Origin of the sequence: Luteococcus peritonei (genome assembly GCF_039526385.1) — a bacterium.
In the GTDB taxonomy this organism is placed as follows: domain Bacteria; phylum Actinomycetota; class Actinomycetes; order Propionibacteriales; family Propionibacteriaceae; genus Luteococcus; species Luteococcus peritonei.
This window is the reverse complement of sequence record NZ_BAAAIX010000026.1, coordinates 1-110,480: the sequence shown is the minus strand read 5'-3', so window position 1 is coordinate 110,480 and position 110,480 is coordinate 1. Positions and strand designations below refer to the sequence as shown.

The 110,480-nt window shown below is 70.6% G+C and carries 111 protein-coding genes, 4 tRNA genes and 1 riboswitch (1 of these 116 running past the window's edge); of the genes, 71 read left to right on the top strand and 44 right to left on the bottom strand.

Going from position 1 to position 110,480, the window contains the following annotated elements:
- A protein-coding gene (gene purL / locus ABD073_RS10385; RefSeq protein WP_343874341.1) for a phosphoribosylformylglycinamidine synthase subunit PurL crosses the window boundary here: on the top strand, window positions 1–818 show its end. 1,471 nt of this gene lie to the left of the window's left edge; 818 of the gene's 2,289 nt are visible here — the last part of the coding sequence; its start codon lies beyond the left edge, outside the window; the stop codon is at window positions 816–818.
- Between the two features lie 58 nt (window positions 819–876).
- Here the strand turns inward: purL and ABD073_RS10380 are convergent, their stop codons facing one another.
- Entirely contained in the window at window positions 877–2,088 is a 1,212-nt protein-coding gene (locus ABD073_RS10380; protein WP_343874339.1) for an amino acid aminotransferase, read from the bottom strand.
- Window positions 2,089–2,470: 382 nt separating this feature from the next.
- Between ABD073_RS10380 and ABD073_RS10375 the strand changes: the two genes are divergently transcribed.
- The 3 genes from ABD073_RS10375 (at window position 2,471) to ABD073_RS10365 (ending at window position 6,526) form a co-directional block, all read left to right on the top strand.
- The gene (locus ABD073_RS10375; protein WP_343874337.1) at window positions 2,471–3,871 is read left to right on the top strand and encodes an amidase; all 1,401 of its coding nucleotides are present in this window, start codon (window positions 2,471–2,473) and stop codon (window positions 3,869–3,871) included.
- Between the two features lie 252 nt (window positions 3,872–4,123).
- A complete protein-coding gene (locus tag ABD073_RS10370; RefSeq protein WP_343874336.1) occupies window positions 4,124–5,119 on the top strand; it encodes a peptidoglycan-binding protein in 996 nt (331 codons plus the stop codon).
- A gap of 66 nt (window positions 5,120–5,185) precedes the next feature.
- Window positions 5,186–6,526 (top strand): dipeptidase, encoded by a 1,341-nt coding sequence (locus ABD073_RS10365; RefSeq protein ID WP_343874335.1) that lies wholly within the window; start codon window positions 5,186–5,188, stop codon window positions 6,524–6,526.
- Window positions 6,527–6,602: 76 nt separating this feature from the next.
- Here ABD073_RS10365 and ABD073_RS10360 read toward each other — a convergent pair whose 3' ends face one another.
- Complete coding sequence (locus ABD073_RS10360) at window positions 6,603–7,841, bottom strand: PQQ-dependent sugar dehydrogenase (protein WP_343874332.1); 1,239 nt, start codon at window positions 7,839–7,841, stop codon at window positions 6,603–6,605.
- A gap of 492 nt (window positions 7,842–8,333) precedes the next feature.
- On the opposite strand from ABD073_RS10360, the gene ABD073_RS10355 reads away from it, so the two are divergent.
- Window positions 8,334–8,891 carry a sugar O-acetyltransferase gene (locus ABD073_RS10355; RefSeq protein ID WP_343874329.1) on the top strand — a complete coding sequence of 186 codons (558 nt, stop codon included), beginning with the start codon at window positions 8,334–8,336 and terminating at the stop codon, window positions 8,889–8,891.
- Window positions 8,888–9,286: a DnaJ family domain-containing protein gene (locus tag ABD073_RS10350; RefSeq protein WP_343874327.1), complete on the top strand. Its 399-nt coding sequence runs from the start codon at window positions 8,888–8,890 to the stop codon at window positions 9,284–9,286. The genes ABD073_RS10355 and ABD073_RS10350 overlap by 4 nt, the downstream gene beginning before the upstream one ends.
- Here the strand turns inward: ABD073_RS10350 and ABD073_RS10345 are convergent.
- Window positions 9,222–9,590 (bottom strand): DMT family transporter, encoded by a 369-nt coding sequence (locus ABD073_RS10345; RefSeq protein ID WP_343874325.1) that lies wholly within the window; start codon window positions 9,588–9,590, stop codon window positions 9,222–9,224. The genes ABD073_RS10350 and ABD073_RS10345 overlap by 65 nt on opposite strands.
- Window positions 9,587–9,898 (bottom strand): DMT family transporter, encoded by a 312-nt coding sequence (locus ABD073_RS10340; protein WP_343874323.1) that lies wholly within the window; start codon window positions 9,896–9,898, stop codon window positions 9,587–9,589. The genes ABD073_RS10345 and ABD073_RS10340 overlap by 4 nt, the downstream gene beginning before the upstream one ends.
- Window positions 9,899–10,070: 172 nt before the next feature.
- Between ABD073_RS10340 and ABD073_RS10335 the strand changes: the two genes are divergently transcribed.
- The 5 genes from ABD073_RS10335 (at window position 10,071) to ABD073_RS10315 (ending at window position 14,692) form a co-directional block, all read left to right on the top strand.
- Entirely contained in the window at window positions 10,071–10,670 is a 600-nt protein-coding gene (locus tag ABD073_RS10335) for a TetR/AcrR family transcriptional regulator (protein WP_343874322.1), read from the top strand.
- Between the two features lie 30 nt (window positions 10,671–10,700).
- The gene (purF, locus tag ABD073_RS10330; protein ID WP_343874320.1) at window positions 10,701–12,185 is read left to right on the top strand and encodes an amidophosphoribosyltransferase; all 1,485 of its coding nucleotides are present in this window, start codon (window positions 10,701–10,703) and stop codon (window positions 12,183–12,185) included.
- 4 nt (window positions 12,186–12,189) lie between these two features.
- Window positions 12,190–13,278 (top strand): phosphoribosylformylglycinamidine cyclo-ligase, encoded by a 1,089-nt coding sequence (purM, locus tag ABD073_RS10325; protein WP_343874319.1) that lies wholly within the window; start codon window positions 12,190–12,192, stop codon window positions 13,276–13,278.
- A 120-nt stretch (window positions 13,279–13,398) separates the two neighbouring features.
- A complete protein-coding gene (locus ABD073_RS10320; protein WP_343874318.1) occupies window positions 13,399–13,623 on the top strand; it encodes a DUF3073 domain-containing protein in 225 nt (74 codons plus the stop codon).
- A 106-nt stretch (window positions 13,624–13,729) separates the two neighbouring features.
- A complete protein-coding gene (locus ABD073_RS10315; protein ID WP_343874317.1) occupies window positions 13,730–14,692 on the top strand; it encodes an alpha/beta hydrolase in 963 nt (320 codons plus the stop codon).
- A gap of 72 nt (window positions 14,693–14,764) precedes the next feature.
- Here ABD073_RS10315 and ABD073_RS10310 read toward each other — a convergent pair.
- The 6 genes from ABD073_RS10310 to ABD073_RS10285 all read right to left on the bottom strand — a co-directional run bounded on the left by ABD073_RS10310 (window position 14,765) and on the right by ABD073_RS10285 (window position 18,593).
- A tRNA-Phe gene (locus tag ABD073_RS10310) sits at window positions 14,765–14,841 on the bottom strand.
- A gap of 96 nt (window positions 14,842–14,937) precedes the next feature.
- Window positions 14,938–15,011: transfer RNA gene (locus ABD073_RS10305), tRNA-Asp, on the bottom strand.
- A gap of 190 nt (window positions 15,012–15,201) precedes the next feature.
- Complete coding sequence (locus tag ABD073_RS10300) at window positions 15,202–15,996, bottom strand: Na/Pi cotransporter family protein (protein ID WP_343874316.1); 795 nt, start codon at window positions 15,994–15,996, stop codon at window positions 15,202–15,204.
- A complete protein-coding gene (locus tag ABD073_RS10295) occupies window positions 15,912–16,856 on the bottom strand; it encodes a Na/Pi cotransporter family protein (RefSeq protein WP_343874315.1) in 945 nt (314 codons plus the stop codon). Before ABD073_RS10295 ends, ABD073_RS10300 begins: the two co-directional genes overlap by 85 nt.
- Window positions 16,857–16,882: 26 nt before the next feature.
- Window positions 16,883–17,965 (bottom strand): phosphate ABC transporter substrate-binding protein PstS, encoded by a 1,083-nt coding sequence (gene pstS, locus ABD073_RS10290; protein WP_343874313.1) that lies wholly within the window; start codon window positions 17,963–17,965, stop codon window positions 16,883–16,885.
- Window positions 17,966–18,284: 319 nt separating this feature from the next.
- Entirely contained in the window at window positions 18,285–18,593 is a 309-nt protein-coding gene (locus ABD073_RS10285; RefSeq protein WP_343874312.1) for a DUF2853 family protein, read from the bottom strand.
- A 158-nt stretch (window positions 18,594–18,751) separates the two neighbouring features.
- On the opposite strand from ABD073_RS10285, the gene ABD073_RS10280 reads away from it, so the two are divergent.
- From ABD073_RS10280 to ABD073_RS10270, 3 genes are all read left to right on the top strand, one after another.
- Entirely contained in the window at window positions 18,752–19,939 is a 1,188-nt protein-coding gene (locus tag ABD073_RS10280; protein ID WP_343874309.1) for a zinc-dependent alcohol dehydrogenase, read from the top strand.
- Between the two features lie 147 nt (window positions 19,940–20,086).
- A complete protein-coding gene (locus ABD073_RS10275) occupies window positions 20,087–21,439 on the top strand; it encodes an MFS transporter (RefSeq protein ID WP_343874307.1) in 1,353 nt (450 codons plus the stop codon).
- A 115-nt stretch (window positions 21,440–21,554) separates the two neighbouring features.
- Window positions 21,555–22,826 carry an NAD(P)/FAD-dependent oxidoreductase gene (locus ABD073_RS10270; RefSeq protein ID WP_343874306.1) on the top strand — a complete coding sequence of 424 codons (1,272 nt, stop codon included), beginning with the start codon at window positions 21,555–21,557 and terminating at the stop codon, window positions 22,824–22,826.
- A 10-nt stretch (window positions 22,827–22,836) separates the two neighbouring features.
- On the opposite strand, the gene ABD073_RS10265 is transcribed toward ABD073_RS10270, so the two are convergent.
- On the bottom strand, window positions 22,837–23,493 hold the full coding sequence (locus tag ABD073_RS10265; protein ID WP_343874304.1) for a hypothetical protein: 657 nt from the start codon (window positions 23,491–23,493) through the stop codon (window positions 22,837–22,839).
- Between the two features lie 295 nt (window positions 23,494–23,788).
- On the opposite strand from ABD073_RS10265, the gene ABD073_RS10260 reads away from it, so the two are divergent.
- Window positions 23,789–24,307, top strand: a complete 519-nt coding sequence (locus tag ABD073_RS10260; RefSeq protein WP_343874303.1) for a hypothetical protein — start codon at window positions 23,789–23,791, stop codon at window positions 24,305–24,307.
- Window positions 24,308–24,368: 61 nt separating this feature from the next.
- Here the strand turns inward: ABD073_RS10260 and ABD073_RS10255 are convergent.
- From ABD073_RS10255 to ABD073_RS10235, 5 genes are all read right to left on the bottom strand, one after another.
- Window positions 24,369–24,441, bottom strand: a tRNA-Glu gene (locus ABD073_RS10255).
- Between the two features lie 45 nt (window positions 24,442–24,486).
- Window positions 24,487–25,851 (bottom strand): SH3 domain-containing protein, encoded by a 1,365-nt coding sequence (locus ABD073_RS10250; protein WP_343874302.1) that lies wholly within the window; start codon window positions 25,849–25,851, stop codon window positions 24,487–24,489.
- 411 nt (window positions 25,852–26,262) lie between these two features.
- Window positions 26,263–26,841, bottom strand: coding sequence for a hypothetical protein (locus tag ABD073_RS10245; RefSeq protein ID WP_343874301.1), 579 nt, complete (start codon window positions 26,839–26,841; stop codon window positions 26,263–26,265).
- A gap of 84 nt (window positions 26,842–26,925) precedes the next feature.
- Window positions 26,926–26,998 (bottom strand) — tRNA-Lys (locus tag ABD073_RS10240).
- Window positions 26,999–27,034: 36 nt separating this feature from the next.
- Window positions 27,035–29,170: a LamG-like jellyroll fold domain-containing protein gene (locus ABD073_RS10235; RefSeq protein ID WP_343874300.1), complete on the bottom strand. Its 2,136-nt coding sequence runs from the start codon at window positions 29,168–29,170 to the stop codon at window positions 27,035–27,037.
- 196 nt (window positions 29,171–29,366) lie between these two features.
- Between ABD073_RS10235 and ABD073_RS10230 the strand changes: the two genes are divergently transcribed.
- A complete protein-coding gene (locus ABD073_RS10230) occupies window positions 29,367–30,146 on the top strand; it encodes an HAD-IIA family hydrolase (RefSeq protein WP_343874299.1) in 780 nt (259 codons plus the stop codon).
- Between the two features lie 25 nt (window positions 30,147–30,171).
- Here the strand turns inward: ABD073_RS10230 and ABD073_RS10225 are convergent, their stop codons facing one another.
- A complete protein-coding gene (locus tag ABD073_RS10225) occupies window positions 30,172–31,707 on the bottom strand; it encodes a patatin-like phospholipase family protein (protein WP_343874298.1) in 1,536 nt (511 codons plus the stop codon).
- Between the two features lie 108 nt (window positions 31,708–31,815).
- Between ABD073_RS10225 and ABD073_RS10220 the strand changes: the two genes are divergently transcribed.
- Together ABD073_RS10220 and ABD073_RS10215 are read left to right on the top strand one after the other, a co-directional pair.
- On the top strand, window positions 31,816–32,766 hold the full coding sequence (locus ABD073_RS10220) for a cation diffusion facilitator family transporter (protein WP_386751670.1): 951 nt from the start codon (window positions 31,816–31,818) through the stop codon (window positions 32,764–32,766).
- Between the two features lie 145 nt (window positions 32,767–32,911).
- Window positions 32,912–33,355, top strand: coding sequence for a deoxycytidylate deaminase (locus tag ABD073_RS10215; RefSeq protein ID WP_343874297.1), 444 nt, complete (start codon window positions 32,912–32,914; stop codon window positions 33,353–33,355).
- A gap of 1 nt (window position 33,356) precedes the next feature.
- On the opposite strand, the gene ABD073_RS10210 is transcribed toward ABD073_RS10215, so the two are convergent.
- Window positions 33,357–35,702: a glycoside hydrolase family 31 protein gene (locus ABD073_RS10210; protein WP_343874295.1), complete on the bottom strand. Its 2,346-nt coding sequence runs from the start codon at window positions 35,700–35,702 to the stop codon at window positions 33,357–33,359.
- 272 nt (window positions 35,703–35,974) lie between these two features.
- On the opposite strand from ABD073_RS10210, the gene phoH2 reads away from it, so the two are divergent.
- Together phoH2 and ABD073_RS10200 are read left to right on the top strand one after the other, a co-directional pair.
- Window positions 35,975–37,309: an RNA 5'-3' helicase PhoH2 gene (gene phoH2 / locus ABD073_RS10205; protein ID WP_343874292.1), complete on the top strand. Its 1,335-nt coding sequence runs from the start codon at window positions 35,975–35,977 to the stop codon at window positions 37,307–37,309.
- Between the two features lie 73 nt (window positions 37,310–37,382).
- Window positions 37,383–37,898 carry a DUF4245 domain-containing protein gene (locus tag ABD073_RS10200; protein WP_343874290.1) on the top strand — a complete coding sequence of 172 codons (516 nt, stop codon included), beginning with the start codon at window positions 37,383–37,385 and terminating at the stop codon, window positions 37,896–37,898.
- A 58-nt stretch (window positions 37,899–37,956) separates the two neighbouring features.
- Here the strand turns inward: ABD073_RS10200 and ABD073_RS10195 are convergent, their stop codons facing one another.
- Both ABD073_RS10195 and xseA read right to left on the bottom strand, forming a co-directional pair.
- The gene (locus tag ABD073_RS10195; RefSeq protein ID WP_343874289.1) at window positions 37,957–38,181 is read right to left on the bottom strand and encodes an exodeoxyribonuclease VII small subunit; all 225 of its coding nucleotides are present in this window, start codon (window positions 38,179–38,181) and stop codon (window positions 37,957–37,959) included.
- Window positions 38,181–39,446, bottom strand: coding sequence for an exodeoxyribonuclease VII large subunit (gene xseA, locus ABD073_RS10190; protein ID WP_343874288.1), 1,266 nt, complete (start codon window positions 39,444–39,446; stop codon window positions 38,181–38,183). Before xseA ends, ABD073_RS10195 begins: the two co-directional genes overlap by 1 nt.
- A gap of 130 nt (window positions 39,447–39,576) precedes the next feature.
- Between xseA and ABD073_RS10185 the strand changes: the two genes are divergently transcribed.
- From ABD073_RS10185 to ABD073_RS10175, 3 genes are all read left to right on the top strand, one after another.
- The gene (locus tag ABD073_RS10185) at window positions 39,577–40,545 is read left to right on the top strand and encodes a 4-hydroxy-3-methylbut-2-enyl diphosphate reductase (RefSeq protein WP_343874286.1); all 969 of its coding nucleotides are present in this window, start codon (window positions 39,577–39,579) and stop codon (window positions 40,543–40,545) included.
- Window positions 40,546–40,624: 79 nt separating this feature from the next.
- A complete protein-coding gene (locus ABD073_RS10180) occupies window positions 40,625–41,257 on the top strand; it encodes a GOLPH3/VPS74 family protein (protein ID WP_343874284.1) in 633 nt (210 codons plus the stop codon).
- A 178-nt stretch (window positions 41,258–41,435) separates the two neighbouring features.
- Window positions 41,436–42,155: a hypothetical protein gene (locus ABD073_RS10175; protein WP_343874283.1), complete on the top strand. Its 720-nt coding sequence runs from the start codon at window positions 41,436–41,438 to the stop codon at window positions 42,153–42,155.
- Between the two features lie 12 nt (window positions 42,156–42,167).
- Here ABD073_RS10175 and ilvA read toward each other — a convergent pair whose 3' ends face one another.
- The gene (gene ilvA, locus ABD073_RS10170) at window positions 42,168–43,433 is read right to left on the bottom strand and encodes a threonine ammonia-lyase IlvA (RefSeq protein WP_343874282.1); all 1,266 of its coding nucleotides are present in this window, start codon (window positions 43,431–43,433) and stop codon (window positions 42,168–42,170) included.
- A gap of 22 nt (window positions 43,434–43,455) precedes the next feature.
- The gene (locus ABD073_RS10165) at window positions 43,456–45,057 is read right to left on the bottom strand and encodes a DNA recombination protein RmuC (RefSeq protein WP_343874280.1); all 1,602 of its coding nucleotides are present in this window, start codon (window positions 45,055–45,057) and stop codon (window positions 43,456–43,458) included.
- Window positions 45,058–45,165: 108 nt separating this feature from the next.
- Between ABD073_RS10165 and ABD073_RS10160 the strand changes: the two genes are divergently transcribed.
- The 4 genes from ABD073_RS10160 to ABD073_RS10145 all read left to right on the top strand — a co-directional run bounded on the left by ABD073_RS10160 (window position 45,166) and on the right by ABD073_RS10145 (window position 49,209).
- Window positions 45,166–46,434, top strand: a complete 1,269-nt coding sequence (locus ABD073_RS10160) for a M18 family aminopeptidase (protein WP_343874278.1) — start codon at window positions 45,166–45,168, stop codon at window positions 46,432–46,434.
- A gap of 341 nt (window positions 46,435–46,775) precedes the next feature.
- Window positions 46,776–47,492: a polysaccharide biosynthesis protein gene (locus tag ABD073_RS10155; protein ID WP_343874277.1), complete on the top strand. Its 717-nt coding sequence runs from the start codon at window positions 46,776–46,778 to the stop codon at window positions 47,490–47,492.
- A 90-nt stretch (window positions 47,493–47,582) separates the two neighbouring features.
- On the top strand, window positions 47,583–48,656 hold the full coding sequence (ychF, locus tag ABD073_RS10150; protein ID WP_343874275.1) for a redox-regulated ATPase YchF: 1,074 nt from the start codon (window positions 47,583–47,585) through the stop codon (window positions 48,654–48,656).
- Between the two features lie 34 nt (window positions 48,657–48,690).
- Window positions 48,691–49,209 (top strand): hypothetical protein, encoded by a 519-nt coding sequence (locus ABD073_RS10145; RefSeq protein ID WP_343874272.1) that lies wholly within the window; start codon window positions 48,691–48,693, stop codon window positions 49,207–49,209.
- Window positions 49,210–49,293: 84 nt separating this feature from the next.
- Here the strand turns inward: ABD073_RS10145 and ABD073_RS10140 are convergent, their stop codons facing one another.
- Genes ABD073_RS10140 through ABD073_RS10130 form a run of 3 tightly spaced genes read right to left on the bottom strand, consistent with a single transcriptional unit; the run spans window position 49,294 to window position 51,921 of the window.
- The gene (locus ABD073_RS10140; protein WP_343874270.1) at window positions 49,294–50,193 is read right to left on the bottom strand and encodes an aminoglycoside phosphotransferase family protein; all 900 of its coding nucleotides are present in this window, start codon (window positions 50,191–50,193) and stop codon (window positions 49,294–49,296) included.
- A gap of 14 nt (window positions 50,194–50,207) precedes the next feature.
- Window positions 50,208–50,642 carry a MarR family winged helix-turn-helix transcriptional regulator gene (locus ABD073_RS10135; protein ID WP_343874268.1) on the bottom strand — a complete coding sequence of 145 codons (435 nt, stop codon included), beginning with the start codon at window positions 50,640–50,642 and terminating at the stop codon, window positions 50,208–50,210.
- A 25-nt stretch (window positions 50,643–50,667) separates the two neighbouring features.
- Entirely contained in the window at window positions 50,668–51,921 is a 1,254-nt protein-coding gene (locus ABD073_RS10130; protein WP_343874266.1) for a ferric reductase-like transmembrane domain-containing protein, read from the bottom strand.
- A gap of 153 nt (window positions 51,922–52,074) precedes the next feature.
- Here ABD073_RS10130 and ABD073_RS10125 point away from each other — a divergent pair, with 153 nt between their 5' ends.
- The 3 genes from ABD073_RS10125 to ABD073_RS10115 all read left to right on the top strand — a co-directional run bounded on the left by ABD073_RS10125 (window position 52,075) and on the right by ABD073_RS10115 (window position 53,032).
- A complete protein-coding gene (locus ABD073_RS10125; RefSeq protein WP_343874264.1) occupies window positions 52,075–52,449 on the top strand; it encodes a phosphoribosyltransferase in 375 nt (124 codons plus the stop codon).
- Window positions 52,450–52,460: 11 nt separating this feature from the next.
- The gene (locus ABD073_RS10120; protein WP_343874263.1) at window positions 52,461–52,592 is read left to right on the top strand and encodes a hypothetical protein; all 132 of its coding nucleotides are present in this window, start codon (window positions 52,461–52,463) and stop codon (window positions 52,590–52,592) included.
- Window positions 52,593–52,777: 185 nt separating this feature from the next.
- Window positions 52,778–53,032, top strand: a complete 255-nt coding sequence (locus tag ABD073_RS10115; protein WP_343874262.1) for a hypothetical protein — start codon at window positions 52,778–52,780, stop codon at window positions 53,030–53,032.
- A 41-nt stretch (window positions 53,033–53,073) separates the two neighbouring features.
- Here ABD073_RS10115 and ABD073_RS10110 read toward each other — a convergent pair whose 3' ends face one another.
- Window positions 53,074–53,715: a LysR substrate-binding domain-containing protein gene (locus ABD073_RS10110; protein ID WP_343874260.1), complete on the bottom strand. Its 642-nt coding sequence runs from the start codon at window positions 53,713–53,715 to the stop codon at window positions 53,074–53,076.
- 36 nt (window positions 53,716–53,751) lie between these two features.
- Between ABD073_RS10110 and ABD073_RS10105 the strand changes: the two genes are divergently transcribed.
- Entirely contained in the window at window positions 53,752–54,120 is a 369-nt protein-coding gene (locus ABD073_RS10105; RefSeq protein ID WP_343874257.1) for a DUF5997 family protein, read from the top strand.
- A 24-nt stretch (window positions 54,121–54,144) separates the two neighbouring features.
- Here ABD073_RS10105 and ABD073_RS10100 read toward each other — a convergent pair whose 3' ends face one another.
- Together ABD073_RS10100 and ABD073_RS10095 are read right to left on the bottom strand one after the other, a co-directional pair.
- On the bottom strand, window positions 54,145–55,341 hold the full coding sequence (locus ABD073_RS10100; RefSeq protein WP_343874254.1) for an MFS transporter: 1,197 nt from the start codon (window positions 55,339–55,341) through the stop codon (window positions 54,145–54,147).
- A gap of 136 nt (window positions 55,342–55,477) precedes the next feature.
- Window positions 55,478–56,209 (bottom strand): HEAT repeat domain-containing protein, encoded by a 732-nt coding sequence (locus tag ABD073_RS10095; protein ID WP_343874252.1) that lies wholly within the window; start codon window positions 56,207–56,209, stop codon window positions 55,478–55,480.
- 191 nt (window positions 56,210–56,400) lie between these two features.
- On the opposite strand from ABD073_RS10095, the gene ABD073_RS10090 reads away from it, so the two are divergent.
- The 7 genes from ABD073_RS10090 (at window position 56,401) to ABD073_RS10060 (ending at window position 63,215) form a co-directional block, all read left to right on the top strand.
- Window positions 56,401–59,283: a Na+/H+ antiporter subunit A gene (locus tag ABD073_RS10090; protein ID WP_343874249.1), complete on the top strand. Its 2,883-nt coding sequence runs from the start codon at window positions 56,401–56,403 to the stop codon at window positions 59,281–59,283.
- Entirely contained in the window at window positions 59,280–59,912 is a 633-nt protein-coding gene (locus ABD073_RS10085; protein ID WP_343874247.1) for a Na(+)/H(+) antiporter subunit C, read from the top strand. Before ABD073_RS10090 ends, ABD073_RS10085 begins: the two co-directional genes overlap by 4 nt.
- Entirely contained in the window at window positions 59,909–61,480 is a 1,572-nt protein-coding gene (locus ABD073_RS10080; protein ID WP_343874245.1) for a Na+/H+ antiporter subunit D, read from the top strand. The genes ABD073_RS10085 and ABD073_RS10080 overlap by 4 nt, the downstream gene beginning before the upstream one ends.
- Window positions 61,480–62,037, top strand: a complete 558-nt coding sequence (locus tag ABD073_RS10075) for a Na+/H+ antiporter subunit E (protein WP_343874242.1) — start codon at window positions 61,480–61,482, stop codon at window positions 62,035–62,037. Before ABD073_RS10080 ends, ABD073_RS10075 begins: the two co-directional genes overlap by 1 nt.
- Complete coding sequence (locus tag ABD073_RS10070) at window positions 62,034–62,354, top strand: MrpF/PhaF family protein (protein ID WP_343874240.1); 321 nt, start codon at window positions 62,034–62,036, stop codon at window positions 62,352–62,354. Before ABD073_RS10075 ends, ABD073_RS10070 begins: the two co-directional genes overlap by 4 nt.
- A complete protein-coding gene (gene mnhG / locus ABD073_RS10065) occupies window positions 62,351–62,689 on the top strand; it encodes a monovalent cation/H(+) antiporter subunit G (protein WP_343874238.1) in 339 nt (112 codons plus the stop codon). The genes ABD073_RS10070 and mnhG overlap by 4 nt, the downstream gene beginning before the upstream one ends.
- A gap of 79 nt (window positions 62,690–62,768) precedes the next feature.
- The gene (locus ABD073_RS10060; protein WP_343874235.1) at window positions 62,769–63,215 is read left to right on the top strand and encodes an SRPBCC family protein; all 447 of its coding nucleotides are present in this window, start codon (window positions 62,769–62,771) and stop codon (window positions 63,213–63,215) included.
- A 3-nt stretch (window positions 63,216–63,218) separates the two neighbouring features.
- Here ABD073_RS10060 and ABD073_RS10055 read toward each other — a convergent pair whose 3' ends face one another.
- The 5 genes from ABD073_RS10055 to thiD (ABD073_RS10035) all read right to left on the bottom strand — a co-directional run bounded on the left by ABD073_RS10055 (window position 63,219) and on the right by thiD (ABD073_RS10035) (window position 65,562).
- On the bottom strand, window positions 63,219–63,857 hold the full coding sequence (locus tag ABD073_RS10055; protein WP_343874233.1) for an SIMPL domain-containing protein: 639 nt from the start codon (window positions 63,855–63,857) through the stop codon (window positions 63,219–63,221).
- Window positions 63,858–63,897: 40 nt separating this feature from the next.
- Window positions 63,898–64,125 (bottom strand): hypothetical protein, encoded by a 228-nt coding sequence (locus ABD073_RS10050; RefSeq protein WP_343874231.1) that lies wholly within the window; start codon window positions 64,123–64,125, stop codon window positions 63,898–63,900.
- Between the two features lie 108 nt (window positions 64,126–64,233).
- The gene (locus ABD073_RS10045; RefSeq protein ID WP_343874229.1) at window positions 64,234–64,602 is read right to left on the bottom strand and encodes a hypothetical protein; all 369 of its coding nucleotides are present in this window, start codon (window positions 64,600–64,602) and stop codon (window positions 64,234–64,236) included.
- Window positions 64,603–64,718: 116 nt separating this feature from the next.
- Complete coding sequence (gene thiD, locus ABD073_RS10040) at window positions 64,719–65,297, bottom strand: bifunctional hydroxymethylpyrimidine kinase/phosphomethylpyrimidine kinase (protein WP_343874226.1); 579 nt, start codon at window positions 65,295–65,297, stop codon at window positions 64,719–64,721.
- Window positions 65,290–65,562, bottom strand: coding sequence for a bifunctional hydroxymethylpyrimidine kinase/phosphomethylpyrimidine kinase (gene thiD / locus ABD073_RS10035; protein WP_343874224.1), 273 nt, complete (start codon window positions 65,560–65,562; stop codon window positions 65,290–65,292). Before thiD (ABD073_RS10035) ends, thiD (ABD073_RS10040) begins: the two co-directional genes overlap by 8 nt.
- 43 nt (window positions 65,563–65,605) lie before the next feature.
- A riboswitch (TPP riboswitch) is annotated at window positions 65,606–65,713 on the top strand.
- On the opposite strand from thiD (ABD073_RS10035), the gene ABD073_RS10030 reads away from it, so the two are divergent.
- From ABD073_RS10030 to ilvD, 5 genes are all read left to right on the top strand, one after another.
- The gene (locus tag ABD073_RS10030) at window positions 65,707–67,014 is read left to right on the top strand and encodes an MFS transporter (protein WP_343874222.1); all 1,308 of its coding nucleotides are present in this window, start codon (window positions 65,707–65,709) and stop codon (window positions 67,012–67,014) included. Its footprint overlaps the riboswitch before it by 7 nt.
- A complete protein-coding gene (gene thiM / locus ABD073_RS10025) occupies window positions 67,011–67,880 on the top strand; it encodes a hydroxyethylthiazole kinase (RefSeq protein WP_343874220.1) in 870 nt (289 codons plus the stop codon). The genes ABD073_RS10030 and thiM overlap by 4 nt, the downstream gene beginning before the upstream one ends.
- The gene (locus ABD073_RS10020) at window positions 67,874–68,518 is read left to right on the top strand and encodes a thiamine phosphate synthase (protein ID WP_343874218.1); all 645 of its coding nucleotides are present in this window, start codon (window positions 67,874–67,876) and stop codon (window positions 68,516–68,518) included. The genes thiM and ABD073_RS10020 overlap by 7 nt, the downstream gene beginning before the upstream one ends.
- Before the next feature lie 33 nt (window positions 68,519–68,551).
- Complete coding sequence (locus ABD073_RS10015; RefSeq protein ID WP_343874216.1) at window positions 68,552–68,911, top strand: DUF488 domain-containing protein; 360 nt, start codon at window positions 68,552–68,554, stop codon at window positions 68,909–68,911.
- A gap of 56 nt (window positions 68,912–68,967) precedes the next feature.
- Window positions 68,968–70,857, top strand: a complete 1,890-nt coding sequence (gene ilvD / locus ABD073_RS10010) for a dihydroxy-acid dehydratase (protein WP_343874214.1) — start codon at window positions 68,968–68,970, stop codon at window positions 70,855–70,857.
- A gap of 364 nt (window positions 70,858–71,221) precedes the next feature.
- On the opposite strand, the gene ABD073_RS10005 is transcribed toward ilvD, so the two are convergent.
- Together ABD073_RS10005 and ABD073_RS10000 are read right to left on the bottom strand one after the other, a co-directional pair.
- On the bottom strand, window positions 71,222–72,268 hold the full coding sequence (locus ABD073_RS10005) for an FUSC family protein (RefSeq protein ID WP_343874212.1): 1,047 nt from the start codon (window positions 72,266–72,268) through the stop codon (window positions 71,222–71,224).
- Between the two features lie 78 nt (window positions 72,269–72,346).
- On the bottom strand, window positions 72,347–73,267 hold the full coding sequence (locus tag ABD073_RS10000) for a COX15/CtaA family protein (RefSeq protein ID WP_343874209.1): 921 nt from the start codon (window positions 73,265–73,267) through the stop codon (window positions 72,347–72,349).
- 122 nt (window positions 73,268–73,389) lie between these two features.
- Between ABD073_RS10000 and ABD073_RS09995 the strand changes: the two genes are divergently transcribed.
- A complete protein-coding gene (locus ABD073_RS09995; protein ID WP_343874207.1) occupies window positions 73,390–74,292 on the top strand; it encodes an oxidoreductase in 903 nt (300 codons plus the stop codon).
- 12 nt (window positions 74,293–74,304) lie between these two features.
- Here ABD073_RS09995 and ABD073_RS09990 read toward each other — a convergent pair whose 3' ends face one another.
- The 4 genes from ABD073_RS09990 to ABD073_RS09975 form a co-directional block, all read right to left on the bottom strand.
- The gene (locus ABD073_RS09990; protein WP_343874205.1) at window positions 74,305–74,871 is read right to left on the bottom strand and encodes a cysteine hydrolase family protein; all 567 of its coding nucleotides are present in this window, start codon (window positions 74,869–74,871) and stop codon (window positions 74,305–74,307) included.
- Window positions 74,868–76,397, bottom strand: a complete 1,530-nt coding sequence (locus ABD073_RS09985) for a purine-cytosine permease family protein (protein WP_343874203.1) — start codon at window positions 76,395–76,397, stop codon at window positions 74,868–74,870. Before ABD073_RS09985 ends, ABD073_RS09990 begins: the two co-directional genes overlap by 4 nt.
- Before the next feature lie 78 nt (window positions 76,398–76,475).
- Window positions 76,476–76,982, bottom strand: coding sequence for a phosphoribosyltransferase (locus ABD073_RS09980; RefSeq protein WP_343874201.1), 507 nt, complete (start codon window positions 76,980–76,982; stop codon window positions 76,476–76,478).
- Between the two features lie 43 nt (window positions 76,983–77,025).
- The gene (locus ABD073_RS09975; protein ID WP_343874199.1) at window positions 77,026–77,523 is read right to left on the bottom strand and encodes a GNAT family N-acetyltransferase; all 498 of its coding nucleotides are present in this window, start codon (window positions 77,521–77,523) and stop codon (window positions 77,026–77,028) included.
- A gap of 112 nt (window positions 77,524–77,635) precedes the next feature.
- On the opposite strand from ABD073_RS09975, the gene ABD073_RS09970 reads away from it, so the two are divergent.
- From ABD073_RS09970 to tkt, 9 genes are all read left to right on the top strand, one after another.
- Window positions 77,636–78,979, top strand: coding sequence for an MFS transporter (locus tag ABD073_RS09970; RefSeq protein ID WP_343874197.1), 1,344 nt, complete (start codon window positions 77,636–77,638; stop codon window positions 78,977–78,979).
- A gap of 96 nt (window positions 78,980–79,075) precedes the next feature.
- Window positions 79,076–79,912, top strand: coding sequence for a DeoR/GlpR family DNA-binding transcription regulator (locus ABD073_RS09965; RefSeq protein ID WP_343874195.1), 837 nt, complete (start codon window positions 79,076–79,078; stop codon window positions 79,910–79,912).
- Window positions 79,913–80,097: 185 nt separating this feature from the next.
- Window positions 80,098–80,589, top strand: coding sequence for a ribose-5-phosphate isomerase (locus tag ABD073_RS09960; protein ID WP_343874193.1), 492 nt, complete (start codon window positions 80,098–80,100; stop codon window positions 80,587–80,589).
- Window positions 80,590–80,674: 85 nt separating this feature from the next.
- Window positions 80,675–81,694, top strand: coding sequence for a DUF7973 family transport facilitator (locus ABD073_RS09955; protein WP_343874191.1), 1,020 nt, complete (start codon window positions 80,675–80,677; stop codon window positions 81,692–81,694).
- A gap of 28 nt (window positions 81,695–81,722) precedes the next feature.
- The gene (locus ABD073_RS09950) at window positions 81,723–82,592 is read left to right on the top strand and encodes an HAD-IIA family hydrolase (RefSeq protein WP_343874189.1); all 870 of its coding nucleotides are present in this window, start codon (window positions 81,723–81,725) and stop codon (window positions 82,590–82,592) included.
- A gap of 151 nt (window positions 82,593–82,743) precedes the next feature.
- Window positions 82,744–84,306 (top strand): FGGY-family carbohydrate kinase, encoded by a 1,563-nt coding sequence (locus tag ABD073_RS09945; RefSeq protein ID WP_343874188.1) that lies wholly within the window; start codon window positions 82,744–82,746, stop codon window positions 84,304–84,306.
- Window positions 84,307–84,341: 35 nt separating this feature from the next.
- Window positions 84,342–86,099, top strand: coding sequence for a ribulokinase (locus ABD073_RS09940; protein ID WP_343874187.1), 1,758 nt, complete (start codon window positions 84,342–84,344; stop codon window positions 86,097–86,099).
- 41 nt (window positions 86,100–86,140) lie between these two features.
- Window positions 86,141–86,869, top strand: a complete 729-nt coding sequence (locus ABD073_RS09935) for an L-ribulose-5-phosphate 4-epimerase (RefSeq protein WP_343874185.1) — start codon at window positions 86,141–86,143, stop codon at window positions 86,867–86,869.
- 13 nt (window positions 86,870–86,882) lie between these two features.
- Entirely contained in the window at window positions 86,883–88,952 is a 2,070-nt protein-coding gene (gene tkt, locus ABD073_RS09930; protein WP_343874184.1) for a transketolase, read from the top strand.
- 108 nt (window positions 88,953–89,060) lie between these two features.
- Here tkt and ABD073_RS09925 read toward each other — a convergent pair whose 3' ends face one another.
- Window positions 89,061–89,348 (bottom strand): HPr family phosphocarrier protein, encoded by a 288-nt coding sequence (locus ABD073_RS09925; RefSeq protein WP_343874182.1) that lies wholly within the window; start codon window positions 89,346–89,348, stop codon window positions 89,061–89,063.
- A 174-nt stretch (window positions 89,349–89,522) separates the two neighbouring features.
- On the opposite strand from ABD073_RS09925, the gene ABD073_RS09920 reads away from it, so the two are divergent.
- The 7 genes from ABD073_RS09920 (at window position 89,523) to ABD073_RS09890 (ending at window position 95,744) form a co-directional block, all read left to right on the top strand.
- Window positions 89,523–91,418: a BglG family transcription antiterminator gene (locus tag ABD073_RS09920; RefSeq protein WP_343874181.1), complete on the top strand. Its 1,896-nt coding sequence runs from the start codon at window positions 89,523–89,525 to the stop codon at window positions 91,416–91,418.
- Window positions 91,419–91,421: 3 nt separating this feature from the next.
- The gene (locus tag ABD073_RS09915) at window positions 91,422–91,868 is read left to right on the top strand and encodes a transcriptional regulator GutM (protein ID WP_343874178.1); all 447 of its coding nucleotides are present in this window, start codon (window positions 91,422–91,424) and stop codon (window positions 91,866–91,868) included.
- A gap of 28 nt (window positions 91,869–91,896) precedes the next feature.
- Window positions 91,897–92,448, top strand: a complete 552-nt coding sequence (gene srlA, locus ABD073_RS09910; RefSeq protein ID WP_343874176.1) for a PTS glucitol/sorbitol transporter subunit IIC — start codon at window positions 91,897–91,899, stop codon at window positions 92,446–92,448.
- Window positions 92,445–93,467: a PTS glucitol/sorbitol transporter subunit IIB gene (gene srlE, locus ABD073_RS09905; RefSeq protein ID WP_343874174.1), complete on the top strand. Its 1,023-nt coding sequence runs from the start codon at window positions 92,445–92,447 to the stop codon at window positions 93,465–93,467. Before srlA ends, srlE begins: the two co-directional genes overlap by 4 nt.
- 15 nt (window positions 93,468–93,482) lie before the next feature.
- A complete protein-coding gene (locus ABD073_RS09900) occupies window positions 93,483–93,848 on the top strand; it encodes a PTS glucitol/sorbitol transporter subunit IIA (RefSeq protein WP_343874171.1) in 366 nt (121 codons plus the stop codon).
- 86 nt (window positions 93,849–93,934) lie between these two features.
- Window positions 93,935–95,023 (top strand): SDR family NAD(P)-dependent oxidoreductase, encoded by a 1,089-nt coding sequence (locus ABD073_RS09895; RefSeq protein WP_343874168.1) that lies wholly within the window; start codon window positions 93,935–93,937, stop codon window positions 95,021–95,023.
- Between the two features lie 46 nt (window positions 95,024–95,069).
- The gene (locus ABD073_RS09890; RefSeq protein ID WP_343874166.1) at window positions 95,070–95,744 is read left to right on the top strand and encodes a transaldolase family protein; all 675 of its coding nucleotides are present in this window, start codon (window positions 95,070–95,072) and stop codon (window positions 95,742–95,744) included.
- Window positions 95,745–95,750: 6 nt separating this feature from the next.
- On the opposite strand, the gene ABD073_RS09885 is transcribed toward ABD073_RS09890, so the two are convergent.
- Window positions 95,751–96,434: an HAD family hydrolase gene (locus tag ABD073_RS09885; protein WP_343874164.1), complete on the bottom strand. Its 684-nt coding sequence runs from the start codon at window positions 96,432–96,434 to the stop codon at window positions 95,751–95,753.
- Window positions 96,435–96,494: 60 nt separating this feature from the next.
- On the opposite strand from ABD073_RS09885, the gene rarD reads away from it, so the two are divergent.
- A complete protein-coding gene (gene rarD, locus ABD073_RS09880) occupies window positions 96,495–97,385 on the top strand; it encodes an EamA family transporter RarD (protein WP_343874162.1) in 891 nt (296 codons plus the stop codon).
- A 112-nt stretch (window positions 97,386–97,497) separates the two neighbouring features.
- Here the strand turns inward: rarD and ABD073_RS09875 are convergent, their stop codons facing one another.
- The gene (locus ABD073_RS09875; RefSeq protein WP_343874160.1) at window positions 97,498–97,857 is read right to left on the bottom strand and encodes a DUF2200 domain-containing protein; all 360 of its coding nucleotides are present in this window, start codon (window positions 97,855–97,857) and stop codon (window positions 97,498–97,500) included.
- Between the two features lie 78 nt (window positions 97,858–97,935).
- Here ABD073_RS09875 and ABD073_RS09870 point away from each other — a divergent pair, with 78 nt between their 5' ends.
- Together ABD073_RS09870 and ABD073_RS09865 are read left to right on the top strand one after the other, a co-directional pair.
- Window positions 97,936–98,361, top strand: coding sequence for a MarR family winged helix-turn-helix transcriptional regulator (locus ABD073_RS09870; protein WP_343874158.1), 426 nt, complete (start codon window positions 97,936–97,938; stop codon window positions 98,359–98,361).
- Window positions 98,354–99,670, top strand: coding sequence for an MFS transporter (locus ABD073_RS09865; protein WP_343874156.1), 1,317 nt, complete (start codon window positions 98,354–98,356; stop codon window positions 99,668–99,670). Before ABD073_RS09870 ends, ABD073_RS09865 begins: the two co-directional genes overlap by 8 nt.
- Window positions 99,671–99,685: 15 nt before the next feature.
- Here the strand turns inward: ABD073_RS09865 and ABD073_RS09860 are convergent, their stop codons facing one another.
- A complete protein-coding gene (locus ABD073_RS09860; protein WP_343874154.1) occupies window positions 99,686–101,341 on the bottom strand; it encodes an ABC-F family ATP-binding cassette domain-containing protein in 1,656 nt (551 codons plus the stop codon).
- Window positions 101,342–101,424: 83 nt separating this feature from the next.
- On the bottom strand, window positions 101,425–102,288 hold the full coding sequence (locus ABD073_RS09855; protein ID WP_343874583.1) for a pseudouridine synthase: 864 nt from the start codon (window positions 102,286–102,288) through the stop codon (window positions 101,425–101,427).
- 137 nt (window positions 102,289–102,425) lie between these two features.
- Between ABD073_RS09855 and ABD073_RS09850 the strand changes: the two genes are divergently transcribed.
- The 8 genes from ABD073_RS09850 to pntB all read left to right on the top strand — a co-directional run bounded on the left by ABD073_RS09850 (window position 102,426) and on the right by pntB (window position 110,225).
- On the top strand, window positions 102,426–102,749 hold the full coding sequence (locus ABD073_RS09850; RefSeq protein ID WP_343874152.1) for a S26 family signal peptidase: 324 nt from the start codon (window positions 102,426–102,428) through the stop codon (window positions 102,747–102,749).
- On the top strand, window positions 102,746–102,961 hold the full coding sequence (gene lepB, locus ABD073_RS09845; RefSeq protein ID WP_343874151.1) for a signal peptidase I: 216 nt from the start codon (window positions 102,746–102,748) through the stop codon (window positions 102,959–102,961). Before ABD073_RS09850 ends, lepB begins: the two co-directional genes overlap by 4 nt.
- A gap of 21 nt (window positions 102,962–102,982) precedes the next feature.
- Entirely contained in the window at window positions 102,983–103,177 is a 195-nt protein-coding gene (locus ABD073_RS09840) for a hypothetical protein (RefSeq protein ID WP_343874149.1), read from the top strand.
- 74 nt (window positions 103,178–103,251) lie between these two features.
- Entirely contained in the window at window positions 103,252–104,991 is a 1,740-nt protein-coding gene (gene sppA, locus ABD073_RS09835) for a signal peptide peptidase SppA (protein WP_343874147.1), read from the top strand.
- A 163-nt stretch (window positions 104,992–105,154) separates the two neighbouring features.
- Window positions 105,155–105,976, top strand: coding sequence for a hypothetical protein (locus tag ABD073_RS09830; RefSeq protein WP_343874145.1), 822 nt, complete (start codon window positions 105,155–105,157; stop codon window positions 105,974–105,976).
- 49 nt (window positions 105,977–106,025) lie between these two features.
- Complete coding sequence (locus ABD073_RS09825) at window positions 106,026–107,183, top strand: aminotransferase class I/II-fold pyridoxal phosphate-dependent enzyme (protein ID WP_343874143.1); 1,158 nt, start codon at window positions 106,026–106,028, stop codon at window positions 107,181–107,183.
- 77 nt (window positions 107,184–107,260) lie between these two features.
- Window positions 107,261–108,808: a Re/Si-specific NAD(P)(+) transhydrogenase subunit alpha gene (locus ABD073_RS09820; protein ID WP_343874141.1), complete on the top strand. Its 1,548-nt coding sequence runs from the start codon at window positions 107,261–107,263 to the stop codon at window positions 108,806–108,808.
- Between the two features lies 1 nt (window position 108,809).
- On the top strand, window positions 108,810–110,225 hold the full coding sequence (pntB, locus tag ABD073_RS09815) for a Re/Si-specific NAD(P)(+) transhydrogenase subunit beta (protein WP_343874139.1): 1,416 nt from the start codon (window positions 108,810–108,812) through the stop codon (window positions 110,223–110,225).
- Window positions 110,226–110,480: the final 255 nt, after the last annotated feature.

Below are 110,480 nucleotides of genomic sequence, written 5' to 3'. Positions count from 1 at the left end.
CGCTGGCCGAGAGCTACCGCAACGTGGCCGTCACCGGTGCCGAGCCGGTGGCCATCACCGACTGCCTGAATTTCGGCTCCCCGGAGGATCCCGAGGTGATGTGGCAGTTCCAGGAGGCCATCATGGGCCTGGTGGACGGCTGCCAGGAGCTCGGCACCCCGGTGACCGGGGGCAATGTCTCCTTCTACAACCAGACCGGCGGCACCAACATCCTCCCCACCCCGGTGGTGGGCATGCTCGGCGTGATCGACGACGTCAACACCCGCACCCCGATTGGCTTCGCCTATGCGGGCGACGCGGTGCTGCTGCTCGGCACCACCCGCGAGGAGATGAGCGGCTCGGTCTGGGCGCAGGTGATGCACGACGACCACCTGGGCGGCATGCCGCCGGTGGTGGACTTCGGCGCGGAGAAGGCGCTGGCCTCGGTGATGGTGGCGGCGGCCAGGGAGCAGCTGCTCAGTTCCGCCCATGACCTGGCCGACGGCGGCCTGGCCCAGGCGCTGGTGGAGTGCTCGCTGCGCCACGGCAAGGGCGTGGCGCTGACCCTGCCCGAGGAGCACGACGCCTGCGTGCAGCTGTTCAGCGAGTCCGCCGGCCGCGCCATCGTCTCGCTGAGCGGCGCGAAGCTGGCCCGTTTCACCGAGCTCTGCACGGAGCACGGTGTGCCGCTGGCCCGTCTGGGCGAGGTCACCGGCTCCGCCGAGCTGGAGATCACCGGGCTGTTCAGCCTGCCGCTCGACGAGCTGCGCGAGGCCTGGACCGCTCCGATCCCCGAGGCGATGGCCGCCAACCCGGCCGAGGTCGCCGAGACCGTCTGAGCCACCCCGGACGCACGAACGCCCGGCCCCTCGCAGGAGGGGCCGGGCGTTCGTCGTCTCACATCACGTCGGCGATGGCGGCGCAGACGTGGTCGATGTTCTTGTCGTTCAGCGCGGCGACGCAGATCCGGCCCTTGTCGGTGCCGTAGACGCCGTGCTTCTCGCGCAGCGCCACCATCTGCTCCTTGCTCAGGCCGGAGAAGGAGAACATGCCGTTCTGCTCGGCGATGAAGCTCATGTCCTTCTTGCCGTTCTCCGGGGTGACGCCGTGGGCGGCCAGGCCCTCGACCAGCTTGCGGCGCATGGTCTTGATCCGCTCGCGCATGCCGGCCAGTTCCTTGGTCCACTGGGCGCGCAGGGTCTCGTCGGAGAGCACCTGGGCCACGACCGTGGCGCCGTGGGTGGGGGACGAGGAGACCATGGTGCGGATCAGCACCTTGAGCTGGCTCAGCACTCGCTTGGCCTCCTCGGCGTCGGTGCAGGTGACCTGCAGGGCGCCCACCCGCTCGCCGTAGAGGCTCATGTTCTTGGCGAAGGAGACGGTGTTGAGCACCGGGCGTCCGGTGGCGACGAACTTCTTGATCGCCTTTACGTCCTGCTCGGGACCCTCCGCGAAGCCCTGGTAGGCCATGTCCACCAGCGGCACCAGTTCGGCCTCGGTGACCACCTGCACCACCTGGTCCCACTGCTCCTCGCTCAGGTCGTAGCCGGTGGGGTTGTGGCAGCAGGCGTGCAGCACCACGACGGTGCCCTTCTCCGCGGCGCGCAGGTCTTCCAGCATGCCCTCGAAGTCGATGCCGTCGCGGTCGGCGGCCTTGTAGCGGTAGCTGCCCACCTCGAAGCCGGAGCGGGTGAAGACGGCCTGGTGGTTCTCCCAGGAGGGATCGCTGAGCAGCAGCTTGGCCCCGGGGTTCACCTGGTGCAGGAAGTCACCGGCCACGCGCAGGGCGCCGGTGCCCGACAGGGTCTGCACGGTGACCAGGCGGCCGTCGGCGATCTCGGCGGCGTCGGCGCCGTGCACCAGCTTGGCCACCTCGGTGGTGTAGGCGGCCAAGCCGTCGATCGGCAGGTAGCCGCGCGGCTTGGGCTCGCTGCCCATCTGCTGCTCCACGGTGCGCACGCAGGCCAGCACCGGCAGCTTGCCGTTCTCGTCCTGGTAGACGCCGACGCCCAGGTTGACCTTGTTGGGATTGGTGTCGGCCAGGAAGGCCTCGGTGAGCCCGAGGATCGGATCGCGCGGGGCCATCTCGACGGAGGAGAAGACGGACATGACAAGCCTTTCGAAAGGTCTGGGATTCCTGCCGCCCATCCTTCCACCAAACCGCCCCGTGCAGCAGGGGCGCCCGCAGAGCGGCACCACACCCGGCCCCGCACTCTGGGTCACGTCGCGCCCCGTCCCATCACGTCGCGCTCGCGGTGCAACGTTGCGCGCGTCATGCAGGGCGCAACGTTGCACGCGGGGCGCAAGGTGATGTCAGGGGGCGCGAGGTGGGGATGAGACGGCCTCATGCCCATGCCGCGACGGCGCCAGGTCCGCGCCGGGCAACGGCAGAGTCCGCGCCCGGCCTGCCATGCCCCGTTCCGGCAACCATCCCTGTCTCACGGGCCGTGGAAGGCTTGGCGGCACCGATGCGACGTGGAATCCTCGGGCCATGCCGACGCCGTTGTCAGCCTTGGAGACCGCCCGCGCCATCGCCCGTCGCGAGACCACCGCGCTGGAGGTGACGGTCGCCGCCCTGGAGCGGGCCGAGCTCGTCGGCCCCGAGGTCGGGGCCTTCGTGCACCTGGCCCACGAACGCGCACTCACCCAGGCCGCGCGGCTCGACGCGCTGCCGGAGCTGGCAGCCGGTTCGCCGCTGCGCGGGGTTCCGTGCCCGATCAAGGACCTCACCATGGTGCGCGGGCTGCCCTTCCAGGCCGGCTCGGCCGCCATCGACGCTGAACCCGCGCCGGTGGACGACGGCGTCGTGACCCTGTTGGCGCAGGCCGGCACCGTGATGCTGGGCAAGACCACCACGCCGGAGTTCGGCCTGCCCTGCTACACCGAGCCCGACGTGGCACCCGCCGCCCGTACCCCGTGGGACCTGGGCCGCTCCGCCGGAGGCTCCAGCGGTGGCGCCGCGGCCGCGGTGGCCGCCGGCATCGTCCCGATCGCCCACGGCAGCGACGGCGGCGGCTCCATCCGGATCCCCGCCTCGGTCTGCGGGCTGGTGGGGCTGAAGCCCTCGCGCGGCCGGGTCTCCCCGGGCCCGCACGGGGTGGACGGGGTGGCGCTGGCCAGCCACGGCGTGCTCACCTGCACCGTCGCCGACACCGCTGCCGCGCTCGACGTGCTGGCGCAGTCCTGGCCCGGCGATGCCTACCGGCTGGCCCCCGAGTCCTTCCTCGGCACCCTCGAGCAGCCCCCCGGACCGCTGCGGATCGGACTGCTGCTGGAGCCCAGCAATGTGGACACCGAGGTGCACCCGGCCTGCCGTCGCGCCGCCGAGCAGGCGGGCCGCACGCTGGAGGACCTGGGCCACCACGTCGCGCCCGCGCCCCGGCCGTACCCCAGCGAGCGCTGGCGGGCCTTCATCGCGCTCTGGTCGGTGATGGCACTCTCCGCGCCGGTCCCTGCCGAGCGGGAGCACCAGCTGCGCCCACTGACCCGGTGGCTGCGCGAGACCGGGCGTCGGGTGGCCGGTCTGGAGCATGCCGAGGCGCTGGCCGAGACGCAGCGACTCACCCGCGACGTGGCCCTGGCCTGGCGGGACTTCGACGTCATCCTGACGCCCACCCTCGCCCAGCCGCCGGCGCTGGTGGGCCAGCTGCGCCACGATGAGGACCCGGAGCAGGACTTCTGGGACCAGACCCGCTTCACGCCCTGGACCAGCACCGCCAACCTCACCGGGCGTCCCTCGATCAGCCTGCCGCTGCACCGCGAACAGGTGGACGGCGTCGAGCTGCCGATCGGCGTGATGCTCACCGGCACCCTCGGCGACGACGCCCGGCTGCTGCGCCTTGCCCGCCAGCTGGAGCAGGCCGTGGGCTGGCCCGCGGTCCCGCAGCCCTGAGCCCAGCACTGGGTCAAGGGGCCAACCTTGAAAATCGCGACGTCGATCCGGAAAATGGCCAGAAACCGGCCGAAAAGGCGATCGAGGGTGCGGATCTCAGGGTTGATGACCAGTGCCCGGTGAACATCCGTTGGCGTGCCCGGCCCGCGTAAGGCCCGGTCAACGTCTGGCCCGGCCGCCGGGGAGCCAAGTCTCCGGTGCGGCTTGAGCCCGTCTGGCAGCCACCGGCGGCCGGCTGCTTGGCTGGGCGGCATGTCGCTCCGCCGTCTCCTGGTGCTGGCCGCCGCGCTCGCCATCCCGTTCACCGGCCTGTCCACCCCGCTGGCCCAGGCCGACTCCGCGACGGCCACCGTGCAGGCCAACCTCGCGGGCCTGGCCTACCTGCCGCCCCAGGCGGTCACCGGACGTTCCAGCGCAGCCACCACCCGCGCCATCCGTACCTTCCAGCAGCACCGATGCCTGGATGCCGTCGGCAACGCCGGCAGTCGTACCCGAGCCCAGCTCGACGCCCAGACCAGCGCGGTGCAGAAGGTGGTGGGTGCCCGCGTCGACGGGGCCAGTGATGCCGACACCCGTCGTCGCACCGCCGCCTGGCAGAAGCGTCACGGGCTGCGTGCCGACGGCCGGGCCGACGCCGCCACGCTCAAGGCCATGGGCCTGCACCGGGACCGGGCCTGCGGTCGGGGCGTGGTGGGCAACATCCGCGCTGCCTCGGACCGGGTGGCCTGCGCGCCCGGCACCCGCAACCTGGGCGTGCACACCGGCTACGCCGCTGGCCGTCCGGTCCGGATCCGGCTGTGCGCCATCCCGGGCCTGCGTTCCAGCAGCAGCGAGTCGGTGCCCGGCAGCCGCTACTACGTGCGCGGCGCGAACGGCGACGCCATCGTGAACTCGCGGGCCTCGTCGGCCTATCTCGGCCTGGTGCGGGTGGCCGGCAACTCCGGCCGGACGCTGCGGGCCAACTCCTCCTTCCGCACCATGGCCCACCAGCGCGACCTGTGCCGGGGCAATGCCGCCTGCCGCCGCGGCACCTACACCTGGGTGATGAGGCCAGGCTGGTCCAACCACCAGCTCGGGGCCGCCGTGGACTTCGCCGGCACCCACACCAAGGGCAGCTGCTCCCGGCCGGCCCGCCAACCCTCCAGCGCCACCTGGGGCTTCCTGCAGCGCAACGCGGGACGTTTCGGCATCCGGCAGTACCAGCCGGAGAGCTGGCACTGGGAAGCGGCGCCCTCGCCCTGCCGCTGAACAGACCGTGTTCCGGCGGCTCTCCCGGCTGCCGGCACAGCCCCACCACGGACTAGCATCACAGGCATGAGTCACGACGACGCCGCCCTTGTCAGCAAAGCCCAGTCCGTCTTCCCCGGGGTCCTGAAGGACCTGGAGATGCTGGTGGGCATCGAGTCGGTCAGCTCGCTGCCGGAGAAGTCCGGTGACGTGCTGCGCAGCGCCCAGGCCGTCGGCCAGCTGCTGGCCGAGATCGGTTGCCCCGACGTCCGCGTCATCACCGAGGGCGGCCAGCCCGCCGTCATCGCGCACTTCCCGGCGCCCGAGGGCCAGCCCACCGTCTGCCTCTACGCCCACCACGACGTCCAGCCCACCGGCGATGAATCGCTGTGGAGCAGCGATCCCTTCACCCCCACCCAGCGCGACGGCCGCCTCTACGGCCGCGGTTCCAGCGACGACAAGGCCGGCATTGCCGTGCACCTGGCCGCGCTGCGCGCCTTCGACGGCAAGCCCCCGGTGGGCGTGACCCTGTTCATCGAGGGCGAGGAGGAGATCGGCTCGCCCAGCCTGCGTACCATCATCGAGCGCCACCACGACGAGCTGGCCAGCGACGTCTTCGTGATCTGCGACTCCTACAACTGGGATGTCGACGCCCCGGCCTTCACCCGCACCCTGCGCGGCCTGGCCGACTGCACCGTCGAGGTGCGCACCCTGGACCACGCCCTGCACTCCGGCGCCATGGGCGGCATCGTGCCCGACGCGCTGACCAGCCTGTGCCGGCTGATCGCCACCCTGCACGACGAGAAGGGCAATGTGGCCATCAAGGGCCTGAAGTCCTCCGAGGCCCCGGACCTGGACTACCCCGAGGACCGGCTGCGCACCGAGAGCGGCATCCTGGACGGCGTCGAGTGGCTGGGGGAGGGGTCGGCGGTCTCGCGGATGTGGAACAAGCCGGCCGTCTCCGTGCTGGCGATCGACGCCACCAGTGTCGCCAATGCCTCCAACACCCTGGCGCCCGTGGCCAGCGCGAAGATCAGCCTGCGCGTCGCCCCCGGCGACGACGCCGAGTCCGCCGAGGATGCGCTGGTGCGCCACCTGGAGAGCCACGCCCCCTTCGGCGCCCAGGTCACCGTCACCCGTGGCGAGACCGGTCAGCCCGGCATCATCGGCTTCGAGGGCCCCACCTGCGATGCCGCCTTCGACGCCTTCCGCACCGCCTGGGGCAAGGACCCGGTCTTCATCGGCTGCGGCGGATCCATCCCGATGGTGGCCGACTTCCAGCAGGCCTTCCCCGAGGCCACCGTGCTGGTCACCGCCGTCGCGGACCCGGACTCCCGCCCGCACGGCATCGACGAGTCGCAGCACCTGGGCGACCTGGAGAAGGCCTGTCTGGCCGAGACCCTGATGCTGGCCCGCCTGGCGCGCTGATCGGCAGGGGCAGGGCCGGCCACGTGGCCGGTTCTGCCCCACGCCGGCTTGGTCCGGTGCGACCGGACCGGTCTGGTCAGGCGGGCGTGATCCGCAGCAGTGTGTCGTCCTCGCCGTTGGCGGTGGTGACCCACAGTGCCCCGGAGGGGTCGGTCTCGACGGTGCGCAGCCGGCCGTGGCTGCCGTCCAGCTCGGGAACCTCGAGCACCTGCTGCAGGGCGCCGGCCGGCGTGAGGCGCAGCATCAGCAGTTTCTGCGCCTTGAGGCAGGCCACCGCCAGGCAGCCGGCATAGCCGCCCCAGGCCTCACCGGTGACGAAGGCGGCGCCGCTGGTGGCCAGGGTCGGGTCACCCGAGCTCCACACCGCGCGCACCGCGCCCGGCAGGGTGGTGTCGGTCATCGGGACGGATTCGTCGTAGTCGCCGCTGCCCACCGGATTCCAGCCGTAGTTCGCGCCCTTGGCCAGCAGGTTCACCTCGTCGTCGACGGCACTTCCGTGCTCGACGGAGAACATCCGCCCCGTGCCGGGTTGCAGCGCCAGTCCCTGGACGTTGCGATGGCCGTAGCTGTAGACATAGCGCTGCGTGGTCTGCTGGGCATCGGGCCACGGGTTGTCCGGCGCCGGTGCGCCGGTGCGGCCGTCGAGCCGCAGCACCTTGCCGCCCAGGCTGGTACGGTCCTGCGGCAGGCTGCCGCGGGCGGTGTCGCCGGTGCCGACCCACAGCAGGCCGTCGCTGCCGAAGCGCAGCCGGCAGCCTGAGTGGCGCCCCGACGGATTGGCCGGCAGCCCGGTGAGCAGCGGCTTCCCGCGCGTGGCCCGCGACAGGTCGGCCGAGAGCGTGAAGGGGACGATGCGGACGTCGCCCTCGCGGGAGTTGAAGGCGACGACGATGCGCCGTGGGTCCTTGGGATCCACCACCAGCCCGGTCAGCCCGCCCTCGCCGGCGGCTGCCACGTCGTCCAGGTCGGCCGTGACCCGGCTGGGTCGTCCGTCGCGCAGCACCTGGATCCGCCCGGCACGCTCGGTGAGCACCGCCGTGCTGCCGCTGAATCCCAGCCCCCACGGGATCTCCAGGCCGCTGGCAGCCTCCTGCACCGTGAGCCGCGGGATGGCCGCCGACGGCTTGGTGCTCGGCGTCGGGCTGGGGGTCGGGCTCTCGGCGCCGCTGGCCGTGGAGGAGGGGCTGCCTGCGGAGCTCGGGCCGCTGGTGGCGGGGCCGGCCCCGGGGCCCGCGTCGGTGGAGCAACCGGCCAGCAGCACTGCCGCACCGCTCCCGGCGCCCAGGCCCAACAGGTCTCGTCGCGAGATGCTCATGCCGCCAGCCTAGGAAGGGCTCCAAGCCGATGGGCCTCGTCCCAGCGGCTGGCTGCCGGCCCTGTCGGCGGCGGGCCGGCTCCACACCTCCGCGTCCTCCGTCCTCGCGCCTCTGCCATCCACCTCGCGCCCCGCGGGTCCACGACGCGCACGAAAAGCAACCTTGCGCCCCAGTTCCCCGTGTCGGAGCCACCTCGCGCCTCTGCCATCCACCTCGCGCCCCGCGGGTCCACGTCGCGCCCCGCGGGTCCACGTCGCGCACGGAAAGCAACCTTGCGCCTGGCATTACGCGCGCAACGTTGCATTGCGGGCGCGACGTGGGATCAGGGAGCGCGACGTGGGATCAGGGGGCGCGACGTGGGATCAGGGGGCGCGACGTGGGATCAGGGGGCGCGACGTGGGATCAGGGGGCGCGACGTGGGATCAGCGGCGCGACCTGCCACAGCCGTTGCACCCTGCCACAACGGTGCCCACGGCTCCTAGGCTGGGGTCATGAACGATGTCCTGCAGCGCTGCCTGGACGGTGGCTTCGTCGACTTCCACGATCCCTCCTTCCGTGAGGTGGAGCGGATCGTGGCCGAGAACGCCCGGCTCTGCCAGGAGCTCAACGCCTCGCCGCACAGCCTCGAGGAGGTGCGCCAGGTGGTGGAGCAGATGACTGGCCGCCCGGTGGACGAGAGCACCAGCATCGCCCTGCCCTTCCGCACCGACTTCGGCCGCCACATCTTCCTGGGCAAGGACGTCTTCATCAACACCGACTGCCTGTTCGTGGACCTGGGCGGCATCCACATCGCCGACAAGGTGCTGATCGCCCCGCGGGTCAGCATCATCACCGTGAACCACGACATCGACCCGGAGCGCCGCCGCAGCGTGGTCACGGCCGGGGTGCGGATCGAGCGCAATGCCTGGATCGGTGCCGGCGCCACCCTGTGCCCGGGCGTCACGGTGGGGGAGAACTCGGTGGTGGGCGCCGGATCGGTGGTCACCAAGGATGTGCCGGCCAATGTGGTGGTGGCCGGCGTCCCCGCCAAGGTGGTCAAGCAGCTGTGAGCGAGCCGCTGCGCTTCGAGAGCTGGATCGACCGCCAGATCCGCGAGGCCACCGAGAGGGGCGAGTTCAGCAACCTGCCCGGCGCCGGCAAGCCGCTGGGCGACCTGGGACGCCCCGGCGAGGACCCGGACTGGTGGGCCCGTCGCAAGTTGGAGCAGGAGGACCTGCGCGGCGCCATGCCCGGGCCGCTGGCGGTGCGCCGCGAGAAGCAGGACATCCTCACCACCCTGGCCGACGTGTGCGACGAGGCCACGGCTCGGGCGATCGTCGAGGACCTGAACCAGCGCATCAAGCAGTCCAACCTGACGCGGGTGGCGGGCACCCCGATCATCACCGGTCTGCTGGACGTGGAGCAGGTGCTGGACCAGTGGCGCTCTCGTCGCCGCGGTCGCTGACCAGCTTCAACGCCACCAGCGCCGCGACCAGACCGGTGACCACCAGGATCCGCGCCGGGCTGCGGTCCTCTCCGAAGGCCGCGATCCCGATCACGAAGGCGCCCACCGAACCGATGCCCGTCCACACGGCATAGGCCAGGCCCACCGGCAGGGAGCGGATGCCGCGCGCCAAGCATTCGAAGCTCAGCACCGCGCAGACCAGGAAGCCGACGCCCCAGCGCGGGTCCGACTGCTGCAGTTTCAGGAAGGTGGTGAATCCCACCTCGAAGGCGCCGCCCAGCAGCACCCATCCCCAGCCCCTCATGACAGCACCTTCAACCCGGCGATGAGGGCGACGATGACACCCACCAGCGCCAGCTGCACCGGCCGCAGCCGGTCACCGAAGAAGACGGCGCCGACGGAGATGGTGCCCACAGCGCCCAGGCCGGTCCAGACCGCATAGGCCGTCCCCAGCGGGATGCTGCGGATGGCCAGTTCCAGCAAGCCGAAGCTCGCCACCGCACAGGCCAGGAAGCCCCAGGCCCAGTTCTTGTTGCGCTGTTCCAGCTTCAGGCAGGTGGTGAAGCCCACCTCGAAGACGCTGGCCAGCAGGAGTGCCGCCCACGGGTCCATCTCACCCTCCAAGTGATAACACGACTGTGCTAAATCGAAGCTAGTCCACGGGCCCGGACCTTGCAACACGAATGTGCTAAAAAGAATGGAAGGGTGGGATCGGATCGCAGGAGCAGGAAGCGCCCAGCAGGATCAGGTCGGCGGGGCGAGGACCGCCGGGACAGGAGGAGCGGTGCCCAAGATCGTCGACCACGAGCAGCGTCGCGCCGAGCTGGCCCAGGCTGCGGTGGAACTGGTGCGCAGCCAGGGCGTTGCCGCCCTCAGCGTCCGGAACCTGGCCCAGGCCAGCGGCTGGTCGGCCGGAGCGGTGCGCCACTACCTGCCCACCCATCGCGACATCGTCGCACTGGTCTCGGAGCACGTGCGCGCGGGTTTCGAGCGGCGACTGGCGGCCGTCGAGGCCCCCGGGGACCCGGCCGCCCAGCTGCTCTCGCTGCTGCGCGCCGTGCTGCCGCTGGATGACCAGTCCCGCGAGCTGTCCCAGGTGTGGCTCGCCTTCCTGGGCGCCGAGGTGCACCAGGAGCAAGGTGCCGGCGCCATGGTCTACGACGAGCTGGCCGGCCTGTTCACGGACTTCTTCACCGCCTGCCAGCGCGAGGGGCAACTGGTGGGGGAGTCACCGCGCCAGGCGGCGGCCACCCTCCAGGCCCAGCTGGACGGGCTCACCGTGCACCTGCTGCTGGGCCGGGTGGACCACGACCAGGCGCTGGCGGCGCTGGACGCGGTGGTGGGTTGCCTGGTCCGTCGTCCCGCATCCGCGGCGCAGGGCTGAGCGCGGCTGCTGCCGCGATAGTCTGAGCCCGTGCCCCTTCGCCCCGATGGACGTCTCACCCACGAGCTGGACCCCCAGGACCACGGACCCCAGGACGCCTGCGGAGTCTTCGGCATCTTCGGTCCCGGCGAGGAGGTCTCGCGTCTGACCTACTTCGGCCTGTTCGCGCTGCAGCACCGCGGTCAGGAGTCCGCCGGTATCGCGGTGAGCAACCGCAAGCGGATCATGGTCTTCAAGGACATGGGCCTGGTCAGCCAGGTCTTCGACGAGCCCGCGCTGAACACGCTGCAGGGTGACATCGCGGTGGGCCACACCCGCTACTCCACCACCGGTGCCTCGGTCTGGGGCAATGCCCAGCCCACCCTGGCCGCCACCCAGGAGGGCTCGCTGGCGCTGTGCCACAACGGCAACCTCACCAACACCGACGAGCTGGAGGCCCTGCTGGCCGAGCGGATCGGCGAGCGCAATGTGCCGCACAAGAAGCGGATGGACTCCAGCTCGGACACCATGATCCTGTCCGCCCTGCTGTCCAGCTACCACGACCGCAGCCTGGAGGAGGCCGCCGTCGAGGTGCTGCCCCGGCTGCGCGGCGCCTTCTGCCTCACCTTCATGGACGAGCAGACCCTCTACGCCGCCCGCGACCCGCAGGCGATCCGCCCGCTGGCCATCGGCCGGCTGGCCTCCGGCGCCTGGGTGGTGGCCTCCGAGACCGCGGCGCTGGACATCGTCGGCGCCAGCTTCGAGCGCGACGTGGAGCCCGGCGAGCTGGTCATCATCGACGAGCAGGGGCTGCGTTCGCGTCGCTTCGCCGAGCCCAACCCGAAGCACTGCCTGTTCGAGTACGTCTACCTGGCCCGCCCCGACACCCTGATCAACGGCCGCCGGATCCACAACGTGCGGGTCAAGATCGGCAAGCTGCTGGCCAAGGAGTTCCCCGTCGACGCGGACCTGGTGATCCCCACCCCGGAGTCCGGCACACCGGCCGCCATCGGTTTTGCCGCCGGCTCGGGCATCCCCTACGGCCAGGGCCTGGTGCGCAATGCCTACGTGGGCCGCACCTTCATCCAGCCGTCGAACGCGATGCGCCAGATGGGCATCCGGATGAAGCTGAACCCGCTGCCCGACGTGGTGCGCGACAAGCGCATCGTGGTGGTGGACGACACCATCGTGCGTGGCAACACCCAGCGCCAGGTGGTGGCCATGCTGCGCGCCGCCGGCGCCAAGGAGGTGCACGTGCGCATCTCTGCCCCGCCGGTGGAGTGGCCCTGCTTCTACGGCATCGACTTCGCCACCCGCGACGAGCTGATCGCCCCGGGCATGACCATCGAGCAGATCGCCGAGGCGATCGGCGCCGACTCGCTGGGCCACATCTCGCTCGACGGGCTGATCAAGGCCACCCACGTGGACAAGTCCAACCTGTGCCGCGCCTGCTTCGACGGCAAGTACCCCGTCGGCAAGCAGGACCTCGACCTCGACGCGCTGACGCAGACCGGCGCCACCACCAAGGAGTGCTGACCCCATGACCCAGCCCGCCACCGACGTGCAGTCGGCCTATGCCCGCGCCGGCGTCGACATCGAGGCCGGAGACCGCGCCGTCGAGCTGATGAAGGCCCACGTGGCCCGCACCCGTCGCCCCGAGGTGCTGGGAGGCCTGGGCGGATTCGCCGGCTTCTTCGACGCCTCCGCCTTCAAGACCTACCGCCAGCCCGTGCTGGCCACCTCCACCGACGGCGTCGGCACCAAGGTGGCCATCGCCCAGGCCATGGACGTCCACGACACCATCGGCTTCGACCTGCTGGGCATGCTGGTGGACGACCTGGTGGTCAGTGGCGCCGAGCCGCTCTTCGTCACCGACTACATCGCCTGCGGCAAGGTGGTGCCGGAGCGCATCGCCGCCATCGTGAAGGGCATCGCGGCGGCCTGCGAGGCCTCCGGCTGCGCCCTGCTGGGCGGCGAGACCGCCGAGCACCCCGGCCTGCTGTCTCCCGACGAGTACGACATCGCCGGCGCCACCACCGGCGTCGTGGAGCGCGACGAGATCCTGGGCGCCGACCGGATCGAGGCCGGCGACGTGGTGCTGGCCATGGCCTCTTCGGGCCTGCACTCCAACGGCTACTCGCTGGTGCGCCACGTCCTGCTGGAGCAGGCCGGCTGGAGCCTGGACCGCCACGTCGACGAGCTGGGCACCACGCTGGGGGAGAGCCTGCTCACCCCCACCAAGGTCTACGCCTTGGACGTGCTGGAGATGATCCGCGCCGCCCGCGACGAGGCGCAGGGCATCCACGCCATGAGCCACATCACCGGCGGCGGCTTCGCCAACAACCTGGCCCGCGTGGTGCCCGACCACCTCAGCGTGACCATCGACCGCACCACCTGGACGCCCCCGGCGGTCTTCCAGTTGGTGCAGCAGGTGGGCCAGGTCAGCCAGGCCGACATCGAGGCCACCCTCAACATGGGCGTGGGCATGGTGGCGATCCTGCCGCAGGCCTCCGTCGAGGTGGCCCGACGCGTGCTGGACGCCCGCGGCGTGGCCAACTGGCTGGTCGGCGAGGTGCAGCAGGGCAGCGCCGAGCAGCCCCGCGTGAGCATGGTGAACCAGCACGCCTGAGACGGCGGGCCCCTTTTGGCCCTCCTTGGTCTGGTCCGGTAGCCTGTCTCTCACGAAAGTTTGAACACACATGCCGCGGCCACAGCGCCGCGAAGGACAAAGCGAGGGGGTCGACCCGATATGGGGCGCGGCCGTGCAAAGGCGAAGCAGACCAAGGTTGCAAGGGATCTGAAGTATCGCCCGGTGAACATGGATGTGGCATCCCTGGAGCGTGAGCTCAAGGGGTCCTCGGCGTCGGACAGCTACTCCCAGGAGGAGCTGGACGAGCAGTACGCGGACCTTGCCGCTGCCTACAACGTCGATGACGAGGATGACGAGGACGAGGATCCTCGTCGCGCCGTCTGACACTCGCAGTCACCCGCCCGTCTGACGGGCAGCAGCACCGCAGCACTCGGTGGACGCCCCGGCGTCCCCGGGTGCTTCATGCTGTTCCCTGCGGCAGGATGGCCCCATGACCTGGCGCCCCGACACGATCCTGGACGGTTTCGAGCGTCTGGAGCTGCCGCTCCCGCTGGCCACGCCGGTGCCCGGCGAGCCGGAGGTCGAGGGCAGCCTGGTGGGCACCCTGGTGCGTCGTGCTGGGGGCCGTCGCCACCGTCGGGCCATGCTCTATGTCCACGGCTGGAGTGACTACTTCTTCCAGGCGCACCTGGCCGAGGTGGTCGAGGCGATGGGCTTCGACCTGTACGCGGTGGACCTGCGGCGCTACGGGCGCAGCCTGCGCGAGGGTCAGCTGGCCGGCTTCATCACCGATGTCGACGAGTACGCCGAGGAGCTGGACGCCGCCCTGGACGTGATCAGGGCCGAGCACTCCTCGGTCACCGTGATGGGGCATTCCACGGGCGGCCTGGTGACGGCGCTGTGGGCCGACCAGCGGCGCGGCGAGCTGGACGGGCTGGTGCTGAACTCGCCCTGGCTGGACCTGCAGGGCTCACCGCTGCTGCGCGCCGTGACCGCCCCGGTGCTGCAGCGGATGCGGGGAAGCTATCCCACCACCGTGATCCCGCTGCCCAACAACGGCCTCTACAACCGGGTGATCAACAAGGACCTGGGCGGGGAGTGGGTGATCGACGAGGGGCTCAAGGGTGGGCCCAACTTCGCGGTGCGGGTGGGCTGGCTGGCCGCCATCCTGGCGGGCCACGACCGGGTCGCGGAGGGCCTGCAGATCGACTGCCCGGTGCTCACCCTGATCAGTGCCCGCAGCGACTTCCGACGCACCTGGGACGAGTCGCTGAAGAGCGCGGACACCGTGCTGGACGTGGAGAAGTTGGCGGTGCGGGCGGTGAAGCTGGGGCCGCACGTGACGGTGGTGCGGATCGTCGACGGGCTGCACGACCTGGCCCTCTCGGCCGAGCCGGTGCGCACGCACTACTTCGACGAGATCGCGCGCTGGGTGCGCGCCTACATCGACTGAAGCCGGTGGGCGGTTCCCGCAGCCGAGCGGCTCGGGGCACCAAAAAACCCGCTCTGCGAGAGAGCGGGTCAGTGGTGGCCAGGACCGGGATCGAACCGGTGACCTTTCACTTTTCAGGCGAACGCTGCTACCAGCTGAGCTACCTGGCCAGTGCTGAGGAGTGGTGGAAGCACTTCCTCAATGTGCCGTTGGATCGGCGAAGATCCATCAACACAAAAGCGGTGATGTTTCCATCACCGCTTTCGCGACCCCGACGGGACTCGAACCCGCGACCTCCGCCGTGACAGGGCGGCGCGCTAACCAACTGCGCTACGGGGCCTTGCGGCCCTGCTGGATGGTTTCCCATCCGGCCGGCTGCCGTTTCAGGCAGCTCGAAAAGAATAGCGTGAACCTGCGGCAAATGTGAAATCGAGTGACCTTGAGCGCTCAAATCCCCTCTGACAAGGAGAAACGCTGGCCCGGCTGGGTCCTGCGCGGCAGCACGACCCAGCCCGGCCGGCACTTCCTGCTCAGGCCTTCTCGAAGGTGGCGATGCCACGGTCGACGCTGGCCCGCTCCTGCTTGATCCGGCCGATCAGGTCCTCGGAGCGCTCGATGGATCCCAGCAGGGCCACCAGGGCGCCCTTCTCGCCGGCGGGCAGCGAGGCGGTGTCGATCACCTTCCAGCGCAGCTCGTCGATGGTGGCGGTGCGGTCGTGCCCGGGCGGGAGGTTGCTGGGCTGGTTGGCCTGCGGCACGACGATGGTGTCCATGCTGCGGTCCAGCCGCTCCAGCGCCTCCTCCAGGAAGACCTGGCTGGCGGGGCTGAACTGCTCGCGGCGGGTGCGTCGGGCGATCTGGTGCAGCTGTTCGGTGAGCGCGCCGGTGAAGTCCACCTCCTCGATCAGGCTGGCCACCAGGTCCATCTGCTCGCGGTCCAGGTCGTCGTGGAAGAGGTGGGCCGAGTAGGCGCGGATCTCACGGGAGAGGGAGTCGGTGGCGTCGGCGTGCTCGGCCGGCTCCTTGGGCGCCTCGGGGCGGCCGCGGGCGATGTCCAGGAAGAGGGCGCCGGCGATCAGCTGGCGGTGGATCTCGGCCTGCACGGCGGGCACCGCGCGCGAGAAGTCGTCGCGCACCGCGTCGTCCAGGTAGCGCGGGTGCGAGAAGTCCTCGGCCTCCTCGGTCTTGGCGCCGATCCGGCTCAGGTATTTCTCGAAGGTTCCGATGAAGGGGAACAGGATCAGCACGTTGAAGATGTTGAAGAAGATGCTGAAGGCACCCACGGCCACCGGCACCATCGGGTAGGTCTTGTGGCCGTCGACCATGACCGGTGCGCCGGGGTCGATGTTGAACAGCCCCAGGAGAGCACCCGGATGGCGGGGAAGAAGAGGGCCAGCACCACGAGGACGCCGATGAAGTTGAAGGCGATGTGGGCATAGGCGGTGCGCTTGGCATTCTTCGACAGGTTCAGCGAGGCGATCCACGAGGTGATGGTGGTGCCCAGGTCGGCGCCGATGGCGAAGGCGATCCCGGTCTGCCAGGGCAGGATGCCCGACGCGCCCAGGCCCATCACGATGCCGATGGTGGCCGAGGAGGAGTGGATCATGGCCGTGATCAGCGCGGCGATCAGGGCGCACACCAGCACGCCGCCGATGTTGGAGGAGTCCAGCCCCTCCAGCACGTTCATCACCGCGGGCATGTTCTTGAGCGGCTTGAGGCCGCCGGTCATCAGGTTCAGGCCGTAGAAGACCAGCGAGAAGCCCATCAGCGCGAGTGCCAGGTTGCGGGTGCGGTCCTTGCGCGAGAAGCAGTAGACCAGCGCGAAGATGCCGCCGAAGAAGAGTCCGAGCGGGCCCAGCGGCAGCGCGATCAGCCCGTTGCCCAGCGTGGTGCCGATGTTGGCGCACATGATGACGCTGATCGCGGAGCGCAGGCTGAGCACCCCGGCGTTCACCAGGCCCACCGTCATCACCGTCATGGCGGTGGACGACTGGATGATGCCGGTGATCACGGTGCCGGCCATCACCCCCTTGGCGGGGGTGCCGGCGATCTTGGCCAGCCACTGGCGCATCTTGTTCACGCTCAGCGCCTGGATGCCGGTCTCCATGAACTCGAGGCCCAGCAGGAAGATGCCCAGGCCCCCGACGACGGGGACCAGGATGTCCTTGAAGATGTCTGCGTCCATTGCTCTGTCTCTCTGAGGGGATGGGATCAGTCGAGGGTCTGGAAGGTCGTGGCCCAGTAGGAGGCGACGGCGCGCGAACCGGCCTCGGGCAAGGGCAGGTAGCCCAGTCCGGTGGTGGAGGTGTCGTAGTCCTGCACCAGCCAGCGCAGCCAGCCCAGGGTGCGGCGGGCATCGGCCTGGTCCTTCGGGTCGGTCTTCATGACCACGTAGATCGGCAGGGTGAGCGGGTAGGCCTCCCGGGCGGTCTCGGTGGGGGAGAGCCCCGTGAAGTGGTCCCCGGCCTCCCAGTCCATGCCCTGCAGCGCCGCGGCCATCGCCTCGGCGTCGGGGGCAGTGAAGTTGCCGGCGCGGTTCTTGAGCTGCACCACCTGCAGGCCGGCGCTGCGGGCCTGGCCGGGCTCGACGTAGGCCAGGGCGCCCTCGGTGGCACCGGTGCCCTCCACCATGCCGCTGGAGCGCTCCGCGGCCCGCCCGATGTCCTCGGGGAAGTCGACCTGCGGACCGGAGCCGGGGCCGTCGGCCCACTCGGGGCTGTTCTCGCTGAGCCAGCTGGTGAGCCCGGCCGTCGAGCCTGAGCCGTCGGAGCGGTGCAGCGGTGTGATCGCCAGGTCAGGGAGCTGGAGACCGGGGTTGAGCGCACCAATGGCGGGATCGTTCCAGCGGGTGATGCTGCCCAGGTAGATCCGGGCGACGGTCGGGGCGTCGAGTCGCAGGGCGCGGCCGCCGAGGTCCAGGTCGTGCACCAGGGCCAGCGCGCCGGCGGCGACGGGGAACTGGCCGGCCTGCAGCTCGGCGAGGGCGGTGGTGCTGAGCGGGTAGTCGCTCACCGCGAAGTCCACCTCGGGATCGGACAGCCGCATCACGCCGCCCATCGAGCCGACCTTCTCGTAGTCGATGCCGCCGGAGCCGTCGAGCACCCAGTCGCCACCGGTCTGGCCGGGGCGGTCGGGATTGTCGGCCGCCACCGCATTGCGGTAGTCGGCCACCGAGCGCTCCACCAGCGGGGCCGCCAGCGTGGAGCCGGCTCCCACCAGCTGGGAGTCGTTGCCGCGGTTCCACAGCAGTCCCAGCGCCAGCAGTCCCACCAGGACTGCGATGAACAGTGGCATCACCAACCGTCGTCGGCGTGCCTCGTCGGTCCGCACGACCGGTACTCCGTTGTCGGGCGACCCGAGTATGGTGCTTCCCCCTGGGCGTCGGTTTCCTTCGGTGATTCAACGGGTTGAGCGTGACGTCCAGCTGCCATGGCGATGGCGGGTGGGTGAACAGGCCGTTGCCGGGCGGGGGCGCGCGCGATCCCAGGCCTGCAAGGACTCTGGGCCCGCTGGTGACCGGCGACCCTGCGGGCGGTTGCCTCCTCCAGCCGGCCCGACAAGGCGGAACGGCGCCCCATCGGTGGATGGGGCGCCGTTCGGAGGAGGCAGTGGCTCAGGCCAGCTTGTCGAGGCGGCCGTAGTGCTCGGCCAGCAGGTAGTAGACGGTCAGGCGGTTCTTGCGACCGGAGATCTTGGCGCCGATGGAGGCGATGACCTCGTCCACCTCGGCGTCGGAATCGGTGATGCCGAGCTTCTTCTGCACGAAGTTCTCGCGCACGCGCGCCAGCTCCTCGGGGTCGGAGAAGGAGACCTGGGCGGAGTCGGCCTTGGACAGGACCAGACGGTAGGTCTGCTCCATCTTGGTGACGAGTTCGGCGCTGGCGCCGGGGGCGTACTTCTGGATGTCTGCGAGGTGATCCATGACAAGCCTTTCTGGGGAGTTCTGCCAGCACCATGGTGCCCCCTGCCGGGGCCAAGGGTGCGGATTGGGCCGATTGTCCATGCCCGCGGCGTCCGCCGCTTCGGGTGCACCCCCAGGGGGATGGTCGAACCGAGGGATGGTTGGCAAGGCTGTATGGCATGAAGGCACTCACCTGGCAGGGCGTCGAGGACGTCCAGGTGCGCGAGGTCCCCGATCCGCGCATCATCGAACCCACCGACGCGATCGTGCGCGTCACCTCCACGGCCATCTGCGGCTCGGACCTGCACCTGTACAAGGTGCTGGGCCCCTACCTGCGTCCCGGCGACGTGCTGGGCCACGAGTTCATGGGCATCGTCGAGGAGGTGGGCAGCGGGGTGGCGAACCTCGCGGTCGGCGACCGCGTCGTGGTCCCGTTCACCATCTCCTGCGGGCACTGCTGGATGTGTAGCCGCGGGCTGTACGCGCAGTGCGAGACCACCCAGAACGTGGAGCAGGGCAAGGGTGCGAGCCTGTTCGGCTACACCTCGCTCTACGGCTCCGTGCCGGGCGGCCAGGCCGAGCTGGTGCGCGTCCCGCACGCCGACTTCGGCCCGGTGAAGCTCCCCAAGGACGGCCACCCCGACGAGCGCTACCTCTACCTGTCCGACATCCTGCCGACCGCCTGGCAGGGGCTGCAGTGGGCCGACGTGCCCGAGGGCGGCACCCTGGTGGTCGTCGGCCTCGGACCGGTGGGCCAGCTCGCGGTGCGGGCCGCCCGCCAGATGGGCGTGCAGCGCGTGATCGGGCTTGATTTGGTGCCCGAGCGGCTGCAGCGGGCCGAGGCGAGCGGTGCCCTGGTGCTCGACGTCAGCCGCACCAAGGACGTCACCAAGGCCGTGCTGGATCTCACCGACGGCCGCGGCGCCGACTCGGTGCTGGAGGCGGTGGGCATGGAGGCGCACGGCAATCCCGTCGCCGAGAAAGTGATCGGCCTGGCCACCAAGCTGCCTGGCCCTATCGCCCGCGCCTCGATGGAGAAGGCCGGCCTGGACCGGTTGGAGGCGCTGCACACCGCGATCGACGTGGTGCGTCGCGGCGGCACGGTCTCGATCAGCGGCGTCTACGGCGGCATGGCCGACCCGATGCCGATGATGAGCATGTTCGACAAGGGCATCACGGTCCGGATGGGCCAGTGCCACGTGAAGCGCTGGACCCCGGAGCTCTTCGACCTGGTGAACCAGGCCGACGACGTGCTCGACCTGGAGCACCTGGCCACCCACCGGCTCCCGCTGGACCAGGCTGCCGAGGCCTACAAGATGTTCCAGACCAAGTCCGACGGCTGCCAGAAGGTCGTGCTCAAGCCCTGAGCCGCCGACCCCCGGCCATCCTCCCCGGCCCCACCCGAACCCATCGGTTGGGGCCGGGGTGCGTCCGGCCTTGTCGCACACCTCTTCCGCGGCGGGGAGTCGTCACCTAGGGTGTGCCGGGTTGTCATCGTCGACGAAAGGCCGCCCATGTCGCAGCACCCCCAGGAGCCCACACGCGCGTCCAGCAGCCCTACCGCTGCCGCACCGCCGGACGTCGTGCGCTCCGTCACCAACCGACGGGTGCTGCTGGGCTCACTGAGCGGCTCGGCCATCGAGTGGTACGACTTCCTGCTCTACGGAACCGTGGCCCCGATCATCTTCGCCAAGCAGTTCTTCCCGCAGGGTGACCCCTTCGTGCAGCTGATGGCGGCCTACTTCGGTCAGGCCCTGACCTTCCTGATCCGCCCGCTGGGTGGCGTCTTCTTCGCCCACATCGGTGACCGGGTGGGCCGCAAGAAGACGCTGGTGATGACGCTGACCATCATGGGCCTGGGCACCGTGGCCATCGGCCTGCTGCCCACCTATGCCCAGATCGGGATGGCGGCGCCGGTGCTGCTCTACCTCTTCCGGATCATCCAGGGGCTGGCCATCGGCGGTGAGTGGGGCGGTGCGCTGCTGCTGGCCTACGAGTACGCGCCGCGCGAGCGACGCGGCTTCTTCGGCTCGATGCCGCAGCTCGGTGTCACGGCCGGCCTGCTGCTGGGCAATGCGGCGGTGCTGCTGGCCACGCTGCTGCCGGGCGATGCCTTCGACAGCTGGGGCTGGCGGGTGCCCTTCGTCTTCTCCATCGTCCTGGTGGCGCTGGGCCTGTGGATCCGCGGTGGCCTCGACGAGACGCCCGCCTTCCGCGCGCTGCAGGAGACCGGCCAGGTGGAGAAGACCCCGCTGGCCACCACGCTGCGCGAGCACTGGCGCGCCGTGCTGCTCGCGGTCGGGGCGAAGGCGGCCGAGACCGCACCCTTCTACATCCTGGTGACCTTCATCGTGGGCTATGCCACCAGCAAGCCGCTGTCCTACACCCGCAGCGACGTGCTCACCGCCGTGCTGGTGGGCGCCGCCGTCGCCACGGCCGCGATCCCGCTGATGGGAATCCTGTCCGACCGGCTGGGGCGTCGCCCGGTCTACATGGCCGGCGTGCTGCTCTTCGGCCTGTCCGCCTTCGCCTACTTCCCGATGGTGAACTCCGGCAAGCTGTGGCTCTTCGTGCTGGCCTCGGTGATGAGCCTGGGGCTGGCCTGGGCGCCGGTGACGGCGACGCTGGGCACCATGATGAGCGAGACCTTCACCGCCAACATCCGCTACACCGGCGTGACGCTCGGCTACCAGATCGGCGCCGCCCTGTTCTCCGGCACCGCACCGATGATCGCGCTGTGGCTGCAGCACCGGGCCGGCGGCTCCTGGCTGCCGGTGGCCCTGTACTGGGCCGGCCTGACAGTGCTCTCCTTCTGCTCGGCCTGGGCCGCCCGTCACGTGGCGGTGCGCGAGAACCAGCTGGCCTGAGCAGTCGGGGCCGCGGTTCGGCTGGCCGTCCGGGTGGATCCACGTCCCACCCCTTGCACCCCGGGGCCTGGTGGGCGATGGTGGCTGGACAGCGAGCCACGAAGGAGTGAGCGCCATGCAGACCACCCCGCTTCGCGCCGCGAGCAGCGGCAGCCAGCCCCACGTCGTCGTGGTGGGTGCCGGGATCGTCGGGCTGTCCACCGCCTGGTTCCTGCAGGAGCGGGGCGTGCGGGTGAGCGTGCTGGACCGCACCGGGGTGGCGGCCGGTGCCTCCTGGGGCAATGCCGGCTGGATCTCGCCGGGCATGTCCATCCCGCTCTCGGAACCCTCGGTGCTGCGCTACGGCCTCAAGGCACTGCGCGACCCGGACTCGCCGCTCTTCGTGCCGGTGAAGGTGGAGCGAGAGCTGATCGGCTTCCTGCTGGGCTTCGCGCGTCGCTGCACCATCGGCCAGTGGCAGAAGGCGATGCAGCACTACATCCCGATGAATGCCCTGGCCATCGAGTCCTACGAGCTGCTGCGCGCCGGCGGGGTGGACAGCCCGGTGCACGACGCCCCGCTGATGGCCGCCTTCCTGGAGGAGTCCGATCGCGAGGCGCTGGAGCGCGAGTTCGACCTGATCCGTGAGGCGGGGGTGGCGCTGCAGGCCGACCGGCTCACCGGCGACGAGCTGCGGGCCGAGGTGCCGGTGCTCTCCCAGCGGGTGGCTGCGGGCATCGCGATCCGCGGCCAGCGCTACATCCACCCCGGTCGCTTCGTCGAGGCCCTGGCGGACAGCGTGCGCAGCCGGGGCGGCGAGATCGTGCTGGGCGCCGACGTGAAGCGACTGCGCCAGGGGCCGGGCGGGATCACCTGCGAGCTGGTGGGGCGTGAGCCGGTGCGCGGTGACGCGGTGGTGCTGGCCACCGGCGCCTGGCTGCCGGAGCTGGCTCGCCAGACCGGGGTGAGGACGCTGCTGGTGGGCGGCCGTGGCTACTCCTTCTCCGTGGCGACGCACCAGCCGGTGACCGGGCCGGTCTACTTCCCGGTGCAGCGCGTGGCCTGCACACCGCTGGGGGAGCGGCTGCGGGTGGGCGGCACCATGGAGTTCCGCGGTCCCGACGAGCCGATGTACCCGGGCCGGGTGGAGGCCATCGTGCGCACCGCGGAACCGCTGCTGGACGGCGTGGACTGGCAGGACCGGCAGGAGACCTGGGTGGGCGCGCGCCCGGTGACGGTGGACAACCTGCCGCTGGTGGGACCCACCGAGCAACCGGGGGTCTGGGTGGCCGGTGGTCATGGCATGTGGGGCATCACCCTGGGGCCGGCGACGGGCCGGCTGCTGGCCGAGTACGTGACCGAGGGGCGCTGTCCGGAGCCGCTCAAGGCCCTGGACCCGTTGCGCTGAGCGCTCCCGGTCAGGGCCAGGCGGTCACGGCGGCGATGGCCCCGGCCACGGCGAACAGCAGGACCAGCACCACCACGACGAGCGTGCCCCGCAGCAGGTCCGCCAGGTAGTTGCCCCTGACCACGGTGACTCCGTGGTGCGCCAGAGCGTCTGGGGCGGGTAGGTCCTGCTCCGCCACCACCACCCAGACGCGCCCGTGACGCATCGACCAGTAGCGCTCGTTGCCGCTGCGTGGGTTCGGGACGATCCACCGTCGCGCCCGGGTCCCGGCCAGGGGAAGTTCCCTGGGCCCCAGCACGGTGTGGGCGCCGAGCGTCGACCCGGTCGCCAGGGCGCCGCCGCGCAGCGCCAGCGGCAGGACCACGTGCAGCATCCCGAAGGCCCAGATGGCGGCGAGCAGGAACAGTGGAAGAGCCTCGAGGTCACCGGCCTGTGCGCGGGGGTCGCGGCGGCCAAGGTTGACCAGGGCCACCACGGCCGGGAAGCCGGGGATGGCGAGTCGGCTGGCCCACAGCCTCGTCGACAGCCAGAGGCTCGCGCCGGCATCAAGGGCCTGGTCGGCCCGTTCCAGCACCTGGTCGGGACCCACCTCCAGCTCGCTGAGGCGCTGCAGGTGCCGGGGCCCACGACGCGACCCCTGCCGTTCACCCGGTGCTGGTTCCTCCATGATCATCATCATGGCGCCGGCCGTCGGGCTTCGCCGCGTGCCCCTCCGAGCCAGGTGGGTCGCACATTGTCAGTGGTTGTGGTTGCTCTACCAACCACAACCACTAACGTGGCGTGGCGGTTCAGAATTCAGGGAGTTGATCCCGGTTGGGAGAAGGTTGGCAAGGGCACAAGAGTCAACGGCTCGGTGTGTCTTGCGGGGGGGATCTGCGGCCTCGCGACTGCGGACGCTGCCACGGTGCAGGCTTCGGCAACCCCATCTCCCACGTAAAGCACAACGGGGAGGTCGTGGCAGCGTGATTGACATCGACAAGCATTGGGAGCATCTGGAGGAACTGGCGGAGGCTGAACAGCTTCGCAGCATCACGATCGTCCCGAAGGTTCCGCCAGGCGACTTGAGTCCTGACTTCATCGAGTACATGCAGGCGTCTCGCAGCGCAGAGTTCGCCCGCCGGTTCTCCTTTGTCCTGCTCGGCATGGTGCACTTCCACCCGCAGTGCATCATCTACGTCGACAGCGATGACGAGGAGTTCTACCAGCGCCACCCGGGGCTGGCCAGCGATCTGGATGTTCGTGACGTCGACCAGGACAAGCTGGAGAGCTACATCCACGCTGTGATGGGGGATCGGGAACCACGCATGGTCTTCCATTTCACCGAGCTCGACATCCTGGTCAGGCTCACAGGTGGTCTCGACAACGACATCTATGGGGAAGATCCCCAGTTCGACGCCATGCTGTCGCGTCTGGTCGCTTCCCAAGGCCTGTTCCTGGAGACCTACGAGAACATCTGGGCTGCGAAGCCGGACGAAGCCTGAGCTGCACCAACGGCGAAGCCCCTGACCAGCAAGAGTGCTGGTCAGGGGCTTGTTCTCGTTGCATCCCCAACGGGATTCGAACCCGCGCTGCCGCCTTGAAAGGGCGGTGTCCTGGGCCGCTAGACGATGGGGACCCGACCGCCCAATCCTAGGGGGTCCGTGCGTGCGCGCCAAACGGCTCAGTTCACCGTGACGTGCACGTGGTTCATGTGGTTGGCGTTGTCGCTGCCGCGGTCGGCCATCGGGCGCCAGCCCTCGGAGGAGCGGGCCACCGACCAGATGTGCTGGTCGAAGATGATGTACTTCACGCCCAGCCGCCCGGCATTGGCCTGCACGTGGCGGGCGATCTGCCAGCCCAGTGCCTTGTTGGCCTGGTAGTTCGGGAGCATGATGTCCACCGCGTGGCCACTGGGGTGGTCGGGCAGCGGGTCCGAGCGGACGCCGTACATGGTGGCGATCTGCGGGTAGTTGGCCCGCACGTCGCCCACGATCGCCTTGGCCGCGGGCACCAGCGAGTCCAGCCCCGACGAGCCACCCGTGTTCAGGCTGCCGCTCACGGAGCGAGCCAGGTTGGGTGAGGACAGCGACAGGTACATGGCGGTCACCCAGCGCTCCGCGCCGTTCACCACCACCTGCGCGCGACCATTGGTCACCACGCCGGTCACCGCCAGCCGCGTCCCGGCTGGAACCTCGCCCACCATGCCAGGGCCAGAGGAGGAGGTGCGCAGGTTCAGCGCCACCCGGGCATAGCGACTGCCGATGGTGGCGGGCGCCTTCGGCGCCACCGGAGCGCTCGTCGTGGACGAGACCGAGGCCAGGTAGTTGGCGTTCACCCAGCGCAGGGCTCCCTGCCAGACGATCTGGGCCACGCCCTGCTGCTTCTTGCCGGTCAGGTTCAGCACCGTCCCCTGGGGGATGTCGCCCAGGTTGGTGAACTTGCTCCCGGGGGCGGTGCGGATCATCAGGGCCGTGGTGGCCCGGGCCTTGCGAGTGGTGGTCGGCAGCGGTGCGCTGCTGGGCCGCGAGCGGGTGAGCCAGGCCGAGTTGATCCACAGGATCCGCCCACCCATCCGCACCTGGCTCCAGCCGCGTTCGGTGCGGCCGGTGAGCGTGACGCTTGCTCCCTTGGGCAGGACCGTGAAGACCCGGTTGGACAGCCCGGCACCGACGCGCACGTTCACCGACTCCAGCGCGTGCGCCGTACCGGCGCTGCGGCCCGAACTGTCGCTGACCTGGCTGGAGACCACTGCGGTCCGCGCTCGCAGGTAGGCGGCGGAGACGAATCCCTTGCGCCCCTGGAAGAGCACCGGGTACCAGCCGCCTCTGGCCGGCCCGGTGGCGGTCACCTCCTGGCCGGGCGACAGTGCCCCGATCACCGACGTGGCCGTGCTCGGCCCGGAGCGGACGTTCACCGAGGTGGTGGCCACCATCGTGGTGGTCCTGGCCTGGGCCAGGGTTCCCACCACGAGCTGGTTGCCGCCGATCAGCATGCCGGCGACGACCGTCGAGGCCGCCACCTGGCGCGCAGCGCGCAGTGCACTCATGAGTTCCCTTTCGCGGTTCTTCCCCAACCGCTGTGGACAAGCAAGGGGGGCACCGGCCTGGACGCTTCCCCACGTCCCCGGGCTGACCCGGTAGGGCCGGTGCAGCCCCCTCGCTGCGGGACTCTAGGCAGCCGAAATCGATGGCAACAAATGGAACAGAAATGAATGAAATGGCGCTGACCAGCGGACACGCCGAATGCGTGGCGAAAATCTCCAGCCGGTAATTACAACACTGTGTTTCGGAAACAATGTTGTTCATCATATTGAGATGACTAGGCCTGATACCCGTCGCCTCCAGCCGGGATCCTGGCTCCCACGCACCGCATGGGTAGTGGATGAGCAAACGCCCAAAATGAGCTGAGAGCATTGCTCAGCTGACCTGAACCCGAGGTTGAGATTGAGGTTCTGCTGCTATTTCTCGAGCCAGCTGCCATCGGCATCGACGACGGCGCGAGCCAGCCGCCCGTGACACCGCACCGCCCAACCGGACTGCAGGTCGGCACGGTCCACCAGGGTGGCGCCAGTGACTGCGGACACCACGGTCAGGGCCTCGTCGTCGGCCTCGGCCACCACCAGCCGATGCTCGGGGGAGGCGACGACCAGACCCAGCAGGGTCGGCTCCACCGGCGGACAGACGAGCAGCAGGGGCCGGGGGCGGCACCGCTCCAGGCTGGCCAGCAGCTCCCGCAGCGAACCGGGGGCCTGGCTGCAGACCAGCACATCGGCATCGGCCAGCTCGGCGGTCGGCGGATCGGCCCAGGTGGCCATCCCCGGATCCGCGAGCCGCGCGTCGACGATCTGGTGCTGCTGGCGGAAGCGATCCAGTGCGGCGCGCTGGCCCTCGTCGGGGGTGGCGGCCGGGGCGGCCTCCACGCGGCTCACCGGCGCCCCGAGGGCCCGTTCGGCGGCCAGTCGGGTCTGGCGGTCGCGCAGGGCGGCCAGGGCGAGCAGCACCAGGCCCACCGCCAGCACCACCAGGAAGCCCGTCATGCAGGCGAATCTACCCGGAGTCGGCGGCCCGCACGGGGCACACGATTCGAGCTGCGTGGCTCGCCGAAACCGGCACTGACCAGGTGCCCCCACTGGGGATCGAACCCAGGACCCATGGATTAAAAGTCCACTGCTCTGCCAGCTGAGCTATAGGGGCGAGGTGCCGGGCCCGCAGGCCCGGCGCCCAGCGAGTCTAGACCTTCCAGCGGTACAGGTGGTGCTCCCACTCGTTGGCGAAGGAGTCGGTGAACGTGCCGTCCGAGACCTTGATGGTGCGGTCCTCGTCCACCACCTCCACCTCGGTGACACCCTCGGGCATGACGTAGTCGTAGCTGCCATCGGTCTCGTGGATGTCCTGCATGGCCAGCAGGTAGGAGTTGCCGTCGGGCGTGCTGGGCCACCAGCGGGTGTACAGCTTGTCGTTGAAGCGACGGTTCTGGCTGCGCGAGTTGAAGACCTCGGCATGGGTCTGCAGGCGCGCCTTCACCTTCTCGACGCGATCGCTCACGCCGCGGGCGAAGTGGTCCTTGTCGCGCACGCCGAAGACGCCCGGGCGCCAGCTCAGCCAGGAGTCGTCGGTCACCGTGTTGGGGTCAACGCCCTGCTTGGGCTCGGTGCGGGCGTACCAGAAGCGGTGCTCCTCCTTCGCGTCGCGCACCGTGTCGCCGGCCTTGTAGGCGGTCTTGGCATTCCAGATCGGCGCCTTCTTGGAGTCCGGGAAGGTCTGCGGGAAGAGCAGGATGCCCGAGGCGCCGCCCAGGATGCAGCTCATCATGGCGCCCTCCACCTCGTCGGCGCTCGGCACCGAGGACCAGCCCGGCTCGCCGGGGGCGGTGACGCCGCCGTGGCCCAGGGCCACCAGGCCCCAGACCGGACGCGGGACGGTCAGGAAGGCGCGGCAGCGCTCCACCGTCTTGCCGTGGATCCAGGCGCGGCGGGCGATCTCCTTCGGGATGCCCCAGGCATCCTCCACCTGCTGGCAGACGGTGGGGCTGAAGCAGTAGGAGTACAGGTCCGCGGAGACCTGGTGCAGCTTGGGGCGGTCCACCAGCGGCCGCACCCGGTAGCGGTCGATCGAGGAGATGGTCACGCCGGTGCCGAAGTTGGAATAGGCCAGCGCCCCGTCGGGGATCTGCTTCATGGCCTTTTCCATCTTCTGCATCTTCTCGGTGGCCATGTCGGCCTCGTCCTCGGGGAGCCAGCCGATGGTCTCCGCGCCGGGCTTGCCGGTCATGTCCATGCCCACCGTGCGGATGGTCCAGATGCCGGCCTTGCGCAGCCCCTCCGGGGTCACCTGCGGGTCCACGACCACGGCGCCGTCGGCATACTTCTTCTCGGTGGGCAGGTCCTCGTCGAAGGCATTCATCCACCACTCGGCCACCGGGAAGCGCTTGGTGTCGGTGAGCACCTCGGCATTGCTGAACTGCTTGTAGTAGGCGGGCCCGCCGAACCACCAGTCGGCGCCGCGCACGGCCGGGTCGGCCTCGGCCACGCCGGCGGCATGGTGGGCCGCCACCCGCTCGGGGGCCAGCGCCTTGCCGAAGATCGCCAGGTGGGACCACTGGCCCGACAGCGAGGCGCCCTCGCCGGCCTTCTTCATGCCGATCAGCACCTTGGTGACCTTGCCGACGAAGGGGCCGATGCTGCCCTCGCCCACCTTCTTGCCGTCGACGTACTGCGCCACGGCACCGGCCTTGTCGGCGGTGAAGGCGACGTGGTGCCAGGCGCCCGGCAGCTTCGGGGTGGTGGACTCGACGGCCTTGTAGCCGGGCCCCTCGGCCACCAGACCGGTGCCCTCCTGCTGGAAGCCGAAGGACCAACCGGTGTCGTCGGTGGAGGAGTCCAGCTTCAGCAGGCACTGCGCGTAGTTGGGCTCCTCCTGGTTCATCCACATCTCGACGCTGAGCCCGGTGCTGGCCACCGTGCCCAGCCAGGTGGTGGCATCGGCCACCTCCACCCAGGCGGGCTCCACGCTGGAGCCGGAGTAGAAGGCGCGGCCCACCGCATCGGGCGCCGGGGTGAGCAGCGCATCATTGGCCCACCACTGCTTGCCGTGCAGGGTGGCCTTGTGACCGTGGCCGGAGCGGTCGGCCGGGGCCTTCGCATCGGCGTCGTCCTGGAAGTCCAGGTAGAGCAGTGGCTCGTCGGCCAGGATCTCCTTGGCCAGGCCCTGACCGGTGGTGGGAGCCCCGCTGGAGGCCTCGGCGCTGGGCGTGGGCGACGGGGACGTCTCGTCGTCGCCGGAGCATCCTGCCGTCGCGGCGACGGCCAGGCCGGCGGTTCCGGCTGCCCCGATCGCAAGGAAGGTTCGGCGGTTGGTGCTGGTCACGGATCAGACCCTTCGGTTCGCGGACAGATGTGGCGTTCAGGTCGGGGGTTCCGACCACACTAACAACGCCGGCCAAGACCATCCTGAGCGCCGTCTGGGTCACTCGCCCCGCCCGGCTGGGGGTGCACCGGGCCCCAGCTGAGGAAGCGCTGGCGGTGTTCACCCCGATGTCGCCTTGCACGCCTAGGGTTGGGGCGTGCGTACACCTCGAGACATCGAATGCTGGCTGACCGACAAGGACGGTGTCCTGGTCCACGAGGACGAGCCGATCGGCGGCGCCTCGGAGCTGATCCAGCGCTGGGTCGACACCTCCCACCGCTTCCTGGTGCTCACCAATGACTCCTCCATGACCCCGCGCGACCTCAGCGCTCGTCTGGAGATGTCCGGCCTGACCGTGCCGGAGGAGAACCTGTGGACCTCCGCCCTGGCCACCGCCGACTTCCTGCAGCGGCAGCGCCCCGGGGCCCGCGTCTACGCCATCGGGGAGGCGGGCCTGACCACAGCACTGCACCAGGCCGGCTTCATCCTCACCTCCACCGAGCCGGACTACGTGGTGCTGGGCGAGACCCGCACCTATTCCTTCGAGTCCATCACCCAGGCCATCCGCCACATCGTCGCGGGCGCCAAGTTCATCACCACCAATCCCGACACCACGGGCCCCAGCGCCCAGGGCCTGCTGCCCGCCACCGGTGCTGCCGCGGCCATGATCACCGCGGCCACCAACCGTCGCCCGTACGTGGTGGGCAAGCCCAACCCGATGATGTTCCGCTCCGCCATGAACAAGATCGACGCCCATGCCGAGACCACCGCCATGATCGGTGACCGGATGGACACCGACATCGTCGCGGGCATGGAGGCGGGGCTGTTCACCGTCCTGGTGCTCACCGGCATCACCGGCCGGATGGACCTGGAGCGCTTCCCCTACCGCCCGGACCTGATCGTGGAGAGCGTGGCCGAGCTCAAGGACATGATCTGATCCCTCGGGCCAGCCCGGTCCGGATTCAGACCAGCCAGGGCGGCTCGACCTCGGCGGGCGGCTGGTGCGCCTCCCAGCGCATCCACCAGCCGGCGCAGCCCTCGGGCGCCACCTCCGGGCGCAGGTGCGGCACCCGCTCGTGCAGCTCGAACTTCACCCGCGCCAGGCGCAGCAGGTCGCGCTCGTTGTGCGGCACCTGGGGGTCCAGCAGGTCCTTCTCCAGCTGCCAGGCCTCGCGCCGCAGCTCGACCACCTCGCGGGTGAGCGCCTGCTCGGCGGCACCCAGGCCCAAGTGTGCCTCCGCGGCGCGCATCCAGCCGTAGTCCATGTTGATCCGGATCAGGCCGGGGTCGATGGTGAGCGAGTCGTGCACGTCCATCTCCGGCTCGATCACCGTCGCGCCGGCGGAGCGGGCATAGGCCACCTCGTCGCGCTCGGTCTCGTCGCTCATGATCTCGGTGGCGCGCATCATCACCGAGATCATGTCCTTGCGGGCATAGCTCTCGTGGACGCCGGTGCCCGGGGCGTTCGAAGTGACCACCCAGGTGGGGCTGGAGCCCAGGTGGCCCACCGCCATCTCGGCGGGCAGGTTCTCGCGCACCCCGCCGTCCACATAGGTCTCGTCGTCCAGCGGGACCGGGACGAAGACCGCGGGGATGGAGCAGGAGGCGAGCACACCGCGGCTGAAGTCGTGGCGGTTGCCGCCGATCGGCACGTCGTCGCGGTCCACGATGGTGCCGTCCTCGCGCATGAAGCGCAGCTCGCCGCTCTCCAGCGCGGTCAGCGCGATGCGTACGGTGACGCCGGAGGCCGCCACCTTGGTGGAGTCGAAGATGCCGCTGCCCAGCAGCTCGCGCAGGATCGGGCCGGGGATGTACATGGAGCGGGTCTTCTCCGCGCCCGACAGGATCAGGCCCAGGTCCTGCCCGACGCCGCGCATCCGGCTCAGCCCGGCCAGCACGGCCATCACGGTGGTGGGGGAGAGCTCGGCCGGTTCCACCTCTGGATCCCGGGTGGCCAGCGCCAGCGTCTCCAGCTGCGGGCTGAGCGGTTCGCCCTCCTGCTCGTCGTGCGGCTCCTCGTGCTGGGAGCGCTGCTGCGGGGCATCCTCCGGGTCGATGGTGAAGCCCTTGGTGAAGGGGAGCTGGATCCGCGGCAGGTTGGCCTGGCTGCGCCAGCCCAGCCGGGAGGAGGAGTGGTCACGTTGCACCAGGGCCATCAGCTCCGGGCCGCGGGAGCGGAAGCGACGGAACCACTCACGCTCGGTGAACATGTCGCTCTGGCGCTCCATGCCCAGCCACAACCGCTCCAGCTCACGCACCGAGGCGGCCTGGGCGGCAGGGTCGGCGGACTGCGCGAGCAGGGCGGTGAGGATGCTCCCGGCGCTGGTGCCCACCATCACGGTGGGGGCGATGCCGGCCCGCTCGTAGAGGTAGCGCAGGGCACCGATCTGGAAGCTGGCCTTCGAGCCGCCGCCCGACAGCACCAGGCCCTCGCGCTGCTCTCGGTTCTGCAGCAGCGAGGTGACGCCGGGGATCCCCAGCCAACCGCGACGAGCCATGGATCCAGCCTAACGCCGCCCTGGCTTGCCGTGATGTGCCGCTGCTGAGCGGGGTTTCAGGCCCGCCGACGGCTGGGGAAGAATGGTGGGGTGAAGGAAGCTCCCTCGATCCCCGCCGATCCGGCCGCCCCCGTCGCCGGACCATCCGTGGCCCGTCAGGCCCCGGTGGACCTGACCCGGTTCGCCTGGTTGTCCATCGCCGCCGCCCTGGGCACCATCGCGTTGAAGACCTTTGCCTGGCGGATCACCGGATCGGTGGGCCTGCTCTCCGACGCCGCCGAGTCCGTGGTGAACCTGGTGGCGGCCGTCGTGGCGCTGATCGCGCTGCGGGTGGCCATCAAGCCGGCCGACAAGAACCACAACTTCGGCCACTCCAAGGCCGAGTACTTCTCCGCCGCGGTGGAGGGCGTGATGATCTTCGTGGCGGCCGCGGTGATCATGGTCACCGCCGTCGAGCGCTTCCTGCACCCCCAGCCGCTGGAGAACGTGGGCGTCGGCCTGCTGGTCTCGGTGCTGGCCTCCGTGCTGAACGGCACGGTGGCCTGGGTGCTGCTGCGCGCCGGCCGCAAGTACCGCTCCATGACGCTGACCGCCGACGGCAAGCACCTGCTCACCGACGTGTGGACCTCGGTGGGCGTCGTGGTGGGCGTGCTGCTGGTCTGGCTGACCAGGTGGCCCCGGCTGGATGCCGTGGTGGCCTTCGCAGTGGGCATCAACATCCTGTTCACCGGCTGGAAGCTGATCAGCGAGTCCACCGCCGGGCTGATGGACGTGAGCCTGCCCAAGGAGGACAACGCCGCCATCCGCGGCGTGCTGGAGGGCTTCAAGCAGGAGCACGTGATGTTCCACGCGGTGCGCACCCGCGAGTCGGGCAACCGTCGCTTCATGGACATGCACCTGCTGGTGCCGGGCGCCTGGACCGTGCAGGCCGGCCACGACCTGGTGGAGGACATCGAGCAGGAGCTGCTCAAGCTCTACCCGGACCTGCACATCATGATCCACATCGAGCCGATCGAGGACCCTCGCTCCTACGACGACTACGACTTCGGCTTCAACTGATCCTCGCTGCGTGCTCCGCCGGAGGGGCGGTCCCCACGGCGCTCCCGGGGCCTGCCAGCGCTCCCGGTGGGGCGGTGTGCCTCGGCTGATGTGTGGATGCACACGCCCATCCACACTTCAGCTCGACGGCCCCTAGGATTCCCCCATGACGCAGCAGTCGCACGCGGTCCCCAGCTGGGACGAGTACTTCCTGGGGATCGCCACGGCGGTCTCCGCCCGGGCGAAGTGCACCCGACGACGGGTGGGGGCGCTGCTGGTGCTGGACCGTCGCATCATCGCCACCGGCTACAACGGCGCCGCCCCGGGCCGCCCCGACTGCCTGGAGGGCGCCTGCCCGCGCGGCCAGCTCTCCTATGACCAGGTGCCCGGGCTGGGCGACTACGACCGGCCCGGCACACCCGGCTTCTGCATCGCCATCCACGCCGAGGTGAATGCACTGCTGTTCAGCACCCGCGACACCAAGGGCGCCGTGGCCTACATCACCGACGAGCCCTGCCCCGGCTGCCGCAAGGCGCTGGCCGCCGCGGGCATCGTGCGCGCCGTCTGGCCCCAGGGCGAGCTGGCCGCCGAGCAGCTCGTCGCCTTCTGACTCACTCCCGGGCCAGCACCACCTCGGCGAGCACGTCGAGCAGCACCGGGTCGAGCTCCAGCGCGCGCAGCACCGCCATCCGGCGGGCGGCGGTGGGGTTCTCGGTGATCGCGTCGTAGCACTGCTGCTTGGTGGTGAAGCCGATCTCGGCGCGGTCCAGCAGGGTGAACAGCCGCTCGGCCACCTGGTTGTCGAACTCGCGCGGACCATCGAACCGCGCGCTCGCGCCGGTGGCGGTGGGCACCTCGCCCAGCTCCACCACCTGCTCGGTCCCGGCGCCCACCAGCACCAGCCGGTAGCGGCGCTGGGCCGGCAGCAGGTCCAGCTCGCCCTCGGCGGGATGGATCACCAGCTCACCGCTGTCGTGGTGGTAGTCGAAACGGGTGCGCACGGTGCGCGGCTCCAGCCGGTCGTCGTCCTCGACCAGCGTGTAGCTGCCGTCGGCGCCGGCGAAGACGCGCAGCTCCAGCGACTCGGGGATCTCGATGCGCAGCAGGTCCTGCCCGTCGGCGTCCTGCCCGGTGAGCGGCACGATGGCGCCGGCCCGGGCCAGGACGGGGATCGAGTCCAGCCGGCGGTGCATGGTCACCCGGCGCCCGCCCCGGTAGGACAGGCCGGTGAAGAAGTCCACCCAGTCACCCTCCGGCAGCCAGAGCGTGGTCGAGGCGGTGCGCGTACCCGCGACGGTGGGGCTGGTCAGCGGGGCCACCAGCAGGTCGCGGCCAAACCAGTACTGGTTGTCGCACTGGTAGGCCGCCAGCTCCTCCGGCTCGGTCCAGTACATCGGGCGCAGCAGCGGGCGCAGCTCACGGCTGGAGGCCTCGTTCTCGGTGAACAGCCAGGGCACCATCCGGTGGCGCAGCCGCAGGAAGTCACCCATGATCCGCTCCGCCACCGGACCGTGGCGCCACGGCTCCTTGCCGAAGAAGGCGCCGTTCGACGAGTGCAGCCGGTTCACCGGGCTGAAGACGCCGAACTGCAGCCAGCGGGTGGCCAGCTCGTCGTCCTTGTGGCCGAACATGTGGCCACCGATGTCATGGCTCCACCAGCCGTAGCCGATGTTGGAGGCCGTCGCGGTGAACCAGGGCTGGAAGTGCAGCGACTGCCAGGTGACCACCGTGTCGCCGCTGAAGCCCACCGGGTAGCGGTGCGAGCCGGGCCCGGCATAGCGGCTGAAGGTGAGCCCGCGCTCCCCGTCGCGCTGCGAGTCCAGGAAGTGGCAGTGGTTCAGCATCCACAGCGGGTCCAGGCCCGGGATGCGGCTGGTGGCGCCCTGCTGCCAGTCCACCCACCAGAAGTCGACGCCCTCGGCCTCCATCGGGTGGTGCAGCTGCTCGAAGTAGGCACGGATGAAGGCCGGGTCGGCGAAGTCGAAACTGGCCGGCAGCTCCGTGGCCGGGTCGATCCCCAGCGCCTCGGCCATTCGCGGATAGGCCTCCTCGAAGGCCCGCACCCCCTCCGCGGGATGCACGTTCAGGCTGATCTTCAGCCCGTGCTCGTGGAGCCAGGCCATGAAGCCGACGTGGTCGGGGAAGAGGTCCGGATTCCAGGTGTAGCCGGTCCAGCCCGCGCCGAAGCGGGGATCGATGCTGGTCAGGTGCCAGTCCATGTCCACCACGGCGACACTGAAGGGCAGCCGTTCGGCCTCGAAGCGGGTGATCAGCGCCTGGTACTCCTGGTCGGTGTAGGGGTGGTAGCGGCTCCACCAGTTGCCCAGGGCGTGGCGCGGCAGCGCCGGCTGGCGCCCCGAAATCCGGTAGAAGTCCGCCACCGCCGCCGGGTAGTCGTGGCCGTAGGCGAAGACGTAGACGTCCACATTGCCGGGGATGCGCTGCGCCACCCAGTCGTCGACCAGGGCGAGCGAGGCGGAGTCGTCGAGGCTGGTGATGCCCAGCTCGTTGGCCAGGCCGGGTTCCAGGTCGGTGGGGCCGTCCACCGCGTCGAGGGTGCGGGCGGTGCCGCCCAGCTGGGTTCGCTTGCCGACGTACTGGCTGAAGGCGCTGTCGGCCTCCTGCCCGGGGCGCCAGATGGAGTGGTAGCCACCGGTGAGCTCCTTGACGCTGAGGTTCTCGGCGCTGAACTCGCCGCCGGCATGGTCCAGGTGCAGGTAGCGGGTGATGATCTGCACCCGCTCGCCGTCGCGGAAGACCTTGAAGTCAGGCGTGGGCAGGTCACGGTTGATCACCACCTGCGTGGCACGGTCCTCGAAGCTGCCGGTGGGGGAGTACTCCAGGCGCAGCAGCCGTTCGGTGAGCACGGTGAAGCGGACGTTCGTGCCCTGCACCACCGACTCGGGGCGGGCCAGCGGCGTGGTGGGCAGGTGGAACTGGGGCGGCAGCACGGGCATGTCCCCAGCCTAGGTGGGCCGGCGCCGCGACGGACCTCGCGGCAGTAGCTGACCCGGGCCGGGTGCACGGTGGTTGAACAGTTGGTGAAGCCGTCGGCGTGCTCTGCGGCGGCGGGCTCGTCGCGACGTAGCTTGGCGGCATGGACGGACCCCAGGTGGCCCCGGGAGCAGTTGGACTCCCACTTCCTGACCCGTCCTGTGCACCGCCCCGACCCTGACCCGAGGGGGTCGGCCGGCACCGGGTGGCCCCCTTCACCGACGAAGGAGCTCCCGTGCTCAAGCCCTCCCAGCAGCTCGGCACCGACCAGACCAGCGCCAGCCTCACCAGGACCTATGTGCTCGACACCTCGGTGCTGCTCAGCGATCCCCGGGCGCTGCTGCGCTTCGACGAGCACCACGTGGTGCTGCCGATCGTGGTGGTGGCCGAGCTGGAGGCCAAGCGCCACCATCCTGAGCTGGGCTACTTCGCCCGCAGCGCGCTGCGCCTGCTGGACGACCTGCGGGTGCGTGAGGGCCGTCTCGACGAGCCGATCACCGTCAACGAGGCCGGCGGCACCCTGCACCTGGAGCTGAACCACACTGACCCCGCCCGGCTGCCGGCCGGCTTCCGGCTGGGCGACAACGACTCGCGCATCCTGGCGGTGGCCATCAACCTGTCGGCCGAGGGCCACGACGTGGTGGTGGTGAGCAAGGATCTGCCGATGCGGGTCAAGGCCTCCGTCGTGGGGCTGGAGGCCGAGGAGTACCGCGCCGAGCTGGCGGTGGACACCGGCTGGACCGGCATCGTCGAGCTCGACGTGCCCGGCGACGTGGTCGACCGGCTCTACGAGCAGGGCGAGGCCGAGGTGCTGGAGGCGATCGAGGCGCCCACCAACACCGGGCTGGTGCTGAGCACCGGCTCGTCGAGCGCGCTGGGCCGCAAGCTGGCCAACGGGCGGGTGAAGCTGGTGCGCTCCGAGCGTGAGGTCTTCGGGTTGCACGGCCGCTCCGCGGAGCAGCGGATCGCGCTGGACGTGCTGATGGACCAGGAGGTGGGCATCGTCTCGCTGGGCGGGCGGGCCGGCACCGGCAAGTCCGCGCTGGCGCTGTGCGCCGGGCTGGAGGCTGTGCTGGAGCGTCGGCTCTACCGCAAGGTGGTGGTCTTCCGGCCGCTGTACGCGGTCGGTGGGCAGGACCTGGGCTACCTGCCCGGCACCGAGGGGGAGAAGATGGCCCCCTGGGGCCAGGCCGTCTTCGACACCCTGGGTGCGGTCACCAACAAGTACGTGATCGACGAGGTGATCGCCCAGGACATGCTCGAGGTGTTGCCGCTGACCCACATCCGCGGCCGCTCCCTGCACGACGCCTTCGTGATCGTCGACGAGGCGCAGAGCCTGGAGCGCAATGTGCTGCTCACCGTGCTGAGCCGGATCGGCCAGAACTCCCGCGTCGTGCTGACCCACGACGTGGCCCAGCGCGACAACCTGCGCGTCGGCCGGCACGACGGCATCGCCGCGGTGGTGGAGCGGCTCAAGGGCAACCCGCTGTTCGCCCATGTCACGCTGAACCGCTCCGAGCGTTCGCCGATCGCCGCGCTGGTCACCGAGATGCTGGAGGAGGGCATCTGAGGCGTCGCCAGCCGGTGGGAGGCCGGGGGAGACGACGGTCGGGTCCGGCGCACGACCCGGCTAGGATGCCCGGGTGGCGAAGACGAAGAAGAAGACCGCGCTGGACATGCTGATCTCCCTCGCGGTGATCCTGGTGCCGGCGGCGCTGATCTACGGCTTCTTCTCCCAGGTGCCCGACGAGCCGAGCGTGGCGATCGCCCCGTGGGAGCCGATCACGCAGGCCGCCCGCGACGAGGGCACCATGACCGTGCTGGCACCCACCGTGCTGCCGGCCGACTGGAAGCCGGTACGGGCGAAGTTCTCCGACGACCAGCTGGAGCTCGGTTTCCAGGTGGCCGGCCAGACCTACTACGAGCTCAAGCAGCGCCCCGGCACCAGCCAGCGCGTCTTCGTCGACGACGCCACTCGCAAGGGCGTCGAGGAGGGCACCAGCACCGTCAACGGCCGCAGCTGGACCCGCTATGTCAGCGAGGACGGCCGCACCCGTTGCCTGGTCAACGTGGCCGAGAAGCCGAAGCCCACCACCACGGTGGCCTGCGCCGACGGCTCCTACGAGCAGGCCGAGGCCTTCGCCGGGATGCTGCGCTGAGATCCGCCCCGGCGGCGTCCCGCCGGACTCGGTCCTGCTGGGCGTGGTCCGGCTGGGCTCAGTCCTGCTCGGCCGGGGTCTGCGCCTGACGGGCCGCGTCGATCTTCGCCTTGGCACCGTCGAGCCACTGCTGGCAGATGGCGGCCAGCTTCTCGCCGCGCTCCCACAGCGCCATCGAGTCGGCCAGCGGCACGCCGCCCGACTCCAGCTTGCGCACCACCTCCGCCAGCTCCTCGCGCGCCTGCTCGTAGCCCATCTCGGGCTGGGATGCGTTCTCGCCCATCAGTCCTCCTCGAAGTCGTAGTCGTCCATGCTGGCGCTGGCCTGGCCGGTGGGATCCTCGATCCCGCGCACGCCCAGGGTCAGCTTGCCGTCGGCCAGGTAGGCCATCACGTCGTCGTCCAGGTCCACGTCGTGGATGGAGCTGACGCTGTCGCCCTCGCCGTCGACGAGGATCGCGTAACCCCGCTCCAGGGTGGCCTTGGGGCTCATCGCCCGCACCCGGGACAGGTCGTGCTGCACCGCGGTCATCTCGCGGCTGAGCAGCCGCTCGGTGGCGTGCTCCAGGCGCATCCGCAGCGTCTCCAGCCGGTCGTAGTGGGAGCCGAAGCTGGCTGCCGGGTCCACCAGCACCGGGCGGGAGCGCAGCTGGTCCAGGTGGCGCTGCTCGTTGGCCACCCGCTGGGCCACCGCCCCGCGGATCCGCTCCAGGGCCTGGCTGACGCGCTGCGACTCCTCGCGGGCATCGGGCACCACGCGCTTGGCGGCATCGGTGGGCGTGGAGGCGCGCAGGTCCGCCGCCAGGTCGACGATCGGCATGTCCGGCTCGTGGCCGATGGCGCTGACCACCGGGGTGCGGCAGGCAGCGACGGCGCGCACCAGGCCCTCGTCGCTGAAGGGCAGCAGGTCCTCCAGGGAGCCGCCGCCGCGGGCCAGGATGATGACCTCCACCTCGGGCTGCTGGTCCAGCTCGGCCAGGCGCTGCATCACCTCGGCGGCCGCATTCGGGCCCTGCACCAGGGCGTGGCGCACCTCGACGCGGGCGGCCGGCCAGCGCAGCGCGATGTTGGTGAGCACGTCGCGCTCGGCGGCCGAGTCGGCGCCGGTGACCAGGCCGATGGTGCGGGGCAGGAAGGGCAGCCGCTTCTTGCGCGCCGGGTCGAAAAGGCCTTCGGCCTGCAGCAGCCGCTTGCGCTTCTCCAGCTCCGCCAGCAGGCGACCCTCGCCGGAGGCGCGGATCTCACGGCACTCGAAGCTGAGGCTGCCGTTCTTGCTCCAGACCGTGGGCTTCACCCAGGCGGTGACGGTGGCGCCCTCGGTGAGCGGGCCGGCGGCGTCCAGCACGGCGGTGGAGCAGGAGACGCTGGCCGAGGTCTGCGCCAGCGGGTCGCGCATCACCATGAAGACCGTCGAGCTGCCGGCGCGACGGTTGATCTGGATCACCTGCGCCTCCACCCAGACGGCTCCGCAGCGCTCCACCCAGCCCTTGACCGCCATCACCACGCGGCCCAGCGGCTGCGGCTGTTCGGGGGAGCTCTCCATCGCCATGCCCGCCAGCCTAGGGCTTCGACCCGCTCTGGCAGGGGCAGGCGCACCCGGGCGGTGCCGCCGTGGCCGCATGACGAGTGCCCGCTGTGACCCGGATGAGCGGGCGGCGTGCGGCACCTAGACTGGGGCCATGAGCGAATCCGCGAAGCATGTCGTCGTCGCCGCCCCGCGGGGCTACTGCGCCGGCGTCGACCGAGCCGTGATCACCGTCGAGAAGGCCCTGGACACCTACGGGGCACCGGTCTACGTGCGCAAGCAGATCGTGCACAACAAGCACGTGGTGGAGACGCTGGAGCAGCGCGGAGCCATCTTCGTCGAGGAGCTGGACGAGGTGCCCGAGGGCGCCACCGTCGTCTTCAGCGCCCACGGTGTCAGCCCCGCGGTCCACGAGCAGGCCGCCGAGCGCCAGCTCAAGACCATCGACGCCACCTGCCCGCTGGTCACCAAGGTGCACCACGAGGCCAAGCGTTTCGCCAAGCAGGAGCTCCCCATCGTGCTGATCGGCCACGCCGGGCACGAGGAGGTGGAGGGCACCATGGGTGAGGCCCCCGAGCACATGACGCTCGTCGAGACCCCCGACGACGTGGACTCCGTGGACCTGCCCACCGACAAGCCGATCGTCTGGCTGAGCCAGACCACGCTGAGCGTCGACGAGACCATGGAGACCGTCAACCGGCTCAAGACCAAGTTCCCGCTGCTGCAGAGCCCGCCCAGCGACGACATCTGCTACGCCACCCAGAACCGCCAGCTGGCCGTGAAGCAGATCGCCGCCCACTCAGACCTGGTGATCGTGGTGGGTTCGCGCAACTCCTCCAACTCGGTGCGCCTGGTGGAGGTGGCCCTGGAGGCCGGCGCCAAGGCTGCCTACCGCGTCGACAATGCCGGTGAGATCGACGAGGCCTGGCTGCAGGGCGTCGACAACGTCGGCGTCACCTCCGGCGCCTCGGTGCCCGAGGAACTGGTCGACGGGGTGCTGGACTACCTGGAGAGCAAGGGCTTCCCCAAGGCCACCGAGGAGCGGCTGATCGAGGAGTCGCTGACCTTCGCCCTGCCGCCCGAGCTGCGCAAGGACCTGCCCAAGCACGCCATCCGTCACTGAGCCTCCGTCGGCTGGCGGACGGCTGATCTCCTCCTCGCGACGGATGCCGCCGCCGGGCCGGCGCGTCTAGCGTGCTGCCATGGAGATGCCAACCGCCGCCCACGAACTGGAACTGCTCGCCCTCGACCCCGAGTCGGGGGCCCGTCGCCGCGCCCAGGCCATGAGCTATGCCATCCCGAGCCTGCTGCTCGCTGAGCTGGCCCTGCGCGGTCGCCTGGAGATCCGCGACGGCCTGGTGACCGTCGTCGACCCGACACCCACCGGCATCGCCCTGCTGGACCGGCAGCTCGACGCCGTCCAGCAGGACAAGCCCCGCAAGCCCCAGGCCCTGGTGCGCCGGCTGCGGCGAGGTGCTGACACCTCGGTGCTGGAGGAGCTCACCGCCTTGGGGGCCGTGCGCCCGCAGCAGGCGAAGGCCCTCGGCCTGTTCCCCGTCGACCACCACCTGCCGAGCCGTGAGGCGACGCGCCAGGTGAGCACCACCACGCTCGCGGAGGCCTCCGGCTCGCAGCCGTCGGCCCGTGCCCTGCTGCTGGCCTGGGGCCTGCGCATCGGGCGGCTGGAGAAGCAGCTGCTGGGCCCTGAGTACCGGGAGCAGCGCAGCCGTGTCGAGGAGCGCTCCGCACGGGAGCTGCCGGCGGCAGCCCTGGCCTTGCTCAAGGGCGGGGAGAAGGCGCGCGTCGCCTCCGAGTCGGCTGCAGCGGCCGGCTGATCGACGGACGTCGGCGCCACGGTGCCCCTGGGTGACCAACGGGCGCCGATCGCCCGGCGTCGAGCACCGGGGCATCTGGAGTTCACCTGAGCTTCGACTGCCGTCCGGCGGATCCACGCGGCAACTGGCCCCGGGGCGGGACAGGATCGTGGCGTAGTCGTCGAGAGGTGGACGAGCCATGGGGCTGCCGGGTCGCGGCGGGCAGGGCGCCGAGCGCTCCAGCTGTGTCCTGGTGGCCGTGGTCCTGCTCTGGCCCGTTGTCTTCGTGGCCTGCGGAGCGCTGGTGCTGGGCCTGGTCGCCTGGTCCGTCTCCCGCCGGTTGCCGCAGGAGGCTCCTGATCCCGCGGCGATCGCGGACCGGGCCGTTCCCGGCTTCGCCCCGGAGGCCTTCCCCGTGATGGGCGTCAGGCCCGTCGACGAGGTGGTGAAGACGCCCGGCCAGCTGCCCGGCGGGTTCATCCAGGCCCGTTACCGGGGCGAGTGGGTGGTGACCCTGGACAGCGATGCCGAGTCCACCGGATGGGAGTTCTCCAAGCCGGGCCGGCCACGGTCCACGGTGCGCGTGCGCCACTGGAGCAATGAGCAGGGGGCGAGCGACCCGGAGCGACTGGCCCGCCAGGCCGCAGAGGGGGACCGCCGCGCCGCCCGCGACGGCAACCTGGGCGGCTACCGCCCGGGAACCAGCGCCGTCACGCAGGCCGCCGGGATGACCGCCGCGACGCGGACCGCGACCTTCCAGGTGGACGGCCTGCCCGCCACCGGCCAGCAGTGGTACCTGACCGGGCGAGAGTTCACCATGGTGACCCTCACGGTGGTGGTGACCGGGGGCGACGACCCCACGCCCTACCGGGAGCTGGCCGCCGAGCTCGTCGACGGTGGCCTCACCGTGTGCAACTGATCGTCGGCCGGTTCAGACCAGGAAGCGGTAGAAGGGGGAATCGGGGCTGACCACCTCGGCCTGGATGCCGGAGGCCGACATCCGCTGCAGCAGCGACGAGTAGGTGGTCGGGTCGCCCAGCTCGATGCCCACCAGGGCGGGCCCGATCTCGCGGTTGGAACGCTTCACGTACTCGAAGTAGGTGATGTCGTCCTCGCTGCCCAGCACCTCGTCGAGGAAGCGGCGCAGCGCTCCCGGCTCCTGCGGGAAGTGCACCAGCAGGTAGTGCTTGCGACCCTCCTGGATCAGGGAGCGTTCTACGATCTCGGCATAGCGGGAGACGTCGTTGTTGCCGCCGGAGACGATGGCCACCACGCTCTGGCCGGGCTCCACCACCACGGCGGGCGTGTTGCGGGCCGAGCGCAGGGCTGCGGCCGCCAGCGCCCCGGCGGGCTCGGCGATGATGCCGTCGGTCTGGTACATGGCCAGCATCTCGGTGCAGATCTCGCCCTCGGGCACGGTGACCAGCTCGACGCCGGCCTCCTGCACCAAGGGGAAGGTGACGGCCCCGGCCTTGCGGACGGCGGCACCGTCGACGAAGGTCTCGATGCTGGGCAGGTCCACCGGCTCGCCGGCCTTGAGCGCGGCGGCCATGCAGGCCGCCCCGGAGGGCTCGACGCCGACGACGCGGGTGCCCGGGCGGGTGGACAGCACCGCGGCGCACCCGGCGAGCATGCCGCCGCCGCCCACCGGCACCAGCAGCACGTCGGGGGTGTGGCCGAGCTGTTCGATGATCTCGCGGGCCACGGTGCCCTGGCCGGCGGCGGTGCGCAGGTCGTCGAAGGCGGGCACCATGGTGGCCCCGGTGAGCTGGCACTCCTGCTTGGCGGCCGCGGCGGCCTCGTCATAGGTGTCGCCGACCACCACCAGCTCCACCCATTCGCCGCCCAGGGCGATCATCCGGTCACGCTTCTGCCGCGGGGTGGTGGAGGGGACGTAGATCTTGCCCTTGATGCCCAGCCGGGCGCAGCTCCAGGCGACGCCCTGGCCGTGGTTGCCGGCGGAGGCGCAGACCACACCGGCAGCGCGTTCCGCCTCCGACAGGGTGCTGATCAGGTTGAAGGCGCCGCGCAGCTTGTAGGAGCGCACCGGCTGCAGGTCCTCGCGCTTGAGCCAGACCTCGGCGCCGGTGGCCTCGCTGAGCCGCTCGTTGCGCTGCAGGGGCGTGCGGTTGGCCACCCCGTAGAGGCGGGTGGTGGCGTCGTCGACGAGGGCGGACAGCTCAGTCAGGGTGTTCACCGGGCAATCCTACGGAGCCCGGTCAGCTGGAGCGCTTGCGTTCCATCAACGGCAGCACGGGGGAGTCGGAGTCCACCAGCTCCTCGATGCTCGGCTCGCCACGGGTGAGCGCCTCGCGCTCGGCCCGCTCGTCGGCGCGCCCGATGATGGTCTCCACCTGGCCGGCATTCTCCACCAGCTCGGAGGCCGAGATCTGGCGCAGCGGCTCCTCGACGGTGCGCACCTGCTCCAGCTCCTTGTCGGTGACCTGTAGGTCCCGGAAGCGACGGGCGGTGACCATCACCCGGGTCTCCATGGAGCCGACGGCGGCGTTGTAGGCCTTCATCGAGCTCTGCAGGGAGCGACCCAGCTTGTCGAAGTTGCTGCCCAGGCTGCCCAGCCGATCGTAGAGCTCGCGGCCCAGGCTGAAGACCTCCGCGGCCGAGTCGGCCAGCGCGGCCTGCTTCCAGGAGTAGGCGACGGCCCGGAGCAGCCCGATCAGGGTGGTGGGGGAGGCCAGGATGATGTTGCGCCCCGCGGCGTACTCGTGCAGGTCGGGCATCTGGCTCAGCGCCTCCGCCGCCAGCGCCTCGCTGGGGATGAACAGGACGGTGAACTCGGGCGTGGCCGGATCGGCCTTCCAGTAGTTCTTGGCGGAGAGCTGGTCCACGTGGGTCTTGACGTTGCGGCCGAAGAGCTTGAGGGCCGCCTCGCGGGCCTGCTCGTCGCGGGCCTCCTGCGCGTCGAGGAAGGCGCTGAGCGGCACCTTGGAGTCGACGTAGATGAACTTGCCCTCGCCCAGCAGCACCTTCATGTCCGGCCGGATGGTCTGGTCGGTGGAGGTCTGGGTGGTGGCCTGCTGCAGGAAGTCGCAGTACTCCAACATGCCGGCGATCTCGGCCACCCGCTTGAGCTGCAGCTCGCCCCAGGCGCCGCGCACCTGCGGCTTGCGCAGCGCGGTGGACAGCGCGCTGGTCTCGCGGCGCAGGTTCTCGCCGGTGACCACGACGCTGCGTACCTGCTCGCGCAGCTCCGCGGAGAAGCCGGCGCGCGCCTTCTCCACCTCGGCGATCCGCTCGTTCATCAGCTGCAGGCTCTCCTTGACCGGGGCCATCAGCTGCTCGGTGGCGCGCAGCCGCTGCTCGGCGGTGGCATCGGCGGCCTTGCCCTGGCGCTCCAGGGTCTCGGCGGAGAGCACCTTGAAGCGGTCCACCAGGGAGTCGCGGTCCGCGGCCAGGTCCTCCGCGCGCTTGAGTGCGGCATCACGCTGGGCCTCCATCGAGGCCAGCCGGGAGGCCACGTCGGCCTTCTCGGCCAGCGCCGCGGCGGTCAGGGCCTGGGCATGGGCCACCTCGGAGCGGGCCTCGGCCACCTCCGCGTCCGCCTCCGCGAACTCGGTGCGCAGCCGGGCCACCTCGGCGCGGACCCGCTCGGTCTCGGCGCGGGCATCGGATGCCAGGCCGTGGGCCCGGGCACCCTCGGCCTGGGCAGCGGCCAGGTCGGTGCGGGCGCGTGCTGCATCCTCCCGGGCCTGCGCGGCCTGGGTGTCCGACTGGGCGCGGGCCACCATCCGGGCGGCGACGATGCCGACCAGCAGTCCCAGGGCCAGCCCGACGAGGAGCATGATCACAGCGGTGGTGTCCATGTCCTCCACTCTGCACGACGCCTCTGACAATTCCGTGCAGCCCGCTCCGCGGCCCCCGGCTTCGGCCCCCTGCGGCAGCTGTTCGTCGGGCTTTGGAATACTGCAGCCATGCCCAGCGACGCCGCACTCGACCTCATCGGCACCTTCGCCGACTTCGTGACCGCCTCTCCCACCAGCTACCACGCCGTGGACACCATGGCCCAGCTGCTGCGCGGGGCCGGCTTCACCCAGCTCGACGAGCGCACCGCCTGGGAACGGGTCAGCGGCGGGCAGTTCGTGGTGCGCGACGGCGCGCTGATCGCCTGGCTGGTGCCCGAGGGCGTGGACCAGGACTCCGGCTTCCGGATCGTCGGCTCCCACACCGATTCGCCCTCGTTCAAGCTGAAGCCCAATGCCGCCACCACCACGGCCGGCTGGCGCCAGATCGGCATGGAGGTCTACGGCGGGCCGCTGTTCAACTCCTGGCTGGACCGCGAGATCGGCCTGGCCGGGCGCCTGGTGACCATCGACGGCACCGCCAGCCTGGTGCGCACCGGCGCCATCGCCCGGATCGCGCAGCTCGCGCCCCACCTGGACCGCAGCGTCAACGACAACCTGCACCTGGACAAGCAGCAGCACCTGATGCCGGTGCTCAGCCTGGACACCGAGCTGGACGTGGAGGAGTACCTCTGCCAGCAGGCCCGGATCGATGCCGGAGACCTGGCGCACCACGACATCTACGCCTTCACCACCGAGCCGCCGGCCGTCTTCGGCCCGCACGAGGAGTTCTTCGCCTCGCCGCGGATGGACAACCTGACCAGCGTCTTCGCCAGCCTGCAGGCCCTGCTCGACGTCGAGCCCGGCCGCGACGTGGCGGTGCTGGCCGCCTTCGACCACGAGGAGGTGGGCTCGGCCACCCGCTCCGGCGCCTGCGGCCCCTTCCTGGAGGACGTGCTGGTGCGGCTGGCCGCCGGCCTGGGCCTGGACGCGGCCGGCTACCGCGCCATGCTGGCGCGCTCCTCGTGCATCTCCGCCGACGCCGGGCATGCCGTGCACCCCAACTACGTGCACATGCATGACCCGAACAACCACCCGCTGCCCAACCAGGGACCGCTGCTCAAGATCAACGCGCAGCAGCGCTATGCCACCGACGGCATCGGCGGCGCGCTGTGGAAGCGGGCCTGCGAGGCCGCGGACGTGCCCACCCAGCCCTTCGTGAGCAACAATGCCGTGCCTTGCGGCTCCACCACCGGACCGCTCACCGCCACCCGGCTGGGCATCACCACCGTCGACGTGGGCATCCCGCTGCTCAGCATGCACTCGGCGCGCGAGCTGTGCGGCGTCGAGGATCCCTGGTACTTCAAGCGGGCGCTGGAGGCCTACTGGGCCGGCGCCTGAGCCGTCCCCGTGCCGCGCAGGATCTGGAGTGATGGCCTGAGCGGCTGGTCTGCCGTGCCATGCTCGGATTCTGCAACAGCATGGCAGCCGATGGCCCGCTTCACGACATGTGTCAGATGGTGATCCACTGCGTTCCGTCAGTCATCAGGCGGAGCACCCCCCATTGGGGTATCTCTTTGGCCTCTTGACCGTCAATGCGGTGCCCAGCAGGAGGGACCACTCGCAGCGGAGAAGGGTTGGAGTTCTTGACGACGACCTCATTGCCGGAGGGTTGACGGTCCGGTGCCGAGAGGTTGCACACCAACGCCTGGCCGTCGAAGATCACCACAGAGTCCGTGGGGTTGAGCGGGAAGACCAATGTGATCGGTTCGCTCAACGTGCTGCGCTGCGCGGATCGGCACGGTGTCGAGAAGGTCATCAACATCTCCACCGACAAGGCTGCCGATGCCACCAGCGTGCTGGGCAAGACCAAGCGGATCGCGGAGGAGCTCACGGCCCACTACGGCAAGCTGACCGGCCGTTCCTACCTCAGCGTCCGCTTCGGGAACGTGCTCGGTTCGCGCGGCTCGATGCTGGAGACCTTCACCCGCCAGATCTCCCAGGGTGGCCCGGTGACCGTGACCCATCCCGACATCACCCGCTACTTCATGACCATCCCCGAGGCCTGCCAGCTCGTCATCCAGGCCGGCGCCATCGGGCGTCCGGCCGAGGTGCTGGTGCTGGACATGGGCGCTCCCGTCCGGATCCATGACGTCGCGCGCAACCTGATCAGGCGCTCCGGGCGTGATGTCGAGATCGTCTTCACCGGGCTGCGCCCCAACGAGAAGCTGGAGGAGGTGCTCTTCAGCACCGACGAGGCCGCCACCACCACCGAGCACGAACTGATCCGACGTGTCAGCGTCCCGCCGCTGGAGCCCGCCGCCCTGCAGGGGGTCGACGGGGCCGACCCCGGCTCGATGACCACGATCACCGGTCAGCGGCGCCGAGAGGGCCGTTCGGAGCAGCGTCCCTCCCTCGTGCCCCTCGCCGAGGCGGGGGAGCGGCGTCGGGGAGCCTGAGGGCATGTCCCGGGCTGACGTGCGTCGTCACATCGAGGCGTCGCTCGACGGTTCGATGCAGACCGCACCGAGACAGTAGGCTTGCGCGACGTGGCACTCACCATCGGAATCGTCGGTCTCCCCAATGCGGGCAAGTCAACGCTGTTCAACGCGCTGACCCGCAACAACGTGCTCGCTGCGAACTACCCGTTCGCCACGATCGAGCCCAATGTCGGCGTGGTGGGGGTGCCCGAGCCGCGGCTGGCCGAGCTGGCCAAGATCTACGACTCCAAGGCCGAGATCCCGGCCACCGTGAGCTTCGTCGACATCGCCGGCATCGTGAAGGGTGCCTCGCAGGGCGAGGGGATGGGCAATGCCTTCCTCGCCAACATCCGCGAGGCCGACGCCATCTGCCAGGTGACCCGCGTCTTCGAGGACGAAGACGTCACCCACGTCGACGGCACCGTGAACCCGGCCAATGACATCGACACCGTCACCACCGAGCTGATCCTGGCCGACCTGCAGACCCTGGAGAAGGCCGTCCCGCGAGTGGAGAAGGAGGCGCGGATCAAGAAGGAGGTCCGCCCCAAGCTCGACGCCATGGTGCAGGCGCAGGAGGTGCTCAACTCCGGGCGCACCATCTTCGCGGCCGGGCTGGACACCGAGCACCTGCGCGACCTGTGGCTGCTGACCGCCAAGCCCTTCATCTACGTCTTCAACTGCGACCAGGACGAGCTGGCCAACGACGAGCTGAAGCAGCGGATGCGTGAGGTGGTGGCCCCCGCGGAGGCGATCTTCCTGGACGCCAAGTTCGAGTCCGAGCTGGTGGAGATGGAGGAGGACGAGGCGCGCGAATTCCTCACCGACTCCGGCGTGGAGGAGCCCGGCCTGGACGTGCTGGCGCGCGTGGGCTACGACACCCTCGGCCTGCAGAGCTACCTGACCGCCGGCCCCAAGGAGGTCCGCGCCTGGACCATCCGCAAGGGCGCCACCGCCCCGGAGGCCGCCGGCGTGATCCACACCGACTTCCAGAAGGGCTTCATCAAGGCCGAGGTGATCAGCTTCGACGACCTGGTCTCCCTCGGCTCGGTTAAGGCCGCCCGCGAGGCCGGCAAGGCGCGCCTCGAGGGCAAGGACTACGTCATGCAGGACGGCGACGTGGTGGAGTTCCGCTTCAACAACTAGCTGATCAGGCATTTCAGATGCCTATCGTTGTCTCGTGGACCAACTGATTTTCGTCGAGTCGACGCTGCCGCTTGACGAGAATCGGCTCCGCCCCCGGTATCTCGATCTCGTCGTGAACGGCGCATCCCTGCGCTCGTCGGTCGGTGAAGACTTGCTGCGCTGGACTTCCACCCCATTGCAGTCCGGATGGGACCTGGAGTCCGGGGTGGGCTGGCTGGCGTCCCTGTCGCTCGGTCTGCAGGCAAGTCTTCCGGCCGGCCGGGTGGAGCTGTACGTCTGTCGCGGGTGTGGTGACCTTGGCTGCGGCGCCCTCACTGTCCACATCGAACGTCGTGGGCAGGTGGTGCGCTGGAGCCAGTTCGGTTGGGAGGATGACCTCACCGATGAGCCCCACACCGCCATCGAATCTCCTCTGGAGTTCACCTTTCAGGCGGCGGCCTATGACGAGACGCTCAGCGTCGTGGGGCAGCGGATCCTCGCGAGCAGACGCCGGTCAGCTCCGAGCGGGCGCCTGTGGTGGCGTGAGCCGGGCTTCGTCGCGATCGATCTGTGACGGCCATCTGCCACGTCACGCGGTGGAGTTCCGCTTCAGCGACCCGTTCCGGTCCCGTGCGACGAGCAAGATGTCGAGGGCGGGTCAGTCGAAGGATGCGAGCAACGTGTCGATCCGTCGTCGGCACAGTGCGGCGAACTCGGGCCAGCTGTCCCAGTAGTAGGGCAGCCCGGTGAGGGAGGGCAGCAGGGCCCAGCCCCGGGCAAGACGCCACGTGGTGTCGTCGAGGTCAAGGGCAGCCCGGTAGGCATCCCTGGCCGCTCGGGGGAACTCCCAGATCGGCGCATGCTCCGCTGGGGGCAGCCCGACGCCGAGGGTCCCGAAGTCGATGACAGCGGTGAGCCGCCCGTCCCGCACCAGCAGGTTTGCGCCGCGGAGGTCGCCATGGAGCCAGACCGTCCGGGTGACCTCTTGAGGTGTTGCGGCCAGATCGCGCCACAGGTCCTCGACAGCGTCGAGGTCGAGACCCTTGCCGGAGGGGGAGTGCCCGATCTGCCCAATCGCCTGCAGGCCGGCGTCGAGTTGTGCGGCCAGCCTTCCCCCGCGGAAGCAGCGGGGGAGCGTCGCTTCGGATGGGACGGGAATCCCGTGGAGGGCTCCGACGAACCTGCCGAGATCCTGCCCGAAGCCTTCCCAGTCCTGCACGGTGGCGCTGTCAGGCTCGGATCCGTCGATCCAGCGGTAGACGGCCCAGGGGAAGGGGTACTGCTCGTCGGGCTCGCCGCGGAAGATCATCTCGGGCACCTCCAGCGTCAGCTGCGGCGCAAGGAGGGGAAGCCAGGTGGTCTCCTTCTCCAGGTCAGGCACGGTGGAGGCGGTCCGGGGACATCGGGCGACGAGGTCATCGCCCATCCGCAGCATCACGTTGTCGGTTCCGTGGCCAGCTTCCCGGAGCGGTATCCCAGCCCACTGCGGTGCTTGGACCGTGAGCAGACGATGGAGGTCTGCCGGTGTCGCGGCGTGCTCGTCGGCGTGGAGCGTCATCGTGGCGGTCCCGGTCAGGCCTCCTCGGCGCCGGAGAGCCTGCGCGACACGGTGTGCAGGTCTTCGGCCAGCTCGGTGCGGCGTTGCTCGGGCAGGTCCGCCAGGGCGTCGGTGAGGATCTCGGAGCCGAGGTCCTGGATGGCTCCCAGCAGTCCCTCGGCCTTGTCGGTCAGGGTGATGGACGTGGCCCGACGGTCGTGGCTGTCCGGAGCGCGTGTGATCAGGCCGTCCCGCTCCATCCGGCCCAAGGTCTGCGCCATGGTCGGCTGTCGGATGTCCAGGGCGACGGCAAGACCGGTCTGCGTCTGCGGCTGCACCTGGGCCAGGCTGATCATCACGGGGAGGTAGGCCGGGGTGAGGCCCAAGGGTCGCAGGGCCTCGGCCATCCGGCGTTCCAGTTGCCGCGCCACGAGGTTCACCAAGAAACCGAACTCCCGGAAATCGTGCATGCTCTCTGTCCTCCTTGGTGAATGCTCAGCGCCAACTGTAGGACTCGGCGTGGAAGCGGCTGCCTTCTTCTCCGGCTCGCTGCCATGCTGCCCTGGCGGCTGCGACGAGCGACTCGGGCCCGCAGGCGTACCAGTGCCCGTTCGTGGGGGCGTTGCTGGCGAGCGCGTCGATGGCCTCGGGGGTGAGCCGGGCGCCCTCGCCGCTGAAGGCAGGCTGGACGGTCAGCCACGGCAGCCGGCTGGCCAGGTGGCGGATCTCCTGCCAGCACGGGGCATCCTGCGCGCTCGCCGCCGCGAGGACCAGGTGCACGAGGGAGTGGTCATCGTCGTGCTGGGCTGCCCTCGTGCGGAGGACCGAGAGGAAGGGCGTGATCCCCGCGCCCCCGGCCAGCCAGATCTCTGGCCCGCGGCTGCTGCCGGGATGGAACCGACCGAAGGGGCCCTCGATGCCCACCCTGTCGCCCACGTGGACACCACGCTGGGCGGCCTGGGTCCAGTCACCCGAGGCGCGGACCAGCACCGAGCGTGAGGTGGAGCCGGCGTCGTTCGTGAGGGTGAAGGGGTGGCTCTCGCGCTGCCCGTCGACGTCCAGTGTCACCACCACGAACTGCCCCGGAGCGTGCGTCTGCTGCTGCTCCCACGTGATCTCGATGGCACGTTCACGCGGCTCGACGGCGGTGATGACGTGCCCGGGGCGCGGCCGGCGGCTGAGGACTCGCTGGAGCAGGCCGGCCATGCCGACCAGCACGAAGATGATGGTCCATGCAGCGGGAGCGAAGGCCTTGACCGGCCCTGCTGTGACGGCCACCACCGAGTGGATCGACAGGACGGTGAAGGCTGCCCCCGCAGCCGGGCCGTGGACCTTCTGGAAGCGGTGGTACGGAAGCCGGGCGTTCAGGGCCGAGGCGGCGGCCACCAGGAGCAGCACCAACCCCACCGCGCCCATCACGGCCAGCGGGATCACGGGCGTGGCCCCTGCCGTGGCGCGCAGGGGAGAGATGTCGCGGGCCAGGAGCGTGAGTGCGACGTGCGCGACGATCAGCCCGACCGCCGACATCCCCAGCTTCTTGTGGGTTCGATAGGCCCGGTCGAGCGGCCCGAACAGGCGCTCGACGAGCGGGAGGCGGGTGGAGATCGTGATCGCGGCGGCCAGGCAGCCGTAGGCGGCCGCGCCGGCGGTCATGGCCAGCGCGTTGAGGATGCCGACGGCCGGGATGGCGGTCGGGAGCGTGGTGGCGAGGAAGGCGAGTGCGGTGAGGGGCAAGGTCTTCTGGGTCATACATAGGATCCCATGTAAATCTACCCGGGGATGCAAGGGTGGTGCTCGGGAGGGGACCGCCCCGGTGATCAGGGTCGAGCCCTGAGATGGTCCTCTCCCGTCCGGCGGTCGCGCGGTCGCTAGCGTGGGATCCAGCACAGGACAGGAGCAGTGATGGACAAGGTCGTCGGGGAGACGGTGCTCAGCGCCGAGGAGATCGCGACGGGGCTGACGGAGGTCGCCGCCCGGCTGAACCATGACTTCGAGTCCGCGGTGGTGGTCACGGTGGTCCCCGGCGGGATCCTGGTGACGGCAGACCTGGTGCGCCAGCTGACCTTCGAGGTCTCGATGGACTGGATCTCCTGCCCGCACACGCCGGGGGAGCGCAACGACGCCTCGCCCATCGTCTACCACCAGAGCGTGCCGATCGAGGGCCGCGACGTGATCGTCATCGACGACGCCATCGAGTCCGGCGGCACCATGAAGCGCCTGGTGGCCCACCTCGAGGGCTTCAACCGCGCTCCATCTCGGTGGCGACACTCTTCGTGAAGCCGGGGCGCGTGGAGATCCCCGTCCTGCAGTACCTCGCCCGGGAGATGAACAGCGACGAGATGCTCGTCGGCTTCGGGCTGCCCTGGCAGGACAAGCTGCGCAACCTTCCCCACGTCGCGAGGCTCGCGCCCGAGGCCTGAACTGTTTGGTCCCGCTTGGGGCCTGGCTCGCGGAGGCAACCCTGGAATCTGGACGCTCGATGTCGGATTTCGCCGATTTTCGCGCAATTCATGGATCGAGGGCGCAGACGTCAGGGTCCGAGGACGCTGAGGCACTGCGCGCCCGAGGCGCGTCGGGGCCGGCCACCGGCCGATAGGGTCGAGCCATGGACCAGCCCGATGACTTCATGACGGGAGCGCTGCTCGGGATGACCGTCGGCGCCCTCAATCACGTCGACCCCAGCCAGGCGCCCGCCAACGAGCAGGCCTTCCTGCGGCTGCTCTCGCTGCCGGCCGAGCGGCGGGCCCGGGAGGCCGCCATGCTGATGAAGGCCCTGGAGTGGGACGAGCAGGCCGACGGCGTGCAGGGCCAGGGCGTCCAGCAGCTGCTGGCCTGGGGGCTGCTGCTGCGCGACCTCTGAGTCGCGCAGGGCAGGGCCGGGTAGCGGCCCGGGCGCACGGGTCAGTGGCCGCGGCGCACCTTGCGCGGTCGCGACGGCTTCTTGGTCTGCGGCCGGGCCTTGACCGGCTTCGAGCCGGAGGCGGCGCGCTCCTTCTCTGTACGTGAGGAATTGGCGCTGCGGCCGCGCACCACCCCGACGAACTCGTCCAGCAGTGGGTTCTCGTCGTCCATCCGCCAGGCCAGGGCCACCGGCGAGGGCTCGGCGTCGGTGATCGGCCGGTAGACCAGGTCACGACGGCTGGCGCCGCGCGCGATCGACATTGGCACCACCAGCACCGCCCCCACCAGCACCCGGTCGATCGCGATCGCGTCCAGCTCGGTGAGCACCGTCTCCTCGGCGGAGACCTCCGCCATCGTCAGCTCGTCGGCAGCCGCGAAGAGGTGGTCCTTGGCCACCCAGGCCACCATCTGCTCCTCGTAGAGCGGGATGGCGTGCAGGCCCTCACGATCGATCGGCAATCGCACGAAGCACATGTCCAGACTGCCCTCGCGCAGACCCGTCAGCTGCTCCTCGTCGGCCACCTCGCTGATGTGCAGCGGGTTGCGGAAGCGCTCCTCCCAGGTGCGCTGCCACTTGTGCAGGACCACGCCGCGCACATGTCCGATGCGCAGGCCAAGAGGCGTCGACGGGTTCTCGCTCACGATGGGCAGGCTAGCGCGTCGGCTACGCTCACGGGTGTGAGCCAGACCCTGAAGCCGTCCACCGCCGCCCAGAAGCTGGGCATCCTGCTGTCCGCCGCCCCCGAGGACTTCCAGAGCGGATCCTTCACCCGCGAGGAGGTGGACGAGCTGCGCGAGAACCCGCCGGCCTGGCTCGTCGAGCTCCGCAAGAACGGTCCCTTCCCGCGCGACGTGATCGCGGCCAAGCTGGGCATCTCCAACTCCGGTCTGGCCCGCGGCGGCATCACCGAGCCGCTCGACACCGACCAGGTGGGCGAGCTGCTGGCCAGCCCGCCGGAGTGGCTGGAGCACGAGCGCTCGGTGCACCGCAAGGTGGTTGCCGAGAACGAGCGCCTCAAGGCCGAGAAGGACCGCTCCGGTCGCTGACCTGGCACCGGGGCCGGGAACGCGTCAGCCCAGGCGGGGTAGCCGGTTCAGCCTCTCCGACATGACCAGCCCCAGCACCGCGAGCAGGAAGAGCGCGCAGGGCAGCAGCCACAGGCCCAGCCAGGCGGACAGTGCACCCACCAGCGGCGGGGCCAGCGTCGAGCCGGTGTAGGCGGCGGCCATCTGGATGCCGATGATCGCCTGGGAGTTCCTGGCCCCGAAGTTGCGGGGCGTGGAGTGGATGATCGCCGGGTAGACCGGGGCCGAGCCCAGGCCCGCGATCACCAGGCCGGCCAACGCCAGGACATCGGTGGACACCGGCAGCGCCATCAGGGCGAAACCGAACGCGACCGTGGCGAAACCGCCGCGGACCAGCAGCTTGTCGCCCACCCGGTCGGCGAAGAAACCGGCCAGGAAACGGCCGGCCGTGATGCCCAGCAGGAAGAGCGAGGCGAACCGGGCCGCGGTGGCGGTGGCGACGCCGCGCTCACCCACCAGGTAGGTGGAGGCCCACAGGATGGCGGTGCTCTCGGCGGCGCAGTAGGCGAAGAAGGCCGCCAGCACGAAGGGCACGCCGGGGATGCGCAGGGCGGTGGCCAGCGGGACGTGGCCCACCGGCTGCTGCTCCGGATCGTCGTGGTCCAGCTCGGCGTGGGCGCTGCGCCCCGACGCAGCCGCCTTGCCCCACAGCGGCAGGGTCACCAGCAGCATCACGGTGAGCACCGCCTGGATCAGGCCCACATGGCGGTAGGCGCTGCTCCAGCCCTGCCCGGCGCCCAGTGCGTGGCCCATGATGAACGGGCTGATCGAGGCGCCGAGGCCCCAGAAGCTGTGCAGCCAGTTCATGTGGCGCGCGGCATAGTGCAGCGCGACGTAGTTGTTGAGCGCCGCGTCCACGGCTCCCGCGCCCAGGCCATAGGGCAGCGCCCACAGGCAGAGCATCCAGAAGGAGTGGGAGGTGGAGAAGCCGAACAGGGCGGCGGCGGTCATCGCGACGCTGATCGCCGTCACCAGGCCGGTGCCCAGCCGACGGGTCAGCCGCTCCGAGGCGAGGCTGGAGACGATCGTGCCGCCGGCGATGATGATGGTGACGAAGCCCGCGTAGGCCACGGGCACCCCGAGATCCTGGTGTATGGTGGGCCAGCCGGCGCCGACCAGGGAGTCGGGCAGACCGAGGCTGATGAAGGCGAGGTAGATGATCGCCAGGAGCAGGGAGTACAACGGAGGGCCTTTCGCGGAGAGGTGCCCGACGAGCCTACGTGAGCAGCCCGACGCCGACCCACCGTCTTCCACCGCGGCCCGACTGCCTGCCCCGCGCCCGCCGTGCTGCGGCCCGCCGTCCTCCGGCCGTCGGGCCTCAGCCGCGCTCCTCGCGCAGCGCCCCGGCCGCGCCGGACAGCCCCGGACGGTCGTCGCTGACGGTGGCCAGCAGCAGCGCACCGTCCACCTCGGGGACGGTGGAGCGTCGCAGCACCTCTGCGGCCTGCTGGGAGAAGTCCTGGCCGCTGCGACGCTCGGCCGTGCCGTACTGGTCAGGGTTGGCGAAGGCCACCAGCACCTCCGCGGCATGGGACCGGTGCGCGGCCTCCGGATGCTCCAGCTCACGCTCCAGGGCGTCGATCGCCCGGGCCCCGAACTGCAGCAGCGCCCGGGTCAGCCCGTGACGCAGCTCCGCCTTCTCGGCTCCCAGGTGGGAGAGCAGCACCGGCAGCGAGCTCTCGTCGGCGATCCGGCCCAGCGCCCACCAGGCCTTGGCAGCCACCACGGGATCCTCGCTGCCCGCGTGCGGCAGGATCGCGGGGACGGTGGTGGGATCGCCCACCTTGCTCAGGGCGTGCAGCACGGGCTCCCGCGGCAATTCCTCGCGGCCCAGTGCCGACACCAGGGCAGGCGCGGCAGCGGCCGGATCCTGCACCACGGCCCAGATCAGCGTCTCGCGCACGAAGTCGTCGGGCTCGCCGGCCATCAGCTCCACCAGCTCGTCCATCACCTGTGCGACGGGTTGGCCGCCCAGCAGCAGTGCGGCCTGCTGACGGCGGGTGGCATCGTCGCCGCGCAGCGCGGCCATCAGGGTGGGCAGTGAGGTCACGGGCCGAGCATAGGCCGCCCCGCCAAGCGCCGCGGGGGTTCTCGATCCGTTGGTCTTCTCTCGCCGGCCGGGCCGTCCCGTGCCCGCCGTCCCGCCAATCGGGGTGGGGAATCTCACGATTCGACCCGGTAGAATCTCAGTGACCCCCAGAATCAAACCGGCCGAGCCCATGGCCCGACAGGAGTATGCGGATGCTGCCAGTCCTCGCCGTCCACGTGATCGCGACGGTGCTGGCCCCCGGTGTCATCCGTCACCTCGGCCGCCGTGGCTTCTGGCTACTGGCCCTTCCCTCGCTGCTCACCGCCGGCCTGGCGGTGCGCCACCTGCCCGCCGTGCTCGACGGCGCCACCCCCGGCGTGCGGTACGACTGGGTGCCCTCCATCGGCCTGTCCCTCGAGTTCAGGATGGATGCGCTCAGCCTGCTGATGTGCCTCGTCGTGGGCCTGGTGGGTGCCGTCGTGCTGGCCTACTGCTCCGGCTACTTCGACGACGACGAGCCAGACCTGGGCCGCTTCGCCGCCCACCTCACCGCCTTCGCCGGCGCCATGACCGGCCTGGTGCTGAGCGACGACATCCTGCTGCTCTACCTGTTCTGGGAACTCACCACGATCCTGTCCTACCTGCTGGTGGGCCACAACGCCGAGTCCGAGGACAGCCGCAATGCCGCCACCCAGGCGCTGGTGGTGACCACCGCCGGCGGCCTGTCCATGCTCGGTGGCCTGGTGGTGCTGGGGCAGGCGGCCGGAACCACCTCGCTGTCGGGACTGCTGGCCGATCCGCCCACCGGCATGGCCGCCCAGGTCGCGATTGTGCTGGTGCTCTTCGGTGCCATCACCAAGTCGGCGCTGGTGCCCTTCCACTTCTGGCTGCCCGGCGCCATGGCCGCCCCCACCCCGGTCTCCGCCTACCTGCACGCCGCCGCCATGGTGAAGGCCGGCGTCTACCTGGTGGCCCGGTTGGCCCCCGGCTTCGCCCAGCTCGAGGTCTGGCGCACCACCGTGCTGGTGCTCGGCGGCGCCACCATGCTGGTGGGCGGCTACCGCGCGCTGCGCCAGGTGGACCTGAAGCTGATCCTCGCCTACGGCACCGTCAGCCAGCTCGGCTTCCTGGTGGTGCTGGTGGGCACCGGCAGCCACGACGCCGCGCTCGCCGGCCTGGCCATGCTGGTGGCCCATGCCGTCTTCAAGGCCGGCCTGTTCCTCTCGGTGGGCACCATCGACCACGCCACCGGCACCCGCGACGTGCGCCGGCTCTCCGGTCTCGCCCCGCGAATGCCCTGGCTGGTGGCCGCCACCGTGCTCTGCGCCGCCTCGATGGCCGGCCTGCCGCCGATGATGGGCTTCGTCGGCAAGGAGGCCGTCTACGAGGCCTTCCTGCACCATCCCGACGGCTGGGCCGTCCTGGTGCTCGTCGTGCTCGTGGTCGGATCGGTGCTCACCGTCGCCTACTCCGCCCGCTTCCTGTGGGGCGCCTGGTTCGACAAGCCCGACGTGGAGCCGGTCAGCTTCCACCGCCCCGAGCCGATCACCGTGGTGCTGCCCGTCCTGCTCGGCCTGGCCAGCCTCGCCCTGGCACCGCTGGCCGGGCGCATGGAGCCGCTCTTCGCGGGCTACCGCGACCTCTTCGAGGTCTCGGAGCACCCGATCCACCTGGCCCTGTGGCACGGGCTGGGCCCGGCCCTGTACCTCTCGCTGCTGACCATGGGCCTGGGTGCCCTGCTGGCCTGGCAGCGCCGCAATGTCGCCTTCTTCCAGGGCGCGATGCCGCACCCGCCGGCCGCCGTCTCCGCCTACCGACTGGTGATGCGCGGCCTGGACCGCGGCTCGATCGAGGTCACCGGCTTCCTGCAGCGCGGTTCGCTACCGCTCTCGCTGGGGCTGGTGCTGGTGGTCTTCACCGGCGTCGCCGCCGTCGGCCTGGCGGGCACCGGGCTGCCCCGCGGGGTGCTGGTCTGGCAGGAGCCCGCCCAGGGCGCCGTCGCACTGGTGGGCATCGTGGCCGCCATCGCCGCGGTGCGCTCCCGGCGACGGCTGCGCGCCGTCGTCCTGGTGAGCGTCACCGGCTATGTCGCCGCCCTGGTCTTCCTGCTGCACGGCGCCCCGGATCTCGCCCTCACCCAGGTGCTGGCCGAGACCGTCTCGATCGTGGTCTTCGTGCTGGTGCTGCGCCACCTGTCGGGCCGCTTCAACGAGACCCCCTCGCGCGCCGAGCGCGGCATCCGGGTGCTGCTGGGCGTGCTCGCCGGAACCGCGGTCACCCTGGTGGCCCTGGTGGCGGGGGCGGCGCGCACCGCCGACCCGGCCGCCGAGAACTGGCCGCTGGGCGCCACCACCTTCGGCGGCGGCAGCAACATCGTCAACGTCGCCCTGGTGGACATCCGCGCCTGGGACACCATGGGCGAGATCTCCGTGGTGCTGGTGGCCGCCACCGGCATCGCCTCGCTGGTCTTCCGCAAGAACCAGCGGGTGGAGGACAACCGCAAGCGGCTGGCCCGCACCCGTGCCCGCCGCGCCGGCGCGACGCCTGCCGAGCCCGGCCGTTGGCTGCCCACCCTGCACGCCTTCGACGACGACCGCTACTCGCTGATGCTGGCCGTGGTCACCCGGATCATCTTCCACACCGTGATGGTCTGGTCGGTCTTCCTGCTCTTCGCCGGCCACAACGCCCCCGGCGGTGGCTTCGCGGCCGGCCTGGTGGCGGGCCTGGCGCTGGTGGTGCGCTACCTGGCCGGCGGCGCCGACGAGCTGCGCGCCGCCCTGCCCTTCATGCCCGGCGCCCTGCTGGGCACCGGCCTGTTCCTGTCCGCCGGTTTCGGCCTGGTCTCCATGCTGGTGGGCGGTGACGTGCTGCAGAGCTGGACCTTCGACATCCCGGTGCCGCTGCTGGGCCACATCCACCTGGTCACCTCGGTCTTCTTCGACATCGGTGTCTACCTGGTGGTGATCGGCCTGATGCTCGACATCCTGCGCAGCCTGGGCGACGCGCTGGACCGCGACCCGGGCCGCCGGGTGCCCTTCATGCGCGGCGGCGGCACCGTCGGCAGCCTCGACAGCCAGGAGTGGAGCCACCGATGAACCCCAACCTGACCCTGTCCGTGCTGGCCGGCGTGCTCTTCGGCTCCGGCGTGGTGCTGCTGCTCTCCCGCAGCCTGGTGCGTGCCCTGCTCGGCGTACTGCTGATGGGCAATGGCGTCAACGTCGTCTACATCGTCGCCTCCGGCCCCGCCGGGCGCGCCCCCATCGTCAGCAAGGAGGAGGCCGCCGCCGGGGTGCCGATCGGCGCCGACGGCATCAGCGACCCGCTGCCGCAGGCCATGGTGCTCACCGCCATCGTGATCACCCTGGCGGTCACCGGCTTCGTGCTGGCCCTGGCGCACCGCCAGTGGCAGCTGGCCGCCACCGACGTCGTCGCCAACGACCCCGAGGACGAGCGCATCTCCCTGCTGGCCGAGGCCAACGACCTGTCCGGCTCGGACTACACCGACACCGCCGACCCCCACGCCCTGGCCGACGACGCCGAGGAGGCGCCACCCGCCGACCCGGTGGTGGAGGAGTTCCCCGACGAGCTGCCCGCCGAGGTGATCGAGGCCGAGCGCAGCAGCGAGGAGCTGGTCGACGCCGGCCCCGAGGACGAGGGCGAGCAGGGCACCGGCCCCGAGGACGAGCAGGGTACCGACACCGAGGACCAGGAGGGCCGACGATGAATGCCACCGACCTGGTGCCGCTGCCCGTCGTGCTGCCCCTGATCGGCGCCGGACTGACCGTGGTGGCCGGCCGCCACACCCACCTGCAGCGTTTCGTCACCGCCCTGGTGCTGGGCTCGGTGGTGGTGATCAACGCCCTGCTGCTGGCCGTCGCGGCCCGCGGCGACCGGCTGGTGCTCGGCGTCGGTGGCTGGCACCCGGTGGACGGCGTGGTGCTCGTGGTGGACCGGCTCAGCGCCCTGATGCTGCTGGTCAGCTCCGTGGTCACCTTCGCGGTCATGCTCTACGCCATCGGCGAGGGACGCGCCTCCGACGACGTCGAGGACGGCGGCGCCCCGCTGCCGATCTTCCACCCCACCCTGCTGGTGCTGGCCGCGGGCGTGGCCACCACCTTCCTGTCCGGCGACCTGTTCCACATCTACGTCGGCTTCGAGATGCTGCTCTTCGCCTCCTTCGTGCTGCTCACCCTGGGCGGCACCGAGTCGCGGGTGCGCGCCGGCGCCAACTACGTGGTGGTGAACCTGCTCAGCTCGGTGATCTTCCTGCTGGCCATCGGCCTGGTCTACGCCGCCACCGGCACCGTTGACCTGGCCCAGCTCGCCGGCCGCCTCGACGCCCTCTCCCCGCAGACCTCGCTGCTGCTGCAGGGGCTGCTGCTGGTGGGCTTCTGCATCAAGGCCGCCGTCTTCCCAATGTCCGGCTGGCTGCCCGACTCCTACCCGACGGCCCCGGCCCCGGTCACCGCCGTCTTCGCCGGCCTGCTCACCAAGGTGGGTGTCTACTCGCTGATCCGCACCCAGACCCTGCTCTTCCCCGACGGCCGCTACGACACCGTGCTGATGTGGGCCGCACTGCTCACCATGCTGGTGGGCATCCTGGGCGCCGTGGCGCAGGACGACATCAAACGACTACTCTCCTTCACCCTGGTCAGCCACATCGGCTACCTGGTCTTCGGCATCGCGGTGGGCAACGAGACCGGTCTGTCCTCGGCGATCTTCTACGCTGCCCACCACATCACCATCCAGACCTGCCTCTTCCTGGTCACCGGCCTGGTCGAGGTGCGCGGCGGCAGCACCTCGCTGAGCCACCTGGGCGGCTTCCTGCGGATGGCGCCGGGCCTGGCCCTGCTCTTCTTCGTCCCCGCCCTCAACCTGGCCGGCATCCCGCCGCTGTCCGGTTTCCTGGGCAAGGTGGGCCTGCTGCAGGCCGGCGCCCAGGCGGGCACCACCGAGGGCTACGTCCTGCTGGGTGGCTCGCTGCTCACCAGCCTGCTCACCCTGTATGCGATCAGCCGGGTCTGGGGTCGCGCCTTCTGGCGCAGCGCCCGCGCCGCGCTGCCCGGCGAGGACGGCACCGTCGTCGACGTGGTGGGGGAGCAGGCCGAGGAGCTGGTGGCCTCCCGTCCGCTGCCGCTCGGGCTGGTGCTGCCCACCGCGGCGCTGGTGGTGGTCAGCTGCCTGCTCAGCGTGGTGGCCGGGCCGTTGTTCGGCTACACCGACGCCGCGGCACGCCAGCTGGGCGACCGGCCCGGCTATGTCAACGATGTCCTCGGGATCGGGGGTCGCTGATGCTCGCCCGTCTGCAACTGCTGCCGATGCTGGGTCTGGCCGTGATCTGGGTGGTGCTCACCGGTGAGGTGACCGTCTCCAGCGTCTTCTACGGCCTGCTGGTGGCCGCCCTGCTGCTCTGGTTCTTCCCGATGCCGCCCCTGATGTCCACCGTCCGGGTCCACCCGCTCGGCCTGGCCGCGCTGGTCGGACGTTTCCTGACCGACCTGGTGGTGGCCTCGGTCGCGGTGGCCTGGAAGGCGCTGCGCCCCCGCCCGGTCAACGCCGGCTCCCTGCTGGACGTCAAGCTGCGCCTCGACGACGACCTGCGCCGCGTGGTCGTGGCGGAGCTGACCAGCCTGGTGCCCGGCACGGTGGTGGTGGACGTCGACCCCCACACCAGCATCCTCACCCTGCACGTACTGGACGTCACCGAGCCCGAGCAGCTGGCCCGGGAACGCGCCAAGGTGCACGCCCTGGAGGATCGCGTGGAGCGGGCGCTGTCCGTGGCCGGACGCCCCGCCCGTCGTCCCGTCACCGAGCTGCGACTGCGACCCGACGAGGAGGTCCGCCCGTGATCACCATCATCTGGTGGGCCTGCGGCATCCTGCTGGCCTGCTCCGCGCTGCTCGCCGTCACCCGGATGGTGGTGGGCCCCACGGTGCTGAACCGGGCACTGGCCAATGACGTGCTGGTCTCCGTGCTGGTCTGCGCCCTGGGCCTGGAGGCGGTGGCCGGGGGACACGTCGCCACCCTGCCGATCCTGATCACCCTGTCCCTGCTGGGTTTCGTCTCCACCGTTGCCATCTCGCGCTTCGTCGCGCGCGACGTGGACGAGGACTTCACCAGCAGCGACGACCCGCTGCCCGCCCGGCCCGAGAGGGAGACGCCGTGAACCACGTCCTGGACCTGCTCTCCGCCGTCCTGCTGCTGGCCGGCTCCCTGCTGTGCTTCTGCGCCGCCGTGGGCCTGGTCCGCTTCCCCGACCTGCTGAGCCGGATGCACGCCGCCACCAAGCCGCAGGTGCTGGGCATCGTGCTGGTCCTGCTCGGCGTCGGCGTGGGCCTGCGCTCGGGCATCAGCGTCGGGATGCTGGTGCTGGTGGCCCTCTTCCAACTGCTCACCACCCCGGTGGCCTCGCACATGATGAGCCGCGGCGCGCTGCGCGCCGGGCAGGTGAGCCTGCCTGCGGACCACCGTCGCGAGATCGAGGAGACCCTGGGCCGCTGAGCCGGCCGGCACCGTGCCCGCTTGACGGGGTCGGCCCGGGCCTCTGTTGTTCGCGCGCCCCGGCTGCTTGGATGGGCCCATGAGCGACGAACGCATCGTGAGCGCAGAACTCGAGGTCGAGGCGGGCTTCGAGACCATCTTCGAGCTGATCGCCGACCCGGCCCAGCAACCGCGGTGGGACGGCAACGACAACCTCGCCGAGGCCCCCGAGGGCCAGCGGGTGCACACGGTGGGCCAGGTCTTCCGGATGACCAACACCGGCCAGAGCGTGCGCGAGAACGAGGTGGTGGAGTTCACCGAGGGCCGGCTGATCGCCTGGAAGCCGTCGCCGGTGGGCGAGCCGCAGCCGGGCCAGCTGTGGCGCTGGGAGCTGGAACCGCGCGGGCCGCGACGCACCCTGGTGCGCCACACCTACGACTGGACGGCGCTGCAGGACGAGAAGCGGATGGACCGTGCCCGGGCCACCACCTCCGACAAGCTGCTGGCCTCCATCCAGCGGCTCAAGGAGCTGGCCGAGTCGCAGTGAGGCTCAGGCCTCGAAGCGGGCCTGCACCCGCGCCGACAGCAGCACCGGCGCCGGGCTGAGCTGCACCGTGTGCTCCTCGCCGTCCTTGGCCATCCGGGCCATCATCACGCCCTGCTCGGCCAGCGGCTGGGACAACAGGCCGGGATCGGCGATCTCCAGGAAGTCCACCTGACGGCGCCCGGCCGCGCGCGCCATCACGGTGGCGCGCTCGGCAGCCTGCTCGACGGCGGCAGCGAGCACCTGCGCCTCGTGGCGGCGGCGGGTGTCCTCGGTCACGTCCCAGTCGACGCCGCGCACCACCATGCCCTCGCGAGCGGCCCAGGCCGAGGTCTCGGTGGGCAGGGCGGTGAAGTCGGTGAAGACCACCTCGGCCAGCTGCTGGGCCCGGTGGCGCAGCGCGCCGGGGCGCCCCTGCTCGCCCCATGCCTGCCAGCTGGTGGTGGTCAGGGCCTCCAGGGTCCAGCGCTCCACCGCGCCGGCCTCGCGCAGCTGCGCGAGTCGCTGCAGCAGGTCCCGGGTGGTGTCCTCGGCCTCGGCCACCACGGTGCCGGCCTCGTCCCCCTCCACCTCGACGGCGAGGTGCACGGTGGCCAGCTCCGGTGCCAGGCGGATCTGGTGCTCGCCGGCGACGCTGATGATCATGGGTCCATCCTATGGGGCGGATGTCCAACCTCGGTGCTGGTCAGGCGGCTCGGACCAGGACCCGGTGCGGGTGCTCCGCCTCCACCAGGTGCACGTCGGTGCGTCGGGAGAGGTGCGGCGCGGTGCCGCCGCCACGATGGCGGCGGGGGAGCCGGATGCCCGACAGCGCGGCGACCGCCAGGATCAGCGGGGCCATCAGCAGCGGGGCCACCAGCCACAGCAGCAGGGTGACGGCGAGGGCGGCGAGGATGCCGAGCAGGTTCATCATGGCCCAAGCCTCTCCCTGCCGGCCCGGTACGCACATCGGCACCCGGGATGGTTCTCCGGGTGCCGGGTCCTGCTCCAGTAGGGGGAGGCCATCCTCCCCGGGTCGTAGTCAGGCAGCCTGGGTCAGCATCGAGGTGCTGGCCACCACGGGCGCCTGGCCCTCGGCGGCCTGCTCCCGGGGCTCCTCCACCTGGTCCCCGTCCTCCAGGCTGGTGCCCTGCCGGGCCGGGGCCTCGGGCTGGTCCTGCTCCTCGGTCTCCACGGCCAGCACGTCCACCTCGTCGCCCACGGCCACGCGACGCGGCTGGTCGGCCAGCGGCAGCGTGATCCGCTCGGAGGCCGGGGTCGTCGCGGCCAGCTGGTGGCGGCGCTGCAGCCAGGCGGCGCCCAGCACCAAGGGAGCGAGCAGGAAGGGAACCAGGATGAACAGGCCCAGGGCGAAGGCGGCGAGCAGGGAGATTCCGATGGCGGATGACATGGCTCCAGATTGCTGTACCGAAAGAGAAAGCAGCCGCCCGAGCGGCTTTGTTTCAGCTCTTTCCAAGCTGATTCAGCCAACCTCCAGACTGCGCTTGGGATCGTCTCAGGTTGGGCTCAACGCAGGGTCACCCAGCTGGCCTCCAGGTGGTTCACCGGACCGTGCCCGGACCCGTCGCCCACCGACAGCTGCTCGGAGGAGGCCAGCGCACGGGCCAGCCACTCCTTGGCCCGTCGGCAGGCCTCCACCAGGTCCAGGCCGTGCGCCAGGTTCGCGGCGACGGCCGAGCTCAGGGTGCAGCCGGTTCCGTGGGTGTTGCGGGTGCGCACCCGCGGCCCGTCCAGCCAGTCGAGCCGCGGCCCCTGAGAGGTGTCCGGGCCTCGCCGCGCCACCAGGTCCCAGACCTGGTCGCCGTCATCACCCAGGTGCCCGCCCTTGAGCAGCACGGCGGGTGCCCCCAGGCCCAGCAGGGCCTGCGCCTGGCGGGCCATCGCGCCTCGGTCCGACGCCGGCTCCTCGCCGGTCAGGCCCGCGGCCTCGGGCAGGTTCGGGGTGACCAGGCTGCAGTGGGCCAGCAGCTCGACGATGGCCTCCCGCACCCCCTCGGCCGCCAGTGAGTCGCCACTGGTGGCCACCATCACGGGATCCAGCACCACCGGCACCCCGGTCAGCGGTCCACGCAGCGCCTCACTCACCGCGGGCCACCTCCACGGAGCCCAGCATGCCGATCTTGACCGCGTCGATCCGCACATCGTCGAGCAGGGTGGCCAGCTGGTCGGCGACGAAGCCGGCCTCGGTGGGCAGCACCCCGGTGACGCCGCGGGTGTTCTGCGCGGTCAGCGCGGTCACCACGGTGGTGCCGAAGCAGCCGTGGGCGGTGAAGGTCTTGAGGTCGGCCTGGATCCCGGCCCCTCCGCTGGGGTCGGAGCCGGCGATGGACAGCAGGTTCGGGATGCTCACGCACGGCAGCTTTCCAGCTGCGAGGGTCGCCCGCTAGGGTCGGTGCCGATCCCACGGGAGCCCCGGCAGGGGCTGAGACAGGACTGCAGCCGTCCGTACCGTTCGAACCTGCCCGGGTCATGCCGGCGAAGGAAGCGAGGCCAGATGACGTCGGTGGCAGCCGTGCCACGAGCCACCCAGCAGCGCCCCGCCGGGCGCGGCACCCCCGCTGCCGTGGTGGGCGGTGTGGTGGGCAACTTCGTGGACCAGACCCACATCTTCCTGCCCGTGGTGGCGCTGGCGCCGGCCATGGGGCGGCTGGTCGGGCCCACGGGGGCGGCCTCCGGGACGGCCCTGGTGGTGGCCGCCACCCTGCTGGGACGTCCGGTGGGCGCGGTCGTCTTCGGCCGGATCGCCGACCGGGTGGGGCGCACCCGCACCACCCGCGTCGCGATCGCCGGAACCGCCGCCTGCACCCTGCTGATCGCCTGCCTGCCCTCCCACCAGGTGCTCGGGGCCGCCACCTTCGTCGCCCTGGTGGCGCTGCGTTTCCTGGGCGGGGTCTTCCTGGCCGGCGAGTACAGCGCGGCCATCCCGCTGGCGATGGAGTGGAGCCGCCCGCGCCAGCGCGGCCTGGTGAGCGGGCTGGCGATGGCCATGTCGCCCTCGGCCCAGGCCACCATCGCCTTCGTCACCGCCATGCAGCTGGCGCTGTTCGGTACCGAGGCCTACGCCCGCTGGGGCTGGCGGGCGAGCTTCCTGGCCGGAGGGTGGGCCAGCCTGGCGATGCTCGGCTGGTACCGGCGCCAGGTCCGCGACGCCGCGGCCCCGGCCGTCGCCGAGGCCCGACGGGGCAGCCTGCGCGAGGTGCTCGCGGGGCCGCGGGCCGGCGACTTCTGGCGGATGTTCGGCCTGATGAGCGGGCTGTGGCTGATGACCAACATGGTGGCCGTGCTGCTGGCCTCCCGGCTGGCCGTGGTGCGCGGGCTGGATGCCGGCCAGGTGGCCCTGGTGATGGGCCTGGCCTCGGTGGGTCAGGCGCTGGTGATGGCGCTGGCCGGGCAGCTGTCCACCGTGATCGGCCGTCGCATCTGCTTCGTGGGCTGGGGTCTGGCGGCTGCTGTGCTGGCACCGCTGCTGTGGCGCTGGGTGCTGCACGGCGCCGGCCCGCTGTGGCAGGTGGTGGCCGGGGCCGTGGCGCTGCAGGCGGTCACCGTCGCGGCCTACGGCCCGGTGGGTGCCTACCTCAGCGAGGGCTTCGACGCGCACGTCCGCTCCACCGGCTACGGCACCGCCTACTCCGCCTCGCTGGTGCTGCCGGCGCTGTACCCGTGGTGGCTGCCGCGGCTGACCGGTGCGCTGGGCGACTGGGCCGTCCCGACCGTACTGGCCGTCGGAGGGCTGCTGGTGGCGGGTTTTGCCGCCGTCGGCCCCCGGCTCTCGCCGCGCGAGATCGAGCGGACCCGGGTATGAGCCGCACCGCCCGGATCCTGGCCGCGGTGCGCGAGAGCGCCCCGCTGGTGCACTGCCTCACCGCGACGGTGAGCATGGAGCTGGTGGCCGACCTGCTGCTGGCCGCCGGCGCCCGGCCCACCATGACCTGGACCGAGCGCGAGGCGCCCGCCACCACCGGGCTCGCCGACGCCCTGCTGGTGAATCTGGGCACCCTCTCGGAGGAGGGGCGGGCCGGCATGCTCGCAACCCTCCCGGTGGCGGTGGAGCGAGGCCTGCCGTGGGTGCTGGACCCGGCCGCCATCGGCCCGGCGCCCTCCCGCGTGGCGCTGGCCCGGGAGCTGCTGACGCTCCGGCCCGACGTGGTGCGCTGCAATGCCTCCGAGCTGCTGGTGCTGACCGGCGACGGGACCGGCGGGCGCGGGGCCGATGCCACCCAGGCGCCGGAACAGGCGCTGGCGGCCGCAGCCCGGCTGACCCGCGAGCACGGCTGCGTGGTGGCGGTCAGCGGCCCCGTGGACCACCTCACCGACGGCGAGCGAGTGGTGCGGCTGGCCAACGGCACACCGATGCTCTCCCGGGTCACCGGCACCGGCTGCGCCCTGGGAGCGCTGACCGCGGCCTGCTGTGCCGCGGACCTGGCGCTGGGCGCCCGCCGCGGCCCCGGCTGGGCGCTCGAGGCAGCCGTCGCCGCCACCAGCTGGCTGGCGCTGGCGGGGGAGCGGGCCGAGCGCCGATCCCGGGGCCCGGGCAGCTTCCGCGCGGCCCTGCTGGACGAGGTCTTCGGGCTCGACGAGCCGGCCCTGGCCGGGGAACGGCGCAGCGAGAAGCGCTGTGTCGACGACGCACCGGGCGCCCACGGGGTGGCCGGGGGACAGGAGTGGTGATGGACCTGCGGATGTACGTGGTGACCTCCGGAACCGACCGGCGCACCGTGGAGCAGGCCGCTGCCGCGGCCGCCGCGGGTGCCGGGGTGGTGCAGGTACGGGCCAAGCAGGCCACCACCCGCGAGCTGCTGGAGCTGACCGGTCACCTGGCCCGGGCGGTGCACCAGGCGGCACCGGACTGCCGCGTCGTGGTGGATGACCGCGCTGACGTGGCCTGGGCGGCCCGCGAGGCGGGGGCGCCGGTGCACGGCGTCCACCTGGGCGTGGACGACCTGCCGCCTCGCGCGGCGCGCGCCCTGCTGGGGCCCGAGGCCGTGGTGGGCTGGACCACCGGCACCCTGGAGCTGGTGCAGCAGGCGCAGGAGCTGGTGGGCGTGGTGGACTACCTGGGTGCCGGGCCCTTCCGCCCCACCCCCACCAAGCAGGTGACCCGACCCGCCTTGGGCGTCGACGGCTACCGGCCCCTGGTCCAGGCCTCCGCGCTCCCTGTCGTGGCCATCGGCGATGTCACGCCCGACGACGTCGCCGCCCTGGCCGGCACCGGGATAGCGGGCGTCGCGATGGTGCGCCACGTGATGCAGGCCGAGGATCCGGCAGCCGTGGTGCGGCGCGTGCTGGCGGACTTCGGTCCGCGCTGAGCCCGGTTCATCGCCCGCGCTAGCGTGGCCGGCATGCGCATCGAGAGGCAGAAGGCCCGCGAGGAGCCGGGCGCGGGATACCGGGTGCTGGTGGACCGGCTCTGGCCCCGCGGACTCGCCAAGCAGCAGCTGCCGCACGACCTGTGGGCCAAGGACCTGACCCCGTCCCCGGACCTGCGCCGCTGGTACCACGCCGACCGCGAGGCCCGTCACGACGACTTCGTGCGGCGTTACAGCACCGAGCTGACCGAGGCCGACCACGACGAGCTGCTGGACCAGATCCGGACCGGTGTGGCCCGCCACAACGGCCTGCTGGCGCTGGTGAGCGACGCCAAGGACGTGGAGGCCAGCCATGTCCCGGTGCTGGAGGACTGGCTGCGCCACCAGCTCTGAGCCGTCCACTGCTGGACGCCGGCCGGGCGCAGCGGCCGGGGCCATAGGCTGGTGGCATGCCCGCACTTCGTTCCCGCACCACCACCCACGGCCGCAACATGGCCGGAGCCCGCGCCCTGTGGCGCGCCACCGGCATGACCAATGACGACTTCGGCAAGCCGATCGTCGCCATCGCGAACTCCTTCACCCAGTTCGTGCCCGGCCACGTCCACCTCAAGGACATGGGTCAGCTGGTGGCGGGTGCGGTGGCCGAGGCCGGCGGCATCGGGCGCGAGTTCAACACCATCGCCGTGGACGACGGCATCGCCATGGGCCACTCCGGCATGCTCTACTCGCTGCCCAGCCGCGAGGTGATCGCCGACAGCGTCGAGTACATGGTCAACGCCCACCAGGCCGACGCCCTGGTCTGCATCTCCAACTGCGACAAGATCACCCCCGGCATGCTGCTGGCCGCGCTGCGGCTCAACATCCCCACCGTCTTCGTCTCCGGCGGCCCGATGGAGGCCGGCCGGATGCTGGGCGAGCGGGTCGTCGCCGGCGCCCCCGACGAGGTGGACAAGGGCATCGTCTCCGACGACGCCAACGGCACCGAGCGGCTCGACCTGATCGACGCCATGATCAAATCCGTCGACCAGAACGTCTCCGACGAGCAGATCGACGCCATCGAGCAGAACGCCTGCCCCACCTGTGGCTCCTGCTCGGGCATGTTCACCGCGAACTCGATGAACTGCCTCACCGAGGCGCTGGGCCTCTCGTTGCCGGGCAACGGCTCGACGTTGGCCACCGCCGCCGCCCGCCGCGAGCTCTTCCTGGACGCCGGCCGCCTGGTGGTGGACCTGTGCCGCCAGTACTACGAGGGCGACGACGACTCCGTGCTGCCGCTGGCCATCGCCGGCAAGGAGGCCTTCTGCAATGCCATGCGGATGGACATCGCCATGGGTGGCTCCACCAACACGATCCTGCACCTGCTGGCCGCCGCCCAGGAGGCCGGCGTCGACTTCGACCAGGACGACATCGACGCGCTCAGCCGCGAGACCCCCTGCCTGGTGAAGGTGGCGCCCAACACCACCGAGTACTACATGGAGGACGTGCACCGCGCCGGCGGCATCCCCGCCATCCTGGGCGAGCTCTTCCGCGGCGGCATGCTGGAGACCGGGGTGCGTTCGGTGCACTCCCCGGACCTGACCAGCTGGATCGATGACTGGGACATCCGCTCGGGCAAGACCTCGGCCAAGGCGGTCGAGCGCTTCCATGCCGCTCCCGGCGGGGTGCGCACCACCGAGGCCTTCAGCTCCACCAACCGCTGGACGACGCTGGACACCGACGCGGCCACCGGCTGCATCCGCGACGTCGCCCACGCCTACACCACCGAGGGCGGCCTGGCCGTGCTCAAGGGCAACCTGGCGCCCGACGGCTGCATCGTGAAGACCGCCGGCGTGCCCGAGCACCAGTGGACCTTCTCCGGCCCCGCCAAGGTGGCCGAGAGCCAGGACGAGGCCGTCGAGATGATCCTGGGCGGCAGGGTCGTCGAGGGCGACGTGGTGGTGGTGCGCTACGAGGGCCCCAAGGGCGGCCCCGGCATGCAGGAGATGCTCTACCCCACCAGCTACCTCAAGGGCGTGGGGCTCGGCCCGAAGTGCGCCCTGATCACCGACGGCCGTTTCTCTGGCGGCTCCTCCGGTCTCAGCGTGGGCCACGTCTCCCCGGAGGCGGCCTCCGGAGGCGCCATCGGCCTGGTCCGCGACGGCGACGTCATCAGCTTCGACATCCCCAACCGCAGCGTGCGGGTGGAGCTGGACGAGGCGGAGCTCGAGGCCCGTCGCGCGGAGCAGGAGGCCAAGGGCTGGCAGCCGGCCGATCGCCAGCGCGAGGTCTCCGCGGCGCTCAAGATCTTCGCCCGCTTCGCGCAGTCCGCGGACAAGGGCGCGGCCCGCAAGGTGGACTGAGCCGGATCGCTGGGGACGTGCGGAAGGGCCCTGCGCAGGGATGCGCAGGGCCCTTCTGGGTCTGACCAGGTAGCGGTGACGAATCCGGTCGATGCACCTGGATCGTCGAGCCCCATCGGTTTCACGTCACCCAACCGATGCGCAGCGCACTGCGAAGACGAGCTGTGGATTCCAAGCCATCCACGACCTCTTCCCCGAAGGCCGTACCTCCTTTTGTAGGTGCCAGCAGGCTCACCCGCAAGCCGATCCCACCGCTTGGCGGGGTGATCTTTTCCGCACTTCGCGCTCTCCACCAAACACTCCACAACCGCCTCGGCGTGTTCCACAGGAAGGGGCCCACCGTCCACAGCGGGCTGTGGACAGCTCAGCCCAGCGGTGCGTGGCGCAGCAGTCGTCGGCGACGCAGCTCGTGGCCGGCCAGGGCGACGCCGATGCCCACCACGGACCCCACCAGGGTCTCCACGCCGCGGTCGAAGAGCAGCGGCCCGATCGGATGGGCACCGCCCACCTGGCCCATGCCCAGCGCCAGCGGCGTGATGAAGACCATCGCGACGGCATAGTTGCGGCCCACCCACATCTCGGTGAGCAGCTGCAGCACCGCGATCACCACCACCAGCAGCACCGGCGGCAGGTGCAGGGCCAGCAGCAGGCCGGCACCCACCAGGCCCACCAGGGTGCCGATGCTGCGGTGGATGGCGCGGGTCATCTGGCTGGTGATGTGCGGAGCGGAGAGTGGTGCCAGCGCCGCCACCATCGCCCAGTAGGGGTGACCGATCCCGGCGAGCTGGGCGATGCTGCCGGACAGCAGGACGCCGAGCGCCATCCAGACCGGTTGCCAGCTGTGCACGAACTGCAGCTTCAGCCAGCCGGTGCGCCGCCACGCCTGGCCCAGGCTCTCCGGCCCGACGAGGACGCCCGCGACGCCCACCAGGCAGCTGAACAGGGCGGACAGCCCGCAGACCAGCAGCGCCAGCGGCAGGTCCTGCCAGGTGTGCGGCATGGAGCTGATGGCGCCGTAGCCGAAGATCATGAACAGCGGACCCGGCGGGTGGAAGCTGTGCGCGCGGGCGAGGACCTGGCCGGTGAAGGCGATCACGCCAGCGGTGAGGATGTGCAACCAGACCAGGTGCGGGTAGCAGCCGACCACCACGCCGGTGCACACGGCCAGCGTCATGGTGGCGGCGGCCGAGAGCTGCATCTGCACCCGGGTGAGGTGGCGCAGGTTGCGCCCGTAGAGGGAGGTGAAGGCGCCGAAGCTGGCATAGGGCGCCAGCTCGGGGCGACCCAGGGCGACCACCGCCAGCAGCGGCACCAGGACGCTGAGCGCCGCCCGCAGACCCACGCGGTGGGCACCCTCGACGCTGTTCAACCGGACCAGGTCGTCACGGCTGGGCAGGACGGGATGTGCCACGGGTGGATCCTCTCGACGAGCTGGTGGGAACCCAGCAAGTCTTCCACCCGGCGGCCAAGAGGCAGCTGGCAGCCGGCCTCAGATCCCCTCGGGACGCTCCCCGCGGTGCAGCGCCGCACGCCCGGTGACCAGCACGGCGCAGAAGAGCACCACGGCGGCCGCCCCGGCATAGGTGGCGGCGAACCACATCTCGGTGCCCAGCTCGGCGATCACCTGGCTGATGGTGAACTCCACCAGGCCGAAGAGCACCAGCGCCGCGGCGGCCCGACGGGTCCGGCCCCAGCGCCAGGCCCGGGCCACGGTCAACCCGAGCAGGGCGATGGTGGCCACGGCCACTGCCATCCGGAGCCATTGCAGGGCGAGGGCGCCGTCGTGCTCGGTGAGGCGCCACAGCGGCCAGCCCATCACGGAGGTGAAGGAGCCCTTGCCCGCCACGGCCACGCCCAGCAGGTGCACCAGCACGATGCCGCCGGTGGCCCAACCGCCGAGCCGGGCCAGCGGGCTCCAGCGCCACTCGTCGTTGCCGTGCTCCAGGCTGAGCGTCGCCACCGTCATGGCGCTCATGCAGGTCATCGCGCTGAACAGGTCGAACATGGCCACCGGCTTGGGCAGGCCCAGGTTGAAGACCGTGATCATGCCCAGCACCGCGGCGCTGAGCGCGCCCAGGATGGCCAGCCAGGGCAGCCGCCGTGCCAGCCGCATCTGGCGCGGCAGCCGTCGTCCCATCAGGGCGGCCACCAGCAGCAGGGGAGTGGTGAGGGCGGCAACCACGCGGTGGCTGAACTCGATCAGCGCATGCACCTCGGTCTCCGGGCCGAACCGGCCGGGATAGCAGCCGGGCCAGGTGGGGCAGGCGAAGCCGGAGCCGGTGGCGGAGTTGATGGCGCCCATCGCGACGGTCAGCGTGGCCGCCGCGGCCGCCAGCCGGTAGACGGTGCGGGTGGCCTGGTGCGAGGTCTCCGCCCCAGCGGTGGTGGCGGGCAGCAGCAGCGTGCTCATCGAAGGTCCTGTCGGTGCGGGAGGTGTCGGGCCAACTGTAACGACACGCTGTAGTAGCTCGGCGGCCGGGTGCCCCCGTGCTCCGCGGGCCGGTCCGCGGAGCCGCTGACTAGGCTGGCGCCATGGCAGAGCAGATCCCCGTCGTCCCCGCACCCGACTCCGACCCCGCCTCGCGCGGGCCCGGCCAGGAGCAGGGCCCCTCCGCTGCCGGTCGGGTGGCGATCATCACCGGCGCCTCCTCGGGCATCGGCCGCGCCACCGCCCTGGAGCTGGCGCGGGCCGGTTTCGAGGTCTGGGCCGGTGCACGGCGCACCGAGCTGATGGCGGAGCTGAACGCCGAGGGAATCCGGGTGCTGCCGCTGGACGTCACCGACGAGGCCAGCATGCGCTTCTTCGTCGACGCGGTGCTGGCCGGCGCCGGCCGGATCGACGTGCTGGTCAACAATGCCGGTCTGGGCGGCTACGGCGCGGTGGAGGACCTGCCGCTGGAGGCGGGCCGGGCCCAGTTCGAGGTCAACCTGTTCGGCCTGGCCCGGATGATCCAGCTGGTGCTGCCCACGATGCGTGCCCAGGGGCAGGGCCGGATCGTCAACATCTCCTCGATGGGTGCCAAGATCTACGAGCCCTTCGCTGCCTGGTACCACGCCAGCAAGTTCGCCGTGGAGGGCTTCAGCGACTCGCTGCGCCTGGAGCTCAAGCCCTTCGGCATCCACGTCGCCATGGTGGAGCCGGGCATCGTGGTGAGCGAGTGGAATCAGGTGGCGCGCAAGGACTTCCTGGCGGTCAGCCGGGGCGGCGCCTACGAGAAGGCGGCCCGACGGATGGCGCGGATGCTCGCGCTGGCCGACCGCTCCTCGCTGGGCTCCGACCCGAGGGTGGTGGCGCAGGCCGTGGTGGCCGCCTCGATGGCCACCCACCCGCGCACCCGCTATGCGGTGGGCACCGGCGCCCGGGCCGCGGTGACCGCCCGGCGGGTGCTCCCGGACAAGGTGATGGACCGGGTGCTCGGCGGCCTGGGCCGCTGAGCACCCGGCGCGTCAGCCCAGCAGCTGCTGGCTGGTGACCACGCGGATCTGCGGGGCGTAGAGGCCCATCACATGCAGGGCCGCAGCCTGGTTCTCGTCGCTGGACCCGGCGCAGGCGTCGGAGACCACGGTGACGGTGCAGCCCGCGTCGGCCGCCGCGAGCGCGGTGGAGATGACGCAGCAGTCGGTGGCCACGCCGGCCAGCACCAGGTGCGGGTGCTCCCCGGTGACCTCGGCCAGCTGCGGGCCCCACTTGCCGAAGGTGGACACGTCCACCGTGGGTCGGTCGGCCAGGTCGGTGGCGGTGGGCACCAGCTCGAAGACCGGGTCCTCGTCGGGCCGGTCGGCGAAGCTCCACGTGGCGAAGTAGTCCGCCCAGGAGCCGCGACGGTCGGTGCCCGGCAGCCAGCGGGTGAGCACCACCCGCTCGTCGAAGTGGGCGGCCAGCCGCGCCACCACGGGCGCGGTCTCGGCGAAGCGCGGGGCGCACCACTCGCTGGCCGGGTCGGCGAAGATCCGCTGGTGGTCGATCACCACCAGCCAGGCGTGCTCGCGGATCGCGTCGAGGCTCCCGCTCATGCCCGGCCCCCGTCCACCAGGCTGGTCGCCGCGTCGGTGGCGTAGTCGCCGGTCTCCTGGCGACGTACCGTGCCGCGGTTCGCCACCAGGTGGCCACCGAATCCGATCAGCAGCGAGACGATGACGCCCAGGTTGGCCCAGGGCCAGGTGCCCTCCCAGCCCTCGGGTCCGCGATGGCCCAGGCCGAGCGGCTCCAGCAGGTAGCCCTGCCAGTCGTTGAAGGAGGCGTCGCTGAACTGGTTGATCACCAGGCCCCAGCCGACCACCGAGGCGATCACCATGAGGGCGATCGAGATCCAGTTGAACTGGCCGTAGCGGCCGCGTCCGTCGAACAGGGCCAGCTCGTCGTAGGGGCGACGACGCAGCAGGATGTCGGCGATCATGATGCCGGCCCAGGCCGCCAGCGGCACGCCCAGGGTGACCAGGAAGGACTGGAAGGGGCCCAGGAAGTTCTTGGCGAAGAAGACCACGTAGATGGTGGCCAGCGTGAGGATGGTGCCGTCGATGGCGGCGGCCGCGGGGCGGGGGATGTCGATGCCCAGGCTGAGCAGGGTCAGGCCGGAGGAGTAGATGCCCAGCACGGCGCCGGAGATCAGGGTCAGCACGGCCACCAGCAGGAAGGGCAGCAGCGCCCAGGTGGGCAGGATGCTGGACAGGGCGCCGATCGGGTCGCCCTGGATGGCGCCCATCAGGTCCTCGTCGGAGTAGGCCAGCAGCAGGCCGAAGACCACCAGGAGCATCGGGGCCACCGAGCCACCGAAGGTGTTCCAGAAGACGATCGAACCGTTGCTGGCGTCGCGGTGCTGGTAGCGAGACCAGTCCGCGGCGATGTTGATCCAGCCCAGCCCGAAGCCGGTCATCACCATCACAAGGGCACCGATGCAGGAGGCCAGCGAGCCCGAGGGCATCGAGCTGACCGTGGCCCAGTCGATGTGGCTGATGGTGAGCGCCATGAAACCGATGGTGAAGGCGCCGGTGATCCAGGTCAGGATCGACTGCAGCTTCATGATGGTGTGGTAGCCCAGCACCGAGGCCACCACGATGATGGCCGCGATCACCACGCAGGCGATGATCTTCGTGGTGGTGCCGTGGCTCCAGCCCAGCCGGTCGAAGACCGTGGCGGTGGCCAGGGTGGCGGTGATGGTGAGGCTGGTCTCCCAGCCGATCGAGGTGAGCCAGCTGATCAGGCCGGGCACCTTCTGCCCCTGCACGCCGAAGGCGGCCCGGGAGAGCACCATGGTGGGCACCGAGCCCCGCTTGCCGGCGATGGCGATGATGCCGCACAGCATGAAGCTGGTCACGATGCCCAGCAGCGCCACCACGGTGGCCTGCCAGAAGGAGATCGAGAAGCCGAACAGGTAGGAGCCGTAGCTCATGCCGAAGACCGAGACATTGGCCGCGAACCAGGGCCAGAACAGGTCCGAGGGCTTCGCGGTGCGCTGGCTGTCGGGGACGACGTCGATGCCCTGCAGCTCGACGAGGGTGCGGGAGGAGGCCTCGGCTGCGGCCTGCGGTGTGGTCGACATGGGCCACATCATGGCATCGGGGCCCGGGGTGGTGGCGCAGGCCGGGCTGTGCCGAGGCCGAACCCTCAGCCCGGGGGATCAGCGCTGGGCGGTCACCGGCGGCTCGGCGGACCAGGGGAAGACGATCCACTGGTCGGTGTGGGCCCAGACGTAGTCGGGCTGCACCACGGTGGTGGGCTTGGCGTAGAGCACAACGCTGCGCACCTCGGCACCGAAGCCCTGCAGCAGCTCGATCACCAGCGCCAGGGTGCGGCCCGAGTCGGCCACGTCGTCCACCACCAGCACCCGCTTGCCCTTGATCGAGTCGGTGTCGAGCATCGGGGCGAGCAGCACCGGGTCGGGCAGGGTCTCGTGCACGTCGGTGTAGAACTCGACGTTGATGGCGTCGGTGAGCTTGGTGCCCATGGCGTAGGTGAGGGCGCCGCCCGGCAGCATGCCGCCACGGGCCACGGCGATCACGATCTCCGGCTCGAAGCCGGAGTCCACCACCTGCTGCGCGAGCTCCCGGCTGGCGTCACCGAAGCCCTGCCAGGTGAGGATTTCCTTGTCGACGAGTTCGCTGGAGTCCGCGTGGTAGGCATTCATGCAGCCACCCTATGGGACGACGGCCCCGGCACGCCCCCTGGGCTCAGAGCACCAGCTCGACGAAGACGGCATCGAGCCAGCGGTCGAACTTGCGGCCCACCTGGTGCAGCCGACCCGCCTCGACGAAGCCGAGCCGCTCGTGGAAGCTGACCGAGGCCTCGTTGTCCGCGTCCAGCACCCCCACCATGACGTGCATCCCGTCGCCGCGAGCGCGGTCCACCAGGGCAGTCATCAGCATCCGCCCGATGCCGGCCGCCCGGGCGCCCTCGGCCACGTAGACGCTGTGCTCCACGGTCCGGGCATAGCCGGCCTTGTCCCGGAAGCTGCCGTAGGCGGCGAAGCCCAGCACCTGGCCGTCGACCTCGGCCACCAGCACCGGATGGCCCTGGGCGCTCTTGTGCTGCCACCAGGCGCGTCGTTCGTCGACGGTGACCGGGTCCAGGTCGTAGCTGGCGGTGGTCCCCACGCCGGCCTCGTTGTAGATGGTGGTGATCCGCTCCAGGTCGCGCTCGGCCGCCGGCCTGATGGTGGGGGTGGGCATGCCTTCAGCGTAATCATCCGCGGCGGACTTCGGGGCCCTCGTCCAGCCCAGCTACTGTTCGCTTGCCAGCCCTGCGTGCCACCGCCCGCGCCCGCCCGATCGGAGCCCTGAGATGACACAGCCGTCACCGTCCGCCGTGCCCACCCGTGCGGAGCGCCTGGAGCGCCTGCCCTTCAACCGCGAGCACGGCCGGCTGCTGGTGGGCTCGGGCATCGGCTGGGCGCTGGACGCCATGGACGTGGGCCTGATCAGCTTCGTGATGGCGGCGCTGAGCGCGCAGTGGCAGCTGAGCCTGACCCAGACCAGCTGGATCGGCTCCATCGGCTTCGTCGGGATGGCGCTGGGCGCCTCCCTGGGCGGACTGCTGGCCGACCGGATCGGCCGGCGCCAGGTCTTCGCCGCCACCCTGCTCCTCTACGGCCTCGCCACCGGCGCCTCCGCCCTGGCGGGCAGCGTGGCGGTGCTGATGGTGCTGCGCTTCGTGGTGGGCCTGGGGCTGGGCGCCGAGCTGCCGGTGGCCTCGACCCTGGTCAGTGAGTTCGCGCCGCGCGCGATCCGCGGCCGGATGGTGGTGGCGCTGGAGGCCTTCTGGGCCCTGGGCTGGCTGCTGGCCGCCCTGCTGGCCTTCCTGGTGATCCCGCACAGCGAGAACGGCTGGCGGTGGGCGCTGGCGGTGGGCATCGTCCCCACCCTCTACGCCGCCGTGGTGCGCTGGAAGCTGCCGGAGTCCGTGCGCTTCCTGGAGGCCCGCGGCCGCCACGCCGAGGCGGAGGCCGCGGTGCGTGCCTTCGAGGAGCCCTCCGGCATCGCGCCGCCCGAGCACCTGCCGGCAGAGCAGGAGGGCCGGGTGGTCGCCGACGCCGACCCCGAGACCATCTGGTCGCCCAGGATGCGGGGCCGCACCGTCGCCCTGTGGCTGGTCTGGTTCGGGATCAACCTGTCGTACTACGGGGCCTTCATCTGGATCCCCTCGCTGCTGGTCAAGAGCGGATTCAGCATGGTCAAGAGCTTCGAGTGGACGCTCATCATGACGCTGGCCCAGGTGCCCGGCTATGCCGTGGCGGCCTGGCTGGTGGAGGTCTGGGGCCGACGCGCCACGCTGGCCACCTTCCTGTTCGGCTCGGCGGTGGCGGCGCTGGCCTACGGCCAGGCAGGCACACCGGCCCTGGTGCTGGCGGCCGGCTGCATGCTCAGCTTCTTCAACCTGGGTGCCTGGGGTGCGCTCTATGCCATCGGCCCGGAGATCTATCCCACCTCGATCCGCGGCACCGGCACCGGTGCGGCGGCCGCCTTCGGGCGGATCGCGTCGATCATCGCCCCCTTGCTGGTGCCGGTACTGGTCACCCGTGGCGGCAACCAGCTGGCCTTCGCGGTCTTCTCGGCGGCCTTCGCGCTCGCGGCTGCGGCGGCCTTCGCGCTGCCGGAGATGCGCCGCGCCAGCATGGAGTCCGCATGATTCACGCCGTTCGTGGGAAATTTCTCACCGGTGTGCAGCATTTGCACGTTCACAAGGTGTAATAATGACCAGCACCCCCGAGGACGAGGAAGACCCATGGCAGAGGCAACCCGCGTGCCCGACGAGACTCCGGGAACCGGCGCCACCCATGGCGGCCGGGGGAGCCTGAGCGCCCAGCGGGCCCGCCACCAGAAGATCGCGGAGGCCGTGATCAAGCGGGGTGCCATGAGCGTCGAGGCGCTGGCCTCCTCTGCCGGCGTCAGCCTGATGACCATCTACCGCGATGTGGCAGCTCTGGAGGAGGCCGGCATCGTGCAGCGCCAGCGGGGCCAGGTGCTGGCGGTGGCCAGCAGCCTGCAGGAGGCCTCGGCCGGCTTCCGACTGGAGCAGAATGCCCCGGTCAAGCAGGCGATGGCCGAGGTCCTCGCGCCACTGGTGCAGCCCGGCAGCTCGGTCATGCTGGACGACTCCACCTCGGGTGTCTGGCTGCTGCGGGCGCTGGAGAACGTCAGCCCGCTGACCGTGGTGACGAATTCGCTGCTGGCGGCCCAGGAACTGGAGCGACGCGACGACGTGCGGCTGTTCGTACTGGGCGGGGAGTACCAGCCGTGGGCGCAGTCCATGATGGGGCCCAGCACGGTGGCCGCCATCGAGGCGATGCACGCCGACTTCTGCGTGGTCTCGGCCTCCGGCATCGTCGACGGCCACTGCATGCACCCCTACGAGGACGTGGTCGAGGTGAAGAAGGCCATGATGCGTGCGGCCAGCACGAAGGTGCTGGTGATCGACCACAGCAAGTTCGCGCGGCGGGCGCTGCACGCCTTCGCCGCGCTCACCGACTTCGATGTGGTGGTGGTGGATGCCGCCACGCCCCGGGCGACGCGCGAGGCGCTGGCGGCGGAGGGTGTGCAGGTGCTGGTCGCCAGCCTGTGAAATTTCCCAAATCCACTGCACGTCTGTCCGCCACCCGGCGTGGATGCCTAGGCTGAGCCGCAGCGGGATGGCCGCTGCGGAAAGTTCACACAAATCATGGTGCTTTGCGCATGGTCGATGGTAGTTTTCCGGTGTGCGGTGTCTGCCGCTCGCCTGACGAGCAGTGTTGCTGGAAGGAACAATCCATGGGATATCGAGTCGCGGTCGGCGCAGACATCGCCGGCGTCGAGTACAAGGACCTGATCAAGTCGGATCTCGCGGCGGACGAGCGCATCGACGAGGTGATCGACTGCGGCGTCGCGGCCGGTGAGGACGTCGACTACCCCCATGTCGGGGTCAAGGTGGCCAAGCTGGTGGCCGACGGCAGCGTGGACCGCGCCGTGCTGGTCTGCGGCACCGGGATGGGCATGGCCATCAGCGCCAACAAGGTGCCCGGCGTGCGCGCCTGCACCGCCCACGACTCCTTCAGCGTGGAACGCCTGGTGCTCAGCAATGACGCCCAGGTGCTCTGCCTGGGCCAGCGGGTGATCGGCCCCTTCCTGGCCCGTCGCCTGGCCAAGGAGTTCTTCGGCTACGACTTCGACCCCAGCAGCAGCTCCGCCCCCAAGGTGGCTGCCATCTCCTCCTACGAGGCCGAGCTCGGCGGTACCCCCGACGACGCTCCCGCCTCCTGCTGACCTGCCCCCACCACACCTTCCCCAGCTCGATCAGCGGGGGAACCACACCGCCGCACCGTTGCGGCATCACCACTAAGGAACACTGATGTTCACTGCATCACTCGGCATCTTCCTGTTCGGCCTGCTGGCCGCACTGGCAGGTGGCTACGTCGGCGCCGCCATCGGCGGCAACTTCGCCTTCGTCCTCACCGGTTTCTGCGTCCTGTTCTCCTGGGGCATCTTCGCGGGCACCGGTTCCACCATCGGCTTCGACTACGTGGCCTTCGGCCCCTTCGCAGGCCCCTACGTGATGTTCGCCGGCGGCGTCGCGGGTGCCGCCTATGCCTGGAAGAAGGGCTACTTGGAGTCCGCCAAGGACATCAACGCCCCGCTGGCCGGCCTGGGCCGCCAGGACGTCCTGATCGTGGGCGCCCTGTTCGGTCTGTTCGGCTACCTCTTCCAGATCGCCGTCAGCTACATCCCGTGGTTCGGCAAGCACACCGACTCCGTGGCCCTCACCGTTGTCACCTCCGCGCTCATCGTGCGGCTGCTCTTCGGCTCCAAGACCGGCTCCGGCTCCATCCTGAACTCGGAGAAGTACAACAAGGGTGCCTCCGGCTTCATGGGCAGGATCGCCCCGAACCCCGAGAGCCAGTGGCTGCCCTGGCAGGAGAAGTGGGGCTACCTGGTGGGCCTGGGTGCCTTCTTCGGTGCACTGGCCGCCGGCGTCTCGATCATGATCGCCCACTTCGTCAAGGGGGCCGCTCCGCTGGCCAACAGCTTCCCCTTCGCCATCTCGGCCATCATCATCCTGTTCCTGATCATGGGCTTCAACATGCCGGTGCAGCACCACATCACCAACATCGGCGGCCTCGCCGGCGTGATGTTCCTGCCCGTCCTCGCCGGCTCCAGCTTCGACTGGAACGGCACCTGGGGCTCCCATGAGTGGACCCTGGCCGCCCTGTCCATCCTGATCGGCGCCCTCTTCGGCATCCTGTCCGGCTGGCTTTGCGAGTTCTTCGCCCGGGTCTGGTACGACCGCGGCACCACCCACGTCGATCCTCCGGCCTCGGCCATCTGGATCATGAACACCGTCGTGGTCGGCCTGGCCGCCCTGCTCGCCTGACCCTCAGCACCACCACAGGAGTACCGGGATGTCCCACGACGTGATCGTCAATCCGACCGAGCTGCACGACGCCTATGTCTTCGACATGGACGGCACCATCTACCTGGGCGACCACCTGCTGCCCGGGGCGGCCCGGATGATCAACGAGCTGCGTCGTCGGGACATCCCGGTGCGCTTCCTATCCAACAACCCCACCAAGGACCCCGAGCAGTACGCCGTCAAGCTGGCGAAGCTCGGCCTGCCCACCGACGTCGCGGACATCGCGAACACGGTGGTCACCACCACCCGTTGGCTCAAGGCCAACCACCCCGAGGCGGTGCTCTTCCCGATCGCGGAGAAGCCGCTGTGCAATGCGCTGCGCGAGGCGGGCTTCACCCTCAGCGAGAACCCGGAGGAGATCGACATCGTCATCGCCTCCTATGACCGCAGCTTTGACTACCGCAAGCTCCAGATCGCCTTCGACGCCATCTGGTTCCACAAGCGGGCCTTCCTGATCCAGACCAATCCCGACCGCTTCTGCCCCTTCCCGGGCGGGCGAGGGGAGCCCGACTGCGCGGCCATCACCGCCGCGATCGAGGCCTGCACGAACACCACCTGCCAGGTCAGCCTGGGCAAGCCCTCTCCGGTGATGCTCACCGAGTCCCTCGCGGGCCTCGACGTCGAGGTCACCAACTGCGTGATGGTGGGCGACCGGCTGCAGACCGACATCCAGATGGCGTTGGACACCGACATGCGCTCCGCGCTGGTGCTGACCGGTGAGGCGACCGCCGAGGACGTGCGGGCGCTGTCCACCGAGCACCTGCCCACCTACGTGCTGGACCGCATCGACCGGCTGCTGCCGCAGTCGGTCTGGGACGAGCTCGGCTGGACCGAGCAGAACGACCCCGACACCCACTGACGAGCCCCGTCAGCAGACGCATCCGAGGCCCGGCGCCGCCGGCCCGGCAACAACACCACACCGAAGACCCGGAGACCGGCCCACCCGGGTCGGCTCCGCCATACCCTCACACCCGATCCAGGGCGCAGAGCCGCGCCAGGAGGTTCCACCCATGAGCAAGAGCACCGGCCCCTACCTGCTGGGCATCGACTACGGCACCGAGAGCTGCCGCGTGGCCATCTTCGACCTGCAGGGTCGTCCGGTCACCTTCGCGGCCACCGCCTACAAGACCACCCACCCGCGCTCCGGCTGGGCCGAGCAGAGCCCCGAGGACTGGTGGCAGGCGCTGCAGGCCTCCTGCCACAAGGCGATGGCCTCGGCGGGCATCCAGGCCCACGAGATCGCCGGCATCAGCTACGACGCCACCACCATGACCGTGGTGGCCATGAACGACAAGGGCGAGGAGCTGCGCCCCGCGATCATGTGGATGGATGTGCGCGCCACCGAGCAGGCCGCCCGCGCCGAGACCTCCGACTCCGTCGCCCGCCTCTACAACGGTGCCGGCACCGCCCCGGCCACCGCCGAGTGGTACCCCTTCAAGGCTGCCTGGCTCAAGGAGAACGAGCCCGACACCTACCAAGCCGCCACCAAGCTGGTCGATGCCCCCGACTGGATCAACTTCAAGCTCACCGGCGAGTGGACCACCAACATCAACTCGGCCGCGCTGCGGATGTACTACAACCGCGCCCAGGGCGGCTGGCCCACCGACTTCTACGAGACCATCGGCTGCGGCGACGTCTTCGACAAGATCCCCGAGCGGGTGCTCGACCTGGGCACCCCGGTGGCAGGGCTGAGCACCGTCGCCGCCCAGCTGCTCGGCCTGCGCGCCGGCACCCCGGTGGCCCAGGGCCCGGCCGACGCCTGGGCAGGCCAGATCGGGCTGGGCGTGGTCGAGCCCGGCAAGATGGCGCTGATCACCGGCTCCTCGCACGTGCTCACCGGCCAGACCACCAAGGAGATCCACGGCAAGGGCTTCTTCGGCGCCTACACCGACGGCGTGGTCAAGGGCCAGTACACCGTCGAGGGTGGCCAGGTCTCCACCGGCTCGGTGCTGAAGTGGTTCAAGGACAACTTCTGCTCCGACATGGTGGCCGCCGCCGAGGCCACCGGCCTCAACGTCTACGACCTGCTCAATGCCAAGGCCAAGGACATCCCGATCGGCTCCGACGGCCTGATCATCAACGAGTACTTCCAGGGCAACCGCACCCCCTACACCGACTCCAAGGCCCGCGGCATCATCTGGGGCCTGTCGCTGATGCACACCCCGGCGCACATGTACCACGCCATCCAGGAGAGCGTCTGCTACGGCACCGCCCACAACCTGCGCGCCATGCAGTCCGCCGGCTTCGAGGTGAGCGAGATCGTCGCCTGCGGCGGTTCCACCAAGAGCCGCGACTGGATGCAGATGCACTCCGACGTCACCGGCGTGCCGATCACGCTGACCGAGGTGGGCGACGCCGTGGTGCTGGGCTCCTGCATGCTGGCCGCCGTCGGCGCCGGGCTGTACCCGGACATCCAGGAGGCCGCCAAGAACATGGTGCACACCCTGGACCGCCTGGAGCCCGACCAGGCCCGTCACGAGGAGTACAGCTACTACGTCGACAAGTACTGCGACACCTACCCGCAGCTGCAGGAGATGACCCACGACCTGGTGGACCACGAAGCCGCCAGGTGAGCCCCCCACGACCCTTCGAAGAGGAAGCAACCGCAATGAGCAATGACACCAAGTACGTGGTCGGCATCGACTTCGGCACCCTGAGCGGCCGTGCGGCCGTGGTCAGCGTGGCCGACGGCTCCGAGCTGGGCCACGGCGTCAAGGAGTACACCCACCAGGTGATGGACCGTTCGCTGACCGCCGGCGACGACCAGCTGCTGCCCCCGGACTACGCCCTGCAGGTGCCGGCGGACTACATCGAGGTGCTGCAGACCGCGGTGCTCGAGGCCATCGCCAGCTCCGGAGTCGACCCCAGCCAGATCATCGGCCTGGGCATCGACTTCACCTCCGCCACCGTGGTGGCCGCCAAGGCCGACGGCACCCCGCTGTGCGAGCTGGAGGAGTTCAAGAACCACCCGCACGCCTACGTGAAGCTGTGGAAGCACCACGGCGCCCAGGAGCAGGCCGACCGGATCGTCGCGCTGGCCGAGGAGCGCAACGAGGCCTGGCTGGCCCGCTACGGCGGCATCCTGTCCAGCGAGATGCTGATGCCCAAGGTGCTCGAGACCCTGGAGAAGGATCCCGAGGTCTACGCCGCGGCCGACCGCTTCTTCAACGCCCTGGACTGGATCACCTTCCGGATGACCGGCCACGAGGTCTACGCCGCCGGTGACTCCGGCTACAAGCGCAACTACCAGGACGGCAAGTACCCGAGCCGCGAGTACCTGGAGGCCCTCAACCCCGGCTTCGGCGGCGTCTTCTCCGAGAAGATGCCCGGCGAGGTGCTCCCGCTCGGCTCCGAGGCCGGCAAGCTGACCGCAGAGGCGGCCGGCTGGATGGGCCTGCCCGAGGGCATCAGCGTGGCCGTCGGCAACATCGACGCCCATGTCACCGCCGCGGCCGTCCAGGCCGTCGAGGCCGGCCAGATGACCGCCATCATGGGCACCTCCTCCTGCCACATCGTGCTGGGCAACGAGCTCAAGGAGGTGCCGGGCATGTTCGGCGTCGTCGACGGCGGCATCGTCGACGGGCTGTGGGCCTTCGAGTGCGGCCAGACCGCCGTGGGCGACATCTTCGCCTGGTTCGTCAACAACTGCGTCGACCAGCGCTTCCGCGACCAGGCCGACGAGGCCGGCGTCAGCATCCACGACTGGCTGACCCGCCTGGCGGCGGACCAGGAGATCGGCGAGCACGGCCTGGTGGCGCTGGACTGGCACAACGGCAACCGCTCGGTGCTCTCCGATGCCAACCTGTCCGGCCTGATCATCGGCCAGACGCTGACCACCCGCCCGCAGGACACCTACCGCGCCCTGCTGGAGGCCACCGCCTTCGGTGCCCGCACCATCGTGGAGACCTTCGCGAACAACGGCGTCGAGATCTCCGAGATCGTCGCCGCCGGCGGCCTGATCAAGAACAAGTTCCTGATGCAGATGTACGCCGACGTGTGCAAGCTGCCGATCTCGGTGGGGCTGACCACCCAGCCCGGCGCCCTGGGCTCGGCCGTCTTCGCGGCCGTCGCCGCCGGCGCCTACCCCGACGTCAAGGCCGCCACCATGGCGATGGGCCGCAAGGAGGAGAACGCCTACCTGCCCCGTCCCGAGGCCAGCGAGCAGTACGACCGCCTGTTCGCCGAGTACACCAAGCTGCACGACTACTTCGGTCGCGGCGGCAACGAGGTGATGCACACCCTCAAGGACATCCGTCGCGACGCCGCCCGGCGCCACGCCGAGCGCAACGAGGGCAAGTACTCCAAGCCGGACACCACCCAGGAGCAGATCTCCGAGGGCGGCAAGGACTACTACCCGGTGGTCTGATCCCACCGCACCCACCCACGAGTCCCCGTCGAGGAGCAAGCATGCTGGTCCTGGCAGAACTGCCCGCCGCCGTCCAGGAGCAGGTGGCCGCGTGCCGGGCCGAGGTCTCGGCCCTGCACGCGGAGCTCCCGCGATGGGGGCTCGTGGTCTGGACGGCCGGCAATGTCTCCGCCCGGGTCCGGTGCCGTGAGGCCATCGGGACCGATCTGATGGTGATCAAGCCCTCCGGCGTCGGCTACGACGAGCTGGCGCCGGAGCGGATGGTGGTCTGCGACCTCGACGGGAACAAGATCGTCGACGGCACGCCGGACCGCCTCGCCCCCTCCTCCGACACCGCGGCGCACGCCTACGTCTACCGCGAGATGGACGAGGTGGGGGGAGTGGTGCACACCCATTCCACCTATGCGGTGGCCTGGGCCGCCCGGCACGAGCCGATCCCGTGCGTGCTGACCATGATGGCCGACGAGTTCGGCGGCGAGATCCCGGTGGGGCCGGTGGCCGTGATCGGCGACGACTCGATCGGGCGCGGTATCGTCGAGACCCTGCGGGGACACACCTCGCCGGCCGTCCTGATGGCCAACCACGGACCCTTCACCATCGGCCCGGATGCCCGGTTTGCGGTGAAGGCCGCGGTGATGTGCGAGGAGGTGGCGCGGACCGTGCAGATCGCCCGGACCGGCCAGACGCCGGGAAATACCGTGCAACCGCTGGACCCCGCCCTCGTGGCGCGGCTCTACGATCGATACCAGAACGTCTACGGACAACGCTGACGAGAGGCAAGACGTGAACAACACCCTGAACTGGACCGAGCAGGACAAGCGGGCGGTCGACACCGCACGCATCCTCGCCGCCGACGCCGTCGAGAAGGTGGGCAACGGTCACCCCGGTACCGCCATCTCGCTGGCCCCGCTGGCCTACCTGCTCTACGCCAAGGTGATGAAGCTGGACCCCAGCGACAGCCTGTGGCTGGGCCGTGACCGCTTCGTGCTGAGCGCGGGGCACTCCTCGCTCACCCAGTACACCCAGCTCTACCTGGCCGGCTGCGACATGGAGCTGTCCGACCTCGAGGCGCTGCGCACCTGGGGATCCAAGACCCCCGGCCACCCCGAGTACCACCACACCAAGTTCATCGAGGCCACCACCGGTCCGCTGGGCGCCGGCGTCTCGATGGCCGTCGGCATGGCGATGGCGGCCCGCAAGGAGCGCGGCCTGTTCGACCCTGACGCCGCCCCCGGCGAGAGCCCCTTCGACCGCTTCGTCTACACCATCGCCGGCGACGGCTGCATGCAGGAGGGCGTCGCCTCCGAGGCCAGCTCGCTGGCCGCCACCCAGAACCTGGGCAACCTGATCCTGTTCTACGACGACAACCGCATCTCCATCGAGGGCGACACCAAGATCGCCCTCAGCGAGGACGTCGAGGCCCGCTACGCCGCCTACGGCTGGCACACCCAGCACGTCGACTTCACCAACGGCGGCACGAAGTACGAGGAGAAGATCGAGGAGCTGTACGCCGCCATCGAGGCCGCCAAGCAGGTCACCGACAAGCCCTCCTTCATCAAGGTCACCACCGTGATCGGCTGGCCGCTGCCCAACAAGGCCGGCGACCACTCGGTGCACGGCTCCAAGATCGGCGCGGAGGAGATCAGCGCGCTGAAGCAGGAGCTCGGCTTCGAGGACAAGCCCTTCGCCGTCGACCAGGCCGCCGTCGACTTCGCCCGCAAGAATGCCGCCGAGCGCGGCAAGGCCGACCACGAGGCCTGGCAGCAGAAGTTCGACGCCTGGAAGCAGGCCAACCCCGAGCGGGCCGCCCTGCTGGAGCGCGTCGCCGACCGCAAGCTGCCCGAGGGCCTGGAGCTCCCCAGCTTCGAGCCGGGCTCCAAGGCCACCCGCGCCGCCTCCGGCGAGGTGCTCAGCGCCCTGGCCAGCCAGATGCCCGAGCTGTGGGGCGGTTCGGCGGACCTGGCCGGTTCCAACAACACCACCATGAAGGGCGAGCCCTCCTTCCTGCCCACCGAGCGCTCCAGCGAGGAGTTCCAGGGCAACCCCTACGGCCGCACCCTGCACTTCGGCGTGCGTGAGCACGGCATGGGCGGTGTGGTGAACGGCATCACGCTGAGCGGCCTGACCCGCCCCTACGGTGCCACCTTCTTCGTCTTCGCCGACTACATGCGTCCGCCGGTGCGGCTGGCGGCCCTGATGGGCCTGCCCAGCATCTTCGTGTGGACCCATGACTCGGTCGGCGTCGGCGAGGACGGCCCCACCCACCAGCCGATCGAGCACCTGGCCGCCTACCGAGCCATCCCGAACCTGGCGATGGTGCGCCCGGCGGACGCCAACGAGACCAGCTACGCCTGGAAGGGTGCGCTGGAGCACACCGAGAGCCCGACCGGCCTGGTGCTGAGCCGCCAGAACCTGCCCATCGTGGACCGCTCCGAGGGCTCGGGCTTCGCCTCGGCCGAGGGCGTGCTGAAGGGTGCCTACGTGCTCAAGGACGCCTCCGCCGAGCCCCAGCTGATCCTGATCGCCACCGGTTCCGAGGTCGCCCTCGCGGTGGACGCCCAGGCCGAGCTGGAGCAGCAGGGAGTGCCCACCCGCGTCGTGTCCATGCCCTGCCAGGAGTGGTTCGACGAGCAGGACGAGGCCTACCGCGAGTCGGTGCTGCCGAAGTCGGTCACCAAGCGGGTCTCCATCGAGGCCGGCATCGCCCAGGGCTGGAGCAAGTACGTCGGCTTCGACGGCGCCTCGATCTCGATCGAGACCTTCGGTGCCTCCGCCAGCGGCGACGTGATGTTCTCCAAGCTCGGCTTCACCGTCGACAACGTCGTGGCCACCGCCCAGAAGGTGCTCGGCTGAGCACCGTCCCACCGCTCACCGCAGTCTGACGACCAGGGGGCCGCGCACCGGATCATCCGGTGCGCGGCCCCTTCGGGTGCCGGCTGCCGGGTGTGCGCGGCAGGCCGGTCAGGCAAGCAGCGCCGTCGCGTCATCCGACGGCGAGGCGAGGACCGCCACGACGCTGGCCAGGGCCGCAGCAGCATCGGTGCCGTCGGCCAGCACCACCACCTCGTCCCCGTGGTGCACGCCCAGCGCGATGAGGTCGATGACACGCGCCAGGCTGGCGGTCTCGCCGGTGCGGATCCTGGTCAGGAAGACCGAGCTCGAGAAGTCCGCGGCCCGCTCGACGAGCAGTGCGGCGACCTGCGCATGGAGCCCGTGGGGCAGTGCCACGGTCAGCTGCTGGTGCCTCATCGCACGGCTCCGGAGGTCGGGGGCTGGACAGCCACACACTACCCAGAGCAGCCCCGGGCCGTCATCGTCCGGAGTGTTGCGAGAGCCGCGGCAATCCTCCGGTCCAATGGGGCGCGACGTGGCGGGGTGACGGCGAATAGGTTCGACAGCACCGCACCAATGGAGGGAGGGGACATGCAGCGACCAGCACGCATCCTGCGTGAGCTGGAGACCAGCCTGTCGGTCACGCCCGAGGCGCTCGCCCGGGCGATGGACGTCGGTCAGCGCACCGTCGCCTCCGAGGTGGCCTCCCTCAACGCACTGCTGCAGGAGGCCGCGCAGATCCGGCTGTCCGGCGGTCGCTACCGGATGCGTGTCTTCAACACCGAGGACTACGAGCAGCTGCGCCAGCAGGTGCTGCGAGAGCACGAGTCCTTCAACGATCCCGGACACCGCTCGGCCTTCGTGCTGGCGACTCTGGCGCGCTCCTCGACGCCCGTGCTGATCGAGAGCCTGGCGCACGCCATGACCGTCGGGCGCACGACCGCCGCGGCCGATGTCGCCCACCTGCGGCGCCTGCTGGCCCCCGGAGGCGCCCGGATCGTGGGGCGGCCCAACAGCGGCCTGCAGCTGGCGGGCGACGAGCTCGCCGTGCGGATGGCGATCCTGGAGATCGGCTACGAGGCGGCCCACGGCCCGGTGACGCTGCCGCCACACATCGCCGGCCCCCTGCACGAGGCGTCCTCGGTCCACGGTCTCGACGAGGCGACCCGGCACGAGGTCGGCCGCTGGCTGGTGGTGCAGCAGGACCGCCTGGCCTGCCGGGCCGAGCTCCGGGAGCTTCCCGAGAGCCATGCCGCCCTGGTCGGTTCGCCCGCACACCGCTTCGCCCTGACCCTCGCCGCGAGGCTCGCGGACGCCTCGGGCACGCAGCTCTCCGAGCCGGAGGTGCTCTACCTGGCCCTGCCGGTGGCCGGGCGACGCAGCGCCGCCTGGGCCGTGGACGGGGGACTGGCACCGGACATCACGGCGCTGGTCGAGCTGATCCTGCTCCGTGTCCGCGAGGTCCTGGACGTCAGCCTCACGCCCGGGGAACTGGCCGACGAGTTCGCCACGCACGTGCAGTTCATGCTGAACCGGATGCGCTACGGCCTGCGTCCGGAGCCGGTCGGTGACCTGGCACAGGTGCGCGAGCACTTCCCGCTGGCGCACCGGATGGCGGAGGTGGCCCGTGAGGTGGTGCTGGAACGCACCGGCATGCGGATGGACGAGACCGAGACGCGGCTGGTGGCCACCTACTTCCAGGTCTTCCTGAACGACCGGTCGTCGCACCCGAACCGCCCCTTCCGGGTCGGCATCCACTCCACCCGGGGGCCGGCCGGCGCCAGCCTGCTGCGCTCCCAGCTGTCCAAGGCCCTGTCCCTGCCCACGGAGTACGTGATCCTCACCGACCCGGGCAGCGCCGAGGAGGCCGCACTCGACATGGTGGTGGTGAGCCCGGACGCAGGCGTGGAGACCAGCCTTCCGACGTTGGAACTCAGCGAATTCTTCGACCGCCACGAGCTGGTGGCCAAGCTGTCGCGGATGGTCTTCGACGACTTCGGCCCCTTGGCGGTGCACGACCCCGACGGGTCGATGCTCAGCTACCTGCTGGACGACCAGCGCGTGGTGCGCCTGCCGCAGGGCTGCGACTACGCCGAGGGAACGCGCTTGCTGCTGGCCCGGCTGGGCGACCTGGGCCTGCTGGCGCCGGAGGTGGCCGAGGAGGTGCGTCCGGCCCTCGGGGGCGAAGCCGTCATGATCGGCGGCCGACTGGCCTTTCCCCACGCCAGCTCACCGCAGCTGCGCGACGTCGTCTGCGCGCTCGGCCTGGTCAGCGGGGCCACCGGCCCGGAAGAACTGGGCGCCATGTTCCTGATGCTCGTCCCCGCCAAGGCCGGCTACGACGACCGCATCCTGATCCGCACCTACGAGGAACTGATCCGACTCGGCACCGATGCCGAGCTGATCTCCCGCCTGTTGACCGTCACCACCTATCCCGCGCTGCTCTCCGTCCTGGACGAGATGCGCCACACCAATCCCGGGAGCTGACCCATGTTCTGGCCCATCCTGATCGCCTTCGGCCTCGTCTACGCCCTGCAGACCGCGCTGGCCCTGCGCCAGGCCACCAACTACACGCGTCACTACGGTGCGATGCGGCGCAAGGGACGCGTGGCGATCGGCAAGCAGAAGAACCTCGTGGCCAATGGCGCCATCGTGATGTTCCTGCTCGATGCCGACGACGTGGTGGTCGAGGCCGTCCGGCTCAGCGGCGTCACCGTCTTCTCCCGCTTCCGTGCCTTCGACACCTTCGTGGGCCAGCGCATCGTCGACATCGACGCCCACAGCCACCGCGAGCTCAACAAGAGCCTGCGCGCTGCCGTCGCGAATGCCCGCGACAACTTCCTGTTCGTCTCGGAGGGTCGCATTCCCCCCGAGCCCCCGGGGCCCGTCACCCAGCTGTTCAGCCGCTTCGGCCGACGCCAGCAGGCCCTGGTCTGATCTCCACCACCCATCGAAAGGAAAGACCATGCAGATCTTCACCGATGCAGCCACATGGTTCATCGGCCTCTTCAGGGCAGGAGGCGAGACCTTCATCAGCTGGATGACCGGAATCGTGCCGCTGGTCCTGATGCTGCTGATCGCCATGAACTCGCTGATCCAGATGATCGGCGAGGACAAGATCAACAACCTCGCGCGCAAGGCCTCCGGCAATCCCGTGAGCCGCTACCTGATCCTGCCCTTCCTGGGCTTCTTCATGCTGGCCAACCCGATGGGATTCACGCTCGGGCGCTTCCTGCCCGAGAAGTACAAGCCGAGCTACTACGCCAGCGGCGCCCAGTTCTGCCACACCTCGAGCGGCATCTTCCCCCACATCAATGCCGGTGAGTTGTTCATCTGGCTGGGCATCGCCAAGGGCATCGAGCAGCTGGGCCTGAACAGTGCCGAGCTGGCGCTGCGCTACCTGGTGGTGGGCCTGGTGCTCAACTTCATCGGTGGCTGGGTCACCGACTTCATCACCCCCTGGGTCGCCAAGCAGCAGGGCGTCACCCTCAGCAGCGAAGTGAAGGTCACGGCATGAGCGAGTACCGCACCGTCGTCGTCGAGAAGGGTCAGGGCGGCTACGGTGGCCCGCTGACCATCACGCCGACCGAGCAGCGTAACAAGATCGTCTACATCGTCGGTGGCGGCAGCAAGCCCGCCGTCGTCGACACCCTGGTGGAGCTGACCGGCGCCGAGGCCGTCAACGGCTTCCAGACCTCCGTCCCGGACGACCAGATCGCCATGGTGGTGATCGACTGCGGCGGCACCCTGCGCTGCGGCATCTACCCCAAGAAGAACATCCCGACGATCAACGTCATCAACACCGGCAAGACCGGTCCGCTGGCGCAGTTCATCCATGAGGGCATCTACGTCTCGGCCGTCGGTCCGGCGCAGGTGCGCCTGGCCGATGCCACCGAAGCGGCCGAGGTGCCCGAGACCGCCCCGGCGACGGCTGCCGCGGCCGTGGACGAGCAGGTGAGGTTCACCGCTGACAAGAAGGTCTCCGAGACCCTGGCGGAGCAGAAGAAGCAGTCGCTGATGATGAAGATCGGCCTGGGCGCCGGCAAGGTCGTGGCGATCTTCTACCAGGCAGGCCGCGATGCCATCCAGACGATGATCAACACGATCCTTCCCTTCATGGCCTTCATCTCCATGCTGATCGGCATCATCAACGCCTCGGGCTTCGGCAAGTGGTTCACCCACTTCCTCACCCCGCTGGCCGGCTCGGGATGGGGTCTGATGCTGCTCGGCTTCATCTGCTCCATCCCCTTCCTCTCGCCCCTGCTCGGCCCCGGTGCCGTGATCGGGCAGATCATCGGCACCCTGATCGGCGTCGAGATCGGCAAGGGCAATGTGGCGCCCCACCTGGCGCTCCCGGCACTGTTCGCCATCAACACGCAGAACGCCTGCGACTTCATCCCCGTGGGCCTGGGCCTGGCCGAGGCCGAGCCCGAGACCGTGGAGGTCGGCGTCCCCGCCGTTCTCTACTCCCGATTCCTCAACGGTGTCCCGCGCGTTGCCATCGCCTGGCTCGCCAGCATCGGCCTCTATTCCTGACCTAGGAGACATCCCATGACCGAGATCTACCGCACCACCGTCCAGGCCGAGGGTGACATGGCCGGAGCCTTCATCTCCGACGGCCTGTTCGTCACCTTCGGGGCCAATGCGCCCGAGGCGCTGCGCGACTACTGCTTCATCATCGAGCAGAACCCCCTGCAGGGCGATCTCGCCGTGGGGCAGCGTTTCCTGGTGGATGGCCAGTCCTTCCCCATCACCGCGGTGGGGGAGGCGGCCCAGAAGAACCTCGTCGGCCTCGGTCACCTGACCGTCAACGTCGACGGGGGCGACAGCGCCAGCCTGGCGGGGGCCATCCACATCCGCTGCGACCAGGGAGCCCCCCAGCCCACGGTGGGCAGCGTGCTGTCCATCGAGGCCTGAGACGACCCTGTGATCACTGCGCCGCCGGGGTGGATCGGTGCGCTGCGCCCGATACACCCTGGCCGGGCTCTCGCGAGGGAGAAGAGATGATGAACGGACAAGGCCCCGACCTGCTGACCTGGGCGCCCCTGCTGCGTGGTCTGCTGGCCACTGACCGGTTGCCCCTGTTGGAGGTCCAGCCGGAGGCACCCCGGGACGCGTCGGCCACCTGGCGCATCGAGGCGTCCGGGGAACCAGACCTGGAGCAGCTGCGAGGGCAGCTGGCCGCCCACCGGGGGAGCGGTCCGGCGCCCGAGCACGTGGTGGTCGAGGGTCTGGGCCACTTCCGTGTGCAGCGGGGGCCCTGGCGTTCGACCATGGACGGGCGGGTCGTCCTGGTCACCGGTGCGGCCCAGGGCTTCGGCCGCCAGATCGCGGCCAACCTCGCGGCGCAGGGCGCCCGGCTGGTGCTGGGCGACGTCAACCTGGACGGCGTGCGTCGCGCCGCGGCCGAGCTCTGCCAGCTGCAGGGTGCAGGGCGCGCCGTGGCCGTGGGCCTGGACGTGGCGGACCCTGGGCAGACCAGGGAGGCGCTGCGCGTGGCCGTCCAGCACTTCGGCGGCGTGGACCTCTTCGTGGCCAATGCCGGCATCGTGCGTGCCGGAGCCGTCACCGAGCTGGACCCCGACGACTTCGACCTGGTGACCCGGGTCAACTACCGCGGCTACTTCGTGGGCGTGCAGGCCGTGGCCCCGGTGATGGCGCTGCAGCACACCGCTGCGCCGGAGCACCGCTTCGACATCGTGGAGGTCAACTCCAAGTCGGGCCTCACCGGCTCGAACCGCAACGGGGCCTATGCCGGCAGCAAGTTCGGTGGCATCGGCCTCACCCAGTCCTTCGCCCTGGAACTCGCCAGCCAGGGCATCAAGGTCAATGCCGTCTGTCCGGGCAACTACCTCGACGGTCCGCTGTGGAGCGACCCGGAACGGGGACTGTTCGTGCAGTACCTGGCAGCCGGCAAGGTCCCCGGTGCCCGCACCGTGCAGGACATCAGGCGCCACTACGAGTCCCAGGTGCCGCTCGGTCGCGGTTGTCGCCCGGAGGATGTCGTCCGGGCGATCTGCTATGCCGTCGAGCAGCAGTACGAGACCGGTCAGGCCATCCCGGTCACCGGCGGCCAGACGATGCTGCACTGATCGCCGCCACGCGTCCCATGAACACCCCACCAGACAAGGAAGCATCATGACCAGCACAGCAGTACCCATCAGGATCTTCGTCGACAGCGCCGTGCGCAGCGAGGCCGAGCCCTGGCTGCGCTCGGGAATCGTCAGCGGTGTCACCACCAATCCCACCCTCTTGCGCCGCGCCGGCCTCGGTCCCGACGACATCGTGGAGGTGGCGCGCTGGGCCCGTGGTGAGCAGGGACGAGAGGTCTGCTTCCAGGTCTGGGGTGACGATGTCGAGTCCCAGTACGCCAGCGCCATGCGCCTGGTCGACGCCGTCCCGGAGGCCGTGATGAAGGTACCGGTCACGCCCTGGGGCACCGAACTGGTGGCCCGCCTGCACCAGCAGCAGGTGCCGGTCCTGATGACCGCGGTGTACGCAGCCAAGCAGGCCGTCATCGCCTCGGCCCTGGGCGTTCGCTACCTGGCCCCGTACTACAACCGGATGGCGGTGGCGGGCCGCGAGGCCCTGGCCGAGATCCGGGCCATGACCAGCGCCATTCCGCAGGACGGGTCTGGCCCCTTGGTGATGGCGGCCTCCGTGAAGAGCGCGGCCCAGGTCATGGACCTCGTGGATGCTGGCGTCAGGGTCTTCACCCTGCCCCCCGCCGTGATCGCCGATCTCTACGAGGACCCGCTGACCAGCCAGGCCGTCCAGGACTTCGAGCAGGACATGGCGGCCGTGCTGGGGTGATCCGGCTCAGCGGGCCAGTCGCTCCAGCAGCGCCTGGTCGAAGCCGGTGAGGTCGTCGAGCACGGCGGCGCACCGGTCGAGCAGCTCGTCGTCGGGGCGGTGGAAGGGCTGCGGGACCGCGACGGTGGTCATGCCGGCGGCCAGGGCGGAGCGGATGCCGTTGCTGGAGTCCTCCAGCGCCAGGCAACGGGACGGGTCCACCTGCAGCAGCTCGCAGCAGCGCAGGTAGCCGTCCGGCGCCGGCTTGCCGCGGCCCACCTGTTCGGTGGAGACGTGCGCCTTCACCACCTCGGTGATCCCCAGCAGCCGCATCCCGGCCTCGATGAGCACCACCGGCGAGGAGGAGGCGATGCCCACCGGGCCGCGGGAGGCCGCCAGCGCCACCGCCTCGCGGGCGCCGGGCAGCACCTCCATGGTTCCGGCCTCGTAGCGGGCCACCAGGGCGTCGATGGTGCGCCGGGCCGACTGCTCGGCATCCGAGCGCAGGCCCACCTGCTCGCTGAGGTAACTGCTCCATTCCTGGGTACTCATCCCCATCATCGCGGCGGTGGCCTGTTCGGGCCACGGCACACCGTCCTCCTCGGCCAGCTGGCGGCGCACCTGGTCCCAGACCGGCTCGGTGTCGACCAGGGTGCCGTCCATGTCGAAGACGACGGCGGCGAAGGGACGGGACTGCTGGGTGGTGGACATGGCCACCATTGTCGCGCCACCAGGAGCAGACTGGGTGGCCGACGTCCAGCAGGGGAGAACATGAGCGAGCAGGTGAGCAGTCGTCGGACGGCGCTGGCGGCGGGATTCAGCACCTACCTGATGTGGGGCGCCTTCCCGCTCTTCTTCCCGCTGCTCAAGCCGGCCGGGGCGCTGGAGATCCTGTCGGGCCGCGTGCTGTTCAGCCTGGTCTTCGTGGTGGCGGTGCTGCTGCTGCAGCGCAAGGACTGGGGCTGGCTGCGCGCCGTCTTCCGTGACGGCACCTGGCGGGTGATGCTGCTGGCGGCAGCGCTGATCGCCGTCAACTGGCTCACCTACATCTGGGCGGTCAACTCCGGCCACGTGGTGGAGGCCTCGCTGGGCTACTTCATCAACCCGTTGGTGAGCGTGGCGCTGGGCATGCTGGTCTTCGGCGAGCGGATGGGCCGGCCCGGCCAGATCGGCTGCCTGCTGGCGCTGCTGGGCGTCGCCGTGGCGGCCTCGGAGGCCTGGCGCACGGTGTGGATCTCGCTGCTGCTGGCCGTCAGCTTCGGGCTCTACGGCGTGGTGAAGAAGCATGCCCGGGTCACCGCCCTGCAGGGGCTGGCCATGGAGTCCGGTCTGCTGGCGCCCCTGTCGCTGGGCTGGATGGGCTGGCTGGCGGCCAGCGGAAGCGCCGCCTGGCTCCACTCCCCGCGGGTCGCGCTGCTGCTGGTGGTGGCGGGCGTGCTCACCGCGGTCCCGCTCTGGCTCTTCGCGGTGGCGGCCCCCGGCATCCCGCTGGGGACGCTGGGAATCCTGCAGTACATCACCCCCACCATCCAGTTCCTGCTGGGCCTGTTCGTCTTCGGTCAGCACGTCGGATCCCACTTCTGGGTCGGGCTGGTGCTGGTCTGGTGCGGTTCGGTCACCTACCTCTACGGCGCGCTGCGCAGCCTGGCAAGGCCGGCCTGAGGCCGGCATCGACCAGGATCCGCCATGATCTGGCGCCCAGGCCCTGGAATGGGGCTGATCGGGTGGATCGTGGCGAGATCTGGTCGATCCGTCGTGCATTCCGGGCGGGGTCTCAGGGCTTGGGGGAGCGCAGGATGGACTCCATCTTCTTGCCGCGTCCCACCTCGTCGACCAGCTTGTCCATCCAGCGGATCTGCTGCATCAGCGGGTCGGTGATCTCCTCCACCCGGTGGCCGCAGATCACACCGGTGATCAGCGAGGCGTCAGGGTTCATGGCGGGGGCCTGGTCGAAGAAGTCCTCCAGGCTGGTGCCCTCCTCGACGGCGCGGTGCAGGCCCTCGACGTCGTAGCCGGTGAGCCAGCAGATCACCTGGTCCACCTCGGCCTGGCCGCGACCCTGCTTCGCGGCCTTGGTGAGGTAGTGCGGGTAGATCTCGGCGAGCGGGATCGAGAAGATGCGGTGGCCGGCCATGGTGCTCCTGTCGTCGGGGTGCGACGAGCCTAGAGGGTGGATTTGGTTAGCAGAACTAATGAGCTAGGCTAATCAGTGATGACAGAACCTGATCTCCCCGACCTTGCCAATGACCTGCGCCTGGCCTGCCAGCGGATCGCACGACGCGTCCGCTTCGAGGGCACCCAGGCCGTCGCACCGCACCAGTTCAGCGTGCTGGTGCGCGTCCACCACGAGCCGGCCACGCCCACCGCCCTGGCCGAGCGCGAACGGGTCAGCACCCCGTCGATGACCCGGACCGTCAACGGCCTGGTGGAACTGGGTCTGGTCACCAAGCAGCCCCACCCCGACGACGGCCGCCAGCTGCTCGTCGTGCCCACCGCGGAGGGGGAGCGCGTCGTGGAGCAGACCATCGCCGAGCGCGACAGCTGGATGATGCAGCATCTGGCCAGCCTGGAGCCCGACCAGCTGCAGCTGCTGCGCCAGGCCGCCGACCTGCTGCTGGAGGTGGCTGCCCATGAGTGAGGCCGTCGCCGCCCCGCGCAGCACCTTCGCCAGCTTCGCCGTCCACAACTACCGGCTCTTCTTCAGCGGCGCCATCGTCTCCAATGTGGGCACCTGGATGTACCGGGTGGCGCAGGACTGGCTGGTGCTCACCATCCTCACCGACCACTCCAGCTCCGCCCTGGGCATCGTGACCGGGCTGCAGTTCCTGCCCATTCCCTTCCTGGCGCCCTATGCCGGCTCGATCGCCGACCGCTTTCCCAAGCGCCGCATCCTGATGATCACGCAGGCCCTGCTGGGGCTCAACGCCCTGGCGATGTTCCTGCTGGTGGCCACCGGGCAGGCCGAGCTGTGGCACGTCTTCGTGCTGGCCTTCCTGACCGGCGTGGTCACCGCCTTCGACAACCCCACCCGGCAGGCCTTCGTCAGCGAGATGGTGCCGCTGGGCCTGGTGAGCAATGCGGTGGGACTCAACTCCGCCTCCTTCAACAGCGCCCGGCTGCTCGGCCCCGGCCTTGCCGGCCTGATGATCGCCGCCTGGGGCGTGGCGCCCGCGATGGCCGTCAACGCGGTCAGTTTCCTGGCGGTGCTGGCCTCGCTCTTCTTCATGCGCTCCGACGAGCTGTCGCCGGCGCCGATGCGCAAGAACGGCAAGGGCGCGGTGCGTGAGGGGATGCGCTACGTGCTGCGCCGCCCGGACATCATGGTGGTGCTGCTGATGGTCTTCGTGCTGGGCACCTTCGGCATGAACTTCCAGATCACCAATGCGCTGATGGCCACCAAGGTCTTCGGCAAGGGGCCCGGTGAGTACGGCCTGCTGGGCTCCATCATGGCGATCGGCACCCTGGCCGCCGCGCTGATCGCGGCCCGACGCCAGCGTCCCCGGCTGCGGATCCTGCTCACCGCGCTGGGCGGCTTCGCCATCTGCACCGCCCTGCTCGGGGCTGCGCCCACCTACCTCAGCTATGCGCTGCTGCTGATCCCCACCGGGCTGTGCGCGCTGACCATGATGACCTGCGCCAATGCCACCGTGCAGCTGGCCAGTGATCCCGAGGTCCGCGGCCGGGTGATGGCGCTCTACATGGCCATCTTCATGGGCGGCACCCCGCTGGGGGCGCCGCTGATCGGCTGGGTGGGTGACGCCTTCGGCCCGCGCTGGACCATCTGGGTGGGTGCCCTGGCCACCGGGCTCACCTTCGTCGGCGTACTGGCCTGGTTCGTGCGTGAACGCGGGGTCCGGCTGCGGCTGCGCGCCGGCTGGCCGCCCCGGGTGCAGGTGTGGACCGTCGAGGACGTGCGCGCCGCGCAGGTCTCCGCCGAGGCGGACTGAGCCCGGCGCCCGGCCTCAGCGGACGACGACCTCCACCCGGGCCCGGTCGCCCTCGCGCGTGAAGCGCCACTCGTGGCTGGTGCCCAGTGCGTCCAGCAGGACGCGGTCGTGGCTCACCAGCAGGATCGTGCCGCCGAAGGCCACCAGGGCCTCCTGCAACTGCTCGATGGCCTCGACATCGGCATGGTTGGTGGGCTCGTCGAGCACCAGCACGTTGACAGCCCGTCCCTGCAGCACGGCCAGTGCGGCGCGGGTCCGTTCCCCCAGCGACAGGCTGTCGCACGGGCGCAGCACGTGCTCGGCCCCCAGACCGAACTTGGCCAGCAGGGTCCGGGTCTCCGCCGCATCCCGGGTGCCGAGGCTGGTCATCACCCGGTCCAGCAGCGGCTCGGGTCCACCGATGGTGCTGCGCTCCTGGTCGAGCACTCCGACGCTGGTGCGCGCACCCCAGCTGATCCGGCCGGTGTGGGCCGTGCGATCGAGCACCGCCTGCAGCAGGGTGGTCTTGCCCGAACCGTTCGGCCCCACCAGCGCCACGCGGTCGCCCCGCTCAACGTGGCAGCTCAGCGGTCCGACGACGAAGCTGCCGGCCTGCGCCGCCACCGCGTCCAGGGTGAGCACCACGTCGGCCGACGGGTCGGCCTCGGAGATCCGGTAGCGCAGGCTCCACTGCTTGCGCAGTTCCTCGGGGGCCTCCAGCTGGTCCACCGCCGCACGGGCCCGGGCGGCCTTCTGGTCCTGCTTGCCCGCCTTGTCCTCGTCCCACTTGGCCAGCGAGCGGGACCCCGCATTGGAGCTGAGCTTGGCGGCGATGCCACGCCGGCCCTTCTCGGCCCATTCCGCCTGGCTGCGGGCCTGCTGCGCCAGGTGGTCGATCCTGGCCTGGTACGCCTCGTGCTCGGCCACCAGCTGCTGGCGGGCCAGGGCCTTGGCAGCCTGGTGCTCGCTCCAGGTGCCGGTGCTCAGGTGCACCTTCTGCTGCGGCAGGTCCAGTTCGCAGACCTGGGTGGCGACGGCGTCGAGGAAGGCGCGGTCATGGCTGGCCACCAGCACCGGAGCCTCCACGCCGGTGACGAAGTCGGTGAGCAGTGCCAGGCCGTCGGCATCCAGGTTGTTGGTGGGCTCGTCCAGCAGCAGCACGTCGAAGCGGCTGACCAGCACCGAGGCCAGCGAGGCACGCGCCGCCTGGCCACCGGACAGGCTGCCCAGCGGGCGGTCCAGGTCGACGTCGAGGCCGAGCCGGGCCAGCACCTGCGCCAGGCGCACGTCCAGGTCGGGGGCGCCGAGCGCCAGCCAGGCCTCCAGGGCAGCGCTGAACTCGTCCTCGGAGTGCGGCAGGCCCTCGCCCAGCGCCCGGCTGGCGGCTTCGTAGCGCTCGTCGACGGCGGCCACGCCGGTGCGGCGTCGCGCATAGTCAAGGATCGACTCGTCGGCCTGCGGTACCGACTGCGGCAGGTGGCCGATGCTGGCATCCGGCGGGGTGGTCCAGATCCGGCCGGACTCCACCGGGTGCTGCCCGGCCACCATCCGCATCAGGGTGGACTTGCCGGAGCCGTTGGGGCCGATCAGCGCCACGACGCTGGAGGCGGTGACGTCGAGGTCGAGCCCGGAGAACAGGGGGCGGGCGCCGTAGGAGGCGGCGAGCCCGCGGATGTGGAGGGAAGCTGGCATGGGAGACCTCGATCGCTGGTGGTGGGTGATGGCGAGAGGTCAGATCCACATGGCTCCAGCACAGCGCAGGTCGCGGCGCGGCGTCAACCGGTTTTCGCGGGGTCGCCGGGCTGCCAGGCCTCCAGGGTGCGCATGGAGGTGAAGACCCGCTCGCAGTCGTCGTAGGGGTCGACGAAGCGCAGCTCGCGGGCCAGCAGCTGCAGCGGGCGGGTGAAGTCGTCCAGCTCCTGCTCGGTCACCACCGGGTAGAAGGGATCGTTGACGATCGGGATGCCCAGCGAGTTCATGTGCAGCCGGATCTGATGGGTCTTGCCGGTGGTGGGGCTCACCCGGTAGCGCCCGATCGGGCCGAGCTCGTCGTCCTCACGATCCTCCAGCAGCTCGATCCGGGTGTGGGCATTGGGCTCGGCGCCCGGCACCTCCACGGCCTGCAGCACCCCGCGCTCCTTGCGGATGTGGCTGCTCACCTCCACCGGGAACTCCAGGTCCTCACGGAAACGGCCCACCGCCTCATAGGTCTTGCGTGGCAGGCGCTTCTCGAAGAGCTGCTGGTAGGCGCTGCGGAACTCCCGCCGCGTGGTGCACAGCAGGACCCCTGCGGTGAGCCGGTCCAGCCGATGAGCCGGGGAGAGCTCCGGCAGGTCCAGCTCACGACGGGCCCGCACCACGGCGGAGTGCACCACGTGCTGGCCGCGCGGGATGGTGGAGGTGAAGTGGGGCTTGTCCAGCACCACCAGCCGCTCGTCGCGGTGGATCACCAGCAGCTCGCCGGGCGGCGGCGTCTCGTCGGGCAGGTCGCGGTGGAAGAAGATGAAGCGGTGGTGCGCGAAGGGTGCGTCGATCGGGATCGGCACGCCGTCCTCGTCGACGAAGCGCTGCTCGGCGAACATCTCGTCGATCCGCTGCGCCTCCAGCCGCGGGATCTTGTGCACCAGCCAGTCGCGCATGGTGGCCCAGTCGTGCTCGCGCGGGGTGCGGACCCAGGCCGAGTTGAGGCCGTGGCGCAGCGGGAGCGGTGAACGGGGCATGCCGGGAGCCTAGTCGCCCTAGGCTGGCGGCATTTCCATGAGCGCGAGGAGCAGGCATGTCGGAGGTGCGTGGACGGCGACGGTGGGCCGGCATGCTCGGTGAGCTGCTGGTGGTGGTGGTCCTGGCGCTGGTCATCTCGGCCCTGCTGCGCGCCTTCGTGGGACAGATGTTCGTGATCCCCACGGGCTCGATGGAGAACACCCTGGCGGTGGGGGACCGCGTCGCGGCCTCACGCGTGAGTGAGGTGCATCGTGGCGACATCGTGGTCTTCGAGGATCGCGCGGGGTGGCTCGCACCCCAGGCCGACCGCCGTGGTGCCCTGCGACGCGGCGCGGAGGCCATCGGCCTGCCCCCGCCAGCGGCACCGGGCACCTGGTGAAGCGCGTGATCGGCCTGCCGGGAGATCGGGTCTCCTGCTGCGACGACCACGGGCGTGTCCAGGTCAACGGGCATCCGCTGCAGGAGGAGGACTACCTCTACCGGCTCCCGGACGGTCAGACCGTGAAGCCCTCGGAGTTCGACGTCGACGTGACCGTGCCCGCCGGCCGGATCTTCGTGATGGGAGACCACCGCGACAACTCGGCCGACTGACGGTGCCACCTGGACGATCCCGTGACCGCTGGACAGCCGGCCGGCATGGCCGGCTTCGTGGACCTGGAGGCCGTGGTGGGCCCGGTGGTCGCCACCGTGGCACCCGTCGACCGGTGGCGCAGGTTCACCCTCCCTGGTGCCTTCGGCTCCGTCCCCGGCCCGGCTGGCCCGGCCCCGGCTGCCCCCGCGGTGCGCGACGGCGTGACGGACTGCTGAGAGGCGGCGCAGGTCGCCTCCGCCGAGAGCGATGGGCCCTTCGCTCTGTCGGTGGCGCCACCTAGGCTCGGGACATGGACCTGGTCTCGATGGTGAAGCAGAAGTTCGTGGGCGGCAGCAACGGCTCCAAGGTGGTGCTGGAGATCGACCTGGCACGCGGCGTGCTGGTGGCGCCGCCCACCAACCCGATGGCCGCGCTGAAGGCGATGAACGCCCCCAGCATGAAGGCGCTGCGCGAGCGGCTGCGCGAGGCCGCCACCGACGACGACGTGCTCGGGCTGGTGGTGCACCTGGGGGAGTCCGGGCTGGGCCTGGCCCAGGCGCAGGAGCTGGCCCTGGCCATCGCCGCCTTCGGCGAGCACAAGCCCACCTTGGGTTTCAGCGAGAGCTTCGGTGAGTTCGCCAACGCCCTGCCCACCTACCTTGTCGGCGCCCACTGCCAGGAACTGTGGATGCAACCCTCGGGCGAGCTGGGCATCGGCGGCGTGCACGTCGGCATCACCCTGCTCAAGGGAGCCCTGGGCAAGCTGGGCGTCGACCCGCAGTTCAGCCAGCGCCACGAGTACAAGACCGCCGGTGACCAGTTCTCCGCAGACCACGTCACCGAGCCGAACCGGGAGATGATGCAGGCGCTCGCCAACTCGCTGGCGCACCGCTTCGTCGCCATCGTCGCCGAGCGCCGCGGCCTGGGCGAGCAGCAGGTCTGGGATGCCGTCGACAACTCGCCGCTCACCCCGCAGCAGGCCCTCGATCGTGGTCTGGTGGACCAGCTCGGCTACCGCGACCAGGCCATGGCCCACGCCCTCAAGACCTGGGACGCGGAGGTGGAGCAGCTGCGCTTTGTGCACCGCTGGAACTCGCGCAATCCCGCCGAGCAGATGGCGCACGACCTGGTGCAGCGCAAGCAACCGACGCTGGCCGTGGTCAGCCTGCGCGGCGGTATCGTCTCCGGCCGCGGCCGTCCCGGGGGCATGTCTGGACAGGGCGACACCGGTGCCGACGTGGTCTGCGAGAGCCTGCGCGCCGCCCAGCGCGACGACAAGGTCAAGGCCGTCGTGCTGCATGTCGATTCGCCCGGCGGCTCGGCCGTGGCCAGCGACTCCATCTGGCGCGCGGTGCACCAGCTGCGCGAGGCCGGCAAGCCCGTGGTGGCGCAGATGGGCACCTATGCCGCCTCCGGTGGCTACTACGTCTCGATGGCCGCCGACGAGATCGTCGCGCTCCCGGCCACGCTGACCGGTTCCATCGGTGTGGTGGGCGGCAAGTTCGTCACCCGCCGCACCTACGAGAAGCTCGGCCTGGTGCACGAGGGCATCGACTCGGGCCGCAATGCCGGGATGATGGCCTCCGACGAGTGGTTCACCGACGAGCAGTGGGAGCGCTTCCACGCCTCGCTGGACCGGATCTACGCCGACTTCACCAGCAAGGCCGCCCAGGACCGCTCGATGCCGCTGGAGCAGCTGGAGCCGATCGCCCGAGGCCGGGTGTGGACCGGTGCCGACGCGCTGGACCGCCGGCTGGTGGACCACCTGGGTGGCATGGACCTGGCCATCGACCGCGCCTGCGAGCTGGCCGGGCTGACCCGATCCCGTACCCACGTGCGCCCCTACCCGGCGCTCGGGCCGCTGGACCAGTTCCGCCCGGCGACCTCCACCGAGTCCGTCGGCGGCCAAGGGGCCGAAGCCCTGGCGGCCACGCTGGACGGCTCGACCGGCTTCGAGCGGCTGCTCGCGCTGGCGGCCAACCGACTCGGCGTGCGGATCGACGGCTTCCTCACCGCCCCGCTGCTGGCCCCGGCCATCCAGTTGGGCTGAGAGCCCAGGGGTCGGGCGCCAGGGATGGTGGCCACCCCTCGCTGGCCAGGAAATTTCCGCGGGAAGTGCAACCACCCGGTGGATGGCTGCGTACTAGGAGTGAGCACACGCTCCGGGCCGCGGGGTCACCCACCCGCGGCCTGCCGCTTCCCAGGAGGTCATCATGAGCAGCACGTCCCCGGTCGCCGCACTGGGCGGCCTCGCCCTCGTCGCCCTCGCCCTGACCGGCTGCGGCACCGCCTCACCCGCCACCACCCCGAGCACCAGCCAGCCCGCCACCAGCGCGCCAGCCCCGGGCAGCCCCAGCGCCACCGCCACGAACTCCAGCGACGTCGAGGCGGCCCTGCCCTCGGGCCAGGGCAGCAGCGGCGGCAACACTGCCGGGGGCAAGGCCACCGGCTCCGCCTCGGCCAGCCGCAGCACCGAGGCCGCCACGCCGGTCAGCCGGGCCAACCTGCCCACCGGCCAGGACCTGGTCTTCGGTGACCAGGTCTTCACCCCCGGCGAGACCTACCAGGGCGACGGCCAGGCCCCCGTCGCCGCCTGCCAGACGATGGGCTGGGAGAGCTTCAAGCCCAACACCATCTGGACCCGGGAGTACGCCGACGCCCAGGGAAACATGACCGGCGGCGCCAGCATCGCCTCCTTCGCCAGCCATGCCCAGGCCGTCGCCGCCATGGAGAAGATGGGCGCCGGACTGACCGGCTGCGGCAAGCGGATGACCACCCAGAACCCCGACCTGCTGACCAACTTCACCGAGAAGGCCACCCCGCTGACCTTCCCCGGCGGCCGCACCGCCCGTACCGTCACGCTCAACCTGACCGACGGCGAGACGGGCACGAAGTTCGCGGTCTCCACCGGCGTTGTGGCCACCGGTACCCACGTCGCCATCATCAGCATCCGCAGCATCGACAACCCGCCGGCCACGGCCGACTCCCGGGCCATCGAGGACACCCTGGCGCGCAGCCTGGTGCGCCTGGCCTGAGCGTGGGCGTGGCGCCGAGCGCTCGCGATGGTGTGAGACGCTGCTGGGCATGACCCGGGAGCTGACCATCTTCGCCGAGATGAGCGCGTTGGCCACCGCCACCGGCGCGCTGAATCTCGGCCAGGGATTTCCCGACGACGACGGGCCCCTCGAGATCCTCGAGGCGGCCCGTCGGGCCGTCCTGGAGGGGCGCAACCAGTACCCGCCCGGCCGCGGCATCCCCGAGCTGCGCCAGGCGATTGCCGCCCACCAGCGACGCTTCTGGGGCATCGAGCTGGACCCCGACAGCCAGGTGATGGTGACCGCCGGCGCCACCGAGGCGCTGGCGGCCAGCCTGATGGCGCTGGCCGGGCCGGGCGACGAGGTGCTCACCGTGGAACCCTTCTACGACGCCTATGCTGCCGTGATCCAGCTCTGCGGCGCCCGCCACACCACCGTCCGGCTGCGGCGGATCGACGGCCCCGACGGGCCCCGCTTCGAGCTGGACGCCGAGGAGCTGGCCGCCGCGGTCACCGCGCGCACCCGCGTGATCCTGCTCAACAACCCGAACAACCCCACCGGCTTCCAGTTCCGGCGCGACCAGCTGCAGGCGGTGGTGGAGGCGGCCGAGCGGGTGGGCGCCACCATCGTCACCGACGAGGTCTACGAGCACCTCTGCTTCGAGGCGCCGCACGTGCCGGTGGCCTCGCTGCCCGGTGGCTTCGAGCGAACCCTGACCATCTCCAGCGCCGGCAAGACCTTCTCGGTGACCGGCTGGAAGGTGGGCTGGCTGAGCGGCCCCGCGGAGCTGGTGGACCGGGTGGAGGGCGTCAAGCAGTGGCTCACCTTCACCAATGCCGCCCCGCTGCAACCGGCTGTCGCCGTCGGCCTGGGCCTTCCCGACGAGGTCTTCGCGCGCACCCGCGAGAGCCTGCGCCAGCGCCGCGACCTGCTGGTCGACGGGCTGCGGGCCGCGGGACTGCAGCCCTTCGTGCCGGATGCGGGCTACTTCACGGTGGCCGACGCCTCGGCGCTGGGCATCAGCGACGCTGCCCGCGCCTGCCGCGAGATGGCCACCCGGGTGGGCGTCGTCGCCATCCCGTACAGCGCCTTCTGCCATCCCGCGCCGGGAGAGCACCAGGCGTGGATCCGCCTCGCGCAGTGCAAGTCCCGCAGCACCCTGGAAGCGGCCGTGGAGCGGTTGAAGGGCCTGTCGGCAGGACAATGACGCGTCTTGGAACGTGACAACGACAATTCCTGCACCCCGGTGGCCTCCGGGGAACATCTCGTCGTTAGGGTCGCACCATGCGAATTGGTGTCCCACGAGAATCCAGGCCCGGGGAGAACCGGGCCTCGGCAACACCGAAGACCGTCACCGCGCTGCAGGAGCTGGGCTACGAGGTCGTGGTCGAGCACGGCGCCGGTGAGGGATCGAGTGCTTCCGATGCAGCCTTCGAGGCCGCCGGCGCCCGCGTCGTCGACGCGCAGACCGTCTGGTCCAGCGACATCGTGCTCGGCGTCAACGAGCCCGACGAGCAGCAGCTGTCCGCCATGCGCCCCGGCGCGGTGCTGATCACCTTCCTCCACCCGCGCCAGACCCCCGAGCTCACCGAGCGGCTCGCCGCCCAGGGCATCACCGCCATGAGCATGGACATGGTGCCGCGCACCTCCCGCGCCCAGGCGCTCGACGCCCTCAGTTCGATGGCCAACATCTCCGGCTACCGCGCCGTGGTGGAGGCCTCCCACGCCTTCGGCCGCTTCTTCACCGGCCAGGTCACCGCCGCCGGCAAGGTGCCGCCGGCCAAGGTGCTGGTGGCCGGCACCGGCGTGGCCGGCCTGGCCGCCATCGGCGCCGCCAACGCCATGGGCGCCATCGTGCGCGCCACCGACGTGCGGCCCGAGACCGCCGAGCAGGTGGAGAGCATGGGCGCCACCTTCCTGCACGTGCGCGGCGCCTCCCAGGAGGTCAGCACCGACGGCTACGCCAAGGAGGCCAGCGACGACTTCGCCGCCCGCGCCGCCGAGCTCTACGCGGAGCAGGCCAAGGACGTCGACATCATCATCACCACCGCCGCGATCCCCGGGCGCCCCTCGCCGAAGCTGATCACCGCGGACATGGTGGCCTCCATGAAGGAGGGCTCGGTCATCGTCGACCTGGCCGCCCTCGGTGGCGGCAACTGCGAGCTGACCCGGCCCGGCGAGAAGTACACCACCGCCAACGGCGTCACGATCATCGGCTACACCGACCTCGCCAGCCGACTGCCCGGCCAGTCCAGCCAGCTCTACGGCACCAACCTGGTCAACGCGCTCAAGCTGATGACCCCGGCCAAGGACGGCCAGCTCGTCGTCGACTTCGACGACGAGGTGGTGCGCACCATGACCATCGTGCGCGACGGCGAGATCACCTTCCCGCCGCCCCCGATCCAGGTCTCCGCGGCACCCGCCACCACGCCGGCGGCCGCCGTCGAGACCCCTGCCGCCGTCGCGGTCCCGAAGAAGCCCAAGCCCTGGTGGCAGCCGGTGGTGACCATCGGCATCGCCTCGCTGGCGCTGATCGCGCTGCTGACCGTGGCGCCCACCAGCTTCGTCTCCCTGTTCGGCATCTTCGCGCTGGCCGTGGTGGTGGGCTACTACGTGGTCTGGAATGTCACCCACGCCCTGCACACCCCGCTGATGAGCGTCACGAATGCGGTCAGCGGCATCATCGTGGTGGGTGCCATCACGCAGCTCGGCAGCGACAACTGGGCGGTCAAGATCCTCAGCTTCGTCGCGGTGCTGATCGCCAGCATCAACATCTTCGGCGGCTTCACCGTCACCCACCGCATGCTCCAGATGTTCCGGAAGGAGGCCTGACATGCTGCAGAACTTCGTCACGGCCACGTACATCGTCTCCGGCCTGCTCTTCATCATGGCGCTGCAGGGCCTCAGCAAGCACGAGACCGCCAAGCGCGGCAATGCGCTTGGTGTGCTCGGCATGCTGCTGGCCCTGGTGGCCACCAACTTCTCCATGGGCTGGACCGACATCAAGGGCGACGGTGCCGACCTCGGCGCCGTGGCCCTGCTGCTGGTGGCGGTCCTGGTGGGCGGTGCGGTCGGCGTCCGCAAGGCGCTGAAGGTCGAGATGACCGGCATGCCCGAGCTGATCGCCCTGCTGCACTCGTTCGTCGGTGCCGCGGCGGTGCTGGTGGGCTTCAACTCCTACCTCGACGCACCCCACTCCAATGCCTTCCACCTCACCGAGGTGGCGCTGGGCATCTTCATCGGTGCGGTGACCTTCACCGGCTCGATCGTCGCCTGGGGCAAGCTGAACGGCAAGATCGCCTCCAAGCCGCTGGCCCTGCCCGGCCGCAACCTGCTCAACCTGGCCGCACTGGTGGCGACCATCGTGATGACGGTCTGGTTCGTGAAGGCGCCCTCGCTGCTGCCGCTGGTGCTGATCACCATCGTCTCGCTGCTGCTGGGCATCCACCTGGTGGCCTCCATCGGTGGCGCGGACATGCCCGTCGTGATCTCGATGCTGAACTCCTACTCCGGCTGGGCGGCCGCCTTCAGCGGTTTCATGCTCAACATGAACGTGCTGATCATCACCGGCGCCCTGGTGGGAGCCTCCGGCGCCATCCTGAGCTACATCATGTGCAAGGCGATGAACCGCTCCTTCATCTCGGTGATCCTGGGCGGCTTCGGCGACGACACCACCGTCGCCGCGGCCATCGAGGGTGAGCACACCGAAATGTCGGCCGGCGAGGTGGCCGAGGCGCTGGGCGATGCGAAGAGCGTCATCATCGCTCCCGGCTACGGCATGGCCGTGGCCCAGGCCCAGTACCCTGTGGCGGAACTCACCCGCGCCATGGAGGCCAACGGCACGAAGGTGCGCTTCGCCATCCACCCGGTCGCGGGCCGCCTGCCCGGCCACATGAACGTGCTGCTGGCCGAGGCCAAGGTGCCCTATGACATCGTGCTGGAGATGGACGAGATCAACGATGACTTCGACGACACCGACGTGGTGCTGGTGATCGGTGCCAATGACACCGTCAACCCCGCCGCGGAGGAGCCGGGCTCGCCGATCTCGGGCATGCCGGTGCTGAAGGTCTGGGAGGCCCGCAAGGTGATCGTCTTCAAGCGTTCGATGAGCGCTGGCTACGCCGGCGTGCAGAACCCGCTCTTCTTCCGGGAGAACACCTCGATGTGCTTCGGCGACGCCAAGGCCACCGTCCAGGACATCCTGGCCGCCCTGCCCAAGGGCGCCGACCGGGCCGCCATCGGCTCCTGAACCGCCCTCGGGGCCCGAACCGCCATCAGGGCCCGAACCGCCATCAGGGCCCGAGCCCATCCTCGACCGACGCCGTCACCCATCCGGGTGGCGGCGTCCGTCCTGTCCGGGGTGGCGGCGGCCATGGTGTCCCGGCTCGAACCCTGAAAATCGCTCCGTCGATCCAGGATCTCGCCCCACATCGGCTGGCGGATTCATGTGGTCAGCGCAACGGTTCTGTGAGGAGGGGTTGTGATGGCGCATGGGGTCGAGGTT

Bases quoted from the DNA above. Each gene is read 5' to 3' on its own strand.
- ABD073_RS10380 (WP_343874339.1), bottom strand. From the start codon at position 2,088: ATGTCCGTCTTCTCCTCCGTCGAGATGGCCCCGCGCGATCCGATCCTC.
- ABD073_RS10375 (WP_343874337.1), top strand. From the start codon at position 2,471: ATGCCGACGCCGTTGTCAGCCTTGGAGACCGCCCGCGCCATCGCCCGT.
- ABD073_RS10370 (WP_343874336.1), top strand. From the start codon at position 4,124: ATGTCGCTCCGCCGTCTCCTGGTGCTGGCCGCCGCGCTCGCCATCCCG.
- ABD073_RS10365 (WP_343874335.1), top strand. From the start codon at position 5,186: ATGAGTCACGACGACGCCGCCCTTGTCAGCAAAGCCCAGTCCGTCTTC.
- ABD073_RS10360 (WP_343874332.1), bottom strand. From the start codon at position 7,841: ATGAGCATCTCGCGACGAGACCTGTTGGGCCTGGGCGCCGGGAGCGGT.
- ABD073_RS10355 (WP_343874329.1), top strand. From the start codon at position 8,334: ATGAACGATGTCCTGCAGCGCTGCCTGGACGGTGGCTTCGTCGACTTC.
- ABD073_RS10345 (WP_343874325.1), bottom strand. From the start codon at position 9,590: ATGAGGGGCTGGGGATGGGTGCTGCTGGGCGGCGCCTTCGAGGTGGGA.
- ABD073_RS10340 (WP_343874323.1), bottom strand. From the start codon at position 9,898: ATGGACCCGTGGGCGGCACTCCTGCTGGCCAGCGTCTTCGAGGTGGGC.
- purM (WP_343874319.1), top strand. From the start codon at position 12,190: ATGACCCAGCCCGCCACCGACGTGCAGTCGGCCTATGCCCGCGCCGGC.
- ABD073_RS10320 (WP_343874318.1), top strand. From the start codon at position 13,399: ATGGGGCGCGGCCGTGCAAAGGCGAAGCAGACCAAGGTTGCAAGGGAT.
- ABD073_RS10315 (WP_343874317.1), top strand. From the start codon at position 13,730: ATGACCTGGCGCCCCGACACGATCCTGGACGGTTTCGAGCGTCTGGAG.
- ABD073_RS10300 (WP_343874316.1), bottom strand. From the start codon at position 15,996: ATGGTCGACGGCCACAAGACCTACCCGATGGTGCCGGTGGCCGTGGGT.
- ABD073_RS10295 (WP_343874315.1), bottom strand. From the start codon at position 16,856: ATGGACGCAGACATCTTCAAGGACATCCTGGTCCCCGTCGTCGGGGGC.
- pstS (WP_343874313.1), bottom strand. From the start codon at position 17,965: ATGCCACTGTTCATCGCAGTCCTGGTGGGACTGCTGGCGCTGGGACTG.
- ABD073_RS10285 (WP_343874312.1), bottom strand. From the start codon at position 18,593: ATGGATCACCTCGCAGACATCCAGAAGTACGCCCCCGGCGCCAGCGCC.
- ABD073_RS10280 (WP_343874309.1), top strand. From the start codon at position 18,752: ATGAAGGCACTCACCTGGCAGGGCGTCGAGGACGTCCAGGTGCGCGAG.
- ABD073_RS10275 (WP_343874307.1), top strand. From the start codon at position 20,087: ATGTCGCAGCACCCCCAGGAGCCCACACGCGCGTCCAGCAGCCCTACC.
- ABD073_RS10270 (WP_343874306.1), top strand. From the start codon at position 21,555: ATGCAGACCACCCCGCTTCGCGCCGCGAGCAGCGGCAGCCAGCCCCAC.
- ABD073_RS10265 (WP_343874304.1), bottom strand. From the start codon at position 23,493: ATGGAGGAACCAGCACCGGGTGAACGGCAGGGGTCGCGTCGTGGGCCC.
- ABD073_RS10250 (WP_343874302.1), bottom strand. From the start codon at position 25,851: ATGAGTGCACTGCGCGCTGCGCGCCAGGTGGCGGCCTCGACGGTCGTC.
- ABD073_RS10245 (WP_343874301.1), bottom strand. From the start codon at position 26,841: ATGACGGGCTTCCTGGTGGTGCTGGCGGTGGGCCTGGTGCTGCTCGCC.
- ABD073_RS10225 (WP_343874298.1), bottom strand. From the start codon at position 31,707: ATGGCTCGTCGCGGTTGGCTGGGGATCCCCGGCGTCACCTCGCTGCTG.
- ABD073_RS10215 (WP_343874297.1), top strand. From the start codon at position 32,912: ATGACGCAGCAGTCGCACGCGGTCCCCAGCTGGGACGAGTACTTCCTG.
- ABD073_RS10210 (WP_343874295.1), bottom strand. From the start codon at position 35,702: ATGCCCGTGCTGCCGCCCCAGTTCCACCTGCCCACCACGCCGCTGGCC.
- ABD073_RS10195 (WP_343874289.1), bottom strand. From the start codon at position 38,181: ATGGGCGAGAACGCATCCCAGCCCGAGATGGGCTACGAGCAGGCGCGC.
- xseA (WP_343874288.1), bottom strand. From the start codon at position 39,446: ATGGCGATGGAGAGCTCCCCCGAACAGCCGCAGCCGCTGGGCCGCGTG.
- ABD073_RS10185 (WP_343874286.1), top strand. From the start codon at position 39,577: ATGAGCGAATCCGCGAAGCATGTCGTCGTCGCCGCCCCGCGGGGCTAC.
- ABD073_RS10180 (WP_343874284.1), top strand. From the start codon at position 40,625: ATGGAGATGCCAACCGCCGCCCACGAACTGGAACTGCTCGCCCTCGAC.
- ABD073_RS10175 (WP_343874283.1), top strand. From the start codon at position 41,436: ATGGGGCTGCCGGGTCGCGGCGGGCAGGGCGCCGAGCGCTCCAGCTGT.
- ABD073_RS10165 (WP_343874280.1), bottom strand. From the start codon at position 45,057: ATGGACACCACCGCTGTGATCATGCTCCTCGTCGGGCTGGCCCTGGGA.
- ABD073_RS10160 (WP_343874278.1), top strand. From the start codon at position 45,166: ATGCCCAGCGACGCCGCACTCGACCTCATCGGCACCTTCGCCGACTTC.
- ABD073_RS10140 (WP_343874270.1), bottom strand. From the start codon at position 50,193: ATGACGCTCCACGCCGACGAGCACGCCGCGACACCGGCAGACCTCCAT.
- ABD073_RS10135 (WP_343874268.1), bottom strand. From the start codon at position 50,642: ATGCACGATTTCCGGGAGTTCGGTTTCTTGGTGAACCTCGTGGCGCGG.
- ABD073_RS10130 (WP_343874266.1), bottom strand. From the start codon at position 51,921: ATGACCCAGAAGACCTTGCCCCTCACCGCACTCGCCTTCCTCGCCACC.
- ABD073_RS10125 (WP_343874264.1), top strand. From the start codon at position 52,075: ATGGACAAGGTCGTCGGGGAGACGGTGCTCAGCGCCGAGGAGATCGCG.
- ABD073_RS10115 (WP_343874262.1), top strand. From the start codon at position 52,778: ATGGACCAGCCCGATGACTTCATGACGGGAGCGCTGCTCGGGATGACC.
- ABD073_RS10090 (WP_343874249.1), top strand. From the start codon at position 56,401: ATGCTGCCAGTCCTCGCCGTCCACGTGATCGCGACGGTGCTGGCCCCC.
- ABD073_RS10085 (WP_343874247.1), top strand. From the start codon at position 59,280: ATGAACCCCAACCTGACCCTGTCCGTGCTGGCCGGCGTGCTCTTCGGC.
- ABD073_RS10080 (WP_343874245.1), top strand. From the start codon at position 59,909: ATGAATGCCACCGACCTGGTGCCGCTGCCCGTCGTGCTGCCCCTGATC.
- ABD073_RS10075 (WP_343874242.1), top strand. From the start codon at position 61,480: ATGCTCGCCCGTCTGCAACTGCTGCCGATGCTGGGTCTGGCCGTGATC.
- ABD073_RS10060 (WP_343874235.1), top strand. From the start codon at position 62,769: ATGAGCGACGAACGCATCGTGAGCGCAGAACTCGAGGTCGAGGCGGGC.
- ABD073_RS10055 (WP_343874233.1), bottom strand. From the start codon at position 63,857: ATGATCATCAGCGTCGCCGGCGAGCACCAGATCCGCCTGGCACCGGAG.
- ABD073_RS10050 (WP_343874231.1), bottom strand. From the start codon at position 64,125: ATGATGAACCTGCTCGGCATCCTCGCCGCCCTCGCCGTCACCCTGCTG.
- ABD073_RS10045 (WP_343874229.1), bottom strand. From the start codon at position 64,602: ATGTCATCCGCCATCGGAATCTCCCTGCTCGCCGCCTTCGCCCTGGGC.
- ABD073_RS10030 (WP_343874222.1), top strand. From the start codon at position 65,707: ATGACGTCGGTGGCAGCCGTGCCACGAGCCACCCAGCAGCGCCCCGCC.
- thiM (WP_343874220.1), top strand. From the start codon at position 67,011: ATGAGCCGCACCGCCCGGATCCTGGCCGCGGTGCGCGAGAGCGCCCCG.
- ABD073_RS10015 (WP_343874216.1), top strand. From the start codon at position 68,552: ATGCGCATCGAGAGGCAGAAGGCCCGCGAGGAGCCGGGCGCGGGATAC.
- ilvD (WP_343874214.1), top strand. From the start codon at position 68,968: ATGCCCGCACTTCGTTCCCGCACCACCACCCACGGCCGCAACATGGCC.
- ABD073_RS10000 (WP_343874209.1), bottom strand. From the start codon at position 73,267: ATGAGCACGCTGCTGCTGCCCGCCACCACCGCTGGGGCGGAGACCTCG.
- ABD073_RS09995 (WP_343874207.1), top strand. From the start codon at position 73,390: ATGGCAGAGCAGATCCCCGTCGTCCCCGCACCCGACTCCGACCCCGCC.
- ABD073_RS09990 (WP_343874205.1), bottom strand. From the start codon at position 74,871: ATGAGCGGGAGCCTCGACGCGATCCGCGAGCACGCCTGGCTGGTGGTG.
- ABD073_RS09985 (WP_343874203.1), bottom strand. From the start codon at position 76,397: ATGTCGACCACACCGCAGGCCGCAGCCGAGGCCTCCTCCCGCACCCTC.
- ABD073_RS09980 (WP_343874201.1), bottom strand. From the start codon at position 76,982: ATGAATGCCTACCACGCGGACTCCAGCGAACTCGTCGACAAGGAAATC.
- ABD073_RS09975 (WP_343874199.1), bottom strand. From the start codon at position 77,523: ATGCCCACCCCCACCATCAGGCCGGCGGCCGAGCGCGACCTGGAGCGG.
- ABD073_RS09970 (WP_343874197.1), top strand. From the start codon at position 77,636: ATGACACAGCCGTCACCGTCCGCCGTGCCCACCCGTGCGGAGCGCCTG.
- ABD073_RS09965 (WP_343874195.1), top strand. From the start codon at position 79,076: ATGGCAGAGGCAACCCGCGTGCCCGACGAGACTCCGGGAACCGGCGCC.
- ABD073_RS09960 (WP_343874193.1), top strand. From the start codon at position 80,098: ATGGGATATCGAGTCGCGGTCGGCGCAGACATCGCCGGCGTCGAGTAC.
- ABD073_RS09955 (WP_343874191.1), top strand. From the start codon at position 80,675: ATGTTCACTGCATCACTCGGCATCTTCCTGTTCGGCCTGCTGGCCGCA.
- ABD073_RS09950 (WP_343874189.1), top strand. From the start codon at position 81,723: ATGTCCCACGACGTGATCGTCAATCCGACCGAGCTGCACGACGCCTAT.
- ABD073_RS09945 (WP_343874188.1), top strand. From the start codon at position 82,744: ATGAGCAAGAGCACCGGCCCCTACCTGCTGGGCATCGACTACGGCACC.
- ABD073_RS09940 (WP_343874187.1), top strand. From the start codon at position 84,342: ATGAGCAATGACACCAAGTACGTGGTCGGCATCGACTTCGGCACCCTG.
- ABD073_RS09935 (WP_343874185.1), top strand. From the start codon at position 86,141: ATGCTGGTCCTGGCAGAACTGCCCGCCGCCGTCCAGGAGCAGGTGGCC.
- ABD073_RS09925 (WP_343874182.1), bottom strand. From the start codon at position 89,348: ATGAGGCACCAGCAGCTGACCGTGGCACTGCCCCACGGGCTCCATGCG.
- ABD073_RS09920 (WP_343874181.1), top strand. From the start codon at position 89,523: ATGCAGCGACCAGCACGCATCCTGCGTGAGCTGGAGACCAGCCTGTCG.
- ABD073_RS09915 (WP_343874178.1), top strand. From the start codon at position 91,422: ATGTTCTGGCCCATCCTGATCGCCTTCGGCCTCGTCTACGCCCTGCAG.
- srlA (WP_343874176.1), top strand. From the start codon at position 91,897: ATGCAGATCTTCACCGATGCAGCCACATGGTTCATCGGCCTCTTCAGG.
- srlE (WP_343874174.1), top strand. From the start codon at position 92,445: ATGAGCGAGTACCGCACCGTCGTCGTCGAGAAGGGTCAGGGCGGCTAC.
- ABD073_RS09900 (WP_343874171.1), top strand. From the start codon at position 93,483: ATGACCGAGATCTACCGCACCACCGTCCAGGCCGAGGGTGACATGGCC.
- ABD073_RS09895 (WP_343874168.1), top strand. From the start codon at position 93,935: ATGATGAACGGACAAGGCCCCGACCTGCTGACCTGGGCGCCCCTGCTG.
- ABD073_RS09890 (WP_343874166.1), top strand. From the start codon at position 95,070: ATGACCAGCACAGCAGTACCCATCAGGATCTTCGTCGACAGCGCCGTG.
- ABD073_RS09885 (WP_343874164.1), bottom strand. From the start codon at position 96,434: ATGTCCACCACCCAGCAGTCCCGTCCCTTCGCCGCCGTCGTCTTCGAC.
- rarD (WP_343874162.1), top strand. From the start codon at position 96,495: ATGAGCGAGCAGGTGAGCAGTCGTCGGACGGCGCTGGCGGCGGGATTC.
- ABD073_RS09875 (WP_343874160.1), bottom strand. From the start codon at position 97,857: ATGGCCGGCCACCGCATCTTCTCGATCCCGCTCGCCGAGATCTACCCG.
- ABD073_RS09870 (WP_343874158.1), top strand. From the start codon at position 97,936: ATGACAGAACCTGATCTCCCCGACCTTGCCAATGACCTGCGCCTGGCC.
- ABD073_RS09865 (WP_343874156.1), top strand. From the start codon at position 98,354: ATGAGTGAGGCCGTCGCCGCCCCGCGCAGCACCTTCGCCAGCTTCGCC.
- ABD073_RS09860 (WP_343874154.1), bottom strand. From the start codon at position 101,341: ATGCCAGCTTCCCTCCACATCCGCGGGCTCGCCGCCTCCTACGGCGCC.
- ABD073_RS09855 (WP_343874583.1), bottom strand. From the start codon at position 102,288: ATGCGCGACTGGCTGGTGCACAAGATCCCGCGGCTGGAGGCGCAGCGG.
- ABD073_RS09850 (WP_343874152.1), top strand. From the start codon at position 102,426: ATGTCGGAGGTGCGTGGACGGCGACGGTGGGCCGGCATGCTCGGTGAG.
- sppA (WP_343874147.1), top strand. From the start codon at position 103,252: ATGGACCTGGTCTCGATGGTGAAGCAGAAGTTCGTGGGCGGCAGCAAC.
- ABD073_RS09830 (WP_343874145.1), top strand. From the start codon at position 105,155: ATGAGCAGCACGTCCCCGGTCGCCGCACTGGGCGGCCTCGCCCTCGTC.
- ABD073_RS09825 (WP_343874143.1), top strand. From the start codon at position 106,026: ATGACCCGGGAGCTGACCATCTTCGCCGAGATGAGCGCGTTGGCCACC.
- ABD073_RS09820 (WP_343874141.1), top strand. From the start codon at position 107,261: ATGCGAATTGGTGTCCCACGAGAATCCAGGCCCGGGGAGAACCGGGCC.
- pntB (WP_343874139.1), top strand. From the start codon at position 108,810: ATGCTGCAGAACTTCGTCACGGCCACGTACATCGTCTCCGGCCTGCTC.